Here is a 115343-nt window from a genome sequence, read left to right on the forward strand (position 1 = left end):
GTGCCCGACGCCGACGGCCGCCTGCTGGCGCCCCCGGGCGCCAGCGCCGACCTGGGCGTGGCCCAATGGGCGTTCGACCATGCGCAAAGCGCGGGCCTGGGCACCGGCACCTTGCCGGCCAGCCCCCTGTTCTACCTGCCGCTGGTCGCCCCGATGCGCACGCGCGGGGTGCTGGCCATCGCACCCGAACAACAGCGCTGGATGCTCATTCCCGAGCAGCGCAAGCAGCTCGACACTTTCGCCGCGCTGGCCGCCATCGCGCTCGAGCGGGTGCATTACATCGAGGTGGCGCAGGACGCGCTGGTGAACATGGAATCCGAACGCCTGCGCAATTCCCTGCTGGCGGCGCTCTCGCACGACCTGCGCACGCCACTGACCCTGTTGGTCGGCCTGTCGGAATCGCTGGCCGCCTCCACGCCCGCGCTGGCCGCGCCGCAGCGCGAGATGGCCGACATCCTGCACGAGGAAGCGCTGCGCATGAGCGCCCTGGTGAGCAACCTGCTGGAGATGGCGCGCATCCAGAGCGGCCAGGTCACCTTCAACATGCAGTGGCAGCCGCTCGAAGAAGTGGTCGGCAGCGCATTGCGCGCCTGCGCCGCGCCGCTGCGCGCGCATATCGTGCGCACCGAACTGGCGCCCGGCCTGCCGCTGGTGCGCTTCGACGCGGTGCTGATCGAGCGGGTCTTGTACAACCTGCTGGAGAACGCGGCCAAGTACACGCCGCCCGGTTCGACCATCGTGATCGGCGGCGCGCGCCATGGCGCAATGCTGCAAATGAGCGTCCACGATAACGGCCCTGGTTTTCCGGCCGGCCGCGCCGAGACCCTGTTCGACAAGTTCGCGCGCGGCGAGCGCGAGTCGGCCAAACCGGGCGTTGGCCTGGGTCTGGCGATCTGCCGCGCGATCATTGAGGCACATGGCGGTAAAATCGAGGCTGGCGCGTCGCCCACCGGCGGCGCCTCGCTTGTCTTTACATTGCCGCTCGGGACTCCACCTCCCGGCCCCGAACCAGAAAGCCTTGACTTGCCCGATGACTGATCCCGCCCCCACCGCCCTGCTGGTCGAAGACGAGCCGCAGATTCGCCGCTTCGTGCGCGCCGCGCTCGAGGACGAGGGCTGGGTGGTGTTCGAAGCGGCCACCATGCAGCGCGGCCTGATCGACGCCGGCACCCGCACGCCAGAGCTGGTGGTGCTCGACCTGGGCCTGCCCGACGGCGACGGCATCGCCTTCATCGCCGACCTGCGCACCTGGTCGTCGGTGCCGGTGATCGTGCTGTCGGCGCGGGTGGGCGAGGCCGACAAGATCCGCGCGCTCGACGCCGGCGCCGACGATTACCTGACCAAGCCGTTCGGCGTGGGCGAACTGCAGGCGCGCGTGCGCGCCACCTTGCGCCGCCAGCGCCAGCCGGGCGCCGCTCCGGCCGCGCTGGTGCGCTTCGGCGACGTCAGCGTGGACTTGCAGGCGCGCCGCATCAGCAAGGGCGGCCAGCATGTGCACCTGACCCCGACCGAATTTCGCCTGCTGTCGGTGATCGTGGCCAATGCCGGGCGCGTGGTCACCAATCCGCAGCTGCTGCGCGAGGTGTGGGGACCGTCGCACGCCGAGGATGGCCACTACCTGCGCATCTACATGGGCCACCTGCGCCACAAGCTCGAAGACGATCCGGCGCAGCCGCGCTACCTGCTGACCGAAACCGGCGTCGGCTACCGCCTGCTGGCGCAGGACTGACATGCACGCACCCTTTTCCCTGCTCGACGCCGAAAACACCCTGGCCTCGCCGGTCCCACTGCCGTCCGGGCGCGCCGCGCAGATGCTGGCGCTGACCATCCTGTGGCATCCCGAGCGCGAGCGCATCGGCGAGCAGTTCATCGCGCCCAGGGCGCCGAACAGCGGCGCCGACATTGCGGTGAACCGCTTCGCGCCGCTGTTCGGCGCCCTGGCCGGCGAGCGCGCGCCGCTCGATCACCGCCGCATCGCGCGCGATTCGCTGCGCCTGCGCCGCCATCGCGACGATGGCGTGAGCCTGCTGCTGCCGCAAAGCCGCATGCGGGTGGAGCTGAACGGCGCCATGCTGGCCGCGCCCGAAACGCGCTGCACGCCCGAACAGGTCGATGCCGGCCTGGTGATCGGCCTCGGTGGCGTGGTGCTGCTGTGCGTGCACTGGATGGACCGCCTGCCGCAGCCAAGCGCCATCGCATCGGTGCGCGGGGTCAGTAGCGCCGCGATCCGCGTGCGTGAGCTGATCCGCCAGGTGGCCGCGACCGAGCTGCCGGTGCTGCTGCTCGGTGAAGCCGGCAGCGGCAAGGAGCTGGCCGCGCAGGCGATCCACCAGGCCAGCGCGCGCTGCCGCAGCCCGATGGTGGCGGTGAACATGGCCAGCGCCGGCGAGTCGCGGGCGGAGTCCGATCTGTTCGGCGCCGGCACCGGGGCATTTGCGCAGGCTGGCGACGGCGTCGTGTTTCTCGACAAAGTCGGCTTTGCGCCGCCGGTGGTGCAGGCGATGCTGCGGCGCGTGCTGCAGACGGGCGAGTACCGCCCGTCCGGCGCGCGCCTCAAGGAGGCGGCCAGGGCGCGCCTGATCGGCGCCAGCGACCATGACCTGCACGACGGCAGCTTCAACCAGGCCTTGCTGCGCCGCCTGGAAGCGCTGGTGGTGCACCTGCCGCCCCTGCGCGCGCGGCGCTGCGACATCGGCGTGCTGGCGCTGCACTGCATGCAGGCCTGGAGCGCGCGCACCGGCAGCGCGCCCGAGCTGCCGGTCGCGTTCATGAGCCAGCTGTGCAACTACGACTGGCCCGGCAATGTGCGCCAGCTCGGCAGCGTGGTGCAGCGCGCCATGAGCGCCGCGCAGGCCGGCCAGGCGCTCGATTTCGACGCGCTGGCGCCGGGCGCGGCCAGCCGGCCGGCGCGCACCCGGCCGGCCAAGCTGGGGCCACAGGCGGTGCTCGACGCGCTCGAGGCGAACGGTTGGCTGATCCGCAATGCGGCGCTGGCGCTGGGCGTGTCGCGCCCGACGATGTACAAGCTGATGGAGGCGCATCCGGCGATCCGCCAGGTCGGCCAGATTGCGCCGGCCGAGATCGACGCGGCGCTGGCCACCCACGGCGGCGACGCCGGGCGCTGCGCCGCCGCGCTCAAGACCCCGAGCGAAGCGCTGCGGCGCTACCTGCGCGCTCGCAAAGTGTTGTGAAGCGGGCACGCCGGCATGCGGCTGGCATGGCGGCCGGCGCCGATGCTTGCTTCCTTGGGCCGGCCGGAATCTAATATAGGCAGGAGCGCCAGCCGGCCCTCATCGACAACGGAGTTTGCCATGCATGTCGCCCCTTTACGCCGCCGCTGGGTCGCCGCCCTGGTGCTGGGTACGGCCAGCCTGGCCTGCGCCGCGCAGGAACCGGCCCTGTACGTGTACTCGACCATCGACGCGCTGCTGGCCGGTGTGTACGAGGGCCAGCTGAGCGTCGCGCAACTGGGCGCCAAGGGCAATTTCGGGATCGGCACCTATAACGGCCTCGATGGCGAAATGGTGGTCCACGATGGCAAGTTCTATCACGTGCGCGCCGACGGCTCGGTGCGCATCGCGGCGCCGACCGAGCGCACGCCGCTGGCCTACGTGCTGCCGTTCGTGCCCACCAAAACCGTGGAGCTGGGGCCGGCCGCCAGCCTGCCGGCCATCGAAGCGCTGGCCGACCAGCAGCTAAGCAACAAGAACATGTTTTACGCGGTCGAGGTCAAGGGCCGCTTTACCGGCATCTTCACGCGCGCCATTCCCGCGCAGGGAAGGCCGTACCGGCCGCTGGCCGAGGTGTCGAAGACGCAGAGCGTGTTCACGCGCGAGGCGGTGGCGGGCACCCTGGTCGGCATCCGCAGTCCCAGCCTGAGCAAGGGCATCAGCGTGCCGGGCTACCACTGGCACTTCATCTCGGACGACCTGACCTTCGGCGGACATGTGCTCGGCACGGGGCTGGAACGCGGCGTGCTGAAGCTGGCCCAGGTGCGCCGGCTGGAAGTGGAGCTGCCGCTGAACGACGATTTTGCCAACGCCGACCAGGACAAGGACCGCGCCGCCGAGCTGCGCAAGGTCGAGAGCGCACAGCACGACAAGGATGGCGTCCACAAACCTTGATTGCCGGATCGCGGCATGCCACTGGCGTAAAATGGGCTTCCTGTCATTACAATGAAACCATTGCCATGCGTAAACTTCCACTCTTTTCCGCCCTCGTCCTGGCCACCGCCTGCCTGAACTCGTCCGCTCAAGCACTCGATAAAGATAGCTTGCCCGGCAATTACTTCCTGAAAGGCGTCATGGAAGTTGGTTCCGAGATATGGCTCGGCAAAAATGGAAAATTTCAGTACATGCTCGCCTATGGCAACCTCGACCAGGGAACCGAGGGCGTGTGGGAAATCAAGAACGAGCGCGTGGTATTGACGTCGGTACCGGGGCCGATGCTGTTTCGCCTGGAGAAAGAAACCGACTTCAAGCCAGAGAAAGAGCCGCAGGCCGGCACTTGGGTCGCGGTGGTCCGCGCCGACGATTTTTATGTGAAGGATGTCGAGCTCACATTCGAAGCCCAGTCGGGCAAGAGCGCAACGGTGAGCGGCACCGATCCCAAAAACGGGCAGGCGATCGTGACGATGCCGGCCAGCGAGGTCTGGTCCCGTACCGGCCTGCGTCGCCGTGGCAGCCAGGATGCGTGGCAATGGGTGGCGGTGCCTCCCGCCCGCGCCAGCACCCGCATCGCCGGTTTTCGGTTGACCAACCAGATCTCGGCCATGACCGCGTTCAAATCAATGGAATTGACCGCTGGCAAGGATGGCTTGATTCCCGATGAGGCATCGGGCCTGTCGCAGGGCGTCTATAAAAAAGCGCAGTGACACCCGTGCGCCGCCGGCGTCATTGATGGTGTCATTGTGAGGACGCCATGGATCGTGTCGCGCTGTTGACGAAGCGCGGCGATGGCCTTGGCCTTCGCCGCATCGGCTGAGGACATATGCGCGTCATGTAAAATATGGTTCATGTAACCAAAATGCAAAGATTGTCATGTCCGAGACCCCTGAACTGCCAAGCTCCGTTGCGGGCGCCGACAAGCCCAACTCGTCCGCGCTGAAGTTCGATCTCGACGACTTGCCGGGGAATTATTTCCTGCAAGGTGTCATGGAGGTCGGTTCGGAATTATGGCTTGGCAAGAACGGCAAATTCCAGTTCCTGCTCACCTATGGCGCGCAAGACGATGGCAACGAGGGTGTGTGGGAAATCAAGGACGATTTGCTGGTGTTGACCCCGGTGGAAGAACCAATGGTGTTCCGTCTGGAAACCGACAACGAGTTCACGCCCAGGCAGGAGCCCGAGCCTGGCCAATGGGTCGCGGTATGTTGCACTGCGGATATCTATTTGAAGAACATCGAGGTCCGCTTTGAAGCTGCCTCGGGCAAGGGGGTGATCGTCGACACCAATCCCGCCAACGGCCAGGCCATCGTGAGCATGGCGGAAGGCGAAGTCTGGGCGCGTACCGGCCTGCGTCGCAGTGGTACCGAGGAAGCGTGGCAATGGCTGTCGATGCCGCCCGAGCGCGCCAGCGCCCGCATTGCCGCTTTTCGGCTGACCAATCCGATTGCGGCCATGACCGCCTTCATCTCGATGGAACTGAAGGCCGGCGCGGAAGGCCTGGTGGTCGCCGATGAGGAATCAGCCCTGTCGGAAGGCGTGTACAAGAAAGCGCGCTGACCCCGGTATGCGGGCTGGAATGGCAGCGCAAGCGCCTGTTTCCACTGGTACGCCGCGCGCGGCAAGCGGGAACCGTTGGCCTGAAATTGCCGGTCTGGATACTGATACTATTCGGACTTGGATTCGCATGCGCGCGGGAGGAGTAAAGCAGTGGCAGAAATCGATCATGTGCTGATCGTCGATGACGACCGTGACATTCGCGAGCTGGTGACGGCCTACCTCGAAAAACAGGGCCTGCGCTGCACGGCGGCCGAAGACGGCCGCGCGATGCGCTCGGCGCTGCAACGGGCCACGCCCGACGTGATCGTGCTCGACCTCATGCTCCCCGGCGACGACGGTCTGGCCCTGTGCCGCGAGATCCGCTCCGGCAAGCACCGCGCCATTCCGATCCTGATGCTCACCGCGCGCGACGATGAAACCGATCGCATCGTCGGCCTGGAACTGGGCGCCGACGATTACATGTCCAAGCCGTTCGCGGCGCGCGAGCTGCTGGCGCGCATCCGCGCGGTGCTGCGCCGCACGCGCATGCTTCCGCCGAACATGCAGGCCACCGAAACGGCATCCCTGATCGGCTTCGGCGCATGGCGGCTCGACCTGGTGGCGCGCCATCTGCTGGCCGAGGACGATGTCGCGGTCGCACTGAGCAGCGCCGAATACCGGCTGCTGCGGGTCTTCCTCGACCATCCGCAACGGGTGCTGACGCGCGATCAATTGCTGGAACTGACCCATGGCCACGATGCGCAGGCGTTCGATCGATCCATCGACATCCTGGTCAGCCGCCTGCGCCAGCGCCTGCGCGACGACCCGCGCGAGCCGCGCTACATCAAGACGCTGCGCAGCGAAGGGTATGTGCTGTCATGCCCGGTCACGCCACTGGCGGGAACGGCGTGAAACGCATCGCCGCGCTGCTGCGCGCCCTGGCCCCGGCCAGCCTGTTCGCGCGCCTGTCGATCATTTTGCTGGCGGGACTGGCAGCGGCCCAGTTTCTCTCCGCGATGCTGACCATCGACGAACGTAACGACGCGAGCATGGGCGCAATGATCGATTATGTCGAAGTCGACCTGCGCACCGCCGTGGCCCTGCTCGAGCGCTTGCCGCACGACGAGCGCGCGGCCTGGCTGCCACGTCTCGAACGCGGCGGCTACCGGTATGCGCTTGGCGCCGGCCAGGCCGGCCCGCCGGTGACGGCGCCGCACTCGATGCGCGTGCTGGCGTCGGTCACGCGCGCGCTCACGCCCGGCCATGCCTTCAGCGCGCACGCGGTCGCCGGCGACGCCGAACGCTTCCAGGTACATGTGACGCTGGCGGACGGGCAGCCGCTGACGGTCGACTTTCGCCCGCGCCGCGGCCTGCCTTTGTCGGAGCGGCTGCCCTACATGCTGGCGGGGCAGCTGGCGCTGGTGGCGCTGGCCTGCTGGCTGGCGGTACGGCTGGCGATCCAGCCCTTGCGCACGCTGGCCGACGCCGCCGACGCGCTCGGGCCAGGCCTGCGCCCGGTGCGCATGCCCGAACAAGGCCCGTCCGAAGTGGCGGCCGCCGCGCGCGCCTTCAACGCCATGCAGCAGCGCATTGCCGCCTATGTCGATGAACGGCTGCGCATCCTGGCGGCGATCTCGCACGACTTGCAGACGCCGATCACGCGCATGCGCTTGCGCGTCGACCTGATGGACGAATCGCCGCAACAGCAACGCCTGATCGACGATCTGCGGCAGCTCGAAGACCTGGCAAGGCAAGGGATCGGCTACGCGCGCGCGATGCACGGCCAGCTGGAACCGGCGCGCGCGATCGACCCCGACGACCTGCTCGACGCCATGGCGCTCGACTACCGCGACAGCGGCGCCGGCGTGGCTTTCGAGCGCCAGGGCGGGGCGCCTGAAGTCATACCGTTCGTCACGCGTGCGGGCGCCCTGCGCCGCGTGGTCACCAACCTGGTCGACAACGGCTTGAAGTACGCAGGCGAGGTGAACATCACGATGGAGCGCCCGGCGCAAGGCGTCATCACGATCCGGGTGCTCGACCGGGGGCCGGGCATTCCCGAGGCGGCGCTGGAACAGGTCTTCGAGCCGTTCTACCGGCTCGAGAGCTCGCGCAACCGCGACACCGGCGGCACCGGCCTGGGGCTGGCGATTGCGCGCCAGTTGGCGCTCACGCTTGGTGGCGGCCTGACCCTGCACAACCGGCCCGATGGCGGGCTGGAAGCGCGGCTGGTGGTGCGCGCCGTGGCGCCCGCCGATCAGCCGAAAGTGAACGCGTAGACCTCGGCCCCGCTGTCGAGAAAACGGATCTCGACGCGCCGCTGCAGGGCAGAACCCGACTGCCGGACCAGCTGATACAGGCGGGTGGCCGTAACGACGCCGTTGCCATCGGCGTCGATGTCGGCGCCGTGGTCCGCACCCGGTGCGCGGCCATCGACGCTGACCTTGATGCGCACGGTGCGCCCGGCTTGGCCGGGCCCCATCACCAGGTGCAGGTCGCGCGCCCGGAACTGGTGCGCGATGGCGCCGCCAGCCAGTTCGGCCCTGGCCGATTCGGCGTTCACGGTCCAGCGTCCGGACAGGGCCCATTGGTTCAGGCCAAGCTGGCCCGCCGAGTACTGGTGCGCCACGTCGCGCCGCACGCCTTCGGGCGAGTTGAACCCACTGGCCTGGCGATAGCCGACGTAGGTTTCGGCCGAATCGAGCTGGCGCAGGTCTGGCGCCATCTGTTCCGCCGCTCCCGCCGGATCGACCAGGGTAGCGTCGACCGGGCCGCCGCGCGCTTCGGCCAGCAGCGACTGCATCGCCCGTTCCAGCTTGTCGTAGCCGCCTTCGCCTACCTGGCGGTAGCGGATCTTGCCGTTGGCGTCGACCAGATACCACGCGGGCCAGGCGTTGTTGCCCCATGCCTGCCAGATGCGATGGTCGCTGTCCACCGCCACCGGAAAATCGATCTTGAAGCGGCTGACGGCGGCGCTCACGTTAGTCAGGTCTTTTTCGAACCTGAACTCGGGCGAATGCACCCCGACCACCGTCAGGCCGTGGGCGCGATACTTGTCGGCCCAGGCGCGCACATACGGCACCGTGCGGATACAGTTGATGCAGGAATAGGTCCAGAAATCGACCAGCACCACCTTGCCGCGCAGTTGCGCGGGCGTCAGCGGCGCGCTGTTGAACCAGGTGGTCGCGCCGTCGAAACCTGGCATGGCCGCCTGCACCGGCAAGCTGCTGCGGTAAGGCGTGGCGGCGCGGCTGCCGGACGGCATCGACAAGGCGGCCACGCCGAGTACGGCGACGCATCCGAGTGCGGCGATGGAATAGCGGTTCATGGTGGCTCCCTCAAACAATCTCATTTTTCCAGGACGACGATGGGTTTGTTCTTTTCAACCAGGTAGGTCGCCAGTTCCGCGCTGTTGCCGGTCGAGACATTCTTTGCCGAGTGCGCGGCGCCCGCCGGAATGTACAGGGACTCGCCGGCCTGCAGGCGGATGGTTTTTCCGTTCATTTCATATTCGACCGTGCCGGCGAGGACGTAGGCGATTTCCACGCCGGGGTGCACGTGTTTCGGGAACGACGCGCCCGGTGCGAAATCGACGCGCACCTGGATCGCCTCGCGGTTGCCTTCGAAGTCGTGGCGGACCGATTCGGTGCGGGCGATGCCTTTGGCGTCGAACTGCTGTGCGCCCGCCGCCGCCGACAGCAGGCCCGCCGCCGCCATGAGCATGGCGCAGGCGGCATTGCGTGCCAACGATGGACGGAGGTGGTGTTGGATGGCGTGCATGGTGTTTCTCCTGTGAGTTCGCCGTTGCGCGCCAGGCCAGGGTGGCTTGCCGCGTCGACGAGGACTCATTAGACCGTTTTGGTGTTTCCGCGCGATGTCGGCAATGCCCTCCAGATCGCGGTCAACGTGTCCACAGCGTCAGCAGAAACAATTCGACACAAAAGTCGGGCGACAACGTACGGCGCGGCGCCGGCAGCATGGCGACGGACGCGTAAATGATATCTTTGCGGTCACATTAATTTCTAATAGGTAATTATCCTGTCATAGTGGGCGTGCATGATGCCTGGGCAAATTCGCATGTTGTGTGAGACGTCCATGAAGATTCCCCATTTTTCCACCGGCACGCGCGTGCTCGGATCGTTTTCCCTCGTGTTGCTGATCATGGCCGGCATGACCGGCGCTTCGCTGTGGCGCCAGCATGGCGCCGAACGGGCCATGACGAGCTTGGTGCAAGTCCATCTGGCCAGGCAGCAGGCGCTGTCCGAGCAACTGGCGACGGCGCGCCTGAACGGCGCGCGCACCTCGGCCATTGCGCGCAGCGACAGCCTGGAAGTGGCCGATTATTTCCAGGCCCAGCTCGACGCCGGCGAAACCGCGCTGCGCCAGACCGAACAGCGCCTGGCGGCCTTGTCGCCCGGCGTGGAAGAGCGCCCGTTGTGGCACACCGTGCTGCAGCGCAAGCAAGCCTACGGGGTGGTGCGGGCAGAGGTGTTGCGGCTCAAGGAAATCGGGCGCACGCAAGATGTCGCCGAACTGGCCGCGACCACGCTCGAATCGACATTCAAAGCCTACGTGGCGGCGATGGAAGTGGCCTTGCGGCACCAGAGCGCGCAATCGCAGGCCCTGGCGGCGGCCTCGGCGGTTCAGTTCCGCCACAGCCGCAACCTGCTGATCGGGCTGGGGCTGGCCGCGCTGGCCGTGGCGGCCCTGCTGTCGGCGATGCTTACGCGCGGCATCGTCACGCCCCTGAAACGCGCGGTCGGGCTGGCCGAGCGCGTGGCGCAAGGCGACCTGCGCATGTCGATCGAGCACGCGCGCGCCGACGAAATCGGCCAGCTGTTCACCGCCCTTTCCGATATGTCGGCGCGGCTGGCCAGCACGGTCGGCAAGGTCCATGAGGGAGCGCTGGCGATCGACCTGGCGTCGCGCGAGATTGCGGAAGGCAATTTCGAATTGTCGGGGCGCACCGAGCAGCAGGCGGCCGCGCTGGAAGAAACCGCCTCGTCGATGGAAACCCTGACCGACGCCGTGCGCCAGAACAGCGCCAACGCGCGCCTGGCCAACGAATTGGCGGAGTCGGCGTCGAGCGTGGCGCGCGAGGGCAGCCGGGTGGTGGCGGAAGTCATGCACACGATGACGCACATCAACGACTTCGGCAAGAAAATTGCCGACATCACCAGCGTGATCGACGCCATCGCGTTCCAGACCAATATCCTGGCGCTCAACGCGGCGGTGGAGGCGGCGCGCGCGGGCGAGCAGGGCCGGGGCTTTGCGGTGGTGGCGGCCGAAGTGCGCAGCCTGGCGCAGCGTTCGGCGGCGGCGGCGCGCGATATCCATGCCTTGCTGGGCAATTCGTCGGCCAAGATCGCCAACGGCAGCGCGCTGGCGCAAGCGGCGGGCGCGACCATGGACGAGATCATGCTGCGGGTGCAGAAGGTGACCACGATCATGGGCGCGATCAGCATGGCCACCAGCGGGCAGGAGCACAGCATCGGCCAGGTCAGCAGCGCGATCCGGGCGCTGGATGGCGTGACCCAGCAGAACGCCAGCCTGGTGGATGAGGCAGCGGCGGCGTCGGGCGCGATGCGGGGCCAGGCGCGCGAACTGGCGCGCATGGTGGCGTATTTCCAGACCGGCCACGATCGACCGCAACGGCAAGAGCGATATCTTCGCCATTTGGAGGGGATACCTGGAACAATGTCCCCGGCATGGCAAGCGCAGGATGCCGCATGAAACGGGTCACCGGTATGATTGCGCAACGGGAATGCTGTCCGTGCGCCCACCAAGGAAAGGTCCATGAAAATCTTGATAGTGCCAACGTTGCTTGCACTGTGCGCTCTCCAGACGATGTCAGGCTGTGGGGAGCGTGCGCGTCCGCTTGAACATCCACAAAGAACGGCGACGGTAGCAAAGCCATCCGCACAAGCCATTGGCACAGCGAGAATGCTGGACGATCGCTCCATTGTATTGAATTTACGAGCTGAAACGGAAGGGAGTGTCGGTCATGCCCGATTCACCTATCAGCCTGGCGATCCGATGCATGTAAAAATAGGTGAGCATGTCGGGGGACTCAAGCCTGGGGAGGAGAAAAGCGTTCCTCCCTTTCCCGAACAATAGGGCGCCGCGGGGCGCGAAGCACAGGTGCGCTAAGCCGGTTGCGGGAACGCCGGCCGGAACGGCATGCTCAGCGTCGCCCGCGTTCCTTGCGCCAGCGGTGCGATGAGCAGCGCGGCGCGCTCGCCGAAACCGGTCTCCAGGCGCGCGCGGATATTGATCAGCGCCACGCCGTTGCCGGTGCTGCGGCGCGCCTGCCCTAGGCCGAGGCCGACGCCATCGTCGTCAACCACGATTTCCAGCACGCCATGGCGCACCAGCGCGCTGATGCGCACGTGGCCGCCTTCGAGCCTTGGGCCGACGCCATGTTGCACGGCGTTTTCGACCAGCGGCTGCAACAGCAGGGGCGGCATCAGCGCCTGTCGTACGGCCTCGCTGGCGTCGATGGAAAACGCCAGGCGGCTGCCCATCCGGATCTGCATCAGCAGCAGGTAGTTGTGGGCCGTTTCCAGCTCGGCGCCAAGACTGCTGTCGGTCGCGCGCATCTGCCCGAGGCTGGCGCGCAGGTAGTCGGTGAACGATTCGAGCATCAGTTGCGCGCGCGCCGCATCGGTGGCGATCAGGCTCTGCACATTGGCTAAGGTATTGAACAGGAAGTGCGGCTCGATCTGCGCCTGCAACATGCGTAACTGCGATTCGGCGGCTTGCTGCGCCAGCGCCTTTTCCTTGGCGCGGAATTGCCACCAGACCCAGTTGGCGGCCAGGATCAGCGCCGCGAAAATGGCGAACTTGAGCTGGACCATGGGCGCGCCCGCCAGCTTGTGCCAGAAGTTGACCGCGTACACCTGCCCCAGCACGGCATAGCCGGCCCGCACGCCGAGCGCGGCGCCGGCGAACAGGATCGCGCTCATGACGGCGAGCGGGCGCCAGCCCTGCATGGCGAACAGGGCGTCGATCCACGCAGCCGGCAGCAGCCATTCGCCGACGCGCATGAGCAGCAGCATGCTGGCGGCGGCGCAGGCGCCGAACAGGAGGTTGTTGGTCAGCGAGCTGGTCCACCAAGCCAGCTCGGCCTTCGCCATCAGGAGCACCGACACCAGCATCAGCACCAGCGTCACCGCGAATGCGAGTCCGATGGCGACCAGCAGGCGTGCCCACCACGGCTCCTCGCGGCGCTTTTTCAGGATCAGAAAACTGCGCAAGGCTTGCTTGACGGTGGGGCGGATATCCATGGGGAAAAGAGTGTAGCAGCTTCGCCGGCTCAGCCTTTCGGACGCGCGATCGCGGCCAGCGCGGCGCGGCGCGCGCGCTCGCTCTTTTGCGCCTCGGCCAGCTCCAGGTCGAAGGAGGAGGGTGCGGCGTCGGCGCTGGCCGCAGCGCCGATATCCTGCGCCACCCGGAAGCCTTCCAGCGCACCGATAAAATCGACCGGCATGGCGCCCCGGTGGCTGGCGTGAAAGCCGCGCCAGTGCCAGCTGCCGCCGCGCACCACGCGCGCCTTGCAGGTCGCGTCGACCCAGGCGCTGCCGTCGGCGGGCGCGCCGGCATAGCTCTCGTGCTCGCAATCCTGGACATATTCGGCGATATTGCCCAAGGTATCGTGCAAACCGAAGGCGTTCGCTTCGTACATCCCGACGATGCTGGCGTAGCCGGACTTGTCGTCGCACGGCATCACGCCCACGTGCTCGCGCGATTCCAGGCCGTCGAAGTCGCGCCGGATGGCCGCCTCGGCCGAGCGGTCGGCCAGGTTGGCGTAGCGGCAGGCGGCGGTTTCCTCGTTGCCGAAAAAGTAGCGCGCGGTGCCGCCGGCGCGGCTGGCGTACTCCCATTCCGCTTCGCTCGGCAGGCGGTATGGTTTGCCGGTCTCCTTGGCCAGCCAGGCGACGTAGGCCTGGGCGCCGTTCCAGCCGATGCAGGTGGCCGGTTCGAACTTGCTGAGCGACTGCAGGGTGGCGGCGTCGACGAACTCGTTGGGCACGCTGGTGAACCAGCGCTTCGACGCCATTTGCAGGCACATGCGCGGCGCCTTGTAGCCGGTCGCCTCGACGAAACGCTGGAATTCGGCGGCGCTCACTTCGTACTTGCCGATCCTGAACGCCTTGAGCGTGACGCTGTGCGCCGGTTGCGTATTGGCGGCGCGCGCGCTGCCCATCACAAACTCGCCGGCCTTGATCGTGACCATCTGCGGTTCGATCGGCGCCGCCATGGCGGCGTTGGCGAGAAGGAGGAGGGAAACAGTCAAGGTGGATTGCTTGAACATGGCGTGCCTGCGGGTTGGTTGAGATGCACGCAGGATGGCAGGCGGCGCCCGGGCGCACATGCCCGCCGCGACGGATCGACAAGCGCGCCGACGAATCGACATGCGCGCGGACCAACTGCAGCCGGTCGCAGCCGGCGTCGATTGGTCTCAAGGCGCTGGCGCCGGCGCCGGCGGGCGCACTACAATGGCGGCATGACATTCTCTTGCTTTCCCCGATGCGCGCCCTGATCGCCGACGACGAGCCGCACCTGGCGCGTTTCCTGCAACAACAGCTGGCCACGCTGTGGCCGGAGCTCGAGATCGTGTGCCTGGCCGGGAACGGCGTCGAGGCGGCGCACGCGATTGCCACCTTGCAGCCGGAGCTGGCTTTCCTCGACATCCAGATGCCGGGGCTGACCGGGCTGGAGGTGGCGCAGGGCATCGAAGGGCCGACCAGGGTGGTCTTCGTGACCGCCTACGACAGCCATGCGGTCGAGGCCTTCGAGCACGCCGCGCTCGATTACGTGCTCAAGCCGGTCAAGCTGGAGCGCCTGGCGCGCACCCTGGAGCGCATCAAGGCCGCCTGCGCGCCGGTGCAGGCCGATGCGCGCCTGGCGCTGGCGCTGGGGCGCTTGCTGGCGCTTCCCACGCAGCCGCGCCTGCGCTATATCCGGGCCGGGCAAGGCGAGCTGACGTTCCAGGTCGCGGTGGAGAACGTGCTGTTCTTCCACGCCGACGACAAATATACGGTGGTGAGCACGGCCACCGGCGAACACCTGATCCGCACCCCGCTCACCGAGCTGGCGGCGCAGCTGGACCCGGAGCAGTTCTGGCAGGTGCACCGTTCCACCCTGATCAACCTGGCGTTTTTGGACGGCACCCGGCGCGACGAGGGCGGGCGCCTGTTCGTGCGCATGCGCGGCTGCCAGCGTGAACTGCCGGTCAGCCGCGCCTTCGTGCACCTGTTCCGGGCGATGTAGTCCGGGCGCTGTCTTTCACGCCTTTGGCAAAAGGGAACTACGGGCGTGTGACGCCGCCAGGCCCAGGCGCGGTGACCGGCTCAGCGAAGCCAGGCAAACAGGCCGGCGGCGGCGCAGCCGAGCACAGTGGCGCCGACCACGACTTGCAGCACCCGCCCCGCCGGTTCGGGCGCCGCTGGCGGCACGCCGGCGCCGCTGGCGGGCCTGGGCGCCTCGGCGGCGACCACCACCACCGCCAGTGGTTCGGGGCGCAGCGGGGCCAGGTGCTCGGCGCCGGACGGGCTGGCTAGCACGCCGCCCAGGTCGTCCTGCTGGTAGGTTTCAGTGCTGTTGGTGGACATGGGACGGTTCCGGGGTGAGTGGCTCAGGCATCGACGATGGCGTTCACGGTGCAGATGACCATGCTGGTGCAGGCGCTCTTGTGGCCGTGCAAGGTAAGCGGGATCGCTTCGTCCAGGGTCGCGCCATCGCCCTCGATGATCGGGTTGACGCCGTGCAGCGGGCAGCTGACCAGGTCGCCCACGCGGGCCACGCGCCGACCGTCGATGGTAAAGCTGCCGCTGGCCTTGATGACCTTGCCGCCGTGGGTGGTCATGTCGCCTTCGCAGCAAACAGGACGCTCCATCAGAAGGTATCCTTCACGCCGGCGGTGGACGGGAAGTACGGGCGCTTGACGGCCGCGTCGTTTGTCATCTGTTCGGCCGATGGCGGCGTGACCAGCAGCAAGGTGGCGCCATCGTTGCGGCGCAGGTTGGCCACCAGGGTGGCGCCGCCGCTCTGGCGTCCCGCCATCGAGGCCAGCGCCACGCCCACAAACGCGCTGGCGGCGCCGGTGTCGCCCAGGATGCGCGCCAGGTCGAAGCCGCGCTTGGGGTCGAGCAGGTCGATGTCGTCATCGATGGCGTGCAGGCCCTGCACCAGCGGCACGAAGCGCTCGCCGCTGCGGCGGTCGTCCCAGACGCTGCCGTAGTCGTAGAAAATGCGCGCCGGCGGCTTGCCGCCCAGCGGGGCCAGCGCGGCGCGCAGGGCGCTTTGCATGCGCGCGGCTTTTTCAAGCGCCTTGACCGGCTTGCCGGCGTCGTCGAGGTAGGACACCACCAGCGGGCGGTGCACCGTGCCGAAGTGTTCCAGGTGGTCGAACTGCGCGACCTGGAAGGCGGTCCAGGGCTTGGCCAGGAATGGGGTCGGGACAAACGGCGTGGGCGGATTTTTCTTCCAGCCGGCAAACTCCGACCAGTTGCGCGAAAAACGGCCGCCGCGATTCTTGACCACCATGGTATCGGTCACGAACGGGGCGAACGGACGCAGGCGCTCCACGCGCGCGCGCTGCGCCAGCACCAGCATGGCAAAGCTGTCGCTGACCACGCGCGCCTGCTTGGGGCGGTAGACCTGCTCGGCCGCCAGTTTCTCGTAGCGCGGCGGATCGCTGCGCTTGAAGCTCAGGGCGCGGTGCATGGCGCTGTCCTTGGCGGCCACGCCGATGGCCGGCACGTCCGCATTTTGCTCGAAGGTGGCGAACAGGGTTTGCCACAGCGCGTCGGGCTCGTCGTTCAGATAGGAGTTGAGCACCTGCCCGCTCTGGGTCAGCAATTCGCGGAACGAGCCCGGCGCGGTGTACGGGCCGCCGACCGTGGTGACGACCACGCTGTGCGCGTTCGACTTGCGGCTCAGTTCGCGTGCCGGGCCTTCGTCCGGCTCGCCGAAGGAAGGCGCGACCACCGAGATCGGCAGCGGATAGCGGTCCATGAATTCGCGCACCGCGGCGTCGATCGTGTCCAGGTTGCGCTTGGACGCCATCATCTGCCATTCCGGCAAGGTCTTCGGATATTGTTTCGGGTCTTGCGAGACGATGTAGCTGCCGTTGCTGTCCTGCACCGCCTGCCACAGGTTGGCCTTGGGATAGTCGGGGTGGTTGCGCCAGGTTTCGACAGCAACGCCGACGCCGACCAGTTCGAGCGACTCGATCGGCGGAAATGTGCTGCCTGTTTGCGTCTGCGACATAAGAGGGTCCATCTTGTTGATGAGGGTCGGCGCGGCGCCCCAGGCGGGCGCGGCGAGCAAGGCGGCGAGCGCCCAGGCGCGCGGGGCCCTCCTTGCCAGGGGCGGCGGCGCCGTCCGGGACATTACTGGGGCGCCTTCGGCTTACATAGCGGCAGCGAGGTATCCTTGGGGTCGCCGGTGCAGAATTCGCGTTTCGGGGTAAAGGCCGTGAAGCAGCCGCTGGCCGACAGCAACACCCCCATGATGGCGAGGGCCGGCAAGACCCTGCGCGCCGACGGCAGGCGGGATGTGCGATGTTGAACGAGCTTCAATGTTGTCCTCCACGGGGAAAGGCATGTTGTTGGTTGCGGCGCTGGTTTTCCTCGAAGCGCTGCTGGGTTGTTTCCGAAATCACGAACGGGGCCAGGGTTGTCACGGTGCAGGCATCGGTGAACGCCGGCAGCTTGCCCGGATGCAAACCGTCAGCCGAATGGTAGTGGAAATTGCCATTGATGACGTCGCGTTCGGCGGCGCCGATCTCGCCGTTGAGCATGGCGACGATGTCCGGCGCCGGCGCCGCAAACGCGGCGCTGTCGAGCGATCTGTCGTCGACCACGCCATGCCAGTTGGTGCGCCAGTCGGCCGCCGCGCGCAAGAACGTGATCCATTTCAGGTCATTGGTCTTGAGAATGTCGCTGATGCCGATGCAGACATCGTAAGCGACCGCCTTCTGGCTGTGCATGGCATTGCTGACGATGCTCGAATGGTAAGAATTTTCCCCTTCGCGATTCATCCAGCGCGCCTTGGCCTGTTCCGCCGTCTCGCCCGGCAACATGCCTTCCTGGCTTTTTTTGGTGTAGGGACTGGTGGCGCCGATGGCCGCGTCGATGGGGCCGTTCTGCAGCTCGGCGGCGCCCATCTCGGGGATGAACGGCGCGTGCAGCGGCTCGGCGTTGATGAAGCGCTTGCGCCCGAAGGTATGGCCGACATTCCACTTGAAGTGGATCTTGTAGTCGTAGGGCGCGCTGCCGACCGGCGGGGCGTCGGCATTCTTGCCCAGGGGCGAAGCGAACATGCGCTGGTAAAAGCGGCTACCCAGCTTCTGGCGCATGGCTTCGTACACGCCCCACCAGCCGATGCCCTGGATGTTGGGCAGGCCGACGGTGGCGTCGTCCGGGCTGAAGTAGAGGAACACCTTGCCGCGGTTGTCGCGCTCCAGTCTGGCGGCCGCTTCCCACAGGCGCCCGACCACGCCCTCGCCCTCGGTCTTGAGGCTGGCAAAAGCGGGCACGCTGGCCGGCGCGGTGGTCATGAAATCGGCCACGATCTTGCGCAGGGTTTCTTCGCGCGCATGCGCGGTCTGCTGCTCGCCGCCGGTCTGGAAGGTTTCGATGAACGGTTCTTCGAGGCTGTATGGCGGATTGTTGAGCACCACCGTATCGGCCTTGACGCCGGCGCCTTCCTTGCCCAGCATGGCGTGCGCCAGCAGGGTGACGAAGCAGCCCTGGCTGTGCGCGATGATGTTGACCGGCTCGTTGGGCGACTTCTTGCGGATGATGCGCAGCAGCGCGGCCAGGCGCTGGGCCGCCAGCACCATGTAGGTCCTTGGCGGCGCGCTCAGCAGTGGATGGGTGCCGTCGTCCGGATCGGCGCGCCGGATCGCCCAGTTGCGCCGGAAACCTTCGCCGAACATGTCGGGAATATTCGTGGTGGCGTTGGCGAACGGCCCGCCGTTCTTGCCGAAGCGCTTGTCGAGGCGGTTGCCGTAGCGGTCCAGGTATTCCTTGTGCGGCTGTTCGGTGTCGGCCTGCGCGCTCTCTTCGCGAAACCCCCAGTAAAACGGGATCACCGACGAGGTGCCCTGGTCGGGCTTGCGCTGGAAATACACCTTGTCGGGATCGGGATGGACGTCCTGCGCGCCATAGTCGCCGGTTTTTTTCTGCGGCGGCAAGGCCCACTCGCCGGCCAGGATATCCTGGCGCTGCAGGCGCGTGTTCAGGCCCGCGCACAGGCCGGCTTCCTGCCTGGCGAAGGCTTCGCCCACATCGTTGACGCCGTGTACCAGGATGGTGATGCAGGGCATGCTGCGCTTGATCGGAATGCCCGCTGTCGACTTGCTGGTCAGCAGGATCTGTTCTTCATTGCCGGGGACGACCAGATTGTCCTGCTCGTTCATGCCTTGTCCTTCCAGACCTTGATGTCGGCGATCCGCATCACGTCTTTCTCCGCCAGTGTGGTCAAGCCATCCTTGCCGGTCTTGCCTTCGATAAGCTGGCCGTCGTCGAGCTTGATTTGATAGTTATGGTTATCCAGTTTGTCGAGCTGGTCGCCATCGCGGTGCAGCATGAACTTGCGCCCGGTGTCGCCCACCTCGAAGGCCGGCATGTCCTGCTTCATGTTGCCCGGCCCGGTAAACAAGCGCGACGCCGACTTGAAGGTCAGCTTGCCCGGACAAACGATGTCGATATTCCCGCCCGACAGTTTGATATAGGCGCCGCCGCTGGTGAGCGTGATGTGCTTCTCGGCCGCCATCAGGATGTGCTCCTTGGTCGAGAGCACGGTGACGCTCTTGTCGGCCGTGATCTCGATGGCGTTGTGCTGGGCTTGCTGGATCAGCTTGCCCTTGTTGGCGATGCTGCGGATGTCGCCGTCGAGCGCGAACTGTTCGATATCCTTGCCGGCCGTGTGCAGGATCGACTGGCCGGCGTAGTGCTGCTGGTTGTGGCGCGCCACCGTGTCCATGTTCTTGCCGGCGAAGTGGGTCTGGTCCATCGGCGTGGCGCTGGCGATGCCGGCCGCGGCCGTGATCGCGATGACCGGCGCCCCGCCCGGCATGCGGCCTTTGGCGGCGCTTTCGTCGCCGCTGCCGTGGCCGAGCGCGCTTACCGCCTCGGTCAGCGACTCTTGCGGCTTGGAATCGCGCGCGCCGCCTTCATGTTGCTCGGCGGCCTCGCCCAAGCTCCTGGCCAGGTCGAGCGCCTGCTCCAGGCAACGCACCAGCTCGTCGCGGCTCAAGGTGCCGCCGACGGCGCGCGTGCGCCCGTCGGTCGAGAGCAGCAGGCCGCGCGAGGCGCGCAGGGCGCCGGCGCCGTTGGTTTCCAGCGCGAAGCCTTCGCCACGACTGTCCTTGCGGCCCAGGTTGTCTTCGATGCGGGTGATATGGCCGAGCGACAGCTGGCTATGCTGATGGTCGCTTTTGAGCTGGGCCTGGATCTGCCCGCCCGAGTCGTCCAGCACCAGATGGTTGCTGCGCCCGCCGGCCGTATTGCCGCCGCCTGGCGTCAGTTCGCGGCTGCGGATGCCCATCAGGGCTTTCTGGTCCGCCACCTTCCACGGCGGCATATTGTTTTCGTTGTAGACCGCGCCCGAAATGATGGGCCGGTCGGGGTTGCCGTCGAGCCAGACCACCACCACTTCCTGGCCTTTGCGCGGAATCGCATGCGCGCCCAGTTCGGCGCCGGCCCAGGGGCTCGACACCCGCAGCCAGGCCGAGCTGCGTTCATCGTTGCCGCCCACGCGGTCCCAGTGGAACTGCACCCGCACGCGGCCGTAGGCATCGGTAAACACATCGTCGCCGCCCGGGGTGACCACGGTGGCCGTCTGCGGCGCCAGGATGCGCGTGGCGCGGCTGTTGTAGCCGCGTCCCGGACGCCAGGCAATACGCTTGCGGATGCAGGTGAAGCGGTTGCTGTACTCGGCCGGCGTATCGACCTGCTGCAGATAATTGTTGCTGATCGAATGATGCACGCCGACGATCAGGAATTCGTTCTGGCCGGCGCCGTCGGCGTCGTCGTGGAAATGTCCGTCCAGGCGGAAGCTGCGGCCCGGCATGCTGAAGCGGTTGTTCCCGCGCGCGGAAAAATGCTTGCCGCTCGCTTCGGTTTCTTCCATGCGCAGGCGGGCCTGGTCGGCGCCGGCGGCGCTGTCGGGAAAACCGTAGGCGCCGGTGTACTCGTAGGATTCGATCTTGAGCACGGTGCCCTGCAGGTTCACGGTCGGGACGTCGACATGGGCCGGATGGGGATGCTTGAAGTCGAAGCTCGACAGCGCGATGCTGGCCGCGACCAGGTCGCGCACGGGCGACCATTCGCCGATCGCATCTTCTTCCAGCGCGCCGCCGTGGCGCTGGAAGCGCACTTCCGGCTTGCCGTCGATCGGCGCGGCCTGGGGCGAGTCGTCCGACAGCACCAGCTTGTGCCCGCTGGCGCTGTGTTCGTACCAGTAATGCCAGCCGGCCGCTTCCCAGCGCCGGTGCAGGTAATTGTGGTCGTCTTCGGCGAACTGGCACGCCATGGTCATGCGCGGCTCGGGCGCGCGCAGGCGGCAATCCCAGTCGGGATGGGTGCCGTAATCGTCGAAGATGCTGGTGGTCTGCTCGCGCAGCGTGGTGTCGTGGAAAACGTAGTTGTCGCGGCGCAGCTTGAGGTAGGCCAGCCAGGGTTTCAGGACCATCGAGTAAAACGCCACGCTGCCGTCGGTGCGGCTGAGCTGGAAGGCGAACACGTAGCCGTTGAAGTAGCGCAGGGTGCCGTCGCCGCGCACCAGTTCGATGGTGACCATCTTGCCCTGCACGTCCTTGAGGGCGATGCTGGCGTTATCGGACAGCACTTCGACGGTGTACTCGAAGTCGCGCGAAAGTTCCTCGCGCGCCTCGAGGCGGTTGGCCAGCAGCACATCGTCCGGCCCGTCCGCGTGCGGAAAGGTCAGGCGCATGAGGCGATTGTGTTGCCGGCTGAGCGCCATTGCCGCTACCGCCGCAGAAATACTACCCATAAGAATTGCATCCTCAATCAGGCGTTATATAACCACAAACCATAGTAACTGAACAACGCGTTGACTGTCAGTTTTATTGCTGAAAAATAATTGGTGTGTATTTACGTGCAAGTAGGCGCTGCCGGGTGCACGCCCCTGCCGGCGCCCGGGATGGGCCGATGCTGCAAAACAACAGATGAGTCTGTTTGTGTGGGATCGCGCCGCAAGCATCGGGAATTCGCCGCGCTTGCGTGTTCGGCACATGAATGTGCAGGCGACGACGCCAAACTTGCACTATGCCGCCATCGACGACGACATATCCAGATTGAGCGGTTCGCCTGGGACAGTGCCGGAGATGGGCGAGATTGCGCGTCTGATGTTGCGCCGCCACGTCGATCATCTGGAAAGTCCTAATTAATGTTTACTATTCGACAATTCCATCATATTCTCTATTTGCTTTCCTGAGATTAACTCCTGGAGGGACACCTATGCTGCGAAGAGAATTCATCGCCACTGTCGCCGCCTTGGGCGCAGTGAGCGCATGTGCGGTGACGCCGCCCCGGCCTGATCTGGAACTGCCCGATGTCGGCCCGGCGTTGGCAGCACAGATGGATGCGCTGCTTATTTGGCTCGACAGCGCCACGCCCTGGCGCTCCTTCTTGTCGACGTCGCTCAATATCCTCATCCCCGCCAGGCTGGACGACGCTGCCCCGAGCTTGCTGCGCATCTATTCTGGAAAAGAACTGGCAAAGATCCGCTCGGTCGCGGGTTTCGAAGACTTTGGTGGCAAGCGCCTGATCGAACCCGGCAAACCAGCTCTGAGCTTGCTGTACTTTGCGCTAGCCAGTCCGCGCGTCAGGCTGCCCTCGGGTACGCCCAAGGATCATTATGCATCCCTGGCGCAGCTGGAAGACCTTGAAAATTACATCGTCGTCGCCGCGCCGCTGGATGACAGCATCCTTGACCTCGACAAGTATGCAATCGCCGTGTTCGCCTACGAATTCCGGCCGGGTGCAAAGACGCCGCACAGGCATCACGCCGACATGGTGTACTCGCGCACCGGGGTCAGCCGGGTCGGCACGACGCGCCACCATTGGGACAGGCAGCATCGCCGCTTCAGCAATATCCCCGCGCCGGAAGAGCCTGGCCTGAGCGGGACCCAGAACGCGTCTGTGACGCCCGCCCGCTTCGCGCTGTTCCTGGCGCAGGTAGTCGAGCAGGACAAGGCCCATTTTATTGGCGAGCACTTGCGCGACTGGAGCTATCAGTTCCTGCTGCCGGTGCGCAAAATCGTCACCGGCGATCCGCTGTTGCAAGGCCGCCAAGTGATTTTCAAGCAGTACCACCGCGACGAGAAACTGGCACGCCTGCTCAGCATGCGGGTAATCGGTGATGAACCTCTGGTGCTACCCGCGACCGTGGCATTCCAGGGAACCCAGCCCCCGTTTCTGCGTGTTACCTGCAGCACGACCGCAAGCACATCCCCGCTCCAGCGCGACAATACCTTCGGCACCGACCAGCAACTCGTATCGCTGGTGCCCGTTGCCTCGTCGGTATTGCTGGAACCTTTCCCGGCGCCGATGGTGCGCGAAGCCGCCCAGCGTATCAACGGCAAGCGCGAACGCCTGCGTTTTCGCGTGCCCGCATTCTACGGTGAGTACAACAACAAGATCAGCAACCGGCGCTACACCACGCTCAAGGTGATCGAAAATCCGGTGCGGGAAGCCGTGGGCTTTGGCGTGGACGACATCGTGTTTAGCGGCATCCGCACCAACACCAGCTTCGTCGCGCCGCGCAACGGGCCGACCTTCGTGAACATCCGCTACCAGGTATCCGAATCCGATGGCGAATCGGTGACCTACCTGGGACCCGGCTGCGGCGTAGCGGACTGGGAAGGGAAGATCAAAACAGGGAATTACTGGGCCGCACTGTTCCAGGATAATCTGTGCGACGGCTGCGTCAGCGCGGACCTGTCGCCGGCGCAGTGCATGCCGAATGCCGCTGCGCTCAACTTCGAGCAACTGCTGGCCCGGCCGTTCCTGCCCGCCTTTTCACTCGTCTCGGCCCCCGATTTCCTGCAGTCGGTTGATGGCATCGACCTCAACAAATACGATGATCATTTCCTGGAGGGTGGCACCGAAACGGTCAGCGGCGCCCGGGTCCGGGCCAACCCGCACCTGCTGCTCCCCGGGACGATGGGACGCGCGTTTCCACTGCGCTTCCCGAAAGGCGAGACGATCCGCCCCGATACGGCGTTAACGGTGACGGCGGTGGTATCGGCGGCAGCGGTGGCTCCCAAGCTGCACGTGTTGCGCGACTACGAGAGCACCAACTCCCTGCCCGACACGGCATCGAATGTGTTTGCGCCTGGATGGGACATCACGTATTCGAATACGGGCACCAACAACCAGTTCTATTTCGCGTCCTTCGGTCTGGGCTCGCCTTTTCCGGAAGATATGAAACTGTGCGCTGCGGCCAATGGCATGTGGCCGGCCTCTTCACCCGATGCCGCACGCACCTTTTCGCCCAGCCTGGAAGGCGTGTACACGCTGGCGCCGTCAGCGGTCACCAGGACGTTTACCCGTCGACCGCCGACCGCGGTTCCCCTGCTCGACAGCGAGCTGGGAATACACAGCACAAGTCCGGCCGTACAAGACCAGCTCTTGCCGGCCTCGACCGGGTGGGATGGCGAGTGCGGCCCGTTTCTCATTGTCGACAATGGCGTACTGGAAGTCAATTTCACCGATATTGGCCGTGCAGACTATGTTCGCAATTTTTTCAGCGAACACAATACGATGCGCATGGATGCGCTGCAAAACATCAAGGCCGAGGAGCTGATCGGCCGCATGGGCGCGCTGCGCACATGTATTCGCTACTTGCCACCCTACGTGCCCTTGAAGCAGGTCCGGCTGTCGGAGTTGTGGCTGGTCAGTGCCGAGCTTGTGCCGGACTGGAACCTCGGCGCCCTCGGCCATGGCATCCCGAAGCAGATGGTCGGGAACGACAAGCTCTGGGCAACCACGTCGCGGCTCGGCCCCGTGTCCGGCCGCGGGATGCTCTTCGTCTTTGCGGAGGGCGCCAGCGCTTGCAGAGACGCTGCCGGCAAAGCGAGTACGCGCCGCATCGCCAGTTGCAAGAGGGTATTCGTTTGCCAACTGGCGCAAACAAGTGCGAATCCGGATGACTGGAAGCTGGCGTGGACCGCCATCCAGGCGCCCGGCGGCCCTGGGCCTTCCTCCTGGCATGTGCCTTGATGGCGGCGCTGCGCGCCTGCGACGTCGTGATTGCGGGCGCCGGTCCGGCCGGCTTGGCTGCTGCCATCACATGCGTGCAAGGGGGACTGCAAGCTTGCATCGTGACCAGGTCGCCACTGCCGGCGCGCACCCGACCCAGCCCGATGCAAAGCCTGCACCCGAAAGCCATGCCACTACTGGCACAGCTGGGCGCCGCGCCGGTACTTGACGCCTGCACCGAGGCCCTGTTCGACCGGATTGCGTCAGGCTCGGCCACCCACACGTTTTCCGCCTACGGGCCGCTGCCGGTCTACGGCTACCACGTCAAGCGCGAAAAATTCGACCAAGAGTTGTTGAACATCGCGATGCAAGCTGGAATTCCAGTCTACTTCGACCCGGTCGGCGATGTCATTGTCGACGATGGCCATGTGGTGGGCGTGATTACCAGGAGTGGCGCGCAACTGCATGCGCGCGCGGTCATCGACGCGACCGGCTATGCGCGGGTGCTGGCGCGCCGGCTGGGCCACGTGTCGAGGCCGTGTTCGCCGGCGTTCGTGGTGCATACCGGCCTCATCGATGCCGACGCGGCCTTTCCCATGCGCGGCGCAACCCGCTTCGAAGGCCGTGCCGATGGCTGGTCCTGGTTCGCCACTGCCGCAAGTGGCGCGGTGACGTGGACCAGCTTGCATGTTCGCGCAGCGCCGCACGACACCACGACGCAGCTTGCACGCTGCTCGGTTCCTGGCTCGGTGAGCGCCTTCGACGCCAGCTGGAAGCTGACCCGTCCGCTGGCCGCGCGCGGTATCCTGATGGCCGGCGAAGCCGCCGGCCGGCTCGACCCTGCGTGGGGGCAAGGAATCGTCAACGCGCTCGAATCCGGGATCGCGGCTGCCGCGACAGTGCTCGACAGTGCAGCGTCGCCCGCTCTCGCAGCATGGCTGTGGGCCGACTACGACGCTTGGTTTGTGGCGCGCCACGAAGAAGCATGCGGCGAACTGGGCAGCTACTACGCCCGTCAGGGAATTGCCATCCTGGACGGGCGATTCGTTTCTTCACCGTCAGGAGGCCTATGAAAATCCGTGCCAGCGCCAAGCGCCGTCTGTTGCTGAAAACCTCGTTCGGGGCGATGTTTCCCTTAGCCGGCTGTAGTTGCCCCCTACCGGGCCGGCCAGCGGTCGCTCTCCAGCCGAGCGGGCAGTTTCCGTTCAAGCCGGCGCGGATTGCGCCCAAGTCGATCCCGCTGCTGTTCGACGTGCACGCCCATTTCTTCAATGCAACCGATGTCCCGGTCAAGGGCTACCTGGCAGGTCCGATTGCGCACGAATTTCCGGAAGCCCTGCAGGCCGCTGTCAGGGCGGCGGCGCCGGTAGTGGAAGCGCTTGCGAACCGCCTCGCCATTTCGTGCGCCGACGAAATGGACAAGATCGCCACGCTGTTGGCACATGCACATGCGCTTGGCCTTGCGCCAGGCGCGGCCCAGCAAGCGCTGGTCGGCCTGATCGATGCCGATATCACACAGCACCAGCAGCGCATCGTGGCCGGGATTGTCAGCGCCGCCAGGGACAGCGATTTCGGGCGCTCGCTCGACGAAGCCGATGTGCGCTACCGGAGCCGACGGCTGGGGGGGCACGCCAACAAGCTGACCGGACCGCCGATTTCGCGCGACCTGGACCGGCTGTCAAGAGCGGTTGACCGCGAGTTCGGCAGTCCGCTCGATGGCCTGGTCGACCCGGACCTGGAGCGCGACGATCCAGGAAGCATCATCGCATTCATTGGCGTCATGCTATCGCCGCGCCACCACAACTTGCGCAAGTTCCAGCGTGGCTATTCGGTTGATGACAGCGCCGCCGGCGTCGACGCTTGTTTCCCGTCGATGGTCGATTTCGACCACTGGCTCGGCTGCCCGGACACGATCTCGTCCAAGCGCGACCAGATGCTGCTGCACGAACAGCTGGCGGTCCTCTCGGGCGGCTACGTGCTGCCGATCGTCTGCTACAACCCATGGACCGATATCCTGAACAATAATGCGTCGCTGACGCTGGTGGAAGAAGCCATTCGCGATCGCGGGTTCGTGGGGGTCAAGGTGTATCCGCCGATGGGTTTCCTGCCGCTGGGCGGCGATCCGAAGATTTGTGGCGACTTCAAATTCCCCGACGGCGAGGAAGTCCGCAAGCGGATGGCCGCACTGTTTGCGCTGTGCGAAAAATACGGCGTCCCCGTCATGTCCCATACCTCGCACTCGATGGGCCGCGACAGGCAACACGATGCCTTGCCGGGCCCGGTCAACTGGGGCGCAGTGGCCAGGGCATTTCCGAATCTATCGATCCATGCGGCGCATTTCGGCGGCAACCACTATGCCGGGGAAGATCGCTGGCCGGATCAATTCGTCGCGTTGATGGGCAGGGATGAAGGGAAAAACGTGTACGCCGACCTGGCCTATCGGACCGAGTTGATGGGAACCGGCGACGATGTCGAGCGCGCACGCAAGCTGCTCAGCGGTCCGCTAAGCAAGAGCGGTACGGAGTTGACGTATCGGCGCCTGATGTACGGCACCGACTGGCACATGATGGCCAAGATGCGCGGCTGGGCCGGCTATCCGCACGCGCTGGCTCGCTTCGTGGAGTCGTTCGATGCGGACCCGGCGAAACCGGCCCGGCACGCGGTGTTTTATGACACGGCGGTGCGCTGCTTCAAACTGCGAAAGACGGCGCCGGCGCCCGGGCAAGTGAGCACGACACGGCAGCGGCTGGAGGCATTTTATGCGCGCTGGCAGGTGCCGACGCCGCCATGGATGCAGACGCTGGACCGTCTTTGACGCCCGGCCTGATACAGGATGGGACTGCGATACTGGCCAGACGCGCGTTGGCGTGCGCTTACATCCGGTCCAGCAACTGCTGTCCGGCCCGCTCGCTGAGCACCAGTACCAGCTTGAGCCTGGCGCGCGTCATGCCCACGAACAGCTTGCGCAGGACCAGTTCGTCGATCTGTTCGAAGTCGATCTCGGTGAAAATCACCGCCGGCGCCGACTGGCCCTTGAAGCGGTACACCGATTCGGCCAGCAAGCCGCCCTCGCGGTAGATCGGGGTGCCGAACAGGTCGTATTGGCCGGTGAAGGACCTGAGCGTGTGCGCCTCGCTGAGCTTGTCGAGGCGCAGGATGGCCGACTTGTCGCGGCCGCGGAACGAGGCGATGGCGATATCGTGGCGCGCGAAGCCGGCGCCCAGGCACAGGGTGACAGCGCGCCGCGTCTGCGCCAGCATGGCCTCGGTGTCGCCTTCCGGATACATCAGCTCCTCGATCTCGGCGCCCTTGAAGGGACTACCGGCCTGGACCGGCGGATGGACGGCGCCGATCGAGGCCAGCATGTCGATAATCTGGCGCGGGCTGCGGAAGTTGGTGTCCGAATGCAAGGTGACCCAGCCCGGCAGCGGCACCGTGGGACGGCCGTACAGGTTCTGGTTGGGGTCTTCCAGCCAGATGGCGCGGCCCTCGTCCTTGAGCATGCGCAGCAGGATATCGCGCCAGGCCAGCGAAAAATCCTGGCCCTCGTCGACGATCAGCACATCGTATTTCCAGCTCTCCGGCAGGGCGGCGCCGGCCATGCGCGCTTCGATCTGGTCCCACACGCCGGGCGCGGCGTAGTCGGGGATGTGGCCCTGGGCGCGCAGGAAGGCGTCGCTGAGCATGTGGAAGGTCGCCACCCGTCCGCCGGCGGGAACGACTTGCCCGATATGGTCGGCCAGCGGCCGGTTGTAGCACACGTACAGGGGCGACAGGCCGGCGTCGATGGCCCCCGCGTATTCGGCCAGCGCCAGCTGGGTCTTGCCGCTGCCGGCGGTGCCGGACACGCGCAGGCGGAACGGGGTAAATTCCAGCTTGCGCGCCCAGGTCGCCAGCCCACCGGACAGGCGCGTAACCATGGCCGCCGCATTGCCGATCATGGCGCTCGGATCGGGCCGCAGGCTGAGCATGTTGCCGAGAAAGCGCGTCACTTTCTCGAACTGCTCGCCCGGCTTGCTGTCGGTGATCGGCAGGATCTCGCGGATCACCCGCGCCAGGCGGTCTTTATTGGTGGCGTCGATGATGTGGCGCGGGTCGATCCCCGCCAGCTGCGGACTACGCACCAGGTAGTCGGGGCAGTACAGCAGGTAGTCGATCGACAGCTCGCCGCCGAAGCGCTCGGTCAGGCCTTTGATGGAGCGCATCAGGTGATTGGCGACCTTGCGCGGCTTGCCCTCGTAGTGCTTGACCAGGCCATCGGCCGTTTCGTTGAGCAAGCCCGATTTCTGCTCGATCAGCAGCAGGCGCCCGCTCGGCGCGACGACGATGAAGTCGATCTCGCCGAAGGCGGAAAAGCCATTCTCGACATTGGTCCAGTGCACGCCGTGGTAGATGCGGTAGGGGGCATCGCCCAGGGTGCGTTCGAGATAGCCCAGCGTGTCGACCTCGCGCACGGCGCTGCCGGTGACCGCCATTTCTTGCCAGCCGGTGGGATGAATGTGGGCCATGGAAGCGCGTTGTTGTGGTGGTGCCTCCCATCATATTGCAAGAACGCGGCGGGGGGCGGAACGCAGGCGTGCGCGCGCGCGGCCGCTCCGGCGCCTGTTGCCCTTTCATGCAATATTGTGACAAATATCAACAAATGGCTTCGTCAGGCTTGCAAATTATGATTGAATGGGGATCCGCCGCACTTCCTCCCCGACTGGAATTTGCCGATGCGCCTCGCCATGCATGCCGACCTTTCGAACGCGCCCGGGGTGCGGGTGCGGCTGGCGGCGCTGGTGCTCGGCTCGGTGTTGCCGCTGGCGGCGATCGGGGTGTTCCTGATCGAAAATCTGTATGCCACCGAACGCCGCCAGCTGATCGAGGACACGCGCGCGCGGGTGCGCGCCATCACCGCCGCGCTCGACCGCGAATTCGACAGCACCATCGTGGCGCTGCAGGCACTTGGCACTTCGCGCATGCTGGAAGCGGGCGACCTGGCCGGCTTTCATTCGCGCGCCCGCAGCGCCCTGGTCAATATGCGCGCCGACAGCATCGTGCTGGTCGGCGCCGACGGCGCGCTGCTGATGTCGACCCGGCGCCCGTTCGGCCAGGCCTTGCCCAAGCTGCGCAGCACGCCGTTGCTGCGCAGCATCCTTGCCAGCGGCCAGCCGGGGGTGTCGGACCTGTTCATCGGCCCGCTCAGCGGCGACTATATCTATTCCATGGGCGTGCCCATCCGGCAGGGCGGCAGCATCGTGATGACGCTCAATGCCACCGCCACCCATGCCCAGCTGGCGCAAGTGCTGAAGGTGCAAGGCTTGCCCGGCAACTGGCGCGCGGCGCTGGTCGACCGCAACGGCCTGGTGGCGGCGCGCAGCCATGCCATCGAGAAATTCCTGGCCAAGGAAATCCCGCCCGCGCTCAAGGCGCGCCTGGCCGCGCACAGGGAAGATGCGGTCGAATCGCAGACCCTGGACGGCATCCGCGTATATACCGTGTTCAGCCGCTCCGCGTCGTCCGGCTGGACCGCCATCGTCGGCATTCCGCTCGATGAATTGACGCAGGGCTTGTACCGCTCGCTGCGCTGGCTGATCGCCGCCACCGTGGGCGCGCTCGGCATCGGCCTGGCGCTGGCCTGGCGCATCGGCGGCCAGATCGCCAGTTCGGTCCAGGCCCTGGTCGAACCGGCGCATGCGCTCGGCCAGCAAGCGCGCCAGGCGATTCCCCCCTTGTATTTCCGGGAAGCTAACGAGCTGGGCACGGCGCTGACGCGCGCCGGCCAGGATCTGCACGGCGCCCGCGCGGCGCGCCGCGAAAGCGAGGAACGCCTGGCCCTGGCCGCCAGCGCGGCGCGGCTGGGGATCTGGGTACGCGACCTCGACAGCGGCGCGCTGTGGACCTCGCCCGACTGGCGCGTCCTGTTCGCCTTCGACCCCACGCACGAGGTCGGCATCGACGACTTTATGCGGCGCATCCATCCGGACGACCGCGCCGGGGTGCAGGCCACCCTGGCGCAGGCGCTGGCCGCGCGCCAGCGCTACGAGACCGAGTACCGCATCGAACTGCCGGACGGCAGCTTGCGCTGGATCGGCTCGCAGGGCAATGTGGAGGCCGACGCGAGCGGCAAGGCGCGCCTGCTGCGCGGGGTCTCGTTCGACATCAGCACGCGCCGCCGCGCCGAACTCGACATCGAGCAGATGCGCAAGGAAGTGACCCACCTGGCGCGCGTGGCCCTGATGGGCGAGCTGACCGGGGCCATGGCGCATGAACTGAACCAGCCGCTCACGTCCATCCTCAGCAATGCCCAGGCGGCCCTGCGCTACCTGCGCCAGCAGCCGCCGCGCCTCGACCAGGTGCACGCCATCCTGGCCGACATCGTCTCGGAAGACGAGCGCGCCGGCCAGATCATCGAACGCCTGCGGCGCCTGTTCGACAAGCGCGAAACGCTGCCGCAGCCGGTCGCCATCGACACCCTGGTGGCGGAAGTGGCGCACCTGCTGCGCAACGACCTGATCAACCATGGGGTGATCCTGGCGCTCGACCTGGGCGCGGGCGCGGCCGTGGTCGACGCCGACAAGGTGCAGCTCCAGCAAGTGCTGATCAATCTGCTGATCAATGCCTGCGACGCCATGGCCGAGCGCGGCAAGGACGACAGCCTGGTGCTGCTGCGCAGCGCCTTGGGGCCGGAGCGCACGGTGCTGCTGAGCGTGTGCGACAGCGGCGCCGGCATCGCCCCGGCCGCGATGGCGCAGCTGTTTACGCCCTTCTTCACCACCAAGACGAGCGGCATGGGCCTGGGACTGTCGATTTGCCGCAACATCGCGCAGGCCCATGGCGGGCGCCTGTGGGCCGAGAACAACGCCGGCCCGGGCGCCACCTTTTACCTGTCCCTGCCGCTGCGCGCGCCACTGCCATGACGCCGGCCCAGACCGTCTTCCTGGTGGACGACCAGGCGCTGGTGCTGACCGCCCTGACGCGCTTGCTCGATGCGGCCGGCTATGCGGTGCGGGCGTTTTCCTGCCCGCACGCCTTCCTCGACAGCGGCGCCGCCCTGCAAGCGGGCTGCCTGGTGCTCGACCTGGACATGCCGCAGATGGGCGGCCTGGCCCTGCAGCAGCAACTGGCGGCGCGCGCCAGCATGCTGCCGGTGATCTTTCTCACAGGCCATGGCGACCTCGACAGTGGAATCCGCGCCATGAAGCTCGGCGCCGCCGATTTCCTGACCAAGCCGGTCGACGACGAGCGCCTGATCGCCGCCATCGAACTCGCTTTCGCGCGCAACCGCGAGGCGCAGCGGCGCGGCGCCGAGCGCGCCGCCATCCTGGCGCGCCTGGCGAGCCTGACGGCGCGCGAGCGCGACGTCCTGGAGCTGGTGGTCGAAGGCGCGCTCAACAAGCAGATTGCCGCCGCCCTCGGCACCGCCGAAAAGACGGTCAAGGTGCATCGCGGGCGCGTCATGGCAAAAATGCAAGTGCGCTCGGTCTCGGCCCTGGTGCGCCAGATCGATTGCGTGCGCGCCGGCGCGGCCGGCGAGTAAGACCAAGGTCCCATAGCGGCGCCACGGCTTTGGCCTTACTGTGGCAAGCATGGATACCACGACACCCTGGATTGCCATCGTCGACGACGAAGAAACCATTCGCTGCGCGCTGCTGCGCCTGCTCGACTCGGCCGGGCTGGCGGCCCGCGCCTACGCCGGCGGCGCCGAACTGCTCGAGGCCATGCGCGAGCCGTGGCCGTGCGCCGTCATCCTCGACCTGCACATGCCGGACATCGACGGCCACCAGTTGCAGGCGCGCCTGGCGCAACTGGCCCCGCAGCTGTGCGTGATCGCGATGACCGGCCAGCATTCGGCCGCGGCCCGGGCGCGCGTGCTGGCTTACCCGCGCGCGACCTATCTGAGCAAACCGATGGCCGAGCAGGTGCTGCTCGACGCCCTCGGGCGGGCGCGCGCGGACTGGCTCGCCGCGCCGCCGGCCGGAGCGCGGCCATGATCGCCGCCGGCGCACTGCTCGGCGCGCGCATCCTGGTGGTGGACGACCACCGCGCCAATCTCGAGCTGCTCGAGGTCCTGCTGGGCTCCGCCGGCTACACCAGCGTCACCACCTGCAGCGATGCGCGCGCGGTCTGCGCGCTGCACCAGGCCCACGATTACGACTTGATCATCCTCGACCTCAACATGCCGATGATGAGCGGTTTCGAAGTGCTGGCGCGCCTGAAGCTGATCGACAGCGACGGCTACTTGCCGGTGCTGGTGCTGTCCTGCGAAAGCGACTACAAGCTGGCGGCGCTGCAGGCCGGCGCGCGCGACTTCATCTGCAAGCCCTTCAATCACCCCGAGCTGCTCACGCGCGTGCATAACCTGCTCGACGTGCGCCTGCTGTATGCCGAAGCGCGCGAACGCGGCCAGCGCCTGGCCTGCTACGACATGCTCACCGGCCTGCCCAACCGCAGCCTGTTCGAGCGCTCGCTGGAACGCGCCCTGCAGGCTGGCTGCGGGCCGCTGGCGGCGGTCATGCTGGTCGGCCTGGATGGCCTCAAGCGCCTCAACGATACCCTGGGCTACGTGGCTGGCGACGCCGTGCTGCGCCAGTGCGCGCAGCGCTTGGCGCAGTGCGCCCCGCCCGGCAGCCTGATCGCGCGCGTCGGCAACAATGAATTCGCCCTGCTGCTGACCGGCCTGGCCACGGCGCGCGACGCGCTGGCGCCGGTGCGGCGGGTGCGCGCCGCGCTGGACCAGCCGTTCCACCTGCCGCACGGCAGCACCAGCCTGGCGGCCGCCATCGGGGTGGCGGTCGGCCCGGGCCAGGCCGGCCCGGACGACCCTGCCAGCACCCTGGTCAAGGATGCCGGCACGGCCCTGCATCAGGGCGCCCAGGACGGCCAGGATGGCTGCTGCTTCTTCACCGACGCCATGAATGCCCGCACCCAGGCCCGCTTCGCCCTTGAAAACGCCTTGCGCCAGGCCCTCGAGCAAGGCCAGTTCGAGCTGTACTACCAGCCCAAAGTGCAGATCAGCAGCGGTCGCGTGCGCGGCGCCGAAGCGTTGCTGCGCTGGAACCGTCCCGGCCATGGCATGGTGGCGCCGTCCGAGTTCATCCCGCTGCTCGAGGAAACCGGCCTGATCGTGCCGGTGGGCACCTGGGTGATCGACCAGGCTTGCCGCCAGCTGGCCGAGTGGGGCCGGCGCAGCCACGGCGCGCTGCCGGTGGCGGTCAACGTGGCGGGGGCCCAGTTCGCCGGCGGCGCCGTCGAGGCCGTGGTGGCGGCCGCCCTCGCGCGCCACGGCGTCGAGGCCGGCCTGCTGGCGCTGGAGGTGACCGAGAGCTCGCTGATGGGCGACACCGCCGGCACCGTGCGCACCCTGGCCGCCCTGCGCGCGATGGGCGTGCGCATCGCGATCGACGACTTCGGCACCGGCTATTCGAGCCTGGCCTATCTCAAACATTTTCCGGTCGACGCGCTCAAGATCGATATCGCCTTCATCCGCGAGGTGACCAGCAACCCGAGCGACGCCGCCCTGGTCGACGCCATCATCGCCCTGGGCCATGGCCTCGGCCTGGAAGTGATCGCCGAAGGGGTGGAAACCGACAGCCAGCTGCACCATCTGGGCCGGCGCCGCTGCGACCAGATCCAGGGTTACCTGTTCAGCCCTCCCCTGAATGCCGACGGCTTCGCCCGCCTGCTCGACGAGCGCAGCGGCCTGGCGCTGCCGGCGGCCGCGCCCGCCACCGAGCCGACCCTGCTGCTGGTGGACGACGAGACTTGCGTGCTGTCGGCGCTGGTGCGCCTGCTGCGCCCGGACGGCTACCGCATCCTGAGCGCCACCAGCGCCGCCGATGCGCTCAAATTACTGGCCGTCAATACGGTGCAGGTGATCCTGTGCGACCAGCGCATGGATGCCATGAGCGGCACCGAGTTTTTCGACATCGTCAAGGATATCTACCCGGACAGCCTGCGCATCATCCTGTCCGGGCATACCGAGCTCGACTCCATCCTGGGCGCCGTCAACCAGGGCGCCTTGTACCGCTTCTACCTCAAGCCCTGGGATAACGACACCCTGCGCGAGCACATCCGTTGCGCATTCCGCCACTACTGGCAGCTGCACGGACTGGCCGACGCCAGTCCCGCCGCGCCGCCGGTCTTCCCCCTTCCTCCAGGAGAGCACCATGTTCGCCATGTTTCATGACAGCGCGCCGCCGCGCGAAGCCGGCCGCGCGCAGGACGCGGGCATGCCCGCGCCGCCGCGCCGCGACGAGGAAGTGGCGGCCTTGCGCTGCGAACTGGCCGAGGTGCGCGCACAGCTGCGCCAGGTCGACAAGCTGGCCACGGTCGGCCATCTGAGCGCCAGCGCGGCGCACGAGATCGGCAATCCGCTCGGCTGCGTGTTCTCCAACTTCATCGTCATGCAGGGCTATGTCGAGGCGCTGCTGGGGATCGTGCAGCAGCGCGGCCAGAACCCATACGAGCCCTGCGGCGCCGAGCACGACACGCGCCTGGCGATCCTGCGCCGCGAAGCGACGCTGGCCGGCCTGCGCCATGACTTGCCGGCGCTGATGGAAGAAACCTGCGGCGGCCTGGGGCGGGTGCGCGCCATCTTGCGCAACATGCAAGACTTTGCGCGCACCGACGGCGGCGCCGGCTGGCGCTGGGTCGACCTGCACCATGGCATCGACGCCACCCTGGCCGTGGCCGGCACCCTGGTGCGCCAGCGCGCCGACGTGGTGCGCGAGTTCGGCGCACTGCCCCCGGTGTACTGCTCGCCGGAACAGATGAACCAGGTGGTGATGAACCTGGTCATCAATGCCACCCACGCCATGGGCGCCCGGCGCGGCACCCTGACCGTGCGCACCGGCGTGCAGGGCGAGCGCGCCTGGCTGTCGGTGAGCGATACCGGCGCCGGCATCGCGGCGGAACACCTGCCGCGCATTTTCGAGCCCTTTTTCACCACCAAGCCGGCCGGCGTCGGCACCGGCCTGGGCCTGGCGCTGGCGCGCGACATCGTGCAGGAACACCACGGCCGGATCGAGGTCGAGACCAGCCTGGGCCAGGGCAGCACCTTCCGCGTGCTGCTGCCGCTGCGCGTGGCGGGCGGCGCGCCAGCCGGCCCCGCGTGCTGAGATGGGCGCCCCCCTGGTTCGCCTCCCTTCGGTGCGCGCTTGCTCGATGCGCACGCTCGCCCTGCTCGCGGCGGCCGCGCTGGCGCTGGCGCCGCGCGCCGCGGCCGGCCCGGCGCTGGGCGAGGAGCCGATCAAGCCCTTGCCGCTGTCGCTGCACCAGGATCCGGCGCGCGCGGCCATCGGCCAGCGCCTGTTCGCCGATACGCGCCTGTCGGGCAATCGCCAGCTGGCCTGCGCCAGCTGCCACGACCTGGCGCGCAACGGCGCCGACACGCGCGCGCGCTCGGCCGGCATCAAGGGACGCCTGACCTCCCTCAATACCCCGACGGTGTTCAATGCCGCCTTCAATTTCAAGCAGTTCTGGGACGGGCGCGCCGATACCCTGGAACACCAGATCGAGATCGTGGTGGCCGATCCGGTCGAGATGGGCGGACACTGGCCGGAGGTGGTGGCGCGCATCGGCGCCGACCCGGCCTACCGGCGCGCGTTCGGCGCCGCCTACCGCGCCGGCGTGACCCAGGCCACCATCGTCGATGCCCTGGCCAGCTTCGAACGCACCCTGATCACGCCCGCCTCGCGCTTCGACCGTTATCTGCGCGGCGACGCGCGCGCCATCAGCAGCGCCGAAAAGGCCGGCTACGCCAAGTTCAAGCAGTATGGCTGCGTCGCCTGCCACCAGGGTGTGAATGTGGGCGGCAACATGTTCCAGAAATTCGGTGTGATGGGCGCACTGCCGCCGGGCGCGGGCGCGCCGGGGCGCTTCGGCGTGACCGGCCTGGCCGAGGACCGCCAGGTGTTCAAGGTGCCGAGTCTGCGCAATGTGGCCGAGACCGCGCCGTATTTTCACGATGCCTCGGCGCCGACCCTGGACGCGGCGGTCGACGCCATGTTTACCTACCAGCTGGGACGGCGCGGCTCGAAGGACGACAAGGCCGCCATCATCCTGTTCCTGCGCACCCTGAGCGGCAAGCCGGGGACGGCGCCATGAGCGCGGCGCGCCGCCCGCGCCTGGCCTGGGCGCCGCTGGCCGGCGTGGCGCTGGGGCTGGCCGCGGCGCTGCTGTTCTTCCAGTTCAAGACGCGCAGCGTCGACCTGGCGGCGTATGCCGACGACCTGTCCCTGCTGAGCCAGATCAAGCAGCTCGACGCCCACTGGGAGCTCAGCGCCATGAAATCGCGAATCGGCCTGAACCAGACCTACGACCCGCTGGTCGACCCGGTGCATGCGCTGCGCGCACTGCCGCAGCAGTTGCGCATGCTGGCGGCGCGGCCCGAGATGGGCGGGGCGCAGCGCGCCGCCAGCATCGCCGCCTACCAGCGCGCGCTGCAGGCCAAGATCGGCCTGGTCGAGTCCTTCAAGTCGCACAATGCGGTGCTGCACAATTCGGTGGCCTTCCTGCCGCAGGCGGCGCGCGACATCGGCAGCGCCGGTGCCCGGCAGCGGCGCGCCGCGGCGCTGGCCTTCGAGATCCTGCTCGCGACCCTGATCCACCAGCAGGGCGGCAGCGCGGCGCCGGCCGCCGCCATCGAGGAAGCGCTGCTGCGCCTGGCGCGCATGCGCCCCCGGCTGGCGCCGGACAGCGCCCAGAGCATCGACCTGTTCGCCATGCATGTGCGCACCGTCTTGCGCGAACACGCGCTGGTCGGTGCGCTGCTCGAGCGCATCGTGCGCGCCCCGACCGCGCAGCGGGTCGACGCCATCGGCGCCGTCCTCGGCGCCGGCCAGGAGCGCGCGGTGCAGCAACTGCAGCAGTACCGCTTCTACCTGCTGCTGTTTGCCGCCGCCCTGGTGGCGCTGCTGCTGTACGCGACCCTGCGCCTGCTGCTCAGCCACGCAACCATACGGCGCGGCAACGAGGCACTCCAGCATGCCAACGACCATCTCGAATCGCGCGTCAAGCTGCGCACGGCCGAACTGGCCGAGGCGCAGCAGCGCCTGATCGAGGCGGCGCGCAAGGCCGGCATGGCCGAGGTGGCGACCAATGTGCTGCACAATGTCGGCAATGTGCTCAACAGCGTGTGCGTGTCGGCCGGCCTGGTCAGCCAGCAATTGCGCCATTCGCGCGGCGCCGGCCTGGACAAGGCGGTGGCCCTGATCCAGGCCCAGGGCGCGGGGCTGGGCGCGTTTCTCGAGCACGATGCCAAGGGGCGCTGCCTGCCGGCCTACCTGGCCAGCCTGGCCGACGCCATCGGCGCCGAGCGCCGCGCCTTGCTGGAGGAGCTCGACAGCATGGTGCGCTGGCTCGAGCACGTCAAGGAAATCGTCGCCACCCAGCAATCGTATGCCGGGGCGTCCTGCCTGGTCGAACTGTGCCGCCCGGCCGAGCTGATCGACGAGGCGATCGGCATGAGCGCCGCCGCGCTGGCGCACGACCAGGTGGCGCTGGGCACCGACTTCGAGGAGGTGCCGGCTGCCTTGCTGGACCGGCACCGGGTCTTGCAGATCCTGCTGAACCTGCTCAGCAACGCGCGCCAGGCGATGGCGGCGACGCCGCGGCCGCCGCGGCCCGGCCGCGCCGCCATCGCCGTGCGCCTGGGTGCGGCCGGTGCGCGCGCCCTGCGCATCGAGGTGGCCGACCACGGCACGGGCATTGCGGCGGCCGACCTGACGCGCATCTTCGCCCATGGATTTACCACACGCAAGGACGGCCATGGCTTCGGCCTGCACAGCTGCGCCCTGGCCGCGCGCGAGATGGGCGGCCGTTTAAGCGTTCATAGCGCCGGCCTGGGCTGCGGCGCCACTTTCACCCTGTTCCTGCCGACCGACGGCCAAGCCCTGCCCGAGGAGGCCAGTACATGAGTTACGCGAATCGCCGCATCCTGTTGATCGACGACATGCCCTCGATCCATGAGGATTTCCGCAAGATCCTGGCGGCGCGCCCGGCCCTGTCCGAGCTGGACGCCATGGAAACGCAGCTGTTCGGCAGCAGCAGCATGCCGGCGGCCGGCTTCGTGCTCGACTCGGCCTACCAGGGCGAGGAAGGGGTGGCGCTGGCGCGGCGCGCCTGCGCCGACGGCCTGCCGTATGCGCTGGCCTTCGTCGACATGCGCATGCCGCCCGGAATCGACGGCGCCGAAACCATTGCGCGCCTGTGGCGGCACGACCCGCAACTGCAGGTGGTCCTGTGCACCGCGTATTCCGACCACGAATGGGACGCCCTGCTGGCGCGGCTGGACGTGCGCGATCGCCTGCTGGTCCTGAAAAAGCCGTTCGACGCCATCGAAGTGGTGCAACTGGCGGCCATGCTGACGGCAAAATGGTCGGCCACGCAGGCGGCGGCGTGCGAATTGCGGCGGCTCGACGAGGCGGTGCGCGAGCGCACGGCGGCGCTCGACCGCGAAGTGGCCGCCCGCGCGCAGCTCGAAGCACGCCTGGCGCAAGCCGAAAAGCTGGCCAGCGTCGGCCGCCTGGCCGCCGGGGTGGCGCACGAGATCAATAATCCGCTCGGCTTCCTGAGCTCGAACCTGCAAACGCTCGAGAGCTACGTGGGCGCCCTGCTGGCGCGCTTCGAGGGCGCTCCCGGCGCCGCCGATGGCGCCGAACTGGGCTACATGAAAGACGACTTGCCCGCCCTGATGGCCGAGTCGCGCGCCGGGCTGGCGCGGGTGGCCAGGATCGTCAAAGGCTTGCGCGACTTTGCGCCCGAGGATACGGGGCAGGAATGGACGCGCGCCGACGTGCGCGTCTGCCTGGAGGCGACCTTGACGGTGCTGGGGGCGCGCATTGGCCAGGGCATCGCCGTCGAGCGCAGCTACGGGGTGCTGCCCGACATCGACTGCCGTCCGGCGCAGCTCAACCAGGTGTTCATGAGCCTGTTGACCAATGCGCTCGATGCGATCGGCGCGGTCGCCGGCACGCTGGCCGTCCGCGCCGGCAGCGCGGACGGCCAGGTCTGGATCGAAGTCGAGGACAGCGGCTGTGGCATCGGGGCGCAGCACCTGCCGCTCATTTTCGACCCCTTTTTCACCACCAAGCGCATCGGCCAGGGCATGGGACTGGGCTTGTCGCAGGTGTACGGCATCGTCCAGGCGCACCAGGGGAGCATTGCGGCCAGCTCGGGCGAGGGGCGCGGCGCCATGGTGCGCGTGGTGCTACCGGTGCGCCAGGCCGCGGCGCAGCGCGCATGAGGGCTGCCCTGTTTTACCGGCATGCGGCGTTTACGCGACATTCTGCTCATGTTTTTTTGTTAAGCTGATGGTTCTATCAGGAGACCATCATGCTCAAACCCTCGTTACTGATTGCCGCCGCCTTGCTGGCGGGCAGCGCCCAGGCCGGATCGACCCTCAGTCAGTTTACCTATACCGGTTTCTTCCACGAAGAAGCGGGGCAGTTCCTGCCGAACGCGCAGATATACGGCTATTTTGAAACCGAGGATCTGAACGGCAATGGGGTCCTGGAACGCAACGAGGTGACTTCCTTCGTGCTCAACGGCCAGCAATATGCCGCCGGGTGCGGCCCGGAAGTATTCATGTGCGGGCTGTTCGAATTTTCCTATGCCCCCGGCGCGGCCCTCAGTTTCAGTACCTCCTGGAGCACCGATCCATGGGGCGAGTTCGGCGTGGCGGGCGGCCAGGCGGTGAGTGGGATCGAGGTCAAGGAATATTCTTACTGGATGGGCAATTCGGCGTCCTACACCTTGCGCTGGACCGAGGACACCCTGTTCGAGATTTCGCCGGTGCCAGAGCCGGCGACCTACGGCATGCTGGCGCTGGGGCTGGGCGTGCTGGCCTGGCGCAGCCGGCGCCTGGCCCGGTCCGGGACGCGCGAGCATGTCAATCACCCTCGTTTGGCTGTTGTTGCCGGAGCTCATCATGCTTAAACCATCGTTATTGATTGCCGCCGCCGTGCTGGCGGGCAGCGCCCAGGCCGGATCGACCTTCCGTGAATTTACCTATACCGGCTTGTTCCACGAAGAAGCCGGGCAGTTCCTGCCGAATGCGCGTATTTCCGGCAATTTCGACAGCGAAGATACGAACCGCGATGGGCTGCTGGAGCTGAGCGAGGTGACTTCCTTTGTGCTCAATGGCCAGCAATATGTCGGCGGGTGCGGGCCGGAAGTGTTTCTCTGCGGGCTGTTTGATTTTTCCTATACCCCGGGTGGCGCCCTCAATTTCAATACCGCCTGGACCACCGATCCATGGAACGAGAACGGCGTCGCAGGCGGCGAGGTGATCAGCGGGTCCCAGGCACAGGAATACGCTTTCTGGAACGGCAACGCGACCTCGACCACCTTGCGCTGGACCGAGGACACCCTGTTCGAGATTTCGCCGGTACCCGAGCCGGCCACCTACGGCATGCTGGCGCTGGGACTGGGCGTGCTGGCCTTGCGCGCCCGCCACGCGCACACCTGAAGCGCCCGCCGGGCCGCTGGCGCGCGCCTCAGGCGGCGACCAGCTTGCGCAGCCACCCCAGCAAGACGGTGGGCAGCAATTGCGCACGCGGCAGCAAGGCGTACGCGCATTCGCCGAACACGGCCGGAAGATAGCTGGCGGCCTGGCGGTCGATGGTCAGGCAAAACGGTGAAATTCCCTGCAGGCGCGCTTCGGTGACGGCCTGGCGCAGGTCTTCCACGCCGTAGCGTCCATCGTACTGGTCGACATCGTTGGGCCGGCCGTCGGAGAGCAGGATCAGCAGCCTGTGCCCGGCTGCCTGGGTCATCAATTCGGCGCTGGCGTGGCGCACGGCGGCGCCAGCGCGGGTGTAGCGTTCCGGTTCCAGGCCGGCGATGCGCAGGGCGACCCGCTTGTCGTAGCCTTGCCCGAAGCGCTTGATAGGGCGCACGATGACGCCGCCCGGACCTTCGCCCGAAAAGCCGAGCACGCTGAACGGCTCACCCAGGCCGTCCAGCGCCACGCACACCATCAGCAGCGCCTCGCGCTCGACGTCGATCACCCTGCATTGTCCCGACACCCAGCCATCGGTCGAGCCGCTCAGGTCGACCAGCAGGGTGACGGCCAGGTCGCGTCGTCCGCGCCGCTCGGCCTGGTACAGGCGCTGTTCCGGCGGCCCGCCCGCCTTGCGCTGGGCCTGGTCATCGATCCAGCCCTGCAGGTCGATGTCGTCGCCATCGAGTTGCCGGCGCAGCCGGGTACGCTGGGCCCGCAACAGTTCGAAATTGCGGCGCACGCCCGGCAGCGCCGCCGCATGCCGGCGCATGATGGCGTCGAGCACCGCTTGCTCGCCCTCGGCCGCGCCGCACACCGTGACGGTGGCGCCGGGACCGGCGTAGGACGCCGTCTTCCAGTCCCATTCCGGATAGGTGCTGCGCTCGCCGTCGGCCGAGGCCAGCGCCAGCGACGGGTTGTTGGCGTGGCGGTCGGGCGGGTCGTCCGATAACAGCACTTCGCGCGCGGCGCCGGGGGACCACAGCAGGCGCGCTTCGGCCAGTTCGGACAGGGAGTCGCCAAAGTCGTCGGCGGCGCTGTCGGTATCGCGGTCGGTGGGCCGCTGCAGGCCCATGGCGTCTTCGGCCTGCTCGTGCGGCTGGGCGGTCTGGACCATCATCGGACCCGGCGCGGCCGGCTCGTCTTCGCCCTCGAGCGCGGCGCGCACGCGCGGGCGGCGCGCCAGCCTGGCGCTGCGCACCGCGCCGGGGCTGTTCGCGGCGTCCTCCTTGCCGTGGCCGGGCACGGCGTGCAGCAGGACCGGTGCGGGCAGGAACTCGCCCAGCCAGTCATCCTTGACCAGCAGGCGCGCCGCCAGGCCTTGCAGTCCGGACGCCGCGGCCAGCCGCCGCGCCTGCGCCAGCACCGCCGCGGCGCCCGGGGGCGCAGGCGCCGCGCCAGGCGACGCGCCAGGCGACGCGCCAGGCGGCACGTTAAGCGAGGCGCCGCTGTCTTGCCGCGCCAGCACGGCCTGCAGCATGGTTTCGATGGGGCGCAGCCGGGCCGGCAGGGCGCCCGGCTGCGGCCGCGCCGCCAGCGCTTGCCGGCGCCAGCCTTGCAGCGCCGGCTGCATGCCGGGCAGGAGCAGCGCGAGCGCGTCGTCCGCCGCGCGCGCTTCGAGCACATGGTAGAACGCTTGCAGCGCGCCGTCCTGGCCGAACGGGTAGTGGCTGGCGCTGCCGCGCACGGCGCGCATGGCCTGTTGCAGCAACAGCAGGCGGTAGCGCGCGAGCGCGCCGTCGGCGCCGCCGCCATCGAATGCGATGCTGCGCGGCAGCCAGATGCTGGTGCCATCGGTGGCGGGAAGGGCGTGCAGGGGCGGCGCCGCCTCATCGCGCCGGATCAGCTTATCGAGCCAGGTGCGCGGCGCCGGCGCTTGCGCCGGGCGCAGGCGGAAGCGGCGTGCAAAGACGGCCTCGGCCAGCAGGTCCAGGCGCGCGGCGACCTCGGCCAGTTCGAGCCGGAGCGGCGTGGGCGTCCGCCGCTGGCGCCGCCAGAGGCCCTGGATATACACCGTGGCGTGGCGCGCGACATCGGTGATCACGTCTTCGGCTTCTGCCATGGCCGCCAGATCTAGATAAAACTGGCCTTGACCAGGTCGCGCATGGCGCCGACCAGGGCAGGCTCGTCCGACAGGGGCGACACGATGGCGGCATTGCAGGCATCCTGGACCGCAATCCCGCCGGCGATCAGGCGCGCGGCGGCGATCAGCAGGCGGGTGCTGGGCACCTCGGCCAGGCCGCGGTCGCGCAACTGGCGCAGGCGGTTTCCCAGGGTTACCAGGGCATGCGCCAGGCTGGCGGTGACCGCGCCCTCGTGCTCGACAATGGCCGCTTCGCGCTCGGGCGGCGGAAAGTCGAAATCGAAGGCGACAAAGCGCTGGCGCGTGCTTGGCTTCATGTCCTTCTGCATGCGCTGGTAGCCAGGGTTGTACGACACCACCAGTTGAAAGCCGGCGGCGGCGGCGACGGTCTCGCCAGTCTTGTCGATCGGCAGCATGCGCCGGTGATCGGTCAGCGGGTGCAGCACCACCACAGTGTCCTGGCGCGCCTCGACCACTTCGTCCAGGTAGCAGATGGCGCCCTCGCGCACGGCCCGGGTCAGCGGGCCGTCATGCCAGGCGGTGCCGGCGGCGCCGATCAGGAAGCGCCCGACCAGGTCGGCGGTGCTCAGGTCGTCGTGGCAGGAAATCGTCACCAGCGGGCGTTGCAGGCGCCAGGCCATGTATTCGACGAAGCGGGTCTTGCCGCAGCCGGTCGGGCCCTTGAGCATGACGGCCAGCTGGCGCTGGTGGCATTGTTCGAACAGCGCCACTTCGCCCGCATGGGGCAGGTAGTAGGGGGCGCTGTCGGCGGGGGCGGGCAAGTCAGCTCTCCGCATGGGCTTGCAAGCCGGCGGCGTCGCCGGGAGCGTCCAGCTGCGCGCCGAAGCGTGGGGCGTAGCGGAAGAAGTCGATGATGAACAGTGCCACGCCAATGGCGAACAGCGAGCCGGTCGCCAGCAGCATCACGAAGTGGATCTGGATTTTCAGCTGGGCGTCGAGAAAGCCCAGGCCCATGATGCGTTCCAGATAAACCTGGCCGATGCCGGCCGTGGCGAACGACAAGGTCATGCCGAACATGCCGCCGAGCTGCATCCAGAACGACCAGTAGCCCATCGCGCTGCCTTCTTCGGGACGGCGGGTCAGGCTTGGTGCGGCATAGGTGATCATGGCCAGCACGATCATGACATAGGCGCCATAAAAGGCGGCATGGCCGTGCATGGCCGTGATCAGGGTGCCGTGGGTCCATTTGTTGACGGAGGGGAAGGTGTGCGCCAGCCCCAGCAGTCCCGCGCCGAACAGGGTGAACACGGCGCTGCCCACGGTCCAGTGCAGGGCCAGCTTGTTGGGATGGGACATGCCGGAGCGCTTGATGGTCGAGTAGGCGTAGATGGCCATGCCGACCAGCGCCACCGGTTCGAGCGCGCTGAACACGCCGCCGATCGGCAGCCAGTAGGCCGGCACCCCGACCCAGTAATAGTGGTGGGCGGTGCCCAGAATGCCGGCGATAAACACCAGGCCGACGATCACGTACAGCCATTTCTCCATCACTTCGCGGTCGGCGCCGGACAGGCGGATCAAGAGGTAAGCCAGGAAGCCGCCCTGGATCATTTCCCAGACGCCCTCCACCCACAGGTGGATGGTCCACCAGCGGTAGAAAATCGATACCGTATAGTTTTCGTAGTGCAGCAGCGCCGGCAGGTAGAGCAGGGCGGCCAGCCCCAGGCCGCCCAGCAGCACGCCTTCGGTGGTGGTCAGGCGGCCCGATTTCTTGATGGTCATGCCCACGTTGTACAGAAACATCAGCATCACGATCACGATGACGATCTTGTGCGGCAAGGGCTGTTCCAGCAGCTTGTTGCCGGTCCCCCAGCGAAACAGGTAGCCGATGATGGCGGTGACCCCCATCAGCACCCACAGGACCAGCTGGACGTAGGCCAGCTTGGTGCTGTGCAGTTCGGTTCTCGATTCGTCCGGCACCATCCAGTAAGTCGCTCCCATGAAGCCGCAGATGACCCAGACGATCAGCAGGTTGGTGTGGATCACCTTGGTGACGTCGAAGGGCAGGATGTAGAGCAGGGGATCCGGTCCCAGGTACTTGGTGGCGGACAGCAAGCCGAACACCAGTTGCAGGCCGAACAGGGCCAGGGAGACGGCAAAGTACCAATAGGCGACAGACTGCGACTTATATCTCATGACGATAGCTCCGGCGAAAAATACGATCCAGGCGCGTGATGCGGGCGCGCCGCCTACTTCAGCGAGGACAGGTAGGCGACCAGTTGGGTGAGTTGTTCCGGGCTCAGGTCCTTGGCGTAGGTGGTCGGCATGAAGGACTGGCCGTCGGCCGAATACATGGGGCCGGGAACCACGTGGGCGCTCGGAGCGAGCACCGATTCGCGGATGTAGCCATCGACATCGGTGGCCTTGCCACGGTAGCTGGCGCCGGCCAGCAAGGCCGCGCTGCGCCCGACCAGGCCGGCCAGCGAGGGACCGGCCATGTTGACCCCGGGCGCGGTCGAGTGGCAGGCGGTGCAGGCCGGCGTGGCGCTGCGGAACAGGCGCTCGCCGAGGGCGATCGGGTTGTCGCCGCTGGTGGCGGCGCGCGCCGCCGGCGGCGTGGCGGCGGGGGCGTCGGTGCCAGGAAAGGTCGCGCCGGTGACCAGCAGGGGGCGCGGCGGCCAGCCCTGGTTGTCGACATTCGAGACCCAGTCGAGGAAGGCGATCAGGGCGGCGATGTCGGTATCGCTGATGTCTTGCTTGGGCATCAGGCGGCGGTGCCGTGTTTCGTCGTAAAACTTGGAAGGGTCTTTCATGTACGCGGTCAGGTAGGCCTGGCCGCGTAGCTTGGTGATCTTGGTCAGGTCGGGGGCGTAGTAGGCGCCCTCGCCGAACAGGGTATGGCAATTGATGCAGTTGTTGGCGTGCCAGACATCCTTGCCGCGCGTGACCTGGGCGGTGATTTTGTCGCCGTTGGTGAGGCGGTTGAACTGGCGGTGGCTGTCGAGGGTGAGGCCAAGGAAGGCGATGGTGGCGACCACGGTCGAACCGATGGCGAAATGGCGTGCCTGTCGTTTATTCACGTCCGCCCCCTAGACCGAAATGGCCGGCCAGTAGCGGATCGTGATGACCGTGGCGTAGGCGATGGCCAGCGCCATGAGCCCGATGACGAGGTAGGCGAACAGTTTCAGGGGAAGAATCCAAGCGTGCATGACTGCCTCCGGACCGTGAATGTGCGGTTAGCTTAACAGGCTTGCATGCTTGTACAAAAAATACGGACGTGTGCGCGGGGAAAAACGCTCGGTGTTGTTTTGGGGGGCGGCTGCCGCAGCGGCAGGCGGGCGCGGCATGCCGGATGCCAGCAGACTGCGCGTTTGGCTTGAAAGGGAAATTCATGCAAAAGCATATCGCTTGCCTGGCTGTCCGCTCTGGCAGCTGTGCTTTAATGTAGTAATACGTGCCGCCCCAGTACGCAAGCTTGCAGGTGCGCCAGTTAAGCCCATGCGGATCATCGATCTGATTCATCAGTTGCCCCCTGCGGGAACCGATGTGGCCTACCTGACGGAGGCACTCGCCCCGCAGGGATCGAGAATGTGCCGGTAGTAGATTCGGTTTTCTTTTGGAATAACGTCCCCGTGAAAGCGCAGCAGCTGGGTACACACATCGGCCAGCGGCCCGGCGGCGGCCTGCAACGACAGCAGTTCGTTTTTCAGATTGTAAAACTCTTCCAGCTTAGCCGCCGGAGGATTAAGCTGGAACAAGTCCTTTTCCACTTGCCGGAAACGGTGCTGCAGCGTATCCATGCAGGGCTGGTAATGGTCGACAATGAAGTCGATGATCGCGTACAGGACGTAGCCCGGCCCCGTGGCCAGCCTGGCCGGGGTATTTTCGTTTTTTTCGCGCACGCTGCCGTACCCGTTCGACTTTCCATGCCTGACGGTGATGACGAAACGACGACCGACAAAGACATGTGTTTCGCCGAAGTGGATCGTTTGTCCGGCCAGTGTCACCGTGTGCAAGACCACGAACAAGGTCTCGCCGTATTCTTCGATCTTGGGGCGCTGATGGGCCTTCTGGGCATCTTCGAGCGCCAGTTCGTGCAAGTCGAATTCTTCCTGGACCCGCTCCATCAATTCATTATCCGGTTCAACCAGGCCGAGCCAGACAAACGTATCCTGCTGTTCCAGCGCGGCGCCGATCTCGTCGATCGTGATCTCGCCGCGCTTGACGCCCTGCTGGTATACCGAACAATTTACCCTTGCCAAGCCCTCGTTCATGTACCGGACTCGGTCTGCACACGCATGAGGCCGTGGGCAATATCGAGCCGGCGCACCAGGTCGCGCAGCACGATGCGGTACATGTCGTCGCCCAGCACGCTGTCTTCATTGCCGGCATCGATATTCGGGTTGTCATTGACTTCGATGACCACGGGACCGCGCGCGGTCATTTTCATGTCCACCCCGTACAGCCCGTCGCCGATCAGATTGGCCGCAGCGACCGCATACGCCAGCAGGTCGGGCGGGACTTCGTCCAGCGCCACTGCGCGCGCGGCGCCAAACTTGGCCTGTCCGCCGGCATCGCGCTTGGCGATCTGCCAGTGATTCTTGGACATGAAGTACTTGCTCGCGAAAATCGCCTTACGGTTCAACACGCCGATGCGCCAGTCGAAATCGGTGTACATGTATTCCTGCACCAGGATTAATGCCGATTGCGTCAGCAGGGCCTGGGCGGTTTCCTGGAATTGTTCGGCGTTGGCCACCTTGGTCACGCCGCGTGAAAAGGCGCCGTCCGGAATTTTCATGACCATCGGGTAACCGATTTCACGTTCGATGGCACCGATGTCGGCAATATCCGCGCGTTGCAGCGCGTAGGTGTGCGGAGTCGGTATTTTGTTCAGGCGCATCAGGTCCGCCAGATACACCTTGTTGGTGCAGCGCAGGATTGACATCGAATCGTCGATCACCACCATCCCCTCGCTTTCCGCCTTTTTCGCAAACAGGTAGGTGTGGTGATTGATGGCGGTGGTTGCACGGATGAACAGGGCATCGAATTCAGCCAGCCGAGAAAAATCCTTTTTCTCGACCAGGGTGATATCCATGGCCAGTTCGCGGCCCACGTCGACAAAGCGCTCCAGCGCTGCTTCGTTGCTCGGCGGCAGCTCTTCGTCCGGATCGTGCAAAATGGCGATATGGTAGCGGTACGGTTTGACGGGCGCCGGGGCCGGCATCGGTGCACGCTCGATGGCGCGCAGGGCGGCGCGGCCGCAGGTGAGCTGGGCATCGCTGAGGGTGCTCACATTGTGCACCCGGATGGCGCCAATCTTCCAGTCCTCGTCGCGTTCGAACTCGACCCGCATCAGCGGGGTCGGGAAGGTTTCGAAAATCTGGCGCGCCAGGGCGACTAGCGGGGTGTATTCGGTAGTGCCGAAATAGATATCCATGGAAAATTCGACGGGCATCGGACGCTCGCCCGTGTGCTCGAGCGACTGGTTCAACGCATAGTCCAGCTCGTCCGTGTCGAGCCCGTAAATCGCTTTGCGCGACAAGTCGTTGATGGTTTTCACCGACGGCAGCACGGCTTGGCCGCGGGCCTCGGCCAGCAGCGAGCAGTAGTAACCGACTGACAAATATTTGTAGCTTCGGCACAGATTGATGACGGTGCTTCCCGGCGCGCCGCCCTGGTCCGCCGAGCCCAGGAACTGGGCCGCGGTGACGATGGTGTACGGGGTGGCCGTATCGGGCCAATCCTTGAGCTGTTCGACCACGATGATCAGGCCCGACGCCGTGCTGCGTGCGCGCAGCAGGGCGATGCTCGCCGTGGCGGGAGGTTTCTTGGGATCGTCGTCGGCGCCAGCGGCAAACTGGGCAATCGTAGGGCGGGATAACTTGGTGCGCATGGGGTCCATGATGAGTCAGAAGGTGGGTTGAGCGCCCGCGCGACCGGGCGTGGGAGGGTTGGAAGGGGGATAGATCACCACCACCGCCTTGGTGGCGTTGCGGCCATAGCGCGCCATGCGCTCGAAGTCTTTCTTCAGAATCGCCATGTTGATGCGCTCGTCCGCAGCCCGTCCGCTGGCATTGTCGGGATCGTGGATGAAAAAATAGCGCTCATCGCATCCGGTGAGCACCACCCAGTGCGGCGCACGCTCGCGCGTGAGCCTGTAGGTCGAGATCAGTACCATCGGGATGCCGCCATCGACATAGCAGCGGGTCAGTTCGGCCGTGCCGGCAACCCGGTGGTGAACCGCGATGCCGGCCTCGCGCGCCTGGCGCACGAAATCGTCGTGCACCAGGGTGATGACGTCGCGCTTTTCTTCGCTGCGCACCGACTCGCGAAACAGCACGCCATCGCCATTGACGTAGATCTCGGTCGGGTAGCCGCGCCGGCGCGCCGCCAGGGCCAGTCCGTAGGGCCCGCAGCCGCCGTGGCCGGCCGTCATGAAAATCGTTGTCGCTTCGCGCCAGAGCTGCAGTTCCAGCGTACGGTCCAGCACCAGTGCATGATCGAACGCTTTCATGGCCATCATCAGGCACGACGCACCGCAGGTAAAACCCAGGGTCTGGCGGTAATAGGTGGTCCGGGCCAGCTCGGGGCGCAGACGCGCGGTGAGCGACTTTTCGAACCGCAGTGCGTCCATGCCGTCCTCGTAGTAAGCGCCATGTTCGCCGAACACGGCATACCCATGACCAAGAAACAGCCGCTGCGACGCCAGGTTATCCTTGCGGATTTCCAGGCGCATGGCCACGCAGTTGCGCGCCAGTGCCAGTTCTTCGGCGGCGCGCAGCAGTGCCGAACCGACACCCTGGCCCAGCCAGTCGGGCGCGGTGGCGATCGAGTACACGCGCGCCAGCGACACGTCTGCCCGGAACAACAGGGTGATATAGCCGCGCGCCTGTCCATCGGCTTCGTCGATCAAGGTCACGGAGTTGCCTTCGGTAAGCAAATGGCGAAAGCTGCGGCGGCTGAGACGGTCGGACTCGAAACTGGCCTCTTCGATGTCCAGCAAGGTCGCGATGTCTTGCGGGCCAGCCTGGCGGATCCGGCACGATGCGACGCTGCGCCGCAAGGGCGCCTCGTCGCGTTGCGCGGCCCGTTGATCAATTACAGCACTCATATCTGCCTCTTCCTTGTGGTTTGCTGGTTGGCAGCGGCAATCGTACACAGCGCCATATAAAAACGGCGTCAAGAACACTGATCGAAGCGTAAACAAACCGTAAACAGCGCCTCGGCGTGCCAGGCGCCAGTGGTTTTTACGCTGCGTTTACAGCCGCTGGGGAACTTTTTAGAACATATTTACTGCTTGCTTGATACGCTGCTTCCTGTCAATCACGTACCACTGGCGAAGGCACCATGAACTCGTTTGCAAACCTGTATCCCTCATCCCGGCGCATCCCTGTCCGATCGGCGACGCACCTGCACACCTGCACCATTCGCATGTCGGTCGATGCGGAATCGGTCACGACCTTGCGCCAGCTGGCGATGCGAGTGTGCGGCGACGCGCTGGAATTCATGCGCATCGCCATCTGCGCCGGCGGCGCCCGGATCGAAGTCTGGCTGTGCGTGCGCCAGTCCTGTGTGACGGTGCTCAGTGAAACCATTGCGCGCCAGTTGCCCGGCGCCCGGTTCAAGGAAACGCCGTATCAAGCGGGAGCGGCGGCATGATCGTCGCGATCGCAAGTATCCAGGGGCAAGCCCTCAAGGCCCTGCTGGCGGCGAATCTGGCGGTGTTGCGGGCCCTTAGCGGGCGCACGATCTGCCTGATCGATGTCGATCCCCGCCACAGCGCCTACAGCTGGAGTTGCGAGCGCAGCGTAGTCGGCCAGGGTCCCTCGGTTCCCGCCCGCCTGCTTGGCGCGCGCTCGCTGGTGCGCGAGATTGAAGAGTTGACCGCCGGCTTCAGCGACCTGCTGATCAATACAGGCGAGGTGGAAACCCAGGAAGCCCGTTCGGCGCTCATCGCCGCGCGCGTGGTGCTGGTGCCGATACAGGTCGGGAATGTCGATCTTGATTCCCAGTATCCGCTCATTGCGCGGCTTAATTCGGCCCGCATGTTCAATCCGTCCTTGAAGGTGCTGTTCGTGATCGTAGCGGACGGGGCGGTACCGTCGCCGGAGCAGATGGCGGCGGTGCGGCTGTATGTTGCTCATGTCATGTCGGCGACCCTGGCGGCGACGGTGCTGCATGTAGCGTGCAGCCGTGACTACGGCCAGGGGCGCTGCGCAAGCGACGCGCAAACGTGCGATCCGGATGCCGCCGCCGAACTGCATTCCTTGTATCGCGAAGTCTATATGCATTGAGCGCGACTTCGCACGCCCTCTCACTCCCATTGCCTGCCACCGATCATGACTTTTTTCAGCGACGCCCTGACCATGAACGATCACCCCGCTTGCCGTTGCGGTCGTCGAACTGTTCGAAGGATTACTTGCGGCAAGAAGCCGCTGGCAGACCAGCATGGGCATATGGCGTATTCGCTTTTCTGGATCACGCTCATTGCCTCGATCGCTGTGCTGGTGTTCTATATCGTGCGGACCATCATCGCCGAAGGTGTTGCATGAATGGTGGCAAGGGCAAGCCGGCTGTGCTCATCGGCAAGCGGGTCAGGCTACGGTTGATCGAAGAGCGCGATGCGCCTGGGTTGTTCGAGCTCTACTCGGATCAGGAGGTCATGCGCTATTGGAACCACGCGCCATGGACAACGCCGGAGCAGGCCGGCAGGGCGGTTGAAGAAGCGCGCTCCGAGCACGCGAGTGGCATCAGCCTGCATTATGTCATCGAGCATTTGTCCACAAAAAAGCTCATCGGCAGCTGCGCCCTGTATGCAGTCGACCAGGAAAACCGCTGTGCGGCGCTCGGCTACCTGCTGGCCAAGTCGTGCTGGGGCCAGGGCTACCTGTCGGAAGCAATGCAGCGCTTTCTTGCTTACGCATTCACGCAACTGGCACTCGACAGTATCCATGCCGATATCCATCCCGGCAATGCCGCCTCTGCCAAGGCGTTGACCAGGCTCGGATTCCGGCAAGACCGGGACAGGCGCGCAAGCTGGCTCGTCGGCGGCGCACGATGCGCCACCGCGTCGTATCGTCTCACGCGGCGCGACTGGCAGCTAGAGCGTGCAGCGCATGCCAACGTGCTCACAGACGCGTTGCTTGATCAAAGCCAGGCACAACGATAAGTCTTGTCGCCGCCTGCCGCCGCATGGACGCCATGACCCGCCATGGAGCCGGAGCGATTGCGTGTAAGCCGCGCGCAATCGTCAGAATGTGCCTCTGCCAGGGAAAGATCCATGCTCATCAATTGCCTTGCCTGCCAGGACGGTAAAAAGCTCTCCGATATCCCTGCCGCGGACGTCAGCGAATTCATCGTTCTGCCGGACGAATTCGTGTGGGTTGCGCTAAACGATGCCGGACAGGCTGAACCTTGGATCAATTTCTGCCGACAATGGCACATTGTTATTCAGGCGGAACAACGAAGGCAAACTTGACGGAGTGAAACCATCGGTCTATATTAATGACTCGCAAGTAAGTTACGGAATAGACCCCATGCAATGTCCCCTTGAGATGAAGCCGCGCTGGGAGCGCCGTAAAGACGCGCGCCCCCAGGAGTTGCTCGCCGCCGCCCTCGACCTGTTCGTCGAGCGCGGCTTCGCGTCCACGCGGCTGGAAGACGTGGCCAAGCGCGCCGGCGTGTCCAAGGGCACCCTGTACCTGTATTTCACCAACAAGGAAGAGCTGTTCAAGGCCGTGGTGCGCGACACCATCGTGCCCGCCCTGGGCGCGGCCGAAGACATGATCGCCAGTTTCGACGGCAACAGCGCCGACCTGTTGCGCGCCGTCATGATGGCCTGGTGGGAAAACGCCGGCGCCACCAAGTCGTCCGGCATGATCAAGCTGGTCATGGCTGAATCGAACAACTTCCCCGATATCGCCGTCTTCTACCGCGAAGAAGTCATCCTGCGCGGCAGCAGCATGATCAGCGGCCTGCTCGAGCGCGCCGTCGAACGGGGAGAATTCCGCCCGCTCGACGTGTTCCTCACCACCCAGATCCTGATCGCCCCCATGCTCATGCTGATGCTGTGGAAGCACTCGGTCGGCCCCTGCGAAATGTCCGAACTCGACCCGGTCGCCTTCATCGATTCCTTCCTCACCATGACGCTGCACGGCCTGCTGCCGCGCGCGCCGTGAGGGCGTCCCGTAGGGCGTCCCGTAGGGCGCCCCGTAGGGCGCCCAGCGCCCGGGCGCCGATTCGGGAGCTTCATTCCCTCTAAACTGCAGACTGTCGCAATTTCTCGCGATTGGGGGCGTCGGATCGTTAAGATGTGTGTTCCGAGGCCGTTCAACGATAAAATATCGGATTATTACTTTTCCTCACCGAGCACAAGATGAATATCGAACAAGCCCGTTTTAACATGATTGAACAGCAGATCCGCCCCTGGAACGTGCTGGACCAGGACGTGCTCGATCTGCTGGTGGTGGTCAAGCGCGAGGATTTCGTGCCGGCCACTTACAAGACGCTGGCCTTTGTCGATACCGAAATCCCCCTGCCGGGCGGCGAGGCGATGTTCACGCCGAAGATCGAAGCGCGCATCTTGCAAGAGGTAGCGGTCAAGAAGCACGAAAATGTGCTCGAAGTCGGCGCCGGCTCCGGCTACATGGCGGCCCTGCTGGCGCACAAGGCGCGCCACGTCACCACCGTCGAGATCAATCCGGAACTGAAGGAACTGGCCAGCAAGAACCTGGCCAACGCCGGCGTGAGCAACGTCACGGTCGAACTGGGCAATGGCGCCGAAGGCTGGGACAAGGGCGCGCCGTTCGACGTCATCGTCATCTCGGGCGCGCTGGAATCCCTGCCGGAAGTGTTCTTGAAGCAGGTTAAGGTCGGCGGGCGCATCGCCGCGATCATTGGCCAGGCTCCGGTCATGTCGGCGCAGGTGATCACGCGGGTCTCCGAGACCGCGTACGACACGGTCAAGGTCTTCGAAACCAACGTCAAGATGCTGTCGACGTCGGTCAAGTCCTCGCATTTCACGTTTTAAGGCGGGGCCGGCATGCAGCAACTGACCGCCCCCGAGTTGGCCGCCTGGCTGGCCGACCCAGCGCGCCCGCGTCCGCTGTTGCTGGACGTGCGCGAAAACTGGGAATTTGAAACCTGCAAGATCGAGGGATCGACCCAGATCGTGATGAACACGATTCCCGCGCGTATCGAGGAACTCGACGAGGATGCCGAGATCGTCTGCATCTGCCACCACGGCGCGCGCAGCATGCAGGTCGCGGCCTTTTTGGAGCGCAACGGTTTTACCCGTGTGAGCAACCTGAGCGGCGGCATCCACGCCTGGGCGTTGCAGGTCGACGGCACGATGCCGCGCTATTGACGACGACGGATCGCAATACGCGATCACGCGCGGCGGCGGTGTCGGCCACCACCGGGCTGCAAGTTTTTTTAACTTTTTTGATGACTCCAATGGAGAATGCAATGCAGAAACCCCTCATGGCCGTGCTGATCGCCAGCGCATTTTTTTCCTTGAATGCACAGGCGGCGGACCTGATCCAGGTCTACCAGCAAGCGCTGGCCAATGACGCCGCGTTCGCCAGCGCGCGTGCGGCCCTGGCCGCCGGCATGGAACGGGTTCCGCAAGGCCGTTCGACGCTCCTGCCCACCGTGGGCTTGAACGGCAGCATCGTCAAGAACGATGGCGAATCGACGCCGTGGAATATCGGCCAGACCGTCACCCGTCCCGATGGCGGCAAGACGCTGGTCACCACCGGCGGCGCCAACGAGCGCACCACCACCCACACGCTGTCGCTGACCCAGCCGCTGTTTCGCTGGGCTAACTGGCAAACCTACCAGCAAAGCAAGCTGCAGCAGGCCCAGGCCGAAGCGCAGTTCGCCCAGGCCCAGCAAGACCTGATCACGCGCGTCTCGCAAGCCTACTTCGACGTGCTGGCGGCGCAAGATACGCTGGAACTGAGCCGCGCCCAGAAAACCGCGACCACCGAGCAGCTCGCCTCGGCCAAGCGCAATTTCGAGGTCGGCACCCAGACCATCACCGACACCCACGAAGCCCAGGCCGCCTACGACCTGGTGGTGGCGCAGGAGTTTGCCGCCATCAACGACCTGGAAAACAAGCGCAGCGCGTTGCAGGCGATCATCGGCAGCGCGCCGACCGGCCTGGCCACGCTCAAGCCGGGCGTGCTGCTGGCCGCTCCCGAGCCGGCCGTGATCGATCCGTGGGTGGCCTCGGCCGAAACCCAGAACTATGGCGTTGTCGGCGCCCAGCTCGGCTACGAATTGTCCAAGCGCGAAATCGAGCGCACCCGCGCCGGCCATTATCCGACCCTGGACCTGACCGCCAACATCAGCCGCCAGAACGTGACGGGCCAGACCCAGCAGTCGGGCAGGAGCGACAACAAGGGCATCGGCATCGCCTACAACGTGCCGATCTTCAACGGCTTTGCCGTCACCAGCCGCGTGCGCGAAACCATCGCGCTCGAAGACAAGGCCCGCAACGACCTCGAAGCGACCCGCCGCAACGCCGCCAACGTCGCGCGCCAGGCCTTTTTGGGCGTCAACAGCGGGCTGGCGCAGGTCAGGGCGCTGCAGGCGGCGGAAGTGTCGGGCAATTCGGCGCTCGAATCGAACAAGCTCGGCTACCAGGTTGGCGTGCGCATCAATATCGACGTGCTCAATGCCCAGCGCCAGCTGTATTCGACCCGGCGCGACCTGTCGCGTGCGCGTTACGACACCATCCTCAACGGCCTGCGCCTGAAGTCGGCGGCCGGTTCGCTGCGCGAAGCGGACCTGGTGCCGGTCAACGACTTGCTGGTCAAGTAAGCGCGCCGCAGGGCGCGCCAGCGGGGCGGAACGTCGTTCCGCACCCGCCTTTCGCACAGGACACGCATGACCGCACTTGATGTACACGCGCAGCGCCGCGTCGACAACTACGCCGCCCTGGTGCACAGCATCGATACGCGCTTCAACGCCCTGGCCGGTCCCGTCTTCCGGACCGATGCCGGCGGCCTGTACGAGGCTTACCTGGCCTCCTTCACCGATCCCGACGTACGCCAGCAGCACAGCTGCAGCTGCTGCCGCACCTTTATCGAGCGTTTCGGCGGCCTGGCGACGGTGGGCGACGACGGCGCGCTGGTGCCGGCCCTGTGGGACCCGGCTACGGCGCCGGCGCCTTACCGCGCCATGGTGGTCGCCTTGCAGCAACGCGTGAGCCAGGCGCGCATCACGATGCTGTTCCTGTCGCAACAGACCATGTATGGCAAGCCGGCCAGCGGTCCCTGGCAGCACCTGGCCATTACCCCGGCCACGGTGTTCGAGAGCAGCGGCCTGCACAACGCCTGGCAGACGGCCTGCGCCAGGCGCGAAGCGTTCGCCTCGGTGCGGCGCGCCTTGCGCCAGTACAGCGCGCCGGTCTGTGCGACGGCGCTGCAGTTGCTCAAGGAGACTCTTCTGGACAACCCGGCGGCAGTGCTCGGCCAGGCCCAATTCCTGGTCGACCTGCATGCCGCGCGCGCCGCCGCTACCGGCCAGCAGCAGGACAACCTGCGCTACCGCATGGTGGCACGGGCGCCGATGGGTTTTTGCCATCCGCGCTCGAGCATGATCGCCACTTTGCTCGACGATATCGTCGCCGGCAAGCCGGTCGGGGAGGCCGCCGCCAGCTGGAACGCGAAGATGGATGGCTTGCGCTATCAGCGCCCGCAGGTGGCGCCGACACCGGGGGCCATCAAGGCGGCCAGGATTGCCTTTGCGAAGCTGGGCGCGTTTCCCGCGCTGCAACGCCGCTTCGCCACCATGGACGACATCCAGGAAGCCGTATGGCGGCCGCACCCGCACTACGCCGCCCGAGGCCGCGCCAGCGCCGCGCCGCACGGGCCTCACAGCATGACGCTCGACACCTTCCGCCGCACCGTGTTGCCGACGGCCGAGCGCATCGAAATGGCGGCGCTGGAAGGCCGGCAACCGTTCGTCGCGCTCACCTCGGCAGTGCATGCGGATGCCCGCCCGATCATGCAGTGGGATACGCTTGATCAGCGCAATCCGGTTGCCTGGTATTGCTACAACCGGTGCTCGCTGGCCAGCGAATTCAACCTCACGGGCAGCTTTTACGAGGTCATGGCCGTCATCCTGCCGCCTTGGGCATGGGGAGGGCGCAGCCATCCGCAGTATGGCGAACACCTGGCGTTCCTGCTCGAGGATGCGCGCGACCTGTGCGGATGCGAGGGCCATTCCGCGCTGTTTCCGGTGAACCTGAAAAGCGAGCTGCGCGAATTCCGCTCCACCATCGAAGCGTACAGCCAGGAGAACGCACTGGCAGGCCTGGGAAAAAATAGCGTGGCCGGCCTGGCGCTGACCAAGGGCCATCCGTGCAAGTTCGACCTGCGCGTGACAATCGACGGGCAGGTCGGCACGTACCGGATCGAGCGCTGGGACTGAGCCGGCGCCAACGCGCCGGCCGGCCGCCTCAGGCCTCGCTCTGCGGCAGCGGAAACTCGAAGCAGATCGACCTGACCGGCATGCAGGCGCGCGCCGCCGTATCCCATTTTTTGCTGTAATCGGCCGTGTCCGCCAGGCCGTCGACGATGATCGTGATGTCGGACGCGTGCCCGCCCTTGAACATGTCCAGCAGCGAGCAGAAGCGCTCGGGCGACTGATGGATGTCGATCACGCACAGCGACTTGCCACCGAGCGCCGTGTACTTGACCCAGCCGGGAGGCTCGGCCGGAGGCACGTTGGCCGGGTTGTGGCGGCGGATCGTCATGCTCCAGGCCGCATGGTTGATCATGAAGGAATCCGAGGCATACATGGTGGGGCCGCCCGTCAGCTCCAGTTGCAGCGTAATGACAGGATCGAGCTCGACGATGCCCTCCTGGCGCAGCACGTGGTAGCTCAGTCTGCTCTCAAACACTAACTCGGCCGTCATTGCTTCCCCTCGTCAACATGCATCCGGCCATCTTACTCGTTCCTGTTCCCAGGTGTTAGCTGGCTTGCGGATATGCCATGCGAGGCGGCCTGGCCCTGGCGAGCCGTACGGCGACCACTGGAACAGCGTAGACTGGCGGAATGCTTTTTCCCGCCTCACCAGGATGCCATGCGCCTTTCCAAATTTATCAGCGACAATATCGAAGTCATCTTGCAGGAGTGGGAAGATTTCGCCGGCACGCTGCATGCGCTCGATTCCGCCACCAAAGTCCAGTTGCGCGACCATGCCAAAGCCATCCTCGCGGTGATTTGCCTGGACCTCGATTCGCAACAGAGCGTCCAGCAAGGCATCGACAAATCGCAGGGCAACGCCCCGCAAGTGGCTGACGAAACGGCGGCCGAGGCGCATGCCGTCGATCGCCTGCAGGCTGGTTTTACCGTCGAGGAACTGATGGCGGAATTTCGCGCCTTGCGCGCCAGCGTGCTGCGGCTGTGGCAAGCCACGGTGAAAACAGCGGATGAATCCGACCTGCAAGACATGCTGCGCTTTAACGAGGCAATCGATCAATCCCTGACGGAATCGCTGGCCCACTTTTCCGCCATGCTGCGCGATTCACAGAATGTCTTTCTCGCCATTCTCGGCCACGATGTGCGCAATCCGCTGGGGGCGATCAGCATGGGAACCCAGATGATCCTGGAGGACACCACCCTGGCGCCGCGCCACCTGAAGGTGGCGGCGCAGGTCCTGCACAGTACGCAAAGGGTGGCGGAGATTGTCGCCGACCTGCTGGACTATTCCACCAGCCACCTGGGCGGCGGCATTCCGGTCACGCTGGCGCAATACGATCTATCGGTGGAATGCCGATCTGTTGTTCAGGAAATGAAACTGTTTCATCCTGAACGCGATTTCAAGGTCGACGTCGAGGACGGCATCACCGTTTCCTGGGATCGCACACGGATGAGCCAGGCGCTCTCGAACCTGATGGCCAACGCGGTCCAGCACGGAGCGGCAAGCAGTCCGGTCTGGGTGACGGTCGGTCGCCAGGGCGATGATGTGGTGCTGGTGGTGCAGAACGAAGGCGAGGTCATCTCCCCAAGCCGGCTGCGGGTCATGTTCGATCCCGGAAAAAGCTTCGTCATGAAGAGCACCAGCGAACGCAGTGCCAGCCAGACCAGCAATCTTGGCCTGGGTCTCTACATCACTCACGAGATCGTCCTGGCCCATGGCGGCAAGATCTGGGTCAGTTCCACCGAGCTTGAAGGGACCACCGTCAAGGTGCGGATGCCCGCGATCGCTACGGGCACGTCAAATCATCCGGCGCACCAATAAAAACGCCTCTTGCGAGGCGTTGGTTGGTCCATGCCGGCGTGGTGCCGGAATTTACTCGTTCAAGCCGTTCGCGCGCACGCCACCCTTGCGTTCGATCAGTTCGATCTTGTAGCCGTCCGGATCGGTCACGAAGGCGATCACGGTGCTGCCGCCCTTGACCGGGCCCGGTTCGCGCGTGACGTTGCCGCCGTTGGCGCGCGCCGCCTCGCAGGCGGCCACGATGTCGTCGGCCGAAATGGCGATGTGGCCGTAGGCGTTGCCCAGCTCATACTTGTCAACGCCCCAGTTGTAGGTCAGTTCCAGCTCCGCATGCTCCGGATTGCTGCCATAGCCGACGAACGCCAGCGTGTACTTGTACTCCGCGTTCTCGCTGGTGCGCAGCAAGCTCATGCCCAGCACCTTGGTGTAAAAATCGATCGAGCGCTGCAGGTCGCCGACCCGTAACATGGTGTGCAAAATCCGCATCGTAGTCCTTGGTAATCGAATCAAGCCACGATTTTAAGCGCTCCACCGATTCTCTGCCGGCCGCGTCCGCAAGATGCGGCGCGGCCGGCCCTGCCTGCTTACGAACCGAAGTGGTAATTGAACTCCAGCCAGATCTGGCGTCCGACCGGGCTGAAATTGCCGGTTGGGTAGTTCGGCCAGCCGTCGGTGCTGTCGCGCTTGATGCGGTTGTTGACGTTGTTGATCGCCACCGAGACCGTCGCGCGCGGGGTCACCTTGTACACGCTCGACAGGTTGACCAGGGTGGTCGGGGACAGGAACGCGGTCTGCCCCGCATTCGGCACCTTGCCAAAGCGCTGGGCGAACACGGTGTTCGACCAGTTGCCCAGGTTCCAGTTCAGGCTGACGTTGAGCTTGTCGCGCCAGTCGGAGTTGCTCATTTCGTCCAACTCGTCGACCAGCTCGTCGCCGGCAAACTGGCGTGAATTCTTGCTCAGGGCCTTGGAGTAATTGCCCTTGAGCGTGAACTTGCCCCAGCTCTCAGTGCGCAGGGCGTAGCGCGCGCTCAGGTCGATCCCGTCGGCGTCCTGGTAGGCGGCGTTGATCGGGTTGACCCGGATTTCGCGGATCTCGCCTGGCTTGTTGAGCGCCGTCAATGGATTACGCGTGATGCGGTTGATGGTGTCAAGGCAGCTCGGCGACGTCAGGTCGCCCTTGACGCGGCAGGCCGCTTCGTCGCGCAGCAAGTTATCGGCGCTCAGGTTGGTGACCAGGTCGTCGATCTTGATGTTCCAGTAGTCGACCGAGACGTCGAAGTCCGCGCTCGGCGACCAGACCGCGCCCAGGCCATACGATTTGCCTTTTTCGGAACGCAGGTCCTTGCTGCCGGTCTGCACGTAATCGCTGCCCGGCGACACGCCGGCGAACTCGCAGGTCTCGATCGGCTGGCCGGCCTGGGCGCAGCGGTAGTGATCGGTGGTCGAGGAGTAGTAGCCGACGCCGCGCGCCTTGAAGATGTAGTTCATGTCGGGCGCGCGGAAGCTGGTGGCGTAATTGCCGCGCACCAGCAGCGCCTTGGCCGGACGCCATTCGGCGCCCACGTTGTAGGTCAGCTTGCCTTCGTTGCGGCCGGCGTAGTTGTAGCGGTCGTAGCGGCCGGCCAGGGTCGAGTTCAGGTCGGCCAGCAGCGGCACGCTCGCTTCCACGCCCAGCGCGTAGCGGCGGCGCGAGCCTTCGGTGATATCGCTCTTGGCCAGGGTGTTGAAGACGCCCTGGTTGATGCGCGCATCCGGCTTGTTGGCGAAGCGCTGGTGGCCGGCTTCGGCAATCGTGGCCAGCTTGACCGGGCCGGCCGGCAACTGGAACAGCTCGCCCGTGGCGACCAGGCTCAGGGTCTGGTTGCGCGAGGTGTCGTTGCTGTCGGCCTGGCCGGTGATGCTGTTGAACTCCTCTGGCGTGAGGCGCTGGGTCAGGCGCGCCTGGTTCGGTGCGTAGATGGCGATGCCGTCCTCATCCACGCCCAGTTTCGGTCCCAGGAAAAAGCTGTCGATGTTCCCCAGCGCGCGCTGCACATGGTTTTCGCTCTTGTAGAACGAGGCGCTGTAGCCGGCTTCATAGCGCCAGCCGGTCGCGCCGATGTCGCCCTTGGCGCCCAGGCTGACCGAGCTGGCCAGGTCGTCCCAGGTGCGGTTGTAGCGCTTCACGCCGCCCATTTCCTCGGGCGAGATGTACTTGGTCCAGGCTTCGTATACGCCGCTATTTTTGTTGAAGAAGTAGCTGTTGTCGGCCGAGGACGAGGTCCAGGTCGGGCCGCGCGTGTTGTTGGCGGTCTTGTTCTGGCCCACCAGGAATTCGGCGAACAGCTCGGTCGTCGGCGAGAGCGCATAGTTCGCGCTGCCGAACAGATTGGTGCTGCGGTTCTTGGTCTGGGTGGTCCAGTAGGTCGGGCTGACCTTGTTGCTGGCGCAGTAGCTGCCTTTGGCGACGGTGTTCTTGAACTGGCTGCCGCCGAACAGGTCGCCCAGCGCGCTGCAGGTGTCGCCCAGGTCAACATATTTGCCGTTGTTGACGTTCTTGCGCGACAAGGTATTGGTCGGCGTGCCCTGGCGCACGGCCATGAAGTCGCGTTGGTTGCTCCACAGCGGTTCGCGGTCCAGCACTTCGAGGCTGAACACAGTGTTGAGCTGGTCGAAACTCTGTCCGCCGCTCACTTGCAGGCGACTGTCGCCACCGCCGCCGCGCGAGGTGGTGCCGCGCTTGAGATTGACGTCGATGCCCTCGGCACGCTTTTTGAGGATGATGTTGACGACGCCTGCGATCGCATCCGAGCCGTACACGGCGGAGGCGCCGCCGCTCAGGATTTCCACCCGTTCCACAATGCTCGACGGAATATTGGCCAGGTTGGTGAAGTTGACCGCGCCTTCGTACGCGGTCGGGAAGTCGGCCAGGCGGCGGCCGTTGAGCAAGATCAATGTGTGGTTCGGGCCCAGGCCACGCAGGCTGATGGTATTGGCCGACGGCGTGAAGGTGTTGCCGGAGTCGGCGCCGGTGGTGACGCCGCTGTTCTGGGCCTGGTTGTTGAGGGCGTCGAACAGGTTTTTATAACCTTGCTTGGTGATTTCTTCACCGGTGATGACCACCACGGCAGACGGGCCTTCGAGGCTGGCGCGTGGAATGCGCGAGCCGGTGACCACGACCGAGGTGGGCGGGGACTGGGCGCCGGCCGTTGCGGTTTGCGCATGGGCTTGCTGCACCGGGCCGCAGAGCAAGGTGATCGCCGCCGCCGCCAGGGGCGTCAATGTCAAATTCGTGATTTTCATTGAGGTGCTTTATGGTAGTTAAAAATCAATGATACCAAGAAGCAAGCATGCGAAGAACGATTGTTTTTGTGTTTGTATATGCGCAAATGCACAACGATGGTGCAGGCAGTGCGCAGGGGGAAGAAGGCGAGGCGGGGGAGTGATGCGGCGCCGTCATTCCCGCCGGGATTCGCCCTGGCGCGGGAATGACGGGAATGACCTTATTCTTCCAGGCGCGCGTCGAGCGTGATCGTCGCGTTCAGCAGCTTCGATACGGGGCAGTTGTTTTTCGCGCGCAGGACCGCCGCTTCAAACGCTTCCTGGTTGGCGCCCGGAATGGTCGCCACCAGATTCAGGTGCACGGCCGAAATGGTGAAGCCGTCATCGGTCTTGTCCAGGGTTACGGTTGCCGTGGTCGCCAGTTTTTGCGCGGTCATGCCCGCTTCGCCCAGCTGGCCCGACAAGGCCATGGTGAAGCAGCCCGCGTGCGCGGCGCCGATCAGCTCTTCCGGATTGGTGCCCGGACCATTCTCGAAACGCGTGTTGAACCCGTACTGGGTATTGTCGAGCGCGCCGCTCTGGGTGGAAATATTGCCTTTGCCATCTTTGATGCCGCCACTCCAGACAGCACTTCCTGAACGTTTGATCATGGTGGTTCTCCTTCAATCTGTTTAAATTCAATCAAGCCATCATGCGCTGCCGGCCACGGTCCATCTGTTCGCCAGCGCACGATGCGGATGCGGAAATGCTGCGCCGCAGCTATTTGCCGGTCGGCGTGATGCGCCAGACCGTGTTGCCGACATCGTCGGCGACCAGGATGCCGCCGCCCTGATCCACCGCCACGCCCACCGGACGCCCGTAAGCGTGGCCGTCGGCGCTTAAAAAGCCGGTCAGCACGTCTTGCGGCGGTCCGTTCGGCTTGCCGTCGGTGAAGGGCACGTAGATCAGCTTGTAGCCGGAAAAAGGCTTGCGGTTCCACGAGCCATGCTGGCCGATCAGCGCGCCGTTCTTGAACGCCGGCATCAGGTCGGCGTTGTAGAACGCCAGCCCGAGCGAGGCCGTGTGCGCGCCCAGCGCGTAATCGGGCGTGAGCGCCTTGGCCACCAGGTCGGGACGCGCCGGTTCGACCCGCGCATCGACATGCTGGCCGTAGTAACTGTATGGCCAGCCGTAGAAGCCGCCATCTTTCACCGAGGTCATGTAATCCGGCACGAGCTCGTTGCCGAGTTCGTCGCGTTCATTGACGCTGGTCCACAGCGCCCCGCTTTGCGGCTGGAAGCCCATGCCGACCGGATTGCGCAAGCCGCTCGCGAACACGCGCGACTTGCCGTCGGCCGGGGTGAATTCCCGGATCGCGGCGCGGCCTTCCTCCTTGTCGAGCCCGTTTTCACCGGCGTTGCTGTTCGAACCGACCGAGATATACAGGCGGGCGCCGTCGGGACTGGCCACGACGTTCTTGGTCCAGTGATGATTGATCCCTGCCGGCAAGTCCATCACCTTCACGCCACGGGCGGCGATGTGGGTTTGCCCTTCCTGGTAAGGGAAGCGCAGCAGCGCGTCGGCGTTGGCGACGTATAAGTCGTTGCCCACCAGCGCCATCCCGAAGGGCGAGAACAAGCCGTCGAGAAACACCGAGCGGCTCGCTGCCTCGCCGTTGGGACCGGCGCCGCGCAGCAGGGTGATGCGATTGGCCGACGGCACCGCCGCACCGGCCTTTTTCATCTCGTGCTTCATCACCATGCCGCGCAGGCTGAAGCCTTCGTCGGGCTTGGGCGGTTTATTCGTTTCGGCCACCAGCACGTCGCCGTTGGGCAGCACGTACAGCCAGCGCGGATGTTCCAGCCCGCTGGCGTAGGCCGCCACCGCCAGGCCCTGCGCCACGGCCGGTTTCGCGCCCTTGGGCCAGGGGTCGGCCGGGGCGATGTTCATGGTCGGCAGCATCGAGCGCGAGGGCGCCGGCAAGGCCGGATTCGGGCCGAAGCCCGCTGGCATGGCCTGGCCACGGGCGCTCAGGGCGGCGCCGGAAAGGCCGATGGCCAGGCCGACTGGCAGGAGCAGGCGCGCACGCCTCATGCCTGCCCCTTGCCCTCGTTCTCGTCCTTGCCCTTGCCCAGGTCGGACGGTTCGTGATGGCGCATGCCGCTGCCGGCGTCGGCCTTGGGCCGGGCCTGGCCGGAACCGCTGGTGGGGGCGACTTCCTCGACGCCGCGCATGCCGTGCATGTCGGTATCGACCAGGCCCTGGGCCAGGTCGTCGGCGGCCTGCTTCATGACGCCGCGCGGTTCCTTGTCGTGGCCGTCCGGCGACTCGTCGCGCTCGTGCGGCAGGCGCTTGGCGTCGTCATCGTGGATCTTGGCGTCGGTGTTGATTTTGCGGTCGTGTGTTTCGGCTACCATGGTGCGGCTCCCTGTGGGTGAACTCATTGTGCAAATGGTATCGCTTCGCAGGGGAAGCGGCCGTTCAATTGACTACTCTCGTCGCTCCCGCGCAGGCGGGAGCCCAAGTTGCTCGCGTTGACAGAGGCTTAACAGCGGACTTGGGCTCCCGCCTGCGCGGGAGCGACGGTAGTGGTGCGGTGCCATGTTTTGGAGAAAGCCAGCTTGCACTTCCCTGCACGCGCGACTTGCCCGCGCGCCAAGTCGCACTTATACTGCGCCACTGTGAATGCATACAGTGGTGCCGCCGATGGCCCTTGTATGGCATCAGCAGGCATTATGGGGTAATCTCCTGCGTGTCGCCCCTCAACCGCCGAGAAGTCTATGCCCGCTACGCCTCAATTGCAAAAAACCATCGCGCTGGTCGTGCGGCCGAACACGGTCGGCATCGACGAGCCGGTCGGCCGCCTGCTGGCCTTTTTGCAGGGCGCCGGCTACCGCGTGGTGCTGGAAAGCGAAACCGCGGCCCATCTCGGCCTGCCCGGCATCGAGGCGATGAGCGTGGGCGGCATCGGCGCGGCGGCCTGCGCCGTCATCGTCATGGGCGGCGACGGCACCATGCTCGGCATCGCGCGCCAGCTTGCGCCCTTCGATGTGCCGCTGATCGGCATCAACCAGGGACGCCTCGGCTTCATGACCGATATTCCCATCGAGCGCATGATCCCGGTCGTCGGCGACATTCTCAGCGGCAAGGCGCGCGCCGAAAAACGCACCCTGCTCGAGGGGCGCGTCCTGCGCGACGGCGCCATGATCGCCTGCGGGCTGGCGGTCAATGATGTGGTGGTGGCGCGCGGTGCCGGCGCCGGCATGGTCGAGCTGAAAGTGGCGGTGGACGGCAATTTCATGTACAACCAGCGCTCCGACGGCCTGATCATCTCCACCCCGACCGGATCAAGCGCGTACGCGCTCTCGGCCGGCGGCCCGCTGCTGCATCCGAGCCTGGGCGGCATCGTGCTGGTGCCGATTGCCCCGCACGCCTTGTCGAACCGGCCGATCGTGGTGCCCGACAGCAGCGAAATCGTGATCGAGATCGTCGGCGGGCGCGACACCAGCGTCAACTTCGACATGCAGACCTTCGCCAGCCTCGCGCATGGCGACCGGATCGTCATCTCGCGTTCGCCCAACCACATCACCTTCCTGCATCCGGAAGGCTGGAGCTATTACGACACCCTGCGCGAAAAATTGCACTGGCACGAATATCCGTCGGGCGAGGGCAAGCTGCGCTAAGGCGCTGTCCCGCACGCCATTCCCCATTCGAATACTGGACTGACACACCTTCATGCTGCGTACCCTTACCATCCGTGATTTCGTCATTGTCGATACCATCGAACTTGAATTTTCCAGCGGTTTTTCCGTCTTCACCGGCGAAACCGGGGCCGGCAAGTCGATCCTGATCGACGCGCTGCAACTGGCGCTGGGCGGGCGCGGCGACGCCAGCGTGGTGCGCGAGGGCGCGCCCAAAGCCGACATCACGGCCGATTTTTCGGTCAGCGCCGCCGCACCAGCTCGTGAATGGCTGGAGCACAACGAATTTGCCGTCGAGGAGGGCGGGGCCCTGCTGCGCCGTGTGATCGACAACGCCGGCCGCTCCAAGGCATTTATCAACGGCATCGCCGCCACCGCCGCCCAGTTGCGCGACCTGGGCGACATGCTGGTCGATATCCACGGCCAGCACGCGCACCAGTCGCTGCTCAAAAGCGACGCCCAGCGCGCGCTGCTCGATAACCAGGCCGCCTTCAAGGATGCCGGCGCCGACGCCGATGCGCGCGCCGTGGCGGCTTCCCACAAGGCCTGGCGCGCCCTGGCCCGCCAGCGCGAGGAATTCGAAACCAACGCCAAGAACGTGCTGATCGAGCGCGAACGGCTCGAATGGCAGGTGGCCGAGCTGCAAAAGCTGGCCGTCAAACCGGGTGAATGGAGCGAGATCACCAACGAGCACAGCCGCCTGTCGCACGCCGCCAGCCTGCTCGAAGGCGCGCAGGAAGCGCTGGCCGCGATTTCCGAATCGGACCATCCGATCCTGTCGCAATTGTCGTCGCTTAACCAGAAGCTGGGCAAGCTGGTCGCGGTCGATGCGCAGTTGCAGACCGTGCTCGACTGCATGGAACCGGCCCGCATCCAGTTGCAGGAAGCGGTGTACGCGCTCAATAACTACCTGGACAAGGTCGACCTCGATCCCGAGCGCCTGCGCACGGTGGACGCGCGCATGGAAGCGATCCATACCACGGCGCGCAAGTTCCGCGTGACCCCGGATGCGTTGCCGGAGGAGTTTGCCAGCCTGTCGGAGCGCCTAAAGCAACTGGCCGACGCCAGCGACCTGGATGGCCTGCGCCAGCAGGAAGAGAAGATCAAGGACAGCTATATGGCGGCGGCGGCGCGTCTGTCGGCCACGCGCGCCAAGGCGGCGCGGCTGCTCGGTACGCAGGTGACGGCGGCCATGCAGGAGCTGAACATGACCGGCGGCAGTTTTGTGGTGGGATTGAATGCCTGCGAGCCGACCAGCAATGGGGTGGAGCAGGTGGAGTTTCTGGTGGCCGGTCACGCCGGCGTGGCGCCGCGTCCGCTGGCCAAGGTGGCCTCGGGCGGCGAGCTGGCGCGCATTGCGCTGGCCATTTCGGTGATTACCTCGAACGCCACGACCACGCCGACCCTGATTTTCGACGAGGTCGACAGCGGGATCGGCGGCGCCGTGGCCGAAGTGGTGGGGCGTTTGCTCAAGCGGCTGGGGCAGGAACGGCAAGTGCTGTGCGTGACCCACTTGCCGCAGGTGGCCAGCCAGGCCAACCAGCATTTCCAGGTGGCCAAGGGGACCACGGGGGAGGGCAAGACCGTGTCGCACATCGACGTACTGGACAACAAGGCGCGGGTGGAGGAAGTGGCGCGCATGCTCGGTGGGGTGGAGATTACCGCGACCACGCGCAAGCATGCGCGCGAGTTGCTGGCGTTGTAAGGTCGTTCGCTACGCTCGAGACCGTCGTTCCCGCGCAGGCGGGAACCCAAGTTTCTTGCGTTACCTACTGCGCTACGGAATTGGATTCCCGCCTGCGCGGGAAAGACGGTTTTTGGGACTGAGGTGACGGTCCTGCTTCGCTTGCTTATTGGACGGGTTGGCACCGGGTCATTCCATCTTAAAACCGGTTCAAAACACGTAAATAGTGCTGGGTTTTAACCCGCAACCCTATAATATCGTCTCTCCCGCTCACGATCGCCGAACCCATGTCCTTCCGCAAAGAACCCCCCTTCACCCACGGCACGCCGACCCGCAACGCCGTGGTGCTGGTCAACCTGGGCACGCCGGACGCCCCGACCACCCCGGCCGTGCGGCGTTATCTGAAGGAATTCCTGTCCGACCCGCGCGTGGTCGAAATTCCGCGCGCTATCTGGTGGATGATCTTGCACCTCATCATACTGCCATTTCGCTCCAGCAAATCGGCCGCGAAATACGCCTCGATCTGGACCAAGGAAGGTTCCCCCCTCAAAGTCCACACCGGGAAGCAAGCCATCCTGCTGCGCGGCCTGCTGGGCGAGCGCGGCCATGATTCGGTGAAAGTGGTGATGGCGATGCGCTACGGCTCGCCCTCGCTGCCGGAAGTGCTGGACCAGCTCAAGGCCGAGAACTGCGAGCGCGTCGCCATCCTGCCGGCCTACCCGCAGTACTCGGGCACCACCACCGGCTCGATCAGCGACGCCGTGTTCGCCCACTACGCGGGAGTGCGCAACGTGCCGGAACTGCGCATGATCAAGCACTACCACGACCACGATGGCTACATCGACGCCCTGCGCGATAGCGTGCTGGCGCACTGGAAAATCAACGGCCGTGGCGACAAGCTGGTGATGAGCTTCCACGGCGTGCCGAAACGCACCCTGATGCTGGGCGACCCTTACCACTGCGAATGCTACAAGACGGCGCGCCTGCTGGCGACCAAGCTGGGTCTGTCGTCCGAACAATACCTGGTCACGTTCCAGTCGCGCTTCGGCAAGGCCGAGTGGCTGCAGCCGTACACGGCGCCGACCCTGGTGCAGATGGCGAAAGAAGGCCTCAAGCGCGTCGACCTGATCTGCCCGGGTTTTACCAGCGACTGCCTGGAAACGCTGGAAGAGATCGCCATGGAAGCGAAGCACGACTTCGAAACCGCCGGCGGGCGCGAATTTCACTACATCCCCTGCCTGAACGAATCGCCCAAGTGGATCGCCGGCCTGGCCGACATCGCCGAGCAGCACCTGCTGGGCTGGGATACCAAGACCACGCCGGCCCAGCGCGAGGCTGAAAAGCAGGATAAGGAAACGGGCCGCCGCAACGCCGTCAAACTGGGCGCAAGCTAACCTTCCGCCAGCCTGCCGCCGTGCGGATTGACAGGCGGTATTTGCCGCCTGTTAAAATAGCGTTCCGTGCACACTCAGCTCTGCGTAGCAGATCCAGGCCAGCGCGAGCACGGTGTAGGCAACAACGCTGACGGCAATCAACGGCAACTTCATGTCGAACTCCCTGAAACAGCCCGCGCGCGGGCGATGCACGCGCATGCAAGCTGGATGTCTTCATGGTAGTCCGGGCCGTCATGAAAAGAATCTCCTCATTGGTAAGATTTGTAACATTGCACAAAAAAGCAACGCTGTAGGATTCCCCTTGAAAATGTAGGTTATAGCCCCATCTGGGTCCCTATGTGGCTCGCAAGACACGTCAAACAATTAGTTAAGTCATTGATTCCAGGAGCTTTTCCGATGCAAGAGCAAGAAAATCCAGAAGTCTCGCAACCGTCCGACGATTCGGTCCAGGCGTCCGCGCCCGCCAATGGCGAGCGCAGCCTCGAAGAGCAGCTCAGCGCCACCGAAGCCAAGCTGGCCGAGATGCATGACGCCTTCATGCGCGCCAAGGCCGAAGGCGAGAACATCCGCCGCCGCGCCCAGGAAGACGTCAACAAGGCGCATAAATTCGCCATCGAAAGCTTCGCCGAGGCCATGGTGCCGGTGCGCGACAGCCTCGAAATGGCGCTCAAGGTCGAGTCGCCATCGCTCGAGTCGCTGAAAGAAGGCGTCGAAATGACCCTCAAGCAGCTCACCTCGGCGTTCGAGAAGAACAAGCTGGTCGAGGTGATGCCGGCCCAGGGCGACAAGCTCGACCCGATGAAGCACCAGGCCGTCGCCGTGGTGCCGGCCGAGCAGGAAGCGAACACCGTGGTCAGCGTGCTGCAAAAAGGCTATATGATCGCCGACCGCTTGTTGCGTCCCGCCATCGTTACCGCAGCGCAAGCAAAATAAATACGGTGTGCTCTCTTGCAAGGTCTTGAAAGCACGCAGTTTTTCCACATATTCAAGTCATCTGAAACTAAGTAATTAAAAGGAAAAAATCATGGGCAGAATTATCGGTATTGACCTTGGCACGACGAACTCTTGCGTTGCCATCATGGAAAATGGTCAGCCAAAGGTAATCGAGAACGCAGAAGGCGCGCGTACGACGCCTTCCATTATTGCTTACCAAGAAGATGGCGAAATCCTCGTCGGCGCACCGGCCAAGCGCCAGGCCGTCACCAACCCGAAGAACACGCTGTTCGCGGTCAAGCGCCTGATCGGCCGTAAGTTCGACGAAAAAGAAGTGCAGAAAGATATCGGCCTGATGCCGTATTCGATCATCAAAGCCGACAACGGCGATGCATGGATCGGCGTGCGCGACAAAAAACTGGCGGCTCAGCAAATTTCCGCTGAAGTCCTGCGCAAAATGAAAAAAACCGCCGAAGACTATCTCGGCGAAGAAGTGACCGAAGCGGTCATCACCGTGCCTGCCTACTTCAACGATTCGCAGCGCCAGGCGACCAAAGACGCCGGCCGCATCGCTGGCCTCGATGTCAAGCGCATCATCAACGAGCCAACCGCAGCGGCACTGGCGTTCGGCCTCGACAAAACCGACAAGGGCGACCGCAAGATCGCCGTGTATGACTTGGGCGGCGGCACGTTCGACGTCTCGATCATTGAAATCGCCGACGTCGATGGCGAAAAGCAGTTCGAAGTGCTGTCCACCAACGGCGACACCTTCCTCGGCGGCGAAGACTTCGACCAGCGCATCATCGATTACATCATCGACGAATTCAAGAAAATCAACGGCCTGGACCTGAAAAAAGATCCGATCGCCCTGCAGCGCATCAAGGCTTCGGCCGAGCGTGCGAAGATCGAACTGTCGTCGTCGCAGCAAACCGAAATCAACGAGCCGTACATCGCCATGGCGAACGGCGCGCCGGTCCACCTGAACCTGAAAATGACCCGCGCCAAGCTCGAGTCGCTGGTTGAGGAACTGATCGCGGCCACCATGGAGCCATGCAAGATGGCGATCAAGGATGCCGGCGTTAAAGTATCCGACATCGACGACATCATCCTGGTCGGCGGCATGACCCGTATGCCGAAGGTGCAGGAAAAGGTCAAGGAATTCTTCGGCAAAGAGCCGCGCAAGGACGTCAATCCGGATGAAGCCGTCGCTGTCGGCGCCGCCATCCAGGGCGCCGTGCTGTCGGGCGAGCGCAAGGACTTGCTGCTGCTGGACGTGACCCCGCTGTCGCTGGGTATCGAAACCATGGGCGGCGTGATGACCAAGATGATCCACAAGAACACCACGATCCCGACCAAGTTCAGCCAGGTGTTTTCGACCGCCGAAGACAACCAGCCTGCGGTGACGATCAAGGTGTTCCAGGGCGAGCGTGAAATCGCGGCCGGCAACAAGGGCCTGGGCGAATTCAACCTCGAAGGCATCCCGCCGGCATCGCGCGGCACGCCGCAGATCGAAGTGACTTTCGACATCGACGCCAACGGCATTTTGCACGTCGGCGCCAAGGACAAGGCCACCGGCAAGGAAAACAAGATCACGATCAAGGCCAACTCCGGCCTGACCGAAGCGGAAATCCAGAAAATGGTGAAAGACGCCGAAGTCAACGCCGAAGAAGACAAGAAGGTCAAGGAACTGGCCGAATCGCGCAACCAGGCCGATAACCTGGTGCACTCGACCCGCAAGTCGCTGACCGAATACGGCGACAAGCTCGACGCTGGCGAGAAAGAAGCCATCGAAGCGGCGATTACCGATGTCGAAGGCGCGATCAAGTCCGGCGACAAGGCCGAGATCGACGCCAAGATCGAAAAACTGTCGACTGCGTCGCAAAAGCTGGGCGAGAAGATGTACGCCGACCAGCAAGCGCAGCAAGCTGCCGGCGGCGCTGACGCCGGCCAGCAGGCAGGCGGCGCCGAGGGTAAACCTGCCCAGGACGACGTGATCGACGCCGACTTCAAGGAAGTCAAAGACGCCAAGTAATCAGTGCCGGTGCAAGGTGCGGGCTGCTGCAGAGCGGCCCGCACCAAATCGAGCCAAGGCGACGACAAGCCGAGCCCTCCCGCGGCTCGGTTTTTTGCATAAACAGTAGCGTAGTAGCTAGACAGCAAGGTGCCGACAAATGGCAAAGCGTGATTTTTACCAGATCCTCGGGGTCGCCAAGAATGCTTCTGAAGAAGAAATCAAGAAGTCGTATCGCAAGCTTGCGATGAAATACCATCCGGACCGCAATCCGGACAGTAAGGAATCGGAAGAGAAGTTCAAGGAAGTCAAAGAAGCGTACGAAATGCTGACCAATCCGGAGAAGCGCGAAGCGTACGACCGTTATGGTCACGCCGGCGTCGATCCGAACATGGGTGGCGGCGGCGGTGGCGGCTTCGGCGGCGGCGCCGGCGGCTTCCCGGACAGCTTCGGCGATATCTTCGGCGACATTTTCGGCGGCGGCGGTCGCGGGCGTAGTTCCGGCCCGCAGGTGTACCGTGGCGCCGACATGCGCATGGGCTTCGAGATCACGCTGGAACAGGCGGCGCATGGCCACACCCAGGAATTGCGCATCCCGAGCTGGGACAAGTGCGAAACCTGCCACGGCAGCGGCGCCAAGCCGGGCACCTCGCCGGTCACCTGCACCCAGTGCGGCGGACACGGCCAGACGCGCGTGCAGCAAGGCTTCTTCAGCATCCAGCAGACCTGCTCGCGTTGCCAGGGCAGCGGCAAGATCATTGCCGAACCGTGCGCTCCGTGCGGCGGCGAAGGCATGATCAAGCGCCAGAAGATCCAGGAAGTGAGTATTCCGGCCGGTATCGAAAGCGGCGTGAGCATCCGTTACAAGGGGCTCGGCCAACCGGGCACCAACGGCGGGCCGCCGGGCGACCTGTTGATCGAAGTGCGGGTCAAGCCGCACTCGGTGTTCAATCGCGAAGGCGACGACCTGCATTGCGAAATGCCGATCTCGTTCGTGAAGGCCACCCTGGGCGGCGAGATCGAAGTGCCTACCCTGTCCGGCAAGGTCTCGTTCACGATTCCTGAAGGCACCCAATCGGGCCGCACTTTCCGCCTGAAAGCGAAGGGCATCAAGGGCATGCGTTCCGGCTATCCGGGCGACCTGTTCTGCCACGTGGCGGTCGAAACGCCGGTCAAGCTGACCGACAAGCAAAAAGACCTGCTGCGCGAATTCGAGCGCCTGACGGTCGAAGGCGGCGGCAAGCACAGCCCGCAGAGTAAGGGCTGGATGGACAAGGTGAAAGATTTTTTCGAATAAGGCGGGCCTAGTTGCGCCTATTCATCCGAACCGCTGAACTTGGCCCATGGCTCTGTCAGCGGTTTTTTTTCGAACAGACAGGACTGACATGACTCAAGCACAATACGATATCGACGCGCTCTTCAAACGCAACCGTGACTGGGCTGCGGCGATGGTTGCCAAGGATGAGAACTTCTTCAAGGCATTGACCGCCCAGCAGTCGCCCGAGTATCTGTGGATCGGCTGTTCCGACAGCCGGGTGCCCGCCAACGAGTTACTGGGACTGGCGCCGGGCGAGTTGTTCGTCCACCGCAATATCGCCAACGTGGTGGTGCATTCGGACTTGAACTGCCTGACCGTCTTGCAGTTCGCCATTGACGTGCTCAAGGTCAAGCACGTCATCATTTGCGGGCACTATGGCTGCTCGGGTGTGCACGCGGCCATGATCAACAAGCGCGTGGGCCTGGCCGACAACTGGCTGCGCCACGTACAGGATGTGCAGCAAAAGCACGAGAAATACCTGGGCGATGTATTGCCGTCGCGCGCGCGCGCGGATCGCTTGTGCGAGCTGAACGTGACCGAGCAGGTGGTCAACACGGCGCAGACCACGGTGGTGCAGGATGCATGGGAACGCGGCCAGCCGCTCACGGTGCATGGCTGGGTGTACGGCCTGCACGACGGCTTGCTGCGCGATTTGGGAATGAGTGTCAGCGGCGCCGATGAGTTGGCGCCGAAACTGGCGGCGCGCTTGCTGGAGTATCAGGAGTAAACGCAGCCGGGGCGCACGCCGGCGCGGAAACGCCCGCCGGCGTGCTGCCCCTCCTGCTCAGGGTGTCTGGCCGGGCGCCAGGCACATATGGAATTTGCCGTCGCTTCGCGTCACTTTGAGACCGGCGAACTTGCCTTCCGCCACGACGATATCGACACTGTGGTCCTCGCGCGTCCTGGCGTTATAGGTAAATTTCTTCGACCCATACTCCCCCATGTGAAACATGATCATTTCGGTATTGCCCTTGTTCAAGTCATATGACTGATCGAACACGCGCAGCACGCCCTGTTGCACGCGGTAGGTAAAAGGAAGTTTCTTTTTCTTGTCGCCATTCGTCACGCAGGTGAGTTTCGCTTCGACATCGAGCACATGGCCGTACAGCGAGAAAAGCGTGGGCGCTTGCAGTGGTTTGGGCACCGGTACGGTACACTGGACCGCTTGCTGATCGTCTATGACGGCAATGTAGATGTTCCCATTCTCGCTCCCGGCAATGGAAAGGTAAACGTCGTTGTCGTTTGCGTTTATCTCAATTTTGAGCGCGCCGTCCGCCGCAATGCTGCGCAGCAGGGAGACATCGTCCCGTACGACGCCTTTCATCTTCCCGGATGAGAACGTTCCATCCTCCGCAATGCGAATCGATCCTCCCGGGCGCTTGCTGTTCGGCTCCTTGACCTTTTCCTGTGCACAGTCGACGCTGTAGGTCCCCGCGAGCAGCTTGAGCAAGGGTGCCGAACCGTACCACACCGGTGCCGCTGGCGCCGCGGCAGCCACGGCCGTGGAACTGAACAGGAGGGCGGCGCACCCGCCCACGACAGCCGCGACGCATCGTGTCGTCATCGGAACAACATTAAATTGAACAGCCATGGCTTGGGATTCCATTCTTGATGAAGAAGTCAGGGCAAAACGGCGCGTGTCCTGCGCGCCGGGACACGCAGGAGTCGGATTGCCGAATCGGCCATTTTGGTTGGTAAGTAACTTTTTGTCAACGAATGAGGAGTCAGCTATCCCGGGCGGAGGCCTGACAATTGCCCGCCAGGGAAAGCCCGGCGGGAGCGGGGGTTGAAGTAAGTGCGCATAAATTCTTGTCATTTCTAGCTTCCATAAGCGGCGCCTTGCTGTGTTGCCCACCGCTAGCAGTGCTCGCACTGCGTCGCGGCGTGCGCCTTGCCAGGCATCCGCTTCTGTTCGCTATAAATGACAATAATTTCTGCACACTTACTTAGTTGCTTTCCTTGATCACACGTCCGTTCAAGTGTTGCACCGGACGGGCGTTGTGCTTGTACAGCTTGTGAAACTGGGCCAGCTGCGCCTTCGACATTTCCACCGGCGTTTTCAGCACGAACCAGTTCGCTTCTTCGCTGCATGGCGGCGTGGTCAAGGAGCCCGGGAAGTTGTAGTAACCCTGGGTCGGCGGCAAAATCCCCGTCATGTCGATCGTCACGCCATCGACCGCCTGCTCGACTTCGGCTTCCTTCGGCAGATTGTTAAAAATATTGGTCAGCGCCGGGTTTTCCTTGCCCAGCTTGAACAAGACCGCCACCACGGCCAGCTTGTTGTCGGCATTCTTGTGTACCAGGTGCAATCCCAAGGGATACTGCTTGCCGTTGATGCGCTCTTCGCTCGGCGTATGGAAATGGAATTGCAGCAATTCATGGCGCACGCCACCGATCGACATCCCGCTGCCCGGCGCATAATTGACCTGCACCGTGTGCCCGTTATCGATGATTTTCAGCGGCGACGGCTGGTACTCGAACACAATCGGATCGAGCTGGGACTTGGTGGTGGCGTTGGTGCGGATATCGATCGGCGACTGCGCGTGGCCGGTCTTGCAGATAACATAGTCGGACTTGAGGCCGCCCCATTTGGCCGGCCCGGTGGCGCCGTTGTACGTCCACTCATGTTGGGCATGCTTGGCATGCGCGGCTGGCGCCGCTGTTGGCGCGGCTGCTGGCGCTTGCGCCCCGGCCGGCGCCTGGGCGTGTGCCGACAGCGGCAGGATGGCGGCCAGCGCCAGCGAAACGACGGTCATACGTGAAAACATGTGAGTTCCTTTGATCGAATGGGGTACCGTATGGAGTGGCGTCGCGGCGGGGGCATGGCCGCCCAACTGCACAGGAACGCGTCGTGGCGCTCGCTCTGTCCGGCAATAATATCTTGTCTTAGCACAAGTAAATACAGCAAAGCTTGCACCTGCTGCAAAGACGCAACACAAATGCTGGCGCGGTCCCGTTGACCCAAGTGTGGAAAATACTAATGGAGTAAAAATTTGAATCAGGAAAATAATCGGCTGGAAACTATTCGCACCCTGGCGCGCACCTTCGTCGAGGAGCGCGACTGGGGCCAGTTCCACACGCCCAAGAATTTATCGTCGGCGTTGTCGGTGGAAGCGGCCGAGCTGCTGGAACATTTCCAGTGGCTCAAGACCGGAACGCAGGAAGAATTGGGGGCGGACAAACTTGTGCAGGTACGCCACGAAATGGCCGACGTGCTGGTCTACCTGGTCTTGTTGGCGGACCAGCTCGATATCGACCTGGGCGCGGCGGTGCAGGAAAAGATGGTGCTCAACCGGGCCAAATACCCGGCCGACAAGGTGCGCGGCGATGCGCGCAAATACCACGAATACCCGCCGGACTGAGCCGGCGGGCTTGCTTGACCAGGCCCTGAGTTACAGCCCGCCCATGCAGATGTACTTGATCACCAGATAGTCGTCGATGCCGTAGCGCGAGCCTTCGCGTCCCAGTCCCGACTGCTTGACGCCGCCGAACGGCGCCACCTCGGTCGAAATCAGGCCGGTGTTGACCCCGACCATGCCTGTTTCCAGGGCATCGGCCACGCGCCACACGCGCCCGATGTCGCGCGAGTAAAAGTACGCCGCCAGCCCGAATTCGGTGTCGTTGGCCATGGCGATGACATCTTCCTCGGTATCGAAGCGGAACAGGGGCGCGAGCGGGCCGAAGGTTTCTTCGGTGGCCACCTGCATCTTCGACGTCACGTCGGCCAGCACGGTCGGCTCGAAAAAGCTGTGTCCCAGGGCGTGGCGCTTGCCGCCGGTCAGCAGGCGCGCGCCTTTCGCGAGCGCGTCGGCGATGTGCTCCTCGACCTTGACGACGGCCTTTTCCTCGATCAGCGGGCCTTGCGTCACGCCCACATCCTGGCCGTTGCCGACTTTCAGCTTGGCCACCGCCGCCACCAGTTTTTCGGCGAAGCGCTCGTACACCCCATCCTGCACATACAGGCGGTTGGCGCACACGCAGGTCTGGCCGGCGTTGCGGTACTTGGACGCGATCGCCCCTTCCACCGCCGCATCGAGGTCGGCGTCGTCGAACACGATGAATGGCGCGTTGCCGCCCAACTCCAGCGACAGCTTCTTGATGGTCGGCGCGCACTGCTCCATCAGCACGCGGCCGACCTGGGTGGAGCCGGTGAAGGTGAGTTTGCGCACCAGCGGATTGCCGGTCATTTCGGCGCCGATCGCTTTCGAATCGCCCGTGATCACGCTGAACACGCCCTTGGGCACGCCCGCGCGCTCGGCCAGTTCGGCCAACGCCAGGGCCGAGAACGGGGTCAGCTCGGCCGGCTTGACCACCATCGGGCAGCCGGCCGCCAGCGCGGGGCCGACCTTGCGCGTGATCATCGCCGCCGGAAAATTCCACGGCGTAATCGCCGCGCACACGCCGATCGGCTCCTTGGTCACCACCAGGCGCCGGTCGGGCCAGGGCGACTGCAGGGTGTCGCCTTCGATCCGCTTGCCTTCCTCGGCGAACCACTCGATGAACGACGCCGCGTAGGCGATTTCGCCCTTCGATTCGGAGAGCGGCTTGCCTTGTTCGGCGGTCATGATCAGGGCCAGGTCGTCGGCGTTCTCGATCATCAGGTCGTTCCATTTGCGCAGAATGACGCTGCGTTCGCGCGCGCTCTTCTTGCGCCAGGCGGGCCAGGCCGCGTTGGCCGCCGAGATGGCGCGCGCGGCGTCATCCTTGCCCATGCGCGGCACCGTGCCGAGGGTTTCGCCGGTGGCCGGATTGGTCACGGTGATGGTGGCCGCGTCGCCCGCATCGCACCATTCGCCGTCGATAAAACATTGCTGCCGCAGCAGCGCAGGGTCTTTGAGATTCAACATAACAGGGCTTTCGTGATCGGGCTTGGCGCGAGGCCGGGCAATCATCTTAGCGTTTTTTGCAACTGGTTGCCGGGCAGCGGAGCGCGCGTGCTGCGATGCTTGCCACCAAGCAGCATTCGGTCGCTGCCGTCTTGATCGCGCGCAGGCCGTCTGCATTCTGCGGGGAACTTCTTGTGACGGCACAAACCCGGACGCCGCGCCGCGACCATCCTGAACGGTGACGGCGCCGCTTCCGGCGTTGCCCGGTATCCCTGCGGGAACCGTCACCGCTCACGATGAGGTGCCTTATGCGTCAAGCTGCCCGCTTTCTTCCCACATTGGTGCTGTGCGCCGCCTGCCTGCCGGCGCTGGCCGCGCCGGCGCCGCGCTACAGCATCACCACCATCCTGGCCGGCCAGTTCGACTATGTTGAAGCGACCGGCATCAACAACCGCGGCGACGTGGTCGGCGGTACCTACGTGACCGGGCAGGAGTGGCGCGGCTACCTGTTCGCCGACGGGCGCACGACGCAGCTGGGCAGCCTGGGCGGCCAGTACACGCGCGTGCAGGCGATCAACGAGGCGCGCCAGATCGTGGGCGAATCGCGCACGCTCGACGGCATCAGCCACGCCGTCATGTTCAGCGGCGCCACGGTGACCAACCTGACGCCGTGGGCGCTCAGGGACAGCGCCGCCTCCGCCATCAACAACGCCGGCACGGCGGTCGGCGCGATTCCCTGCGACTGCCTGGAGTTCCACGCCACCCGCTTCACGCGCGGCGGCGGCGTGTCCGACCTGGGCACGCTGGGCGGCAAGTCGAGTAACGCCGACGGCATCAACAACGCCGGACAGATCGTCGGCTGGGCCGCGCTGGCCGGTCCCTATACCCCGCGCGCCTTCCTGTACGAGAAGGGCAAGATGCGCGACCTCGGCACCCTGGGCGGTGAATGGTCGAGCGCGAGCGCGATCAACGAGGCGGGGCATGTCGCCGGCAGCTCTGCGCTGGGCGGGCAAGCGGGCGACCACGCCTTTTTGTACGTGAACGGCGTGATGAGCGACCTGGGCGCCTTGTCCGGCATGGACAGCGCGGCGCGCGGCATGAACAATGCGGGGCAGGTGGTGGGGCTGTCCTACCAGGGCTGGGACATCAACGAGGCGGTCTTGTGGGAGGGCGGGGCGCTGTTCAATCTGAACAGCCTGATCGACCCGGCGTCCGGCTGGCACCTGACCGATGCCGGCGCGATCAATGACCTCGGGCAGATTGCGGCCAGCGGCTGTCATCAGGGGCTGGGCATATGCGGCATGCTGCGGCTCGATCCGGCCAGCATGGCGCCGGTACCGGAACCGTCGACCTGGGCCATGCTGCTGGCCGGGCTGGCGCTGGTGGGTGTGCGCATCCGGCGCCGCAAAGTCCGTCATTCCCGCGCAGGCGGCTGTCTCAAAACGCTAAAATCACCGCTAGGCGGTAGACTCTTATCCGTCATTCCCGCGCAGGCGGGAATCCAAGGCACTGTCGCTCAGCTAAGATGCCTTGGATTCCCGCCTGCGCGGGAATGACGGAACGGCATCGGGGTCTGACCTCAATTAAGAAATTAGTTGTACTTTTGCAATATCACGGTCGGCGGCGGTTCGTGTTGGCATGTTTGACAACTTGCCGGTAAGCTCTAACCATGGCTTGGCGCATTGATCTGCGCCAAACCTATGTTGTCCATTTGAAATGGATCAAGCAGCGCTCGCCATCAGGCCGATTAGCCATTATGATGAACCGGGTGCGTCATTCGTTCCTATACCGACAATCATGCGCCGTCCTATCGTCCTTGTTCCCGCTTGCACGCGCCAGATCGGCCCTCATCCGTATCACGCCGCGCAGCTAAAATATGTCGACGCCGTCGTCCTCGGCGCCGACTGCGCTCCCATGGTCCTGCCCGCGCTCGGCGCCGCGCTCGACCTCGAAGCATCGCTCTCCGTATGCGACGGCATCATGCTGACCGGCTCGGCCTCGAACGTGCATCCGAGCTACTACGACCAGGACGTGCGCGACCCGAGCCTGCCGCAGGACCCGGCGCGCGACGCCACCACCTTGCCGCTGATCCGCGCCGCCCTCGAGCGCGGCATTCCCATCATCGCGGTGTGCCGCGGTTTCCAGGAGATGAACGTGGCCCTCGGCGGCAGCCTGTACCAGGCGGTGCAGGAAGTCGAAGGCAAGATGGACCACCGCGAAGACCCGGACGCCTCCATCGAAGACCAGTACGGCCCGGCCCACGATGTGACCGTCACACCCGGCGGCGCCTTCCAGCGCATGCTCGGCGGCTTGACGCGCATCGCCGTCAATTCGCTGCACGGGCAGGGCGTCGATCGGCTCGCGCCCGGCATCGCCATCGAAGCGGTCTCGCACGACGGCTTGGTGGAAGCATTCTCGGTGCCGTCCGCGCCTGGCTTTACCCTGGCCGTGCAGTGGCATCCCGAGTGGCTGATTCTTGAAAACCCGGCCTCGATGGCCATGTTCGGCGCCTTCGGCCAGGCCTGCCGCGCTTTCCAGGCGAGGCGCGCATGAACATCCGCAGCGCCAGCCGCTACGAAAAGTGGGCCCTCTGCTGCGTGCCTTAGCGCCGCTTGCCATCCTCGGTTCCACAGCACGCCCGCGGCAACTGCCCGCGCGCGCAATGAGCAAACTACAGAGCGCAAATTACAGAGCGCAAACTACAGAGAGAACATCATGGCAATTCGCGAAAACTTTACCTACACCGACATGGACCTGTGGCTCAACGAGAAACGGGTCACCGAAATCGAATGCCTGATTCCCGACTTGACCGGGGTCGCGCGCGGCAAAATCCTCCCGCGCGGTAAATTCACGCAGGAGCGCGGCATGCGCATCCCCGAGGCGGTGCTGGGCATGACCGTGACCGGCAATTACCCGGTCGACGACGAAGCCTACGACCGCGCCATCTCGGCCACCGACCGCGACATGATCCTGAAAGCCGATCCGACCACCATCACCATGGTGCCGTGGGCGGTCGATCCGACCGCGCAGGTGATCCACGACTGCTATTTCGCCGACGGCAAACTGGTCGACTTCGCGCCGCGCACGGTGCTGCGCCGCGTCTTGAAGCTGTACGCCGACAAGGGCTGGAAGCCGGTGGTCGCGCCCGAACTCGAGTTCTACCTGACCGCCAAGAACATCGATCCCGACCTGCCCCTGAAACCGCCGATCGGCCGCAGCGGCCGCGCCGAAACCAGCCGCCAGGTCTACAGCATCGACGCCGTCAACGAGTTCGATCCCCTGTTCGAAGACATCTACGACTACTGCGAACTGATGAACCTCGACGTCGACACCCTGATCCACGAGATCGGCGCCGGCCAGATGGAGATCAACTTCCTGCACGGCGATCCGCTCGGTCTCGCCGACAAGGTGTTCTTCTTCAAGCGCACCCTGCGCGAAGCGGCCCTCAAGCACGATATGTACGCCACCTTCATGGCCAAGCCGATGGCCGGCGAACCCGGTTCGGCCATGCACGTGCACCAGAGCGTGGTCGATACCAAGACCGGGCTGAATATCTTCAGCAGCGAAGACGGCTCGGCATCGCCCCTGTTCAAGCAGTACATCGGCGGCCTGCAGCGCTACATGCCCTCGGCCATGGCGATCGTCGCGCCGTACGTCAATTCGTACCGCCGCATCGTGCGCCACACCGCCGCCCCGATCAACATCCAGTGGGGCCTGGACAACCGCACGGTGGGCTTTCGCGTGCCGGAGTCCGGCGTGCAGGACCGCCGCGTGGAAAACCGCATCATCGGCGCCGACGCCAATCCCTACCTGGCGCTGGCCGTCACCCTGGCCTGCGGCTACCTCGGCATGACCGAGCAGTTGGAACCGACCGCGATGATGAACGGCAGCGCCTACGAAATGCCGTTCGAACTGCCGCAAGGCCTGCCCGAAGCGCTGCACCTGCTGCGCGCCGAGGACAAGCTGCGCACGGTGCTGGGCGAGCGCTTCATCGATGTGTATGCGGCCATCAAGGACCTCGAACACCAGGAATTCATGACCGTCATCAGCCCGTGGGAACGCGAACACCTGCTGTTGCACGTGTAAGCATCGCGCAGCACCGACAACAACGATAACAATAACGATAACGATAAACGAGGTCCATCATGACAGCCAACCCCATGGTCCCGAGCGCCGCGCTGGTCGCGTCGGTCAAGGCCGCCACGCACAACGTCTACGACACCGCCGAAATCCAGCGCCAGGACGCGGCGCACTATATGCATCCCTTCACCGACCACAAGGCGCTGGGCGAACGCGGCGCGCGCGTGATGGTGCGCGGCGACGGCATCTACCTGTGGGATTCCGAGGGCAACAAGATCCTCGACGGCATGTCCGGCCTGTGGTGCGTGAATGTCGGCTACGGGCGCACCAGCATCTCGGACGCGGTCTACCGCCAGATGCAGACGCTGCCCTTCTATAACAGCTTCTTCAACACCACCAACGTGCCGGCCACGCGCCTGGCCGCGCTGCTGGTGGAGATTTCGCCGCCCCAGTTCAACCACGTGTTCTTCACCGGTTCCGGCTCGGAAGCGAACGACACCAACCTGCGCATGGTGCGCCGCTACTGGGACCTCAAAGGCCAGCCGCAGCGCCACACCATCATCAGCCGCTACAACGCCTACCACGGCAGCACCGTGGCCGGCGCCGCGCTGGGCGGCATGGCGGGCATGCACGAGCAGGGCGGCATGATCCCGGGGATCGAGCATATCGGCCAGCCGAACTACCTGGAAAACGGCAGCGGCATGACGCTTGATGAATTCGGCATCGTGGCCGCCGGCTGGCTCGAGACCAAAATCCTCGAGGTCGGCGCCGACAAAGTGGCCGCCTTTATCGGCGAGCCGGTGCAGGGCGCGGGCGGCGTGATCATTCCACCGGCCACCTACTGGCCCGAAATCGGCCGCATCTGCGACAAATACGGCGTGCTCTTGATCGCCGACGAAGTCATTTGCGGGTTTGGCCGTCTTGGTACATGGTTTGGCTCCGAGTTGATGCAGATCAAACCTGACTTGATTACGTTCGCGAAGGGTGTGACCTCGGGATATGTTCCATTAGGTGGCGTGCTGGTCGGTGACCGGGTCGCCAGCGTGTTGATCAACGAAGGCGGCGATTTCAATCACGGTTTCACGTATTCCGGCCATCCGGTGGCGTGTGCGGCGGCGCTCGAAAACATCCGCATCCTGATGGACGAGCGCCTGGTGCAGCAGGTGGCGCAAGATACCGGCCCGTACCTGAAAGAGAAGTTCGAAGCGCTGATGGACCATCCGCTGGTCGGTTACGCCGACACCTGCGGCTTCGTGGCGGGGCTGAACCTGGTGCGCAAGAAGGCCGCGGTGGTGCACGACTGCGAGTACTTCGATCCGGAGCAAGGCGTGGGCATGATCTGCCGCGGCTATATGTTCGCCAACGGGATCATCATGCGCGCCGTGGGCGACCGCATGATCATCGCGCCGCCGCTGGTGATGACGCGCGCGCAGATCGACGAAATGATTTTCAAGATCAGGTACTGCCTCGAGGCCACCCTGATCGACGTGCAGAAGCGGGGCTGGGTAGCTTGAACTAAGTAAGTGCGCCGAAATTCTTGTCATTTCTAGCTTCCATAAGCGGCGCCTTGCTGCGTTGCCCACCGCTAGCAGTGCTCGCACTGCGTCGCGGCGTGCGCCTTGCCAGGCATCCGCTTCTGTTCGCAATAAATGACAATAATTTCTGCACACTTACTAACTTGATCGGGAGCCAGGATGAAGACGATACGCCGCATCGCACGCAGCTTCATCCTCGGCCTCGCGGCCGCCGCCAGCGTGGTGGCCGCCGCCCCGCCGGAAGAGAAAGTCCTCAACATTTACAACTGGTCCGACTACATCGCCGACGACACGGTCCGCAACTTCGAAAAAGAAACCGGCATCAAGGTCCGCTACGATGCCTTCGACAGCAACGAAGTCCTGCACGCCAAGCTCACCGCCGGCAAAACCGGCTACGACATCGTGGTCCCCACCGCCCACTGGGCGCGCCTGCAAATCGACGGCGGCCTGCTGCGCCCCCTCGACAAGGCCAGCCTGCCTTACCTGGCCAACCTGGACCCGACACTGCAGGACCTGGTCAAGCGGGTCGACCCGGACAACAAGCACCTGGTGGTCTGGCTGTGGGGTTACACCACGCTCGGCATCAACGTCGACAAGGTCAAGGCGGCGCTGGGGTCTTTACCCATGCCCGACAATGTATGGGACCTGGTGTTCGATCCGCGCTACGCCAGCAAACTGACCTCGTGCGGCATTTCCTTTCTCGACTCGCCGTCCGAAGTGCTGCCCGCCGCGCTACTCTACATCGGCAAGCCGGCCTACTCGAAGAACAGCGCCGACTACCAGGACGCCGGGCGCATGCTGCAGGCGATCCGCCCGTCGGTGACCCTGTTCAGTTCTTCGGGCTACATCAACGACCTGGCCAACGGCGCCCTGTGCGTCTCGCTCGGCTGGTCGGGCGACATCAACATCGCGCGCCAGCGCGCCATCGACAACAAGAATGGCCACACCATCGTGGCGCTGGTGCCGAAGACGGCCACCCTGATGTTCGACACCATGGCCATTCCGGCCGACGCCCCGCATCCGGGCAACGCCCACCTGTGGATCAACTATATTTTGCGCCCCGAGGTGCACGCGAGCCTGACCAACAAGGTTTTCTACGCCAACCCGAACAAGGCCGCCACCCCGATGGTGCGGCCCGACATCGCCGGCAACCGCACGGTTTACCTGTCCGACGCCGACAAGCAACGCATGGTGGTGCCCGAGCCCTTGAGCGCCGAAGCGCGCCGCACCATGACGCGCGTGTTCACCCGTTTCAAGACCGGAATGTAATCGGCAATGTAATCATTTTGCATGCAGACCGGCGTATGTCCGATAAAATTGCGGCTTTGCCTCATCTTTCATCATCCCTATGACGATTGCACAACCCGCAAGCTCGCAGCCCTTTCTCCTGATCCGCAACCTGGTCAAGGAATTCGATGGCGTGCGCGCCGTGAACGATATTTCGCTGGCCATCGACAAAGGCGAGATCTTCGCGCTGCTGGGCAGCTCCGGCTGCGGCAAGTCGACCCTGCTGCGCATGCTGGCCGGCTTCGAGACCCCGACCGCCGGCGCCATCGAACTGGCCGGCCAGGACCTGGTCGGCGTGCCGCCCTACGAGCGCCCGGTCAACATGATGTTCCAGTCGTACGCGCTGTTCCCGCACCTGACGGTGTGGGACAACGTCGCTTTCGGCCTGCGCCGCGACGGTTTGCCTAAGGCCGCCATCGCCGAACGGGTCGACCAGATGCTGGCGCTGGTGCAGCTGGGCGCCTACGCCAAACGCAAGCCGCACCAGCTCTCGGGCGGGCAGCAGCAACGCGTGGCGCTGGCGCGCAGCCTGGCCAAGCGCCCGCAATTGCTGCTGCTCGACGAGCCGCTCGGCGCGCTCGACAAAAAACTGCGCGAACAGACCCAGATGGAACTGGTCAACATCATCGAGCAGGTCGGCGTGACCTGCGTGATGGTCACCCACGACCAGGACGAGGCCATGAGCATGGCCACCCGCATCGCCGTCATGAGCGAAGGGCGCATCCTGCAGGTGGGCGCGCCGGGCGAGATTTACGAAACCCCCAACTGCCGCTTCGTGGCCGACTTCATCGGCACCGCCAACATGTTCAACGGCCATGTGCGCGTCGACCAGCCCGACCATGTCGTCGTCGAGACAGCCGAATGCCGCCACTACGTCAGCCACGGCATCAGCGGCACCAACAACATGCCGGTCAGCGTGGCGGTGCGGCCCGAAAAAATCGCCCTCCAGCGCCAGATGCCCGGCGTGGAGCAGCGCGCCTCGGCCGCCGAAGACGGCTACAACTGCGTGGCCGGCGAGATCGTCAACGTCTCCTACTTCGGCAGCGAGACGCACTACCAGGTGCGCATGGCGCAAGGCGGCATCCTCAAGGTGGCGCGCACCAACGCCGCGCGCCATGAAGAGGCGCGCATGGAGCGCGGCCAGCATGTCGTCGCGTGGTGGGATGGCAGCGACATCGTGGTCCTGACCCATTGAGGCGGCCATGATCAAGCCTTTTCGACCACCCGCGGCCGGGCGCCGCTTCGTCATCGGCGTGCCGCTGGTGTGGCTCACCATCGCCTTCCTGATCCCGTTCCTGATCGTGCTGCGCATGAGTTTTTCGGAGCTCGACGAGAGCGGCAGCCCGTTCGGTCCCCTGGTCACATTCAGCGACGGGGTCCTCTCCATCAAGGCCAAGGTGGTTAACTACGTCGCCCTGACCGAGGACTCCACCTACCTGTGGACGTTCATGCGCTCGCTCGGCTACGCCGGCCTGACCATGGTCCTGTGCCTGGCGACCGGCTACCCGTTCGCCTACTTCATGGCGCGCGCCAATCCGGCGCACCGCACGGTGCTCCTGATGATGGTGATGCTGCCGTTCTGGACCTCCTTCCTGCTGCGCATCTACGCCTGGAAGGGTATCCTGGCCAACCAGGGCCTGCTCAACAACCTGCTGCTGTGGCTCGGCGCGATCGACGAACCGCTGAAAATGATGAACACCCCGTTCGCGCTGGTGCTGGGGATGTTCTACGCCTACCTGCCGTTCATGATCCTGCCGCTGTACGCCAACCTGGTCAAGCTGGACGTGCGCTACCTGGAAGCGGCGGCCGACCTGGGCGCGACGCCCTGGCAAGCGTTCTGGCGCATCACCGTGCCGCTGTCCAAATCCGGCATCATCGCCGGCGCCATGCTGGTGTTCATTCCGGCGGTGGGCGAATTCGTCATTCCCGAACTGCTCGGCGGCCCCGAAACGCTGATGATCGGACGCCTGCTGTGGGACGAATTTTTCGTCAACACCGACTGGCCGCGCGCGTCGGCGCTGGCGGTGGTGGCGATCCTGCTGATCCTGGTGCCGATGGCGATCTTCAATAAATACAAGGCCGAACAGGAAGCGGAGGACCGCGCATGAGCACCAACATGAGCGCGAAGGTGAACAAAATGACCTTGGCCCGCTGGTTCGGGCGCGGCTGGCTGTCGATGGGCTACCTGTTCCTGTACCTGCCGCTGATGGTGCTGGTTGTGTTTTCGTTTAACAGCTCGCGCCAGGACATGGTGTGGAGCGGTTTTTCAACCCAGTGGTACCCGGAACTGTTCAAGGATGCGGAACTGGTCAGCGGCTTCGTGCTGTCGCTCAAAATCGCCCTGACCAGCGCCACCGCCGCCGTGCTGCTGGGGACCATGGCCGCCTTTGCCCTGAACCGCTACAAGCGCTTTCCGGGCCGCCTGCTGTTCTCCGGGATGGTCAGCGCGCCGCTGGTCATGCCCGAGGTGATCATCGGCCTGTCGCTGCTGCTGATGCTCGTCTCGGTGCAGAAGATCTTCGGCTTTCCCGAGCGCGGCGCGTTTACCATCTGGATCGGCCACACGCTGCTCGGCATGGCCTATGCGGCCGTGGTGGTGCAGTCGCGCCTGCGCGAGATGAACCGCTCGCTCGAAGAAGCGGCCATGGACCTGGGCTGCCGTCCCTACCAGGTGTTCTTCCTGGTGACCTTGCCGAACATTACGCAGTCGCTGGCCTCGGCCTGGCTGCTCACGTTTACGCTCTCGCTGGACGACGTGGTGCTGTCGAACTTCCTGTCCGGCCCCGGCTCGACGACCATGCCGCTGGTGATCATGTCGCGTGCGCGCCTGGGGCTGGACCCGCGCGTGAACGCGGTGGCGGCGTTGACAATCCTGGTGGTGTCGACCGGCGTGATCATCGCCGCCATCATGATGGCGCGCGCCGAGCGGCAGCGCCAGAAGCAGGTGGCGGCCGCAGTCAAGTCTTAACGCTCTTCGGCCGCTGTTTACGGTGGTGGGCAAGCATGCCCGCCACCCTCACCGTTGGCCCGAGAGGAGTGATTCATGCACAACTACCGCAACGCCGTCATCGCATTCGCCGCAGCTTGTCCCGCCGTCGTGCAAGCCCAGACCACCGAACAACTGAAGGCCGAACTCGGCGCCCTCAAGGCGCACGTGCAGAAGCTCGAAGCCATGATCGAGAAGGCCGACCAGGCCAAGGCCGAGGCCAAGGCCAAGGCGCCCGAACCGGACACCTCGGCCGAAGTGGCGCGCCTGCGCGTGAAAAGCGACGCCGCCGACGATGCCATGGAGGCCAGCGGGCTGAAAGGCTTGAAGATCTCGGGCTACATCGACCCGACCTACATCCGCAACCGCAACGCCGGCACCTCCAGCTTCGTCTTCCTGAACAATAACAGCTCGATCAACGGCTCCGGCGAGAGCTTCGGCTACGACAATACCTATTTCGGCAGCGCCTTGCTCAATCTCGACAAGGAGCTCGAAGGCGGCAGCAAACTGAGAATCTCGCTCATGCCCAGCAAGGGCACGGCCTCCGGCTACAATTTCGGCAACCTGGTGCACGAAGCGTCGGCCTCGATTCCGCTCGGCGACCAGTCGACCCGCCTGTTGCTCGGCCAGGTTCCCGACTGGAGCGGCTACGAATACATCCCCTCGACCCAGAACAAGCTGCTGACCCACAACCTGCTGTTCGATTTTTCGGCCGCCAATTTCTACACCGGCGCCGGCCTGCAGCTGTTGCGCGGCAAATGGGACAGCAAGATCATGTTGGGCAATATGAACAGCGCCCGCGTCAACGATGGTGGCGAACGCACGCCCGGCGTGTTCTACCGCGTCGATTACGCCAGGAGCGAATTTTCGGGTTTCGGCATGTCCGGCACCCATGCCGGCTTCGATGATGACGATACGGTCGGGCGCCTGGACCTGATGGAGGTTGATGGCTTTTACACGCGTGGCGACTGGAATATCCAGGGTCAGTTAAGCTATGGGCGCCAGCAGGCCACCGCCGCCAACCGGTATGGCGCGGAGCAGCAGCGCTGGTACGGCTTGTCGTCGCTGGTGTCGTACAAAATCATGCCGCGCCTCGAAGCCATCGCCCGCCTCGACTACATCTTCAACGGCACGGGCGGCGGCGGGGTGTTCGGAGCGACCCTGGCGCCCGGTTGCCGGGACCTGGCCGGTTTTGCGGCCAACTGCCCGGACGGGCGCAACGGCTTTGGCCCTGGCATGGTCTTGCGCGGTGGAGAATGGTTCGTGCTCGACCCCACCCGCGGCGCCAATCGCGGCACGCTGTCGGTGGGCACGCGGTACCTGCTCGTTCCGGGCGTGAGCGTGAAGGGCGAATACCGCTACGACTATGCCACGGCCAGGACGTTCAGGACATTGGACGGACAGTACCGCCGTGACAATCAGGTTATCGGCGTATCGACAGTAGTGAGCTTTTAGGGAGCACGGCATGGGAAACACGCAATGGCACGAACGGGCGGCAGCCTTGAGCATCGACGGGCGCGCATTCATCGGCGGTGAACGCGTCTGGGCCAGGTCGGAGCAGCGGTTCGATAATCTCTCGCCGATCGATGGGCGCCAGCTTGGCCTGGTCGCGCGCTGCGACGGGCTCGATGTCGACGCGGCCGTGGCGGCTGCGCGCGCCGCTTTTGAAGACCGGCGCTGGGCCGGCCAGGCCCCGGCCGCCAGGAAGCGCATCATGATCAAGTTCGCGGACCTGATCCTGGCGCACGCCGAGGAACTGGCGCTGTTAGAGACGCTCGACATGGGTAAACCAATCAGGTACAGCCAGAGCGTGGATGTGCCGGCCGCGGCCAACTGCATCCGCTGGTACGGCGAGGCGATCGACAAGATCTACGACGAAATCGCGCCCACCGGCGAAAACAGCCTGGCCCTGATCACGCGCGAGCCGGTCGGCGTGGTGGCGGCCATCGTGCCGTGGAACTACCCGATGATCATGGCCGCCTGGAAGATCGCCCCGGCGCTCGCCGCCGGCAACAGCGTGATTCTCAAACCGTCCGAAAAGTCGCCGCTCACGGCCCTGCGGCTGGCTGAAATCGCGCTCGAAGCCGGACTGCCGGCGGGGGTGTTCAACGTCGTTCCGGGCTACGGCATTGAAGCCGGGGCGGCGCTGGCGCTGCACATGGATGTCGATTGCATCGGCTTTACCGGCTCGACCAAGGTCGGCAAGCAGATCTTGCAGATGGCCGGGCAATCGAACCTCAAGCGCGCCTGGACCGAATTGGGCGGCAAGTCGGCCAATATCGTCTGCGCCGACTGTCCCGACCTCGATGCGGCGGTGAGCGCGGCGATCGGCTCGATCTACTTTAACCAGGGCGAAAGCTGCAACGCGCCTTCGCGCCTGTTCGTGGAAGCGTCGATCAAGGACGCCTTCCTCGAAAAGGCGCTGGCGCTGGTGCCCGATTTTGCGCCGGGCGACCCGCTCGACGAAGCCACCGTCATGGGCGCCATTGTCGACGCGGCCCAGATGAAAACCGTGATGGGCTACATCGAAGAAGGCAAGCAGGCCGGCGCCAGGCTGCTGGCCGGCGGCGAGGCCGCGCGCACCGACACTGGCGGCTTTTACGTGGCGCCGACCCTGTTCGACCAGGTCGATGGCTCCATGAGCATCGCGCGCGAAGAAATCTTCGGGCCGGTGCTGTCGGTGCTCGGATTTACCGACATCGACGACGCGGTACGCCAGGCCAATTCGACCCAGTACGGCTTGCAGGCGGCGGTGTGGACGGGTAACCTGAACAAGGCGATCAAGACCGCGCGCGCCCTGCGCGCCGGCACCGTGCACGTGAATCAGTACGACGGCGACGACATCACGGTGCCATTCGGCGGCGTCAAGCAGTCGGGCAACGGGCGCGATAAATCGCTGCACGCGTTCGATAAATACACCGAGCTCAAAACCACATGGATCCAGATTGGATAATCGCTCCGCGCACCCACGCCTGAAGTACCGGCTGGCCATTTTCGACTTCGACGGCACCCTGGCCGACTCGTTTCCGTTCTTTCAGAGCGTGTACAACGCCCTGGCTGACCAGCATGGCCTCAGGCGTATCGAGGGCGACCAGGTGGCGCACTTGCGCGGCATGAGCACGCGCGAAATCATGCGTCACATCGGCATGCCGGCCTGGAAAATGCCGGTGGTGTCGAAAAGCTTCATCGCGAAGATGAGCGAGAACGCGGCCAGCATCGCCCTGTTCGACGGCGTGGGCGCCGCCTTGCGCGCGCTGTTCGAGTCCGGCGTGATGCTGGCGGTGGTGTCGTCCAATTCGGAGCACAACGTACGCCGCGTGCTGGGGCCGGAGTTAAGCAGCCTGTTCTTCCACTTCGAGTGCGGCATGTCGGTGTTTGGCAAGGCCTCGCGCATCCGCAAGGTGGTCAAGCGTAGCCAGGTCGACGCGGCCGATGCGCTGTATGTGGGGGACCAGGGCACCGACGCCGAGGCATCGGCCAAGGCCGGCGTGGCGTTTGGCGCCGTGGCGTGGGGTTATGCGCCGGCCGAGGCATTGCGCGCGCATGGCCCGGCCGAAGAGTTTGAATCGGTGCCGGCGATGCTGGCGATCTTGTCGGCCGCTGGCGCAACGCTCAGTACACCTGGGTCGGACGCAGTCCGCGCGCCGCAAAATGCGGGTCGAGCCGGCGCGACAGGCGCCGCAGGTTCAGGGTCGGCACTTGCGGATACAGGTGATGTTCGAGGTGATAGGTCAGGTTCATGAACAGCGCCGGCACGATCGCTCCGCGCATGGTGCGCGCCTGTTCAAGCGGCTTGCTGCCCGGTTTGTAGTGCGGCAGCCAGGCCGTCGCCAGCGGATAGAACCAGCCGCCGATCCAGGCCATGGCGCAGTACAGCAGCGGCCCGGTGGTCCAGCGCGTCAGCCACAGGGCCAGCAGCACCAGCGCTAGCGAGGTGGCCAGTTCGGCGACCATCCAGCGGCGGTCGCGCGCCGGGCGGATCTTGCGCAACGATTCGCGCCACAGGCGCGGCAGGTACAGCGGGCCGGCCAGCAAGGCTCCAAGCAGGCTTGCGCGCGCGGGCGCGCCTTCCAGGTCGTCTTCTTCCAGGCAGTGCGCGTGGTGGTGCAGGTGGGTGTAGCGGAACGAATGCCCGCTTTGCAGCACCAGCACGCTGACGATGAACAGCACCACGTGGGTGACGCGCGCGTCCAGGCCCGCCGAGCCGTGCGCCACGTCATGCAGGTAGGCCACGGTGACCACGAAGTGCATCAGCATCACGACCGGCAGCGCCAGGTACAGGCCGTGCGCGTAGAGCGCGCCGAAGGCAGCCAGTGTCAGCAAGGGCAGGGCGGCGAGGACGATGCGCTGCCAGGCGCTGACTGTCAGCAGGTCGTCGTCGAAGACGCCCAGTTGCGGCATGCCGGCGTTGCGCCGGGTCAGTGATGGAAAAGTGAAGGGACTGCTGACTGCTGTAAAGGCGAACATGATGGCGACTACCTGATCAGGTTAATGGAGGACAGTAAGAAGAACAATCCGACGATCACGGCGGCGACGTCGTCCGCGTGCTCGCGCATGCCCCAGCGCCGCAGCGCCTGGACGATGGATGGATAGACGTGCTGGAACAGCGTGAATGGCATGCGCACGAGCGGCCAGCTCATGACCATCAACAGCAGGACATTCGGCCCCACGTAAATGAGAAAGCCGGGAAGGTCGAGCAGGGGCCGCGCCGCCAGGATCAACAGCACGAACAGCAGCGTCAGTCCGACCCGGTGTCCGCTTAACAGATACTGGTTGCGCGGGCTCATGTTCTCCGGTTGCTGGCCGAAGACATGCAGCGCCACGCTGAAGCGGCGCGCCGCGTTTTTGGGCATGCCGAACAAGGCCAGCGACAGCGCCGCATGCGCCAGCAGGATCACCAGGTCGAGCGCCAGGCCGCGCATGAACGAGGTGCCGAGCGCGATCTGGGCCAGCGGCGAGACGATCAAGGCCCACGCCAGCAGGCGGTTGACACGCATCCAGATGACCTTGGGCGGCACCAGCGCGCCGATGTGAGGTAAGTGCAGTGCTTTCATGATGGGTCGATGCCTTTGCCGGGTCGTTGCGGCTTGCGCCGTCCTACTCTTCAATACGCAAGCCGCATGCCACCCGTTCCGCGATTCTAAGTTGCTGTTTTTAAACAGAAAATTAATGACGGGTACGCACGCGCTGTCAACTTGCTATATAGTTAGCCCGTTGCAACTATCAAGCTGCCTTACACCCGGCCCGCATGGACATCTACCGCGTTTACTATTTTTCCCTGGTGGTCCAGGGCTGCATCAGCCTGGGACTGGCGGCCTGGCTGTGGGCCAAGGCGCCGCACCAGAGCGGCATCAAGCCGCTGGCGCTGTTTTGCGTCGGTATCGGCTGCTGGGCGCTGGGGCAGTTGGGCATGCATCTGGGCGAAGACGGCGTGGCGGCGTTGGGCAAGCGCCTGGTCAACTGCGGCCCGATCAACGCGGTGTTTTTCCTGCACTTCGTGTTCCGCTTCCTGCAGCGCGACCGCCCGCGCCAGCTGCTCGGTATCTATATCCTCGGCCTCGCCACCCTGCTGCTGGTGCAGGTGCTCGACATGGGCACGCTGGCGCCCTGGCTGGGCTTCGAACGCTATTACTTTTTCCCGGTCTGGGGCTGGATTCCCGGCGTGCTCGTCACCTCGATCAGCGTCTGGGCCTATTTGCTGCTGCTGGCGGCGTGGCCGAAGGCCGCCCCCAAACAGCGCGGCAAGATCCTGGCGATCTGGTTCGCCGGCGTGTGGGGCTCGGGCGCGTCGCTGATGTTCCTCAACGCCTCGCTCGGGATCGATATCTTCCCCTACAGCGTGATCCTGCTGCCCGGCTACGCGCTGCTGCTGGTGTTCGGCATCCTGCGCTACGACCTGATGGTGGTGAACCTGTGGGCCAACCGCCTGCTGGCCTGGCTGGTGCTGACCGCCATCACGGTGGCCCTGGCCAGCCTGCTCCTGAGCGTGGCCGCGCGCACCGGGTTTGCGTCGTTGGCAGCGGTGCCCCTGTGGCAGCTCTGGCTGCTCGGCACGGCCATGCTGGCCGTGATGCTGGTGCTGGAAGGCCCGTCGCGGCGCGCCATCGAACGGCTGGTATTTCCCGGCGCGCACCTGGAAGCGGGCGTGCTGGCCGACTGGCGGGTGCGCCTGGACGCCGCCAGCAGTTGGCACGATCTCGAACGGATCGCCGCATCCACCCTCGGCGCGCACCTGCGCCAGCCGATGCGGGTGGTGCTGGGCGATGCGTCGCCGGGCGATGGCGCCGGCCAGCCGGGCGTGCATTGCTACCTCGCCCCAGGCAAGGATGGCGAAGCGCCGCACTGGCGCACTGACCTGATGGAGTGGGAAGGCGCAACGCCGAGCGTGACCCGCGTCGGCGAAGTGTTCGGCGCCCTGCTGGCGGCGGCTGCGGCGCGCCTGGACCAGTTGCTGCGCTACGCGGAGCACGAAAAGGAACGCCTGCAGCAGGCGCACCTGCTGGAACTGGGCGGGCTGGCGGCGACCGTGGCGCACGAATTGCGCAATCCCCTCAATATCATCAGCATGGCGGCGGTCATGTCGCCGCCGGAAACGCGCGCCGAGATCCGCGCCCAGATCGAGCGCGCCGACCACCTGATCCAGGACTTGCTCAGTTATTCGGGCGAGGTGCGCCTCAATCCCCAGCGCGTGGCGGTGGCCGAACTGGTGCAACGGGTCGCGGCCGGCCATCCATCCCAGCGAATCGAACTCGATGTGGACGCCGCCCTGTGCCTGCACATCGACCCGATGCGCGGCGAACAAATCCTCGGCAACCTGATTGGCAACGCCATGGCCATGCTGCGCGGCCGTTCGGACCCGCGCATCCTGGTCGACGCGCGAGCGCAAGCCGGCGGCCGGGTGCTGCTGCGCGTGTGCGACAACGGCCCGGGCGTGCCGGCCGACCTGGCGCTTGATCTGTTCCAGCCTTTCACCACGCGCCGTCCGGGCGGCACCGGCCTTGGCCTGGCCATCGTGCGGCGCCTGGTCGAGGCCCACGGCGGCAGCGTCAGGCTGGGCGAGCGGGCCGGCTGGAACTGCTGCTTCGAACTTCTTTTACCAGGTATGCCATGACCCAAGAACGCATTCTTCTCGTCGACGACGAACCCGCCTTCCAGCGCCTGTGCGGCAACTGGCTGGCCAGCCTTGGCTACGACGTCAAGGTGGCGGCATCAAGCGAACAGGTGCTGGCCTTGTGGGCCGGGCACACCTTCGACCTGGTGCTGCTCGACCTGGCGCTGCCGCCGTCCTTCCGCCCCGATGAAGGGCTGGCGCTGCTGCCCGGCCTTGCCTCGGCGCCGGTGGTGGTGATGACCGGTCACGCCGACCGCGAACTGGCGCTGCGCGCGATCGCCGCCGGCGCCTGGGACTTCCTGCCCAAGCCGCTCGACCCGGACCTGTTGCGCGTGGTGGTCGAGCGCGCCCTGACCAAGCGCCGCCTGGAGCGCGAGCTGGCCGACTGGCGCGCCCGCGCCGAGCCCGACGACGCCACCATGGGCCTGATCGGCATCAGCGCCGACCTGCGCGACCTGCGCGCGCTGATCCGCCGCATCGGGCCGACCGAAGTGCCGGTGATGATCACGGGGCCGAGCGGCACCGGCAAGGAACTGGTGGCGCGCGCGCTGCATGCCAACGGCAAGCGCGCCGCCAAGCCGTTCGTGGCGGTGCACTGCGGGGCGATTCCGGCGGAGCTGTTCGAGAGCGAATTGTTCGGTCATTGCAAGGGCAGCTTCACGGGAGCGGACCGCGACCGCATCGGCTTGATCGCGGCAAGCCATGGCGGCACCCTGTTCCTCGACGAGATCGGCGACATGCCGCTGTCGATGCAGGTCAAGCTGCTGCGTTTTTTGCAGGCGGGGAGTTTTTTCGCGGTGGGCGCGCGCAGCGAAACGCGGGTCGACGTGCGCGTGGTGGCGGCCACCAACCGCGACCTGGCGGCGATGGTGGAAGAAAAGTCGTTTCGCGACGACTTGTTTTATCGCTTGAAGGGCATCCAGGTCAGGACCACGGCGCTGGCCGATCGGGCCGAGGATGTGGCGTTGATCGTGCAGGCGGTGGCGGCCAGGTTGGCGCCGCCCAAGCGGCTCGCGCCGGACGCGCTGGAGTGGGTGGTCTCGCGCAGCTGGCCGGGCAATGTGCGCGAGTTGCAGCATTCGGTGTCGACGGCGGCGGCGCTGGCGGGCAGTGCGGATGTGATCACGGTCGACGACCTGGCGCTCGCGTGCGGCGAGGCGGCCGCGCCGCTGGCGGTGGAGGGCGATGGCTTGCTCGACGCGCAGGTGGCGGCGCTGGAAAAGCGCTTGATCGTCGCCGCGCTCGACGAGACGGCGCACAATCACACCCACGCCGCGAAACAGCTGGGTATTTCGCGGGTGGGGCTGTTGAACAAGATGAAGCGCTACCGGCTACGGTGACCCCCGTCGTTCCCGCGCAGGCGGGAACCCAAGTTAGCAACGTAGCCGACGGCGCGACGAAATTGGGTTCCCGCCAAGGGGCCGCCGAGGCCGGGAACGACGTGTCAGAAGCAGTGCTCGACCCCCGGAAAACTGCCATCCTTGACCGCGTTCACATACGCGCTCACGGCGGCGTCGATGCTGGTCTGCCCTTCCATGAAGTTTTTCACGAAGCGCGCTTTGCGCCCCGGGAAAACCCCCAGGATATCGTGCATCACCAGCACCTGGCCCGAGCAGTCCGGTCCCGCGCCGATGCCGATGGTCGGCACCTTCAGCGCTTCGGTCAACTCCTTGCCCAATGCGCTTGGAATCGCCTCGAACAGGATGATCGCCGCTCCCGCCGCTTCCAGCGCCAGCGAGTCGGCCTTGAGCTGCGCCGCGCTTTCGATGGACTTGCCCTGCACCTTGTAGCCGCCGAGCTGGTGCACCGACTGCGGCGTGAGCCCCAGGTGCGCGCACACCGGAATCGCGCGCTCGGTCAGGAAACGGACCGTCTCGGCCAGCCACGCGCCGCCCTCGATCTTGATCATGTGCGCGCCGGCCTGCATCAGCTGCACCGCGTTGTTGAACGCCGCTTCCGGCGTGCCGTAGCTGCCGAAGGGCATATCGGCGATCACCATCGCGCTCTTGTTCCCGCGCGCGACGGCGGCGGTGTGGTACACAATCTCGCCCACCGTCACCGGCAAGGTCGAATGATGTCCATTGCAGACCATGCCCAGCGAATCGCCGATCAGCAGTACTTCCACGCCGCAGCGGTCCATCAAGGTGGCGAAGCTGGCGTCGTAGCAGGTCAGCATCGTGATCTTGGCGCCCGCAGCGCGCATCGCGGTCAGCGAAGGAATCGTCACCGCCTTCGTCATCACCGGTTTGACCGGCGCCGGAGTATCGCCGCCCGCCATGTCCTTACCCTGCAGATAACCGCTCATAATAGTCCTTTGATATCAAAATGGTCGCAACGGCGCATAGTGTAATGCCATTGGGACGAACGTGCCCATGATGGATCGAAAGCTCACCTGAGGTGGTCGCCGATGTTTCCCGTCGCGCCAAAAGCAGCGCCGGCCGTGGCGCTCAGCCCCGGAGGTAAGCGGCGCGACGCGCCCTCAGCTGCGGAAGATGAAGTAGACGGCGCCGACCAGGCATAGCCCGGCCCACACGTAATCGAGTTTGAACGGTTCGCCCATGTAGAACATCGCGAACGGGACGAACACGGTGAGGGTGATGGCTTCCTGCAGGATCTTCAACTGCGCCAGGCTGTATTGCGTGTGGCCGATACGGTTGGCCGGCACCTGCAGCAGGTATTCGAACAGGGCGATGGCCCAGCTGACCAGCGCCGCATACCACCACGCCTTGCTCGACATGTTCTTCAGGTGGCCGTACCAGGCGATCGTCATGAAAATGTTGGACAGCACCAGCAGGCCGGTGGTCTGCACAAAAATCGGAATTTGCATGTCAGTTCAGTCGTTCGATGGCCTGGCCGGCAACGCCCGCCAGGTAGCCGCGCGCCGGGCCATGCCCTGGCACGTCAATGGAGGGCGCGATTTCCAGCAGCGGCGCCAGCACGAAGGCGCGCTCCAGCATGCGCGGATGCGGCACTTGCAAGGCGGCGCTGTCGATCCGTTCATCGTTGTAGAGCAGGATGTCGAGGTCCAGGGTGCGCGGGGCGTTGCGGTAGGGCCGTTCGCGCCCGTGCGCCAGTTCGATCGCCTGCAGCGCGGCCAGCAGGTCTTGTGCGCCCAGGGTCGTGTCGATGCAGGCCACCGCGTTGATGTAGTCGTCGCCCGAGGAGTCGATGGGCGCGGTGCGCCAGGCCGACGACTGCGCCAGCAGGCGGCTGCCGGCGAGCGTGGCCAGGCGCGCCAGGGCGTCGGCCACGTTGGCGCGGGCGTCGCCCAGGTTGGCGCCGATGCCGACGTACGCGATCATTCGTCGCCGCTGGTGCTGCCGGTCGTGCTGGCGGCGGCGGCGTTGTCGCCACCCTCGCCATTGGCGCGGCTGCGCGGTGCGCGACGCGGCGCGCGCTTGCGCTTGGCGCCGGCCGGCGCGGCGCCGGCGTTGGTAAGCAGGTTTTCGCGTTCGACGGCGTCGCCGTCATAGAAAGCGGTCCACCATTCGCCGATTTCCATCTCGATCTCGCCCGATTCGCAGCGCAGCAGCAGGAAGTCGTAGCCGGCCCGAAAGCGCGGGTGTTCCAGCAGCTTGTACGGGGCCTTGCCGTTGCGTCGCTCGAAGCGCGGCTGCATCGACCAGATGTCGCGCATGTCCGAGCCGATCTTGCGCTGCAGCGCCAGTTTTTCGGTCTGCGAATCGAGCACGTCGTCGGCCGCCAGGTGCAGCGCCGGAATCGGCGACTCGCCCGCCGCGCGGTAGGCGGTCCATTTTTCGACCACCTGGTGCCACAGCAGCGAGGCAAACAGGAAGCCGGGCGAGACGCCCTTGCCGGCCTTGATGCGGTTGTCGGTCGACTCCAGCGCCAAGGTCACGAACTTCATGCCGATGGGCTGCTCGAGCACCACGTCGAGCAGCGGCAGCAGGCCGTGGTGCAGGCCTTCCTTGCGTAACTGCTGCAGGCAGGCCAGCGCGTGCCCGCTCATGAGCAGCTTGAGCATTTCGTCGAACACGCGCGCGGCGGGCACGTTGTTGATCAAGGGCGCCATGACCGGAATCGGTTCGCGCGTGTGCGGCTCGATCGTGAAACCGAGGCGCGCGGCGAAGCGCACCACGCGCAACAGGCGCACCGGATCTTCGCGGTAGCGCGCTTCGGGCTGGCCGATGATGCGCAAGGTCTTGTCGCGGATGTCGGCGATGCCGCCGTGGTAGTCCAGCACCACCTGGGTGGCCGGATCGTAGTACATGGCGTTGATGGTGAAGTCGCGCCGCATCGCATCTTCGTGCTGGGGGCCGAAGTTATTGTCGCGCAGGACCCGGCCATGTTCATCCTTGGGCGCGCTGGACTCGCCGGCGCCGCGGAAGGTGGTCACTTCCAGCAGGTCGGAGCCGAACATCACATGCACGATCTGGAAACGCTTGCCGATGATGAAGGCGCGCCGGAACAGGCGCTTGACCTGTTCGGGCGTGGCATCGGTGGCGATGTCGAAGTCCTTCGGTTTGACCGACAGCAGCAGGTCGCGCACGGCGCCGCCCACCACGAACGCCTTGAAGCCCGCCTCCTGCAATGTTTGCGTCACGCGGATCGCGTTCGACGACAGCAGCTTGGGGTCGATCCCGTGCTCCGCCGGTCCCAGGATCACGGGTTCGGTCAGGTCGCGTACTGGCTGCTTCTCTTTGACGCCGAGGATTTTGCGGATGAATTTTTTAATCATTGAATAGATGGAGTAAAGGCCAGCCAAGGCGTGTGGCATGGGTCGCCAGCACGGCGTTCGGGTTGGTCGCGACGGGATGGGTGACGACGGACAGAAGGGGGATATCGTTGTGCGAATCGCTGTAGAAGTGGCTGCGCCCGAAGCCATCGAGCGGCGTGCCCACTTGCGCCAGCCAGGCGTGGGTGTGGGTGACCTTGCCGGCGCCCGAGGTGGGCACGCCAACGAGCTTGCCGGTCAGGTTGCCGTCGGCGTCTTCTTCGGGGACGGCGGCGATCAGGTGTTCCACGCCCAGCGCCTTGGCGATCGGCGCGGTGACGAAGCGGTTGGTGGCGGTGATGATGGCCACCAGGTCGCCGGCGTCGATGTGCTGGCGCAGCAGTGCGCGCGCGCGCGGCAGGATGGCCGGCTCGATCACTTCGGCCATGAACCGCGCGTGCATGGCGTCGAGTTCCTTGCGCGGAAAGCGCGCCAGGGTGCCGAGCGCGAATTCGAGGTATTCGACCGGGTCGAGCGTGCCGGCCTTGTACTGTTCGAAAAATTCGTCGTTGCGGCGCTTGAATTCGACTGGGTCGACAGCGCCGGTGCGGACTAAAAATTCGCCCCATTCATGGTCCGAATCGATCGGCAGCAGGGTGTGGTCCAGGTCAAACAGCGCCAGGTTCTTCATTCTTTGGTGTCCGCTTGCGGGTTCGCTTGTAATAGTAAATCGCGCAGCAACGGCAGGGTGACCGGTCGCTGGGTTTCGAGGGAATACTGATCGAGTGCGTCTAGCATCGTCGACAGGGAGCGCATGTCGCGCTTGAAATGGGACAGCAGATAGGGTAACACGCTGGCCGACAAGGTCAAACCGCGCGCTTCGGCGGCGTGCGTGAGCGCGGCGATCTTCTGTTCGTCGGCCAGGCCGTGGATCTGGTAGATCAGGCCCCAGCCCATGCGCGTGCGCAGGTCTTCGCGCACCGGCAGCACCACCGGCGGCACCGGCCCGGTGCTGACCATGTAGGCGCCGTGTTCGCGGATCTGGTTGAACAGCGCAAAAGCGTCGATCTGGGCCTGCGGCGAGAGCTGTTCGCAGTCGTCGAGCAGGTACAGGGTGGTGCCTTGCGTGTAGGTGAATTCGCACTCGGGGGCGTTGCAGGCGATGTAGCGCGAGCCGGGGGTGGCGGCCAGCGCTTGCAGCAGGTGGGTCTTGCCGGCGCCGGTTTCGCCCCACAGGTAAGCGAAATGTTCGCGCGAACGACGCTCCGCGAACTGGTGCATCAGATGCGCCAGTTCGGCATTTTGCCCTACCTCGAAGGTATCGAGGCTGTGCGCCTGCTCTGCGCCCAAATCGAGTACCAGCTGTTTCATGAGTTCATTCTTGCGCCGTCGTGTACATCAGGCATTATAGAAGCTGCCACGCGGATCGTGGGGGTGGCGATGGTGGCAGCTTGCCGGCCCTGTGCTGCGGTGCTTTGGCGGAGAGAAATAGCATCTTATTGTTGTAATGTGGGTTAAATCGGCTTTGGACGGGGCATTTTGATAAAATAGCGGATTGACCAGTTTTGGCCGCCCGCGGCTCGAATCGGTTCGCCGCCTTCTATTTTACCGCCTCCGCTGCCAAATACACCATGAGCCAACTTTCTAATGTTTCCCTCTCCTACCGCGACGCTGGTGTCGATATCGATGCGGGCGACGCCCTGGTCGAAGCGATCAAGCCGTTTGCCAAGAAAACCATGCGCGAAGGCGTCATGGGCGGCATCGGCGGTTTCGGCGCGTTGTTCGAGATCAGCAAGAAGTTCAAGGAGCCGGTGCTGGTGTCCGGCACCGACGGCGTGGGCACCAAGCTCAGGCTCGCGTTCGAACTGAACCGCCACGACACGGTCGGCATCGACCTGGTCGCCATGAGCGTGAACGACATCCTGGTGCAGGGCGCCGAGCCGCTGTTCTTCCTCGATTACTTCGCTTGCGGCAAGCTCGACGTGCCGACCGCCACCGCCGTCGTCAAGGGCATCGCCCAGGGTTGCGAGCAGGCCGGTTGCGCCCTGATCGGCGGCGAAACGGCCGAAATGCCGAGCATGTACCCGGCCGGCGAGTACGACCTGGCCGGTTTCGCGGTTGGCGCGGTGGAAAAATCGAAAATCATCGACGGCACCAAGATCACCCCGGGCGACGTGGTGCTGGGCCTGGCCTCGTCGGGCGTGCACTCGAACGGGTACTCGCTGGTGCGCAAGATTATTGAAGTAGCCAAGCCGGACCTGAACGCCGACTTCCACGGCCGTCCGTTAGCCGACGTGCTGATGGAGCCGACCCGTATTTACGTCAAGCCATTGCTGGCGCTGATGGAATCGATGGAAGTCAAAGGCATGGTGCACATCACCGGCGGCGGGCTGGTCGAAAACGTGCCGCGCGTGCTGCAGCCGGGGCTGACGGCGGTGCTCGATTCGACGGCGTGGACCATGCCGCCGCTGTTCCAGTGGCTGCAACAGCACGGCGGCGTGGCCGATGCCGAAATGCACCGCGTGTTCAACTGCGGCATCGGCATGATCGTCATCGTGTCGAAAGAAAACGCGGATGCGGCGTTTGCGCAGTTGCAGGCGGCCGGCGAGAGCGTGTCGCGCATCGGCACGATCCGCGCGCGCGAGGGCGACGAGCACCAGACGATCGTCAGCTAAGCGGCTTGCGGTCAATCAAAAAACGGACGGCGCCCTCGGGTCCCGTCCGTTTTTTTGATCTGTGTCACACCATATCGCGTATTCCCGGATGCCGCTTGAAATGCGCCTTATTGGTCAGGAAAATGATGAAGTTCTGGAGACGCGGTGATGGATTTCATCTTTGAACTTTCGTATCGTTTGTCGAGCGATGATGACGACCAGGATGACATTGTTGGTCGACTGGTGCAGGAGGAGTGCACCGACGCCCTGATCGGTATCGGGCATCCGGGGCGAATAGCGATGGAATTTTGTCGCGAGGCCGACGACGTGTTCACCGCCATGACCAGCGCGCTTGCCGCCGTCAGGCGCGCTATCCCTACAGCACAGCTCATTGAAGTGCGCCCGGATCTGGTTAGCCTGGACGAGATGCCGGAGTATGCCGAAGTGGATCCGAAACATCTGCGCACACTAGCGTTCAACAACCGCGAAACTTTTCCAGCGCCCGTACATGCAGGAAACGCGACCTTGTGGCACCTGGACGATGTTCTTCGTTGGATGATTCCACGCGAGACTTACCAGGTCACGCGGGGTACGCTGGAGGTGGCGTCGATTGCCAGGCACCTCAATCTTGCGATTCAAGTCCGGCGGATCGAGCCCGAACTGTTTCGCCACGTCCAGTCTTGGCTGGTCTAGCTCCTGAGTTCAGCTAGAGCCCGCGCACGGCGGCGCCAGAAAAATTTACTTCTGGTTGCTGGCAAGTTCCTTGCGGCGCGCCGCGATGGCTTGCTTGACGGTCATCTTGTAATCGATGTCCTGGGCCATCGTGTGCTGCGCCACGTAGGACACCAGCAGCTCGGCTTCTTCAGGCGAGAGGGCCTTTTTCAGCGCCTCGCCCTTGACCGGGTCGCCGCTGTCGGCCAGGGTGACGTCAAGCGGGCCGTTGCAGGCGGCCAGCAGCAGGGGAAAGCACACACACGCCAGAAGCAGATTTTTCATCATCGTTCCCCTTAAGGACAGTAACCATAACTTAACACAGCCCTATCAAAAAATGCCTTTTTAAAAACGTTTTAGTTTTTATAAGCAGCGTGTGTGTTGCGCGCCCGTTACTGCGCTTGCTTGGCCTTGTGACTGATGGTGATGCGCTTGGTCGTCGCATCGGCCGCGATCTGCGCATCCGTAAAGGGCAGGGTGTGCCAGGTCTTGCTCGAAAACAGCCCAGTCTGGTCGGCGTAGTGCGGCGAGGCCGGGTCGACCGACTGCGAGTAGGCGAGCACGGCTTGCGCTTGCGGGCCGTTGCGGTCGAACATCACGGTCTGGATGTAGCTGCCGCCTTCGGTCACCTCGCGTCCGCCCCCGGCCGCCGGCTTGCTGACGATGGCGTTGTAGACCCCGTAGTTGTAGAGCCCGCCGTGGATGGGAATCCGCTTGCCGTTACGCTCGGTGTGCTGGATCTCGCCCCAGGTGCTGTTCAGGCCCCAGCCGCCCGCTTCCATCTCGAGCACGGCGTTGGCCAGGGCCGTGCGCAGGGCGCCCACGCCGGCTGGATCGTCCACCCGCAAGCCGCGTGGCGTGCTGACCGGATCGGCCGCGTTGAAGGGCACGGCCCAGAACAGCGACGAGCCGTACAACTGGTCCCACACGCTGCTGAAATAGCCGAAGCCGATATTGGCCTCCAGGTTGGCGGTACGGTCCCAGGCGCGCAGTTTGGCGCAGGCCGGCGCCAGGTCGACCATGGCGCCGTTGGCGGCGCGGGCCTGGCGTTCGCCGTCGCAGGCGCGCAGCACGTCGTCCATGATCTGGCCGGCGTAGTAGACGCGGTTGCTGAACAAGAGCCCTTGCAGCTGGGGCATCGAGATGCGCCGGCCTGGCAGGCCATCGGTGCCGGCCAGGCGCGCCTGCAACTGGGCAATGCCGATGCGGGTGCGCCCGCTTTGTTCCTCCGCGTCGAGACTGACAATCGACGGGAAGCCGGTCAGCGGCGCGGCCGGATTGGTCATCCAGGCGCTGTCGTTCGAGTTCTGCACAAAATCGTCGCGTTCCAGGCGCGGCAGGCTGGCGCCGGCGAAGATGCCGCTTTGCGGCGCGGCCGGGTCGTTGTCGGGACGGCAGGCGCTGGTCGAGCCGTCCAGCACCAGCACGCCGCCGGCGGCCGCTTTGCGGAAGGCTTCCGGTACGCAGGCTTTTTCCTTGGCCAGCGGCACGTTCGGCACCACCGTCACGTCCATGTACATGGTCTTGCCCTCCTTGTCGGCGGCGATGGTGCCGACCCACGGCAGGCCGACGATGCGGTCGATACCGTCGCGCAGCTCGTTCAGGCTGCGCGCGCTGTTCATGGCGCGCCATTGTTCCAGCATGCGGTGATTGCCTATGCTGGGGTCAAGCAGGGTATAGGCGACCTTGCGGTTCCACTCCAGCTGCTCGGATATGTGCATCACCACGCCCACGTCGGTCTGGTAGAAATCGTGGCTGCGCGTGACCAGGCTGCCGTCGGGCTGGCGCACCTCGACTTCGACGCGCTTGCGCGTCATGGGCTGGGACTTGCCGTCGACCATATAGCTGGTCGGATCGCGCGGGTCGAGTTGCAACTGGTGTACGGTGAAGTGCTTGGACGTGTTGTTGGTGTGGGTCCACGCCACGTCCTTGTTGAAGCCGATGCTGACCATCGGCATGCCGCCGAGCGAGGCGCCCATCGTGTCGAGCTTGCCGGGAATGGTCAGGTGCAGCTGGTAAAAACGAAAATCGCCTTGCCAAAAATTGTGTGGATTGGCCAGCAACAGGCCCTGGCCGTTCTCGGTGGCATCCTTGCCCAAGGCCACGCCGTTGCTGCCGAAGCGGGCGTGCTGCTCTTGCCAGTATTGCGGATCGATCTTGCTGGCGCCGCCACGGCGCGGGGCGGCCGCCGGTGACGCTGGCGCTGGGGCGGCCGCGCCCGGCGGCGCGGCGGCCACGAGTTCTTCGATCAAATGAGCGCCCCCGCCTTCGACGGCATAGCGGCGGATGATTTTCATCATGTCGGCGCTGGTCATGCTGCGCACCCAGGGGGCGTTCTTGCAGGCGTCGGGCAAGCCGCCCTTGCCGCGCTCGTCCAGGTACTGGTTGTAGCCGGCCACGTAGCCTTCGACCAGCGCGCGCATCGGCGCCGGTTGCTGTTGCCAGGCGTTGGCCACCGCCTCCGGTTCGTTGATCATGCGATAGTAGAAGTCGGACGCCAGGTTGGGCACCGCGTCCTCGGTGATGCCGCGCGCCTCCGGACCGAAGTACTTGGCGCGTTCGCCGTTGGCGGTGACGATGCGTTCGGCCAGCAGGCACACATTGTCTTGTGCGTAGGCGTAGCCGATGCCGTAGCCGAGGCCGCCATCATCATCGGCCTTGATGTGCGGGATGCCGTAGGCGGTGCGGCGGATTTCGGCGCTGTATTTGGGGGCCGGTTCGGCGGGCTTGCCGTTCTTGCCGCCGCAGGCGGCGAGCGCCAGCAGGATGGCGGCGCTGCTGGCGCGCAGCAGAGGGACGTGGGAACGAGGTAACAGGGTCATGGCGGTCCGGGCTTGGGAAGTTGACGGGACCGCAGTGTTGCGTTATTGACGTTGCTAAAACAATCAAAATGCGAAAAGGACAAGCTGGCGGGCCCGAGTGGTGCATCCGGCGGTACCTAGGGTAATTTTTTCGTCAAGGTTATCCAGATAGAGCCTGTTGCGACGGTTCAGACAGGCCTGACGCAGGGAAAAAACTTGGCCTTATGTGTTCTTTTTTGAACTATAATTATCTATTGGTAAATATTTTTTTATAACTCGCCAGAAACATTGAACCTGGTTAGTCTTATAAAAACAATGCTATAATAGCAATGCTATCCCTTGGGGCGTGAGATGAGGGATGCAAATGTATTCTGAACTCCGTTGTGCGGGCTTACATATTTATAATCACGCGCATTTTATTAAATCAAAAGGATCTTCGATGTGGCAAAAAGAAGTTGCTGTGCAGTATTTAAATGAACATGGTGGGGCTGATAGCCTTGGTAGATGTGGTGAATATGTAAGGAAAGCTATTGAAGCGGGCGGCACCCAATTGAATCGCCACAGGCGTGCCAAGGACTATGGCGCCAGCTTATTATCTTCGGGTTTTGTTGAAATAGCGAATACGGTCACACGGGCCGGTGACGTCGCCATCATTCAACCAATCCCAGGGCATCCTAGTGGGCACATGGCTATGTTTAACGGGACTATTTGGGTATCTGATTTCAGACAACTACATGGATACTACCCCGGACCCGGGTACAGGCAATTGCGGCCGCCAGTAAAGTTTTATCGGCGAACTCATTGAAATCTTATGTCTATGTCAAAAATCAATAAGATAATATTTGCCAAGGCGATTTGTGCGTTTTTTTCATGCATATTAGCTTGCCTTAGTTTTCCCGCGCTGGCCGCTGAACTTCCATCACCTGCGGTGACGACTTCGGATTTTTACAAATGGTATATCCATTCGCTCGTCGCGAATCATCAACCGCTTAGCGACGAAAAAGTTAAACTTGGCACATACGTTTCAAAGTCCTTGATTGCGGAAATTGAAAAGCGTATGAATAGCGAGGATGGACTGGATGCCGATTATTTTATCCAGGCGCAGGATTATTTTGATGATTGGGAAAAAAATATCTCAGTTACGAAATCCAGGATAAGTGGAAACACCGCAACAGTTCGTGTCACGCTTGGAGCAAGCAAAGAAAGCATTCACCACTTGGAGCTGACTTTAAAAAAGGAAGACAGCGTCTGGAAGATTCGCAGAGTTCGCCCATTATAGAGAACGACGGCGCAGAATCGGCCGCGACAAAAGCAAGCAGTGCCGCATGGCGGACAGAAGCCAATGCATTACTCTGCTGTTTGTCGCGGGCGAGTTTCATCGTGTCTGGACATGTTCCACAGCCAGGAACTGAATGAACAGGTGCGCAAGTACGTCCCTCATCTGATTGGGTATGTGATGAGCCAGCGAAGCGAAAGAAGAAATAAAGCGGCCGGCGGCCCGCCATCTCGACGTCATGAAAATCTCCCCGGAGGCCCCACCTGGCGCGGCCGCTGTCTGCCCTATTTCTTGCCCAGGATCTTCTCGACCGGGGCCGGACGCAGGCGGAAGGCGTCCGGCATGCCCGAACCGAGCAGCGGGCGCAGGTACAGGCGGAAGGCATCGGTGACGTCGGTGCCGCTCTCGCTGATGAAGATGTCTTCCATCGTGCGCGTCTTGCCGGCCACGCTTTCCAAGGGCACCAGTTCATAGTCGACCGAGTAGTAGCCGGTGCGCTTGATCGCCACCGAGCCGTCGCGGTCGCCCCACATCGCGAACTGCACCGCCTTTTCGCCCACTTCGCGCGCCTCGCGCTGGTCCACGTCCGACACGCAGCCGATGAAGGAGCGTTGCAGGTAGCCAAAGGTGTCGCCGCGCACGCGCTTGATGCCGAGCCTGGACTTGATTTCGTCGCACAGCAGGTCGGCCAGCGCGCCGGTGCCCGACAGTTGCACATTACCGTGCGCATCGCGCTCGATGTCTTTGGACAGCAAACTGGCGATCGGCTCGCCCGAGGCGTCGTGGATGCCTTCGGACACGGCGATTACGCAGCGTCCGTAGCGCGCGTACGTGGCCTTGACGTCGGCCAGGAATTGCTCGAGCACGAAGGTGCGCTCGGGCAGGTAGATCAGGTGCGGGCCGTCGTCGGGAAACTTCTTGCCGAGCGCGGCGGCGGCGGTCAGGAAGCCGGCGTGCCGTCCCATCACCACCCCCACGTACACGCCGGGCAAGGCCGCGTTGTCGAGGTTGGCGCCGGCGAAGGCTTGCGCCACGAACCGCGCGGCCGAGGGAAAGCCGGGCGTGTGGTCGTTGCCGACCAAATCGTTATCGATGGTTTTGGGAATGTGAATGCAGCGCAGCGGATAGCCGGCTTGTTGTGCTTCCAGGCTGACGATGCGCACCGTGTCGGAGGAATCGTTGCCGCCGATGTAGAAAAAATGCTCGATCTCGTGTGCGCGCAGCACCTCGAAAATCTTTTGGCAATACGCCATGTCGGGCTTGTCGCGGGTCGAACCGAGCGCCGAGGAAGGCGTCTTGCCGACCAGTTCGAGGTTGTGGCTGGTTTCCTGGGTCAGGTCGATGAAGTCTTCGTCGACGATGCCGCGCACCCCGTGCATGGCGCCGTACACGCGCGTGACGTTGCGAAAGCGGCGCGCTTCGAGCACCACGCCGACCATCGACTGGTTGATCACGGCGGTGGGTCCGCCTCCCTGTGCGACCAGAATTTTTCCTGACGACATGTGCATCTCCTTGAAGTGATCAGCGGCGCTGAACAGGCAGTCTACCGCCAGGGCGGAGGACTGCCTGTTTCTTTACAACTTACAACTTACAACTCACAGCTTACGGCTTGGATGCCGGCTTGCCATCGGCCTTGCGCGTCACCGTCATTGTCGAGAACGCCGGATCGGCCTTGATCTGCGCTTCCGTGTACGGCTGGGTGATCCATTCCTTCTTCGAGAAGCGCTCGGTCTGGTCGGCGAAATGCTTCGAGGCCGGGTCGGTCGATTGCGAGTAGGCCAACATGGCTTGCACTTGCGGGCCATCTTTGTTGAAGGACACGGTCTGGATGTAGCTGGTGCCGTAGATCACTTCGAGCTTGCCGTCGCCGCTTGGCACGGTGCCGATCGCGTTGTACACGCCATCGGTGCCCTTGCCGCCGTGGATCGGAATGCGGCGGGTGCCGCGCGTGGCCAGCTGCACGTCGCCCCAGCGCGCATCCTGCGACACGCCCAGCTTGGCCACGTCCTGCGCCGCCGCCGCCAGCGCCTGGCGCACCGTGGTCGCGATGGCCGGGTTGTCGAGGTTCAGGCCGCGCGGCGTGTTGACCGGGTCTGCCGGGTTGAACGGCACCGCCCACATGCCCGGCACGCGCAGGATGCGTTCCCACAGGCCGGTGAAGTACAGGTAGCCGATGTTGCTGTCGAGGTTGACGGTACGGTCCCACTGGTTCAGGCGCGCGCAGGCGGTCGTGATATCGCCGCTGCCGGCCTGTTCGCCACGGCACAGCGCCAGCACATCGTCCATGATCTGCTCGGCGTAGTAGACGCGGTTGCCCAGGGCCAGAGCTTGCAGTTGCGCGACCGTCATTTTGCGTCCGGCCAGGCCATCGGTGCCGGCCAGGCGCTTCTGCACCTGGGTGATGCCGAGGCGGGTGCGGCCGAACTGCTCGACATTGTCGACGCTGACGATGTCTGGATAGCCGGTGACCGGCGCCAGCGGATTGGAGAGCCAGGCGCTGTCGTTGGAGTTTTGCACGTAGTCGCTACGCAACAGGCGCGGCAGGCTGGCGCCGGCGAAGATGCCCGCTTGCGGCGCGTTGATGTCGGTGGCCGGCGCGCAGGCGCTGGTGGCGCCGTTGAGCACGAACAAGCCGCGCGCGGCCAGCGGTTTGAATGGCGCCGGCACGCAGGCCTCCTGCATGGCTTTTGTCACATGCGGCACCACGGTGACGTCCGCGAACAGGGCGGCGCCCTCTTTGTCGACGGCCAGGGTGTTGACCCACGGCAGGCCGACGGTGCGCTCGATCGAGGCCTTGAACTCGTCCATGTTGCGCGCGGTGTTCATGCCGTACCACTGTTCCAGCAGGCGATGGTTGCCGAGGTTGGCGTCGTTGAGCGAAAACGCCATGCCGGCATTCCAGTCGAGCTGGCCGGGAATCACGACCAGCGGGCCGTACTGGGTGCTGTAGAAAGTGCGGCTCTGGGTGCCCAGCACGCCGTCGGCGCCCTTGACCTCGACATTGACGGTCTTGCGCGTCATCGCTTGCGGCTTGCCGTCGACCAGGTACCTGGTCGGATCGCTCGGGTCGAGCGGCGTCATGTGCACCGTGAAGTGGGCCGAATTGTTGACCGTGTGGGTCCAGGCCAGGTTCTGGTTGAAGCCGATATTGACCATCGGCATGCCACCGAGGGCGGCGCCCATCGCGTCGAGCTTGCCCGGAATGGTCAGGTGCAGCTGGTAGAAACGCAGTGCGCCGCGCCATGGGAAGTGCGGGGTGCCGAGCAGCATGCCCTGGCCGTTGTCGGTGGCGTCCTTGCCCAGGGCCACGGCATTGCTGCCGGTGCGTTCGCGCATCGCGACCCAGTAATCGGGGTCCATCGGGTGCATGCCGGCCTTGGGCGGGACGGCCGGCAGCAAGCCATTCTGGCCGGGCGGGGTGGCGCCGGCGATGGCGGCGATGAACTGGCCGGAACTGGCTTCGGCGGCGTAGCGGCGCAGCAGCTTGACCATGTCCTGCTCGCTCACCTTGCGCACCCAGGAACCGTTCTTGCAGGCGGCCGGCAGGTTGTTCATGCCGGTTTTTTCGAGGTAATCGTTGTAGCCGGCGACATAGCCTTCGATCATCGCTTTCATCGGCGCCGAATGGGCGTTCCAGGCCGTTTTGACGGTCTCGTCGTCGTTGATGATGCGGTAAAAGAAGTCGGTTTGCAGGTTCGGAATATCCGAGGTCTGGCGCGTGGCGGTCGGGCCGAAGTGCTTCGAGCGCTCACCGCTGACGGTGGCAAATTCGTCGGCCAGCAGGCAGACGTTATCTTGCGAATAGGCGTACGCCACGCCGTAGGCGAGGCTGCCTTCGTCATTGGCCTTGATGTGCGGCACGCCGAACGAGGTGCGGCTGATCTCGGCCTGGTATTTGGCGGCCGTGTCGCCCGGCTTGGCCGAATTGTTCGAATTGGAATCGGTGGAATCGTCGTTACTGCAACCGGCGCTGAGGGCCATGGCGACAGCGCCGGCGAGCGCCAGCAGGCGGGGCGCGCGGTGGTTCTTGAAAGGGATGGTCATGTAGGTCTCGTGTTAGAAGCAATGATGGCGCAACAGTGCGATATTTTATATCGAAATTACATCAAAATTGTAGAAATAATAACTTTGAGAAGCCGCTACGGACGTGGTAGAAATGGGCCGGCGGCAGGCCGCCGCCAGGCCCGCGCCAGCCTCCTTACAAGGGCTTGCCGTCCAGTGCGGCGCGCTCTGCTTTGGTCAGCGAAGAACGGGCTTTCTGGTACGACCAGGCCAGCAATTCGACCAGCCACTCGGGCGGAAAACTGCCTGCATCGACCAGCGTCACCCAATGAAAGCGGCCCATGTAGCGGGCCGGCTTTACACCAGGCATGGCGGTCAGCCCGAGGAACAGATCGGGCGCGACACGCAGACTGAAACGTCCCATTTCCGGTTCACTGGTCTTGAAGTAGGCAAACTTTTTTCCGCCCACCGCATACACCAGAATATTGCCCGGACTCGCATGCAAAGTCTCGGTCGCATGCGCAAAGGCGCGGCAACGCTGTTGTAATTGTTGCGTGTTCATGACAGTGGAATCGTTTCAAGGTGTGCCGATGTGGCGGCCGAGAAATTTTTCGACCCGTCCCCAGAAGTCGATGCGGTTTTTTGGCAACGCCCAGCCGTGCCCTTCTTCCTGGTACACCACCCATTCGACGTTCGGGTTGGTGGCGATGACGGCGTCGCGGAATTTCTTGCCGTGATACAGAGGCACGCGCTTGTCGGCGGCGCCGTAGGCCAACAGCAGCGGCTGGGTGATGCGCGCGGCCTGCTGCAGCGGCGAGGTGGCGCGCAGTTGGGCCGCGTCTTTGTCGGGGTCGCCGATCAGGATCGGCGCGCCGTACTTGAGGTAGCCGGCGGTCATGTCGGAGGCAAAGCTCCAGTGGCCTGTGTAGATCAGGTTGATGTCGGTCACGCCGACCCAGTTGATGCCGCACTTGTACAGGGCCGCATCGTTCACCAGGCCCATCAGGGTGGCGTAGCCGCCATAGCTGGCGCCGGCGATGCAGATGCGCTTGGGGTCGGCGATGCCCTGGGCGATCGCCCATTTGGTGGCGTCGGCAATGTCGTCCTGCATCTTCAAGCCCCATTGTTTCCAGCCGGCCTTGTAGTGTTTGTTGCCGAAGCCGGTGCTGCCGCGAAACTCGGGTTCCAGCACCGCATAGCCGCGCGAGGCCAGGAACTGGCTGTCGGCCGACCAGCCCCATTCGTTGCCGCGCACGTAAGGCCCGCCATGCACCAGCACCACCATCGGCAGGTTCTTGCGCTTGTCCTTGTCCACGCTGCCCGTGTTGGGCAAGGTGAGCCAGGCCGGCAACGGCAAGCCGTCGCGCGCCGCCAGGCGCACCAATTCCCGCTCGGCCATGTTGGCCGGCACGATGCGCTCATGGGTGCCGCCGACACCAATGAACTTGCCGGTCTCGCTGTTGTACAAGGCGTAGTACGCGGGTTGCCGGTCGGAATACGATTGCACCAGCACCCAAGGACTGTCGGGGCGCGCCGCCGGCTCGACCAGGTTGACGGTCGAGGGCAGGGCGGCGTCGATGCTCGCCTGCAGGGTTTTCATCTTGCTGTCGAACCACACCGTGGCGCGCGCGTCGCTCAGGTAGCGCACCCCGAGCAGCTTCTCGCCCGAGGTGACCAGCTGACCGTTGAAGTCGTAGTCGGTCAGCGACACCAGCGGCTCGGCACTGATGCGCTTGTTGACCAGGTCGAAGGTATGCAGCGCCTGCTTGTCCTTGCCGGCGTCGCTCCGCACGTACAGGGTGCCGTCCGGACCGAAGGCCAGCGGTGTGAAGGCATCCTTGCCGCCCGCGTAGGCATCGAAGGAGGCCAGGGTGCGCCATTCATTGTTGGACGGATCGCGATACCAGATGGTCTGGGTATTTTTTTCCACCGTGATGCACAGGCGCGGTTCGCCCTTGTGGTCGAGCAGCCAGCCCTGGGCCGGCCCCGGCCGATTGACCGTCTCGGTCCGTCCGGTCACGGTGTTCAGGCGGATCAGGTTGACGTACTTGGTGTCGCCGTTCTCGCGGATGCCGTCGCGCTGGGGATTGACCACGTACACATCGTCGGAGGCTTGCGCGCCTTTCTGCCGCACCAGGAAGTGGTTGGGCGGCAAGGTAATCCTGGTCACGCTGTGTTGCTTGAGTGCCGCCCAGTTGACGTGCACCAGTTGCCTGAAATTACTGCCGTCCCGGTTCACCGCGAACAGGCCCGGGCCGCTGACGACGTCGCCCTGGCCGATGCTCTTGTCGGTCGAGTCCAGCACCAGGCGCTCGTTATTGACCCATTGGAAGTTGTTGACATCGCGGTCGTCGAACTGGGCCACGACCTTGGTGGCGTTGCTGGCCAGGTCGATCACGATCAGGCGGTCGCGCTTGTTATCGTTGGAAAAGCGCACCGCCAGGAACTTGCCGTTCGGTGAGAGTTCGGCATCGCTGAAGACCGTGTTGTCGAAAAAATCGGCGATCGGCGGCGGCGCCGGCGCGACCGGCTCGGCGGCAAAGGCGGGCGCGGCCAGGGCGCAGACGAGCAGGGCGCAGACGTGAAGGGCAGTAAGGTGCAGGCGGGAGGGGCGTAAAACGGGCATGGATTGGCTCGGTAAAGGGAAGGGAGACCTTGTTTCTGTCTGTTCTGTCAATACTATCGTTTTGCTAACCGTGGCGCCAGTGCTATCGGTCGCCGGCCTCGCGCGGCGTGCCGATATGGCGCTGCAAGAATTGTTCGACCCGGCCCCAGAAATCGATGCGGTTCTTGGGCAAGGACCAGCCGTGCGCTTCCTCCTGGTACACCACCCATTCGACCTTGGGATTGTGCTCCTTGAGCGCCTCGACGAATTTCTTGCCGTGGTACAGGGGCACGCGCCGGTCGACCGCGCCGTAGGCCAGCAGCACCGGCTGGCGGATGCGCGCGGCCTGCAGCAATGGCGAGGTGGCGCGCAACTGGGCCGCATCCTTGACCGGGTCGCCGATCAGGGTCGGCGCGCCATACTTCAGGTAGTCGCTGCTCATGTCGGAGGCAAAGCTCCAGTGGCCCGTGTAGAGCAGGTTGATGTCGGTCACGCCGACCCAGTTGATGCCGCACTGGTACAAGGGGCCATCGTTCACCAGTCCCATCAGCGCGGCGTAGCCGCCGTAGCTGGCGCCGGCGATGCAGATGCGCTTGGGGTCGGCGATGCCCTGGGCGATGGCCCAGCGGGCGCCGTCGGCGAGGTCGTCCTGCATCTTCAAGCCCCATTGCTTCCAGCCGGCGTGGTAATGCGCCCTGCCGAAGCCGGTGCTGCCGCGGTATTCAGGTTCGAGCACCGCGTAGCCGCGCGAGGCCAGGAACTGGCTCTCGGCCGACCAGCCCCATTCGCCGCCGCGCACCCAGGGGCCGCCGT

The 115343-nt window shown here is 64.9% G+C and carries 102 protein-coding genes and 1 pseudogene (2 of these 103 cut by a window edge); 61 read left to right on the top strand and 42 right to left on the bottom strand.

The annotated features are described in order from the left end of the window. From F0185_RS13245 to F0185_RS13280, 8 genes are all read left to right on the top strand, one after another. A protein-coding gene (locus F0185_RS13245; RefSeq protein WP_167225083.1) for a DUF4118 domain-containing protein crosses the window boundary here: on the top strand, positions 1-1038 show its final stretch. It extends 1665 nt beyond the left edge of the window; only the last 1038 of its 2703 coding nucleotides appear in the window; its start codon lies beyond the left edge, outside the window; it ends in the stop codon at positions 1036-1038. Beyond that, on the top strand, positions 1031-1729 hold the full coding sequence (gene kdpE / locus F0185_RS13250) for a two-component system response regulator KdpE (protein ID WP_167225085.1): 699 nt from the start codon (positions 1031-1033) through the stop codon (positions 1727-1729). Before F0185_RS13245 ends, kdpE begins: the two co-directional genes overlap by 8 nt. A 1-nt stretch (position 1730) precedes the next feature. Next, positions 1731-3191: a sigma 54-interacting transcriptional regulator gene (locus F0185_RS13255; protein WP_167225087.1), complete on the top strand. Its 1461-nt coding sequence runs from the start codon at positions 1731-1733 to the stop codon at positions 3189-3191. 120 nt (positions 3192-3311) lie between these two features. Beyond that, positions 3312-4124 (top strand): acetolactate decarboxylase, encoded by an 813-nt coding sequence (budA, locus tag F0185_RS13260; RefSeq protein ID WP_167225089.1) that lies wholly within the window; start codon positions 3312-3314, stop codon positions 4122-4124. Beyond that, positions 4121-4873 (top strand): hypothetical protein, encoded by a 753-nt coding sequence (locus F0185_RS13265; RefSeq protein ID WP_167225091.1) that lies wholly within the window; start codon positions 4121-4123, stop codon positions 4871-4873. The genes budA and F0185_RS13265 overlap by 4 nt, the downstream gene beginning before the upstream one ends. Before the next feature lie 166 nt (positions 4874-5039). Then, positions 5040-5723: a hypothetical protein gene (locus tag F0185_RS13270; RefSeq protein ID WP_167225093.1), complete on the top strand. Its 684-nt coding sequence runs from the start codon at positions 5040-5042 to the stop codon at positions 5721-5723. Positions 5724-5873: 150 nt separating this feature from the next. Then, positions 5874-6614 carry a response regulator gene (locus tag F0185_RS13275; protein WP_167225095.1) on the top strand — a complete coding sequence of 247 codons (741 nt, stop codon included), beginning with the start codon at positions 5874-5876 and terminating at the stop codon, positions 6612-6614. Further along, positions 6611-7978, top strand: coding sequence for a sensor histidine kinase (locus tag F0185_RS13280; RefSeq protein WP_370664009.1), 1368 nt, complete (start codon positions 6611-6613; stop codon positions 7976-7978). The genes F0185_RS13275 and F0185_RS13280 overlap by 4 nt, the downstream gene beginning before the upstream one ends. Here the strand turns inward: F0185_RS13280 and F0185_RS13285 are convergent. Together F0185_RS13285 and F0185_RS13290 are read right to left on the bottom strand one after the other, a co-directional pair. Then, positions 7957-9027, bottom strand: a complete 1071-nt coding sequence (locus F0185_RS13285) for a redoxin family protein (RefSeq protein ID WP_229476982.1) — start codon at positions 9025-9027, stop codon at positions 7957-7959. The genes F0185_RS13280 and F0185_RS13285 overlap by 22 nt on opposite strands. Before the next feature lie 20 nt (positions 9028-9047). Continuing rightward, positions 9048-9479 (bottom strand): cupin domain-containing protein, encoded by a 432-nt coding sequence (locus F0185_RS13290; protein WP_167225101.1) that lies wholly within the window; start codon positions 9477-9479, stop codon positions 9048-9050. Positions 9480-9794: 315 nt separating this feature from the next. Between F0185_RS13290 and F0185_RS13295 the strand changes: the two genes are divergently transcribed. Together F0185_RS13295 and F0185_RS13300 are read left to right on the top strand one after the other, a co-directional pair. Beyond that, positions 9795-11432, top strand: coding sequence for a methyl-accepting chemotaxis protein (locus F0185_RS13295; RefSeq protein ID WP_167225103.1), 1638 nt, complete (start codon positions 9795-9797; stop codon positions 11430-11432). Positions 11433-11495: 63 nt separating this feature from the next. Further along, a complete protein-coding gene (locus F0185_RS13300; RefSeq protein ID WP_167225105.1) occupies positions 11496-11816 on the top strand; it encodes a hypothetical protein in 321 nt (106 codons plus the stop codon). A 29-nt stretch (positions 11817-11845) separates the two neighbouring features. Here F0185_RS13300 and F0185_RS13305 read toward each other — a convergent pair whose 3' ends face one another. Both F0185_RS13305 and F0185_RS13310 read right to left on the bottom strand, forming a co-directional pair. Beyond that, complete coding sequence (locus F0185_RS13305; RefSeq protein ID WP_167225107.1) at positions 11846-12985, bottom strand: sensor histidine kinase; 1140 nt, start codon at positions 12983-12985, stop codon at positions 11846-11848. A gap of 29 nt (positions 12986-13014) precedes the next feature. Beyond that, positions 13015-14013 carry a formylglycine-generating enzyme family protein gene (locus F0185_RS13310; RefSeq protein ID WP_167225109.1) on the bottom strand — a complete coding sequence of 333 codons (999 nt, stop codon included), beginning with the start codon at positions 14011-14013 and terminating at the stop codon, positions 13015-13017. A 215-nt stretch (positions 14014-14228) separates the two neighbouring features. Between F0185_RS13310 and F0185_RS13315 the strand changes: the two genes are divergently transcribed. Next, positions 14229-14972 (top strand): LytR/AlgR family response regulator transcription factor, encoded by a 744-nt coding sequence (locus F0185_RS13315; RefSeq protein ID WP_167225302.1) that lies wholly within the window; start codon positions 14229-14231, stop codon positions 14970-14972. 80 nt (positions 14973-15052) lie between these two features. Here F0185_RS13315 and F0185_RS13320 read toward each other — a convergent pair whose 3' ends face one another. From F0185_RS13320 to F0185_RS13345, 6 genes are read right to left on the bottom strand one after another with little or no spacing between them, the layout of a single operon-like run. Then, a complete protein-coding gene (locus F0185_RS13320; protein ID WP_167225111.1) occupies positions 15053-15313 on the bottom strand; it encodes a hypothetical protein in 261 nt (86 codons plus the stop codon). Between the two features lie 23 nt (positions 15314-15336). Beyond that, complete coding sequence (locus F0185_RS13325; protein ID WP_167225113.1) at positions 15337-15597, bottom strand: PAAR domain-containing protein; 261 nt, start codon at positions 15595-15597, stop codon at positions 15337-15339. Continuing rightward, complete coding sequence (locus tag F0185_RS13330; protein WP_167225115.1) at positions 15597-17096, bottom strand: type VI lipase adapter Tla3 domain-containing protein; 1500 nt, start codon at positions 17094-17096, stop codon at positions 15597-15599. The genes F0185_RS13325 and F0185_RS13330 overlap by 1 nt, the downstream gene beginning before the upstream one ends. Next, positions 17096-17284: a hypothetical protein gene (locus tag F0185_RS13335; RefSeq protein ID WP_167225117.1), complete on the bottom strand. Its 189-nt coding sequence runs from the start codon at positions 17282-17284 to the stop codon at positions 17096-17098. Before F0185_RS13335 ends, F0185_RS13330 begins: the two co-directional genes overlap by 1 nt. Further along, positions 17281-19128, bottom strand: a complete 1848-nt coding sequence (locus F0185_RS13340; RefSeq protein WP_167225119.1) for a T6SS effector phospholipase Tle3 domain-containing protein — start codon at positions 19126-19128, stop codon at positions 17281-17283. The genes F0185_RS13335 and F0185_RS13340 overlap by 4 nt, the downstream gene beginning before the upstream one ends. Then, positions 19125-21725 (bottom strand): type VI secretion system Vgr family protein, encoded by a 2601-nt coding sequence (locus F0185_RS13345; RefSeq protein ID WP_167225121.1) that lies wholly within the window; start codon positions 21723-21725, stop codon positions 19125-19127. Before F0185_RS13345 ends, F0185_RS13340 begins: the two co-directional genes overlap by 4 nt. Positions 21726-21900: 175 nt before the next feature. Between F0185_RS13345 and F0185_RS13350 the strand changes: the two genes are divergently transcribed. The 4 genes from F0185_RS13350 to F0185_RS13365 all read left to right on the top strand — a co-directional run bounded on the left by F0185_RS13350 (position 21901) and on the right by F0185_RS13365 (position 27752). Next, entirely contained in the window at positions 21901-22122 is a 222-nt protein-coding gene (locus tag F0185_RS13350; protein WP_167225123.1) for a hypothetical protein, read from the top strand. 106 nt (positions 22123-22228) lie between these two features. Next, complete coding sequence (locus F0185_RS13355) at positions 22229-24958, top strand: hypothetical protein (protein WP_167225125.1); 2730 nt, start codon at positions 22229-22231, stop codon at positions 24956-24958. Beyond that, entirely contained in the window at positions 24901-26010 is a 1110-nt protein-coding gene (locus tag F0185_RS13360) for an NAD(P)/FAD-dependent oxidoreductase (protein ID WP_167225127.1), read from the top strand. The genes F0185_RS13355 and F0185_RS13360 overlap by 58 nt, the downstream gene beginning before the upstream one ends. Continuing rightward, positions 26007-27752, top strand: a complete 1746-nt coding sequence (locus F0185_RS13365) for an amidohydrolase family protein (RefSeq protein WP_167225129.1) — start codon at positions 26007-26009, stop codon at positions 27750-27752. Before F0185_RS13360 ends, F0185_RS13365 begins: the two co-directional genes overlap by 4 nt. A 58-nt stretch (positions 27753-27810) precedes the next feature. Here F0185_RS13365 and F0185_RS13370 read toward each other — a convergent pair whose 3' ends face one another. Further along, positions 27811-29445, bottom strand: coding sequence for an ATP-binding domain-containing protein (locus F0185_RS13370; protein WP_167225131.1), 1635 nt, complete (start codon positions 29443-29445; stop codon positions 27811-27813). A gap of 219 nt (positions 29446-29664) precedes the next feature. Between F0185_RS13370 and F0185_RS13375 the strand changes: the two genes are divergently transcribed. The 10 genes from F0185_RS13375 (at position 29665) to F0185_RS13420 (ending at position 41390) form a co-directional block, all read left to right on the top strand. Next, on the top strand, positions 29665-31839 hold the full coding sequence (locus F0185_RS13375; protein ID WP_229476984.1) for a sensor histidine kinase: 2175 nt from the start codon (positions 29665-29667) through the stop codon (positions 31837-31839). Next, complete coding sequence (locus F0185_RS13380) at positions 31836-32459, top strand: response regulator transcription factor (RefSeq protein WP_167225135.1); 624 nt, start codon at positions 31836-31838, stop codon at positions 32457-32459. The genes F0185_RS13375 and F0185_RS13380 overlap by 4 nt, the downstream gene beginning before the upstream one ends. Before the next feature lie 49 nt (positions 32460-32508). Further along, positions 32509-32913: a response regulator transcription factor gene (locus F0185_RS13385; protein WP_167225137.1), complete on the top strand. Its 405-nt coding sequence runs from the start codon at positions 32509-32511 to the stop codon at positions 32911-32913. Beyond that, positions 32910-35108, top strand: a complete 2199-nt coding sequence (locus F0185_RS13390; RefSeq protein WP_167225139.1) for an EAL domain-containing protein — start codon at positions 32910-32912, stop codon at positions 35106-35108. The genes F0185_RS13385 and F0185_RS13390 overlap by 4 nt, the downstream gene beginning before the upstream one ends. Continuing rightward, positions 35089-36039, top strand: a complete 951-nt coding sequence (locus tag F0185_RS13395) for a sensor histidine kinase (protein ID WP_229476986.1) — start codon at positions 35089-35091, stop codon at positions 36037-36039. Before F0185_RS13390 ends, F0185_RS13395 begins: the two co-directional genes overlap by 20 nt. A gap of 1 nt (position 36040) precedes the next feature. Further along, positions 36041-37027, top strand: a complete 987-nt coding sequence (locus F0185_RS13400; RefSeq protein WP_229476988.1) for a cytochrome-c peroxidase — start codon at positions 36041-36043, stop codon at positions 37025-37027. Continuing rightward, a complete protein-coding gene (locus tag F0185_RS13405) occupies positions 37024-38838 on the top strand; it encodes a DAHL domain-containing sensor histidine kinase (protein WP_167225140.1) in 1815 nt (604 codons plus the stop codon). The genes F0185_RS13400 and F0185_RS13405 overlap by 4 nt, the downstream gene beginning before the upstream one ends. After that, the gene (locus F0185_RS13410; RefSeq protein ID WP_167225142.1) at positions 38835-40166 is read left to right on the top strand and encodes an ATP-binding protein; all 1332 of its coding nucleotides are present in this window, start codon (positions 38835-38837) and stop codon (positions 40164-40166) included. Before F0185_RS13405 ends, F0185_RS13410 begins: the two co-directional genes overlap by 4 nt. An 89-nt stretch (positions 40167-40255) precedes the next feature. Then, positions 40256-40858 (top strand): PEP-CTERM sorting domain-containing protein, encoded by a 603-nt coding sequence (locus tag F0185_RS13415; RefSeq protein WP_167225144.1) that lies wholly within the window; start codon positions 40256-40258, stop codon positions 40856-40858. Next, positions 40851-41390: a PEP-CTERM sorting domain-containing protein gene (locus F0185_RS13420; protein WP_167225146.1), complete on the top strand. Its 540-nt coding sequence runs from the start codon at positions 40851-40853 to the stop codon at positions 41388-41390. The genes F0185_RS13415 and F0185_RS13420 overlap by 8 nt, the downstream gene beginning before the upstream one ends. 28 nt (positions 41391-41418) lie before the next feature. On the opposite strand, the gene F0185_RS13425 is transcribed toward F0185_RS13420, so the two are convergent. The 7 genes from F0185_RS13425 to F0185_RS13455 form a co-directional block, all read right to left on the bottom strand. Next, positions 41419-43485: a nitric oxide reductase activation protein NorD gene (locus F0185_RS13425; RefSeq protein ID WP_167225148.1), complete on the bottom strand. Its 2067-nt coding sequence runs from the start codon at positions 43483-43485 to the stop codon at positions 41419-41421. An 11-nt stretch (positions 43486-43496) separates the two neighbouring features. Beyond that, complete coding sequence (locus tag F0185_RS13430; protein ID WP_167225150.1) at positions 43497-44303, bottom strand: CbbQ/NirQ/NorQ/GpvN family protein; 807 nt, start codon at positions 44301-44303, stop codon at positions 43497-43499. Then, positions 44290-45660, bottom strand: coding sequence for a cbb3-type cytochrome c oxidase subunit I (locus tag F0185_RS13435; protein WP_167225152.1), 1371 nt, complete (start codon positions 45658-45660; stop codon positions 44290-44292). The genes F0185_RS13430 and F0185_RS13435 overlap by 14 nt, the downstream gene beginning before the upstream one ends. Before the next feature lie 53 nt (positions 45661-45713). After that, a complete protein-coding gene (locus F0185_RS35450) occupies positions 45714-46544 on the bottom strand; it encodes a c-type cytochrome (RefSeq protein WP_167225154.1) in 831 nt (276 codons plus the stop codon). Positions 46545-47015: 471 nt separating this feature from the next. Further along, positions 47016-47726: a CorA family divalent cation transporter gene (locus F0185_RS13445; RefSeq protein WP_229476992.1), complete on the bottom strand. Its 711-nt coding sequence runs from the start codon at positions 47724-47726 to the stop codon at positions 47016-47018. 8 nt (positions 47727-47734) lie between these two features. Further along, the gene (locus F0185_RS13450) at positions 47735-49366 is read right to left on the bottom strand and encodes a RimK family ATP-grasp domain-containing protein (RefSeq protein ID WP_223164508.1); all 1632 of its coding nucleotides are present in this window, start codon (positions 49364-49366) and stop codon (positions 47735-47737) included. Positions 49367-49372: 6 nt separating this feature from the next. Then, complete coding sequence (locus tag F0185_RS13455; RefSeq protein ID WP_167225158.1) at positions 49373-50575, bottom strand: GNAT family N-acetyltransferase/peptidase C39 family protein; 1203 nt, start codon at positions 50573-50575, stop codon at positions 49373-49375. A gap of 236 nt (positions 50576-50811) precedes the next feature. Here F0185_RS13455 and F0185_RS13460 point away from each other — a divergent pair, with 236 nt between their 5' ends. From F0185_RS13460 to F0185_RS13505, 10 genes are all read left to right on the top strand, one after another. Continuing rightward, complete coding sequence (locus tag F0185_RS13460) at positions 50812-51123, top strand: hypothetical protein (protein ID WP_167225160.1); 312 nt, start codon at positions 50812-50814, stop codon at positions 51121-51123. Beyond that, positions 51120-51758 (top strand): ParA family partition ATPase, encoded by a 639-nt coding sequence (locus tag F0185_RS13465; protein ID WP_167225163.1) that lies wholly within the window; start codon positions 51120-51122, stop codon positions 51756-51758. Before F0185_RS13460 ends, F0185_RS13465 begins: the two co-directional genes overlap by 4 nt. A gap of 45 nt (positions 51759-51803) precedes the next feature. Beyond that, on the top strand, positions 51804-52016 hold the full coding sequence (locus F0185_RS13470) for a hypothetical protein (protein WP_167225165.1): 213 nt from the start codon (positions 51804-51806) through the stop codon (positions 52014-52016). After that, positions 52013-52633 carry a GNAT family N-acetyltransferase gene (locus F0185_RS13475; protein ID WP_167225167.1) on the top strand — a complete coding sequence of 207 codons (621 nt, stop codon included), beginning with the start codon at positions 52013-52015 and terminating at the stop codon, positions 52631-52633. Before F0185_RS13470 ends, F0185_RS13475 begins: the two co-directional genes overlap by 4 nt. A gap of 111 nt (positions 52634-52744) precedes the next feature. Beyond that, positions 52745-52942 carry a hypothetical protein gene (locus F0185_RS35455; RefSeq protein ID WP_187362515.1) on the top strand — a complete coding sequence of 66 codons (198 nt, stop codon included), beginning with the start codon at positions 52745-52747 and terminating at the stop codon, positions 52940-52942. 58 nt (positions 52943-53000) lie between these two features. Beyond that, positions 53001-53642, top strand: a complete 642-nt coding sequence (locus F0185_RS13485; protein ID WP_167225169.1) for a TetR/AcrR family transcriptional regulator — start codon at positions 53001-53003, stop codon at positions 53640-53642. Positions 53643-53839: 197 nt separating this feature from the next. Continuing rightward, entirely contained in the window at positions 53840-54493 is a 654-nt protein-coding gene (locus tag F0185_RS13490) for a protein-L-isoaspartate O-methyltransferase family protein (protein WP_167225171.1), read from the top strand. 12 nt (positions 54494-54505) lie between these two features. After that, a complete protein-coding gene (locus tag F0185_RS13495; RefSeq protein WP_167225173.1) occupies positions 54506-54829 on the top strand; it encodes a rhodanese-like domain-containing protein in 324 nt (107 codons plus the stop codon). A 101-nt stretch (positions 54830-54930) separates the two neighbouring features. Beyond that, positions 54931-56289, top strand: a complete 1359-nt coding sequence (locus F0185_RS13500; protein WP_166894503.1) for a TolC family outer membrane protein — start codon at positions 54931-54933, stop codon at positions 56287-56289. A 66-nt stretch (positions 56290-56355) separates the two neighbouring features. Further along, positions 56356-57903: a DUF8224 domain-containing phage-derived protein gene (locus tag F0185_RS13505; protein WP_167225175.1), complete on the top strand. Its 1548-nt coding sequence runs from the start codon at positions 56356-56358 to the stop codon at positions 57901-57903. A 28-nt stretch (positions 57904-57931) separates the two neighbouring features. Here the strand turns inward: F0185_RS13505 and F0185_RS13510 are convergent, their stop codons facing one another. Then, positions 57932-58390: a hypothetical protein gene (locus F0185_RS13510; protein ID WP_167225177.1), complete on the bottom strand. Its 459-nt coding sequence runs from the start codon at positions 58388-58390 to the stop codon at positions 57932-57934. 210 nt (positions 58391-58600) lie between these two features. Between F0185_RS13510 and F0185_RS13515 the strand changes: the two genes are divergently transcribed. Beyond that, entirely contained in the window at positions 58601-59719 is a 1119-nt protein-coding gene (locus F0185_RS13515; protein ID WP_167225180.1) for a sensor histidine kinase, read from the top strand. 51 nt (positions 59720-59770) lie between these two features. Here F0185_RS13515 and gloA read toward each other — a convergent pair whose 3' ends face one another. From gloA to F0185_RS34300, 5 genes are all read right to left on the bottom strand, one after another. Continuing rightward, on the bottom strand, positions 59771-60184 hold the full coding sequence (gloA, locus tag F0185_RS13520) for a lactoylglutathione lyase (protein WP_167225182.1): 414 nt from the start codon (positions 60182-60184) through the stop codon (positions 59771-59773). Positions 60185-60282: 98 nt separating this feature from the next. After that, positions 60283-62982: a TonB-dependent receptor plug domain-containing protein gene (locus tag F0185_RS13525; RefSeq protein WP_167225184.1), complete on the bottom strand. Its 2700-nt coding sequence runs from the start codon at positions 62980-62982 to the stop codon at positions 60283-60285. Positions 62983-63182: 200 nt separating this feature from the next. Beyond that, entirely contained in the window at positions 63183-63611 is a 429-nt protein-coding gene (locus F0185_RS13530) for an OsmC family protein (protein ID WP_187362516.1), read from the bottom strand. A gap of 109 nt (positions 63612-63720) precedes the next feature. Beyond that, positions 63721-65034, bottom strand: coding sequence for a PQQ-dependent sugar dehydrogenase (locus F0185_RS13535; RefSeq protein WP_167225186.1), 1314 nt, complete (start codon positions 65032-65034; stop codon positions 63721-63723). Then, positions 65031-65357, bottom strand: coding sequence for a hypothetical protein (locus tag F0185_RS34300; RefSeq protein ID WP_187362517.1), 327 nt, complete (start codon positions 65355-65357; stop codon positions 65031-65033). The genes F0185_RS13535 and F0185_RS34300 overlap by 4 nt, the downstream gene beginning before the upstream one ends. 363 nt (positions 65358-65720) lie before the next feature. On the opposite strand from F0185_RS34300, the gene F0185_RS13545 reads away from it, so the two are divergent. The 7 genes from F0185_RS13545 to can all read left to right on the top strand — a co-directional run bounded on the left by F0185_RS13545 (position 65721) and on the right by can (position 74708). Continuing rightward, positions 65721-66623 carry an NAD kinase gene (locus F0185_RS13545; protein ID WP_167225188.1) on the top strand — a complete coding sequence of 301 codons (903 nt, stop codon included), beginning with the start codon at positions 65721-65723 and terminating at the stop codon, positions 66621-66623. Positions 66624-66675: 52 nt separating this feature from the next. After that, a complete protein-coding gene (recN, locus tag F0185_RS13550; protein WP_167225190.1) occupies positions 66676-68346 on the top strand; it encodes a DNA repair protein RecN in 1671 nt (556 codons plus the stop codon). Positions 68347-68612: 266 nt separating this feature from the next. Then, positions 68613-69719, top strand: coding sequence for a ferrochelatase (hemH, locus tag F0185_RS13555; protein WP_167225192.1), 1107 nt, complete (start codon positions 68613-68615; stop codon positions 69717-69719). 396 nt (positions 69720-70115) lie between these two features. Next, positions 70116-70652: a nucleotide exchange factor GrpE gene (gene grpE, locus F0185_RS13560; RefSeq protein ID WP_167225194.1), complete on the top strand. Its 537-nt coding sequence runs from the start codon at positions 70116-70118 to the stop codon at positions 70650-70652. Between the two features lie 91 nt (positions 70653-70743). After that, on the top strand, positions 70744-72684 hold the full coding sequence (gene dnaK / locus F0185_RS13565) for a molecular chaperone DnaK (RefSeq protein ID WP_167225196.1): 1941 nt from the start codon (positions 70744-70746) through the stop codon (positions 72682-72684). Positions 72685-72823: 139 nt separating this feature from the next. Beyond that, positions 72824-73960, top strand: coding sequence for a molecular chaperone DnaJ (gene dnaJ, locus F0185_RS13570; RefSeq protein WP_167225198.1), 1137 nt, complete (start codon positions 72824-72826; stop codon positions 73958-73960). 88 nt (positions 73961-74048) lie between these two features. Continuing rightward, a complete protein-coding gene (can, locus tag F0185_RS13575) occupies positions 74049-74708 on the top strand; it encodes a carbonate dehydratase (RefSeq protein ID WP_167225200.1) in 660 nt (219 codons plus the stop codon). Positions 74709-74765: 57 nt separating this feature from the next. Here the strand turns inward: can and F0185_RS13580 are convergent, their stop codons facing one another. Together F0185_RS13580 and F0185_RS13585 are read right to left on the bottom strand one after the other, a co-directional pair. Next, entirely contained in the window at positions 74766-75572 is an 807-nt protein-coding gene (locus F0185_RS13580; RefSeq protein ID WP_167225202.1) for a hypothetical protein, read from the bottom strand. Between the two features lie 355 nt (positions 75573-75927). Beyond that, positions 75928-76749, bottom strand: coding sequence for a carbonic anhydrase (locus F0185_RS13585; protein WP_229476994.1), 822 nt, complete (start codon positions 76747-76749; stop codon positions 75928-75930). Positions 76750-76974: 225 nt separating this feature from the next. On the opposite strand from F0185_RS13585, the gene F0185_RS13590 reads away from it, so the two are divergent. Continuing rightward, a complete protein-coding gene (locus F0185_RS13590; RefSeq protein WP_167225204.1) occupies positions 76975-77343 on the top strand; it encodes a nucleotide pyrophosphohydrolase in 369 nt (122 codons plus the stop codon). A 30-nt stretch (positions 77344-77373) separates the two neighbouring features. On the opposite strand, the gene gabD is transcribed toward F0185_RS13590, so the two are convergent. Further along, positions 77374-78828: an NADP-dependent succinate-semialdehyde dehydrogenase gene (gene gabD, locus F0185_RS13595; protein WP_167225207.1), complete on the bottom strand. Its 1455-nt coding sequence runs from the start codon at positions 78826-78828 to the stop codon at positions 77374-77376. Positions 78829-79115: 287 nt separating this feature from the next. Between gabD and F0185_RS13600 the strand changes: the two genes are divergently transcribed. From F0185_RS13600 to F0185_RS34800, 11 genes and pseudogenes are all read left to right on the top strand, one after another. Continuing rightward, entirely contained in the window at positions 79116-80363 is a 1248-nt protein-coding gene (locus tag F0185_RS13600) for a PEPxxWA-CTERM sorting domain-containing protein (protein WP_167225209.1), read from the top strand. Positions 80364-80604: 241 nt separating this feature from the next. Continuing rightward, a complete protein-coding gene (locus F0185_RS13605; protein ID WP_167225211.1) occupies positions 80605-81360 on the top strand; it encodes a gamma-glutamyl-gamma-aminobutyrate hydrolase family protein in 756 nt (251 codons plus the stop codon). A gap of 162 nt (positions 81361-81522) precedes the next feature. Continuing rightward, positions 81523-82893, top strand: coding sequence for a glutamine synthetase family protein (locus tag F0185_RS13610; RefSeq protein ID WP_166894540.1), 1371 nt, complete (start codon positions 81523-81525; stop codon positions 82891-82893). 74 nt (positions 82894-82967) lie between these two features. Continuing rightward, positions 82968-84401: an aspartate aminotransferase family protein gene (locus F0185_RS13615; RefSeq protein WP_370664013.1), complete on the top strand. Its 1434-nt coding sequence runs from the start codon at positions 82968-82970 to the stop codon at positions 84399-84401. 180 nt (positions 84402-84581) lie between these two features. Then, positions 84582-85691: a polyamine ABC transporter substrate-binding protein gene (locus F0185_RS13620; RefSeq protein ID WP_167225215.1), complete on the top strand. Its 1110-nt coding sequence runs from the start codon at positions 84582-84584 to the stop codon at positions 85689-85691. 79 nt (positions 85692-85770) lie between these two features. Further along, positions 85771-86904 carry an ABC transporter ATP-binding protein gene (locus tag F0185_RS13625; protein WP_167225217.1) on the top strand — a complete coding sequence of 378 codons (1134 nt, stop codon included), beginning with the start codon at positions 85771-85773 and terminating at the stop codon, positions 86902-86904. A 7-nt stretch (positions 86905-86911) separates the two neighbouring features. After that, a complete protein-coding gene (locus F0185_RS13630; protein ID WP_167225219.1) occupies positions 86912-87817 on the top strand; it encodes an ABC transporter permease subunit in 906 nt (301 codons plus the stop codon). Next, the gene (locus F0185_RS13635; protein WP_229476997.1) at positions 87814-88677 is read left to right on the top strand and encodes an ABC transporter permease subunit; all 864 of its coding nucleotides are present in this window, start codon (positions 87814-87816) and stop codon (positions 88675-88677) included. Before F0185_RS13630 ends, F0185_RS13635 begins: the two co-directional genes overlap by 4 nt. Before the next feature lie 75 nt (positions 88678-88752). Beyond that, positions 88753-90150: a DUF3138 family protein gene (locus F0185_RS13640; protein WP_167225221.1), complete on the top strand. Its 1398-nt coding sequence runs from the start codon at positions 88753-88755 to the stop codon at positions 90148-90150. A 10-nt stretch (positions 90151-90160) separates the two neighbouring features. After that, positions 90161-91648, top strand: coding sequence for an aldehyde dehydrogenase (locus tag F0185_RS13645; RefSeq protein WP_167225223.1), 1488 nt, complete (start codon positions 90161-90163; stop codon positions 91646-91648). Next, positions 91641-92189 (top strand): annotated as a pseudogene (locus F0185_RS34800) (HAD hydrolase-like protein); the annotation flags it as partial. The gene F0185_RS13645 and the pseudogene F0185_RS34800, both read left to right, overlap by 8 nt. Positions 92190-92307: 118 nt before the next feature. Here the strand turns inward: F0185_RS34800 and F0185_RS34805 are convergent. Next, positions 92308-93162, bottom strand: coding sequence for a fatty acid desaturase (locus F0185_RS34805; protein ID WP_229476998.1), 855 nt, complete (start codon positions 93160-93162; stop codon positions 92308-92310). 8 nt (positions 93163-93170) lie between these two features. Further along, the gene (locus F0185_RS13655) at positions 93171-93749 is read right to left on the bottom strand and encodes a hypothetical protein (protein ID WP_167225225.1); all 579 of its coding nucleotides are present in this window, start codon (positions 93747-93749) and stop codon (positions 93171-93173) included. 194 nt (positions 93750-93943) lie between these two features. Between F0185_RS13655 and F0185_RS13660 the strand changes: the two genes are divergently transcribed. Then, a complete protein-coding gene (locus tag F0185_RS13660) occupies positions 93944-95806 on the top strand; it encodes a sensor histidine kinase (RefSeq protein ID WP_167225227.1) in 1863 nt (620 codons plus the stop codon). Next, the gene (locus F0185_RS13665) at positions 95803-97146 is read left to right on the top strand and encodes a sigma-54-dependent transcriptional regulator (protein WP_167225229.1); all 1344 of its coding nucleotides are present in this window, start codon (positions 95803-95805) and stop codon (positions 97144-97146) included. The genes F0185_RS13660 and F0185_RS13665 overlap by 4 nt, the downstream gene beginning before the upstream one ends. Before the next feature lie 104 nt (positions 97147-97250). Here the strand turns inward: F0185_RS13665 and panB are convergent, their stop codons facing one another. From panB to hda, 6 genes are all read right to left on the bottom strand, one after another. Beyond that, positions 97251-98111, bottom strand: coding sequence for a 3-methyl-2-oxobutanoate hydroxymethyltransferase (gene panB, locus F0185_RS13670; RefSeq protein ID WP_167225231.1), 861 nt, complete (start codon positions 98109-98111; stop codon positions 97251-97253). A 174-nt stretch (positions 98112-98285) separates the two neighbouring features. Further along, positions 98286-98633, bottom strand: coding sequence for a DMT family protein (locus F0185_RS13675; protein WP_167225233.1), 348 nt, complete (start codon positions 98631-98633; stop codon positions 98286-98288). A gap of 1 nt (position 98634) precedes the next feature. After that, positions 98635-99108, bottom strand: a complete 474-nt coding sequence (folK, locus tag F0185_RS13680) for a 2-amino-4-hydroxy-6-hydroxymethyldihydropteridine diphosphokinase (protein ID WP_167225236.1) — start codon at positions 99106-99108, stop codon at positions 98635-98637. Next, positions 99105-100505, bottom strand: a complete 1401-nt coding sequence (gene pcnB / locus F0185_RS13685) for a polynucleotide adenylyltransferase PcnB (RefSeq protein ID WP_167225238.1) — start codon at positions 100503-100505, stop codon at positions 99105-99107. The genes folK and pcnB overlap by 4 nt, the downstream gene beginning before the upstream one ends. After that, the gene (locus tag F0185_RS13690; RefSeq protein ID WP_167225240.1) at positions 100498-101172 is read right to left on the bottom strand and encodes a histidinol-phosphatase; all 675 of its coding nucleotides are present in this window, start codon (positions 101170-101172) and stop codon (positions 100498-100500) included. Before F0185_RS13690 ends, pcnB begins: the two co-directional genes overlap by 8 nt. Further along, the gene (gene hda, locus F0185_RS13695; RefSeq protein WP_166894574.1) at positions 101169-101852 is read right to left on the bottom strand and encodes a DnaA regulatory inactivator Hda; all 684 of its coding nucleotides are present in this window, start codon (positions 101850-101852) and stop codon (positions 101169-101171) included. The genes F0185_RS13690 and hda overlap by 4 nt, the downstream gene beginning before the upstream one ends. A gap of 260 nt (positions 101853-102112) precedes the next feature. Here hda and purM point away from each other — a divergent pair, with 260 nt between their 5' ends. Both purM and F0185_RS13705 read left to right on the top strand, forming a co-directional pair. Continuing rightward, positions 102113-103156, top strand: coding sequence for a phosphoribosylformylglycinamidine cyclo-ligase (gene purM / locus F0185_RS13700; RefSeq protein WP_167225242.1), 1044 nt, complete (start codon positions 102113-102115; stop codon positions 103154-103156). A gap of 147 nt (positions 103157-103303) precedes the next feature. Then, positions 103304-103828, top strand: a complete 525-nt coding sequence (locus F0185_RS13705) for a DNA-binding protein (protein ID WP_167225244.1) — start codon at positions 103304-103306, stop codon at positions 103826-103828. Between the two features lie 45 nt (positions 103829-103873). Here F0185_RS13705 and F0185_RS13710 read toward each other — a convergent pair whose 3' ends face one another. Next, a complete protein-coding gene (locus F0185_RS13710; protein ID WP_167225246.1) occupies positions 103874-104131 on the bottom strand; it encodes a hypothetical protein in 258 nt (85 codons plus the stop codon). 107 nt (positions 104132-104238) lie between these two features. After that, on the bottom strand, positions 104239-106668 hold the full coding sequence (locus F0185_RS13715) for an acylase (RefSeq protein ID WP_167225248.1): 2430 nt from the start codon (positions 106666-106668) through the stop codon (positions 104239-104241). A 343-nt stretch (positions 106669-107011) separates the two neighbouring features. Here F0185_RS13715 and F0185_RS13720 point away from each other — a divergent pair, with 343 nt between their 5' ends. Both F0185_RS13720 and F0185_RS13725 read left to right on the top strand, forming a co-directional pair. Further along, positions 107012-107452, top strand: coding sequence for a CHAP domain-containing protein (locus tag F0185_RS13720; protein WP_229477001.1), 441 nt, complete (start codon positions 107012-107014; stop codon positions 107450-107452). A gap of 6 nt (positions 107453-107458) precedes the next feature. Beyond that, positions 107459-107926, top strand: a complete 468-nt coding sequence (locus tag F0185_RS13725; RefSeq protein WP_167225250.1) for a DUF3828 domain-containing protein — start codon at positions 107459-107461, stop codon at positions 107924-107926. A gap of 281 nt (positions 107927-108207) precedes the next feature. On the opposite strand, the gene F0185_RS13730 is transcribed toward F0185_RS13725, so the two are convergent. From F0185_RS13730 to F0185_RS13750, 5 genes are all read right to left on the bottom strand, one after another. Further along, positions 108208-109425: a 6-phosphofructokinase gene (locus F0185_RS13730; RefSeq protein WP_167225252.1), complete on the bottom strand. Its 1218-nt coding sequence runs from the start codon at positions 109423-109425 to the stop codon at positions 108208-108210. Positions 109426-109525: 100 nt separating this feature from the next. Continuing rightward, complete coding sequence (locus F0185_RS13735) at positions 109526-111967, bottom strand: acylase (RefSeq protein WP_167225254.1); 2442 nt, start codon at positions 111965-111967, stop codon at positions 109526-109528. A gap of 154 nt (positions 111968-112121) precedes the next feature. Next, entirely contained in the window at positions 112122-112487 is a 366-nt protein-coding gene (locus F0185_RS13740) for an MmcQ/YjbR family DNA-binding protein (protein WP_167225255.1), read from the bottom strand. A gap of 15 nt (positions 112488-112502) precedes the next feature. Further along, positions 112503-114551, bottom strand: a complete 2049-nt coding sequence (locus tag F0185_RS13745) for an alpha/beta hydrolase family protein (protein WP_167225257.1) — start codon at positions 114549-114551, stop codon at positions 112503-112505. Between the two features lie 82 nt (positions 114552-114633). Next, positions 114634-115343: the 3' end of an alpha/beta hydrolase family protein gene (locus F0185_RS13750; RefSeq protein WP_167225259.1), read on the bottom strand. The gene runs 1333 nt beyond the window's last position; the window shows 710 of its 2043 coding nt (coding positions 1334-2043); its start codon lies beyond the right edge, outside the window; the stop codon is at positions 114634-114636.

It is taken from the genome of Massilia rubra (assembly GCF_011682065.1).
Classification (GTDB): Bacteria; Pseudomonadota; Gammaproteobacteria; order Burkholderiales; family Burkholderiaceae_D; genus Telluria_A; species Telluria_A rubra.

Coding starts and splice junctions, on each gene's coding strand:
- F0185_RS13400 (WP_229476988.1), top strand. CDS start 36,041: ATGGGCGCCCCCCTGGTTCGCCTCCCTTCGGTGCGCGCTTGCTCGATG.
- F0185_RS13735 (WP_167225254.1), bottom strand. CDS start 111,967: ATGACCATCCCTTTCAAGAACCACCGCGCGCCCCGCCTGCTGGCGCTC.
- budA (WP_167225089.1), top strand. CDS start 3,312: ATGCATGTCGCCCCTTTACGCCGCCGCTGGGTCGCCGCCCTGGTGCTG.
- F0185_RS13315 (WP_167225302.1), top strand. CDS start 14,229: ATGCGCGCCCTGATCGCCGACGACGAGCCGCACCTGGCGCGTTTCCTG.
- F0185_RS13285 (WP_229476982.1), bottom strand. CDS start 9,027: ATGAACCGCTATTCCATCGCCGCACTCGGATGCGTCGCCGTACTCGGC.
- hemH (WP_167225192.1), top strand. CDS start 68,613: ATGTCCTTCCGCAAAGAACCCCCCTTCACCCACGGCACGCCGACCCGC.
- recN (WP_167225190.1), top strand. CDS start 66,676: ATGCTGCGTACCCTTACCATCCGTGATTTCGTCATTGTCGATACCATC.
- kdpE (WP_167225085.1), top strand. CDS start 1,031: ATGACTGATCCCGCCCCCACCGCCCTGCTGGTCGAAGACGAGCCGCAG.
- pcnB (WP_167225238.1), bottom strand. CDS start 100,505: ATGATTAAAAAATTCATCCGCAAAATCCTCGGCGTCAAAGAGAAGCAG.
- F0185_RS13745 (WP_167225257.1), bottom strand. CDS start 114,551: ATGCCCGTTTTACGCCCCTCCCGCCTGCACCTTACTGCCCTTCACGTC.
- gloA (WP_167225182.1), bottom strand. CDS start 60,184: ATGCGGATTTTGCACACCATGTTACGGGTCGGCGACCTGCAGCGCTCG.
- dnaJ (WP_167225198.1), top strand. CDS start 72,824: ATGGCAAAGCGTGATTTTTACCAGATCCTCGGGGTCGCCAAGAATGCT.
- F0185_RS13615 (WP_370664013.1), top strand. CDS start 82,968: ATGGTCCCGAGCGCCGCGCTGGTCGCGTCGGTCAAGGCCGCCACGCAC.
- F0185_RS13715 (WP_167225248.1), bottom strand. CDS start 106,668: ATGACCCTGTTACCTCGTTCCCACGTCCCTCTGCTGCGCGCCAGCAGC.
- F0185_RS13655 (WP_167225225.1), bottom strand. CDS start 93,749: ATGAAAGCACTGCACTTACCTCACATCGGCGCGCTGGTGCCGCCCAAG.
- F0185_RS13370 (WP_167225131.1), bottom strand. CDS start 29,445: ATGGCCCACATTCATCCCACCGGCTGGCAAGAAATGGCGGTCACCGGC.
- F0185_RS13710 (WP_167225246.1), bottom strand. CDS start 104,131: ATGAAAAATCTGCTTCTGGCGTGTGTGTGCTTTCCCCTGCTGCTGGCC.
- F0185_RS13625 (WP_167225217.1), top strand. CDS start 85,771: ATGACGATTGCACAACCCGCAAGCTCGCAGCCCTTTCTCCTGATCCGC.
- F0185_RS13490 (WP_167225171.1), top strand. CDS start 53,840: ATGAATATCGAACAAGCCCGTTTTAACATGATTGAACAGCAGATCCGC.
- F0185_RS13510 (WP_167225177.1), bottom strand. CDS start 58,390: ATGACGGCCGAGTTAGTGTTTGAGAGCAGACTGAGCTACCACGTGCTG.
- F0185_RS13460 (WP_167225160.1), top strand. CDS start 50,812: ATGAACTCGTTTGCAAACCTGTATCCCTCATCCCGGCGCATCCCTGTC.
- F0185_RS13730 (WP_167225252.1), bottom strand. CDS start 109,425: ATGTCGTCAGGAAAAATTCTGGTCGCACAGGGAGGCGGACCCACCGCC.
- F0185_RS13665 (WP_167225229.1), top strand. CDS start 95,803: ATGACCCAAGAACGCATTCTTCTCGTCGACGACGAACCCGCCTTCCAG.
- F0185_RS13605 (WP_167225211.1), top strand. CDS start 80,605: ATGCGCCGTCCTATCGTCCTTGTTCCCGCTTGCACGCGCCAGATCGGC.
- F0185_RS13610 (WP_166894540.1), top strand. CDS start 81,523: ATGGCAATTCGCGAAAACTTTACCTACACCGACATGGACCTGTGGCTC.
- F0185_RS13255 (WP_167225087.1), top strand. CDS start 1,731: ATGCACGCACCCTTTTCCCTGCTCGACGCCGAAAACACCCTGGCCTCG.
- F0185_RS13415 (WP_167225144.1), top strand. CDS start 40,256: ATGCTCAAACCCTCGTTACTGATTGCCGCCGCCTTGCTGGCGGGCAGC.
- F0185_RS13740 (WP_167225255.1), bottom strand. CDS start 112,487: ATGAACACGCAACAATTACAACAGCGTTGCCGCGCCTTTGCGCATGCG.
- F0185_RS13430 (WP_167225150.1), bottom strand. CDS start 44,303: ATGCGGAGAGCTGACTTGCCCGCCCCCGCCGACAGCGCCCCCTACTAC.
- F0185_RS13425 (WP_167225148.1), bottom strand. CDS start 43,485: ATGGCAGAAGCCGAAGACGTGATCACCGATGTCGCGCGCCACGCCACG.
- F0185_RS13475 (WP_167225167.1), top strand. CDS start 52,013: ATGAATGGTGGCAAGGGCAAGCCGGCTGTGCTCATCGGCAAGCGGGTC.
- F0185_RS13295 (WP_167225103.1), top strand. CDS start 9,795: ATGAAGATTCCCCATTTTTCCACCGGCACGCGCGTGCTCGGATCGTTT.
- F0185_RS13675 (WP_167225233.1), bottom strand. CDS start 98,633: ATGCAAATTCCGATTTTTGTGCAGACCACCGGCCTGCTGGTGCTGTCC.
- F0185_RS13305 (WP_167225107.1), bottom strand. CDS start 12,985: ATGGATATCCGCCCCACCGTCAAGCAAGCCTTGCGCAGTTTTCTGATC.
- F0185_RS13640 (WP_167225221.1), top strand. CDS start 88,753: ATGCACAACTACCGCAACGCCGTCATCGCATTCGCCGCAGCTTGTCCC.
- F0185_RS13465 (WP_167225163.1), top strand. CDS start 51,120: ATGATCGTCGCGATCGCAAGTATCCAGGGGCAAGCCCTCAAGGCCCTG.
- F0185_RS13320 (WP_167225111.1), bottom strand. CDS start 15,313: ATGTCCACCAACAGCACTGAAACCTACCAGCAGGACGACCTGGGCGGC.
- F0185_RS13345 (WP_167225121.1), bottom strand. CDS start 21,725: ATGGGTAGTATTTCTGCGGCGGTAGCGGCAATGGCGCTCAGCCGGCAA.
- F0185_RS13380 (WP_167225135.1), top strand. CDS start 31,836: ATGACGCCGGCCCAGACCGTCTTCCTGGTGGACGACCAGGCGCTGGTG.
- F0185_RS34300 (WP_187362517.1), bottom strand. CDS start 65,357: ATGGTAGCCGAAACACACGACCGCAAAATCAACACCGACGCCAAGATC.
- F0185_RS13500 (WP_166894503.1), top strand. CDS start 54,931: ATGCAGAAACCCCTCATGGCCGTGCTGATCGCCAGCGCATTTTTTTCC.
- F0185_RS34805 (WP_229476998.1), bottom strand. CDS start 93,162: ATGTTCGCCTTTACAGCAGTCAGCAGTCCCTTCACTTTTCCATCACTG.
- gabD (WP_167225207.1), bottom strand. CDS start 78,828: ATGTTGAATCTCAAAGACCCTGCGCTGCTGCGGCAGCAATGTTTTATC.
- F0185_RS13385 (WP_167225137.1), top strand. CDS start 32,509: ATGGATACCACGACACCCTGGATTGCCATCGTCGACGACGAAGAAACC.
- F0185_RS13505 (WP_167225175.1), top strand. CDS start 56,356: ATGACCGCACTTGATGTACACGCGCAGCGCCGCGTCGACAACTACGCC.
- F0185_RS13390 (WP_167225139.1), top strand. CDS start 32,910: ATGATCGCCGCCGGCGCACTGCTCGGCGCGCGCATCCTGGTGGTGGAC.
- F0185_RS13410 (WP_167225142.1), top strand. CDS start 38,835: ATGAGTTACGCGAATCGCCGCATCCTGTTGATCGACGACATGCCCTCG.
- F0185_RS13485 (WP_167225169.1), top strand. CDS start 53,001: ATGCAATGTCCCCTTGAGATGAAGCCGCGCTGGGAGCGCCGTAAAGAC.
- F0185_RS35455 (WP_187362515.1), top strand. CDS start 52,745: ATGCTCATCAATTGCCTTGCCTGCCAGGACGGTAAAAAGCTCTCCGAT.
- F0185_RS13330 (WP_167225115.1), bottom strand. CDS start 17,096: ATGTCCCGGACGGCGCCGCCGCCCCTGGCAAGGAGGGCCCCGCGCGCC.
- F0185_RS13270 (WP_167225093.1), top strand. CDS start 5,040: ATGTCCGAGACCCCTGAACTGCCAAGCTCCGTTGCGGGCGCCGACAAG.
- F0185_RS13600 (WP_167225209.1), top strand. CDS start 79,116: ATGCGTCAAGCTGCCCGCTTTCTTCCCACATTGGTGCTGTGCGCCGCC.
- F0185_RS13720 (WP_229477001.1), top strand. CDS start 107,012: ATGTATTCTGAACTCCGTTGTGCGGGCTTACATATTTATAATCACGCG.
- F0185_RS13350 (WP_167225123.1), top strand. CDS start 21,901: ATGAGTCTGTTTGTGTGGGATCGCGCCGCAAGCATCGGGAATTCGCCG.
- F0185_RS13290 (WP_167225101.1), bottom strand. CDS start 9,479: ATGCACGCCATCCAACACCACCTCCGTCCATCGTTGGCACGCAATGCC.
- F0185_RS13300 (WP_167225105.1), top strand. CDS start 11,496: ATGAAAATCTTGATAGTGCCAACGTTGCTTGCACTGTGCGCTCTCCAG.
- F0185_RS13530 (WP_187362516.1), bottom strand. CDS start 63,611: ATGATCAAACGTTCAGGAAGTGCTGTCTGGAGTGGCGGCATCAAAGAT.
- dnaK (WP_167225196.1), top strand. CDS start 70,744: ATGGGCAGAATTATCGGTATTGACCTTGGCACGACGAACTCTTGCGTT.
- F0185_RS13395 (WP_229476986.1), top strand. CDS start 35,089: ATGTTCGCCATGTTTCATGACAGCGCGCCGCCGCGCGAAGCCGGCCGC.
- F0185_RS13375 (WP_229476984.1), top strand. CDS start 29,665: ATGCATGCCGACCTTTCGAACGCGCCCGGGGTGCGGGTGCGGCTGGCG.
- F0185_RS13495 (WP_167225173.1), top strand. CDS start 54,506: ATGCAGCAACTGACCGCCCCCGAGTTGGCCGCCTGGCTGGCCGACCCA.
- folK (WP_167225236.1), bottom strand. CDS start 99,108: ATGATCGCGTACGTCGGCATCGGCGCCAACCTGGGCGACGCCCGCGCC.
- F0185_RS13635 (WP_229476997.1), top strand. CDS start 87,814: ATGAGCACCAACATGAGCGCGAAGGTGAACAAAATGACCTTGGCCCGC.
- F0185_RS13525 (WP_167225184.1), bottom strand. CDS start 62,982: ATGAAAATCACGAATTTGACATTGACGCCCCTGGCGGCGGCGGCGATC.
- F0185_RS13660 (WP_167225227.1), top strand. CDS start 93,944: ATGGACATCTACCGCGTTTACTATTTTTCCCTGGTGGTCCAGGGCTGC.
- F0185_RS13405 (WP_167225140.1), top strand. CDS start 37,024: ATGAGCGCGGCGCGCCGCCCGCGCCTGGCCTGGGCGCCGCTGGCCGGC.
- F0185_RS13455 (WP_167225158.1), bottom strand. CDS start 50,575: ATGAGTGCTGTAATTGATCAACGGGCCGCGCAACGCGACGAGGCGCCC.
- F0185_RS13620 (WP_167225215.1), top strand. CDS start 84,582: ATGAAGACGATACGCCGCATCGCACGCAGCTTCATCCTCGGCCTCGCG.
- F0185_RS13580 (WP_167225202.1), bottom strand. CDS start 75,572: ATGGCTGTTCAATTTAATGTTGTTCCGATGACGACACGATGCGTCGCG.
- F0185_RS13645 (WP_167225223.1), top strand. CDS start 90,161: ATGGGAAACACGCAATGGCACGAACGGGCGGCAGCCTTGAGCATCGAC.
- F0185_RS13325 (WP_167225113.1), bottom strand. CDS start 15,597: ATGGAGCGTCCTGTTTGCTGCGAAGGCGACATGACCACCCACGGCGGC.
- F0185_RS13310 (WP_167225109.1), bottom strand. CDS start 14,013: ATGTTCAAGCAATCCACCTTGACTGTTTCCCTCCTCCTTCTCGCCAAC.
- F0185_RS13545 (WP_167225188.1), top strand. CDS start 65,721: ATGCCCGCTACGCCTCAATTGCAAAAAACCATCGCGCTGGTCGTGCGG.
- F0185_RS13435 (WP_167225152.1), bottom strand. CDS start 45,660: ATGAGATATAAGTCGCAGTCTGTCGCCTATTGGTACTTTGCCGTCTCC.
- F0185_RS13535 (WP_167225186.1), bottom strand. CDS start 65,034: ATGAGGCGTGCGCGCCTGCTCCTGCCAGTCGGCCTGGCCATCGGCCTT.
- F0185_RS13340 (WP_167225119.1), bottom strand. CDS start 19,128: ATGAACGAGCAGGACAATCTGGTCGTCCCCGGCAATGAAGAACAGATC.
- purM (WP_167225242.1), top strand. CDS start 102,113: ATGAGCCAACTTTCTAATGTTTCCCTCTCCTACCGCGACGCTGGTGTC.
- grpE (WP_167225194.1), top strand. CDS start 70,116: ATGCAAGAGCAAGAAAATCCAGAAGTCTCGCAACCGTCCGACGATTCG.
- F0185_RS13690 (WP_167225240.1), bottom strand. CDS start 101,172: ATGAAGAACCTGGCGCTGTTTGACCTGGACCACACCCTGCTGCCGATC.
- can (WP_167225200.1), top strand. CDS start 74,049: ATGACTCAAGCACAATACGATATCGACGCGCTCTTCAAACGCAACCGT.
- F0185_RS13630 (WP_167225219.1), top strand. CDS start 86,912: ATGATCAAGCCTTTTCGACCACCCGCGGCCGGGCGCCGCTTCGTCATC.
- F0185_RS13725 (WP_167225250.1), top strand. CDS start 107,459: ATGTCTATGTCAAAAATCAATAAGATAATATTTGCCAAGGCGATTTGT.
- F0185_RS13420 (WP_167225146.1), top strand. CDS start 40,851: ATGCTTAAACCATCGTTATTGATTGCCGCCGCCGTGCTGGCGGGCAGC.
- F0185_RS13585 (WP_229476994.1), bottom strand. CDS start 76,749: ATGTTTTCACGTATGACCGTCGTTTCGCTGGCGCTGGCCGCCATCCTG.
- F0185_RS13365 (WP_167225129.1), top strand. CDS start 26,007: ATGAAAATCCGTGCCAGCGCCAAGCGCCGTCTGTTGCTGAAAACCTCG.
- F0185_RS13470 (WP_167225165.1), top strand. CDS start 51,804: ATGACTTTTTTCAGCGACGCCCTGACCATGAACGATCACCCCGCTTGC.
- hda (WP_166894574.1), bottom strand. CDS start 101,852: ATGAAACAGCTGGTACTCGATTTGGGCGCAGAGCAGGCGCACAGCCTC.
- panB (WP_167225231.1), bottom strand. CDS start 98,111: ATGAGCGGTTATCTGCAGGGTAAGGACATGGCGGGCGGCGATACTCCG.
- F0185_RS13705 (WP_167225244.1), top strand. CDS start 103,304: ATGGATTTCATCTTTGAACTTTCGTATCGTTTGTCGAGCGATGATGAC.
- F0185_RS13450 (WP_223164508.1), bottom strand. CDS start 49,366: ATGGACCCCATGCGCACCAAGTTATCCCGCCCTACGATTGCCCAGTTT.